A 113,150-nucleotide genomic window follows, 5' to 3' on the forward strand; every position below is an offset into this window, starting at 1 on the left:
AACGGCCGCAACAACGCCAGCATGTCCCAGGTGTTCCTGGCCATCTTCCTGATCCTGCTCGTCGGCATCGCCATCGACCTGCTGATCTTCAGCCCGCTGGAGCGCTGGGTGCTGCGCACCCGCGGTCTGCTCGCGAGGAGTTGAGTCCCATGCGCCACCAGCCGGTCCTCCTCGTCATCGCGCACGGCAGCCGCGACCCGCGGCACGCCGCGACCGTGCACGCCCTCGTACGACGGGTGCGCTCGGCGCGGCCCGGACTGCGCGTGGAGACCGGCTTCCTGGACTTCAACATCCCCACCGTGCAGGGTGTGCTGGAATCCCTCGCGGCGGAGGGCGTGCGCGATGTCGTGGCGCTGCCGCTGCTGCTGACCCGCGCCTTCCACGCGAAGGCGGACATCCCCGCGGTGCTGCGGGACGCGCCCCGGCGGCTGCGGATCCGGCAGGCGGAGGTGCTCGGCCCCTCCCCGCTGCTGCTCGCGGCGCTGGAGCGGCGGCTGTACGAGGCGGGTCTCACGCCCGCCGACAAGTCCTCGACCGGGGTCGTGCTGGCCTCGGCGGGGTCCACCGACCCGGAGGCGAGCGCGGTGATCGCAGACATCGCGCGGGAGTGGCGGCGCACCGGTTGGTGTGCCGTGCGGCCCGCGTTCGCCTCCGCATCCCTGCCCCGCACCGAGGACGCGGTACGGGAACTGCGGGCCCTCGGCTGCGCGCGGGTGGCCGTCGCGCCGTACGTCCTCGCGCCCGGCTTCCTGCCGGACCGGATCGCGCGGGGCGCCGCCGGGGCGGACGTCCTGGCCGACGTCCTCGGCCCGGCGCCGGAGGTCGCGCGGCTGCTGCTGGACCGCTACGACGCGGCTCGGGTACCGGTACTGGCGGCCGTGGGCGCCTGACGGCGTCTCCCGGGAGCGGGCTGCCTACCCTCCGGTCATCTCCACCAGCTTGACCACGGTGTTCCAGTTCCGGGTGGTCGCGGTGACGCCCTTGTTCAGGCGCGGCCTGGCCAGCTGCTCGGCGAGCTTGGAGCGGCCGAGGCCGTTCGGGGCGTACAGGTACAGGCAGCGCTCGCCGAGCCGGAACTCCTCCGGCAGGAAGGCGGCCGGGTCGATCTCGGCGAAGCGCTCGGCGGTGACCGGCTCGGAGAAGTACGTGACGTGCAGCTGCTTGCCCTCCAGCTCGGCGGCCGGGAAGGGACAGCCCTCGGCGACCGCCGCCAGATAGGCGTGGTCGCGGACGATGACGTCCACCGCGAACCCGAACCGCTTCTCGACCGCCCGCGTGATCTCCGCGGCCCAGGACTCCTCGTCGCCGCGCGCGGCGGAGAAGACGGCCTGGCCGCTCTGGAGGTAGGTGCCCACGTCGTCCAGGCCGAGCCCGGCCATCAGGACGCGCAGCTCCGCCATCGGGACCTTCTTGGCGCCGCCCACGTTGATGCCCCGCAGCAGCGCCGCATACCTCGTCGTCATCCGCACACCATAAGGCGACCGGCGTGCTGCGCGGGGGTGGGCAGTCGGCACATAGATGTAAGGGGCTTCCTCCTCCCCAGTGGGGAGGAGGCGGGGTCCAGGGGGATGATTCCCGCCGCGTTCAGCTCACCGATCAGCACGACGAGATGCCCTTATCCGCCGCATACCTTCGAAGCGGAAGGTGGCGGCAGGGGGCTGTCACCGCATACGAGGGGGCAAGCCCGTCATGGGGAACGGAGACATACGGGTGCGGGGTCTGGCCGCCCGGGCAGGCGGCTGGAGCGTCCGGCACCGATGGGCTGCCGTCGGCATCTGGGTGCTGTTCGTCGTCCTGGCGATGGGGCTCGGTTCGGCGACCGGCCGGGTGGACGTGGACGAGAGCCAGGCACTCAAGGGCGAGACGAAGACCGCCGCGCAGATCATCGACGACTCCGGGATCGACGAGCCGGCCGGCGAGACCGTCCTGGTGCAGGCGAAGGACGCCGGCCTGAAGGCCACCGACACCGAGTTCCGTGCCGCGGTCACCGCGGTGATGGACGCGGTCGAGGCGACCGGCGAGGTCACCGGCATCACCTCGCCGTACGACGCGGACACCCTCTCCGAGGACGGCCGCAGCGCGCTGGTGCAGTTCGACATGCGCGGTGACGCGGAGACCGCGAGCGAGCGGGTCGAGCCGGTGCTGAAGGCGGTGGCCGAGGTCCAGAAGGACCATCCGGCGCTGACGATCGAGGAGATCGGCGCCGCCAGCATGATGAAGACGTTCGACGACGCCTTCGGGGACGACTTCAAGAAGGCCGAGTACTCGGCCGTGCCCGTGGCCCTCGGCATTCTGCTGATCGCCTTCGGCGCGCTCGTCGCGGCGCTGCTGCCGGTGCTCCTGGCGATCACCGCGATCATGGCGACGATGGGTCTGATGGGCATCGTCAGCCATGTCATGCCGATGGGCGATGTCGCCAACTCGGTGATGCTGCTGGTCGGTCTGGCCGTCGGCGTCGACTACTGCCTGTTCTACCTGCGCCGCGAGCGGGAGGAGCGGGCCGCCGGCAAGGACCCGCAGACGGCGCTGCGGATCGCCGCCGCCACCAGCGGCCGGGCGATCGTGGTCTCCGGTGTCACGGTGTGCGTGGCGATGGCGGGCATGCTGTTCACCGGTATCGCCGACTTCGAGGCGATGGGTCTCGCCTCGCTGATCGTGGTGGCGGTCGCCATGGTCGGTTCGGTGACCGTGCTTCCCGCGATGCTGTCGCTGCTGGGGCACCGGGTGGAGAAGGGCCGCATTCCCTACCTGCACCCGGAGAGCAAGCTGCGCCGCAAGCGCGGCAACGTCAACCGGGACAGCCGCCTGTGGACGGCCGTCCTCGGCACGGTGCTGAAGCGGCCGCTGATCTCGACGGTCGTCGCGACCGGCGCGCTGCTCGCGGTCGCCGCTCCCGCGGTCGGCATGAAGACCCAGAACCTCACGCTGGACCAGGAGTTCGGCGACTCGCTGCCCATCGTGCAGACGTACAACCGGGTCAACGACGCCTTCCCCGGCGGCTCCGAGCCGGCCGAGGTGGTCGTCAAGGCGGACGACATCAACGCCCCCGAGGTGCAGAGCGCGCTCGCCGACTTCAAGCGGGAAGCCGTGGACTCGGGTGCCTCGCGCGGCCCGGTCGAGATCAAGCTGCACGACGAGCAGAACCTCGCCTTCGTCTACGTCCCGCTGGTCGGCGGCTCCGACCTCGACAAGGCGGGCGAGAACCTGGAGAAGCTGCGCGACGAGGTCCGTCCGGCCACGCTCGGCAAGGTCGACGGCCTTGAGGCGCCCATCACCGGACAGGTGGCGGGCAGCCACGACTTCAACAACCAGCTGGCCGGAGCGGTCGTCCCGGTCTTCGCGTTCGTGGTGGTCTTCGCCTTCCTGCTGATGCTGCTGTCCTTCCGCTCGCTGACGATCGCGATCACCTCGATCGCGCTCAACCTGCTGTCGGTGGGCGCGGCCTACGGCATCCTGGTCGGCGTCTTCCAGCACGGCTGGGGGGCGTCCCTGGTGGGCGCGGAGGGTGTCGGCGCCATCATCAGCTGGCTGCCGCTGTTCCTCTTCGTGATCCTGTTCGGCCTGTCGATGGACTACCACGTGTTCGTGGTCTCCCGGATCCGCGAGGCGCGGCTGAAGGGCCGTACGACGAACGAGGCGATCAAGCACGGGGTGGTCACCACGGCGGGTGTCGTCACCAGCGCCGCGGTCATCATGGTCGCCGTGTTCGGGATCTTCGGCACACTGTCCATGCAGTCCATGAAGCAGATGGGCGTGGGCCTGGCGGCCGCGGTGCTCATCGACGCGACGATCATCCGGGGTGTGCTGCTCCCGGCGGTCATGGCGCTGCTGGGCGAGCGCAACTGGTACCTGCCGAAGTGGCTGGAGCGCCTGCCGGACCTGACGCACGACGAGGCGCCGGAGGCGGTCGCCCAGCCGGCGCGGGACGACGAGGGGGAGCGCGTCCCGGTCTGATCCGGACCGCATGAACACGAGGGCCCGTCGGTCACGGGGGAACCGACGGGCCCTCGGCTGTGCTCACCGGGCGGGGAGTTCGGCCTCGATGAGGTCGGCCGCCCGTCGGGTGCCGCCCTCCTCGGCCATCCGCGCCGCGATGTCCTTCAGCCGCGCGGCCACCTCCGGGTCGTCGACGAGGGCGAGCGCGGTCTCCCGCAGCGCCTCGGCGGTCGCCTCCCCGGTGGACAGCTGCCGGGCCACACCGAGCGCCTGGAGCATCTCCGCGTTGCCGAACTGATCGACGGCCTGCGGTACGGCGATCATCGGGGTGGCCGTGGCCATCCCCTCCTGGCTGCCGCCCGCGCCGGCGTGGGTGACGAACAGGTCGGCCTGCTTGAGCACGGCCAACTGCGGGACCCACGACCGCACTTCGACGCCGGCCGGTACGTCCCCCAGCTCGGCGGGGTCGACATGCCGGCCGATCTGGAGCACCAGGTGCCAGCCGGGCAGCTCCCCGAAGGCCTTGACGCACTCCCGGTAGAAGCCGGGCTGCTTGGTGAAGGAGGAGCCCAGCGAGACGAGGACGACCTTCTCGGCCCCGGCGGGCCGCTGCCACTCCCCCTCGGCGCCGCGGTCGCCCTGGCAGGCGCCCACGAAGGAGTACACCGACTCGTCGACCCGGTCGGCGTTCGGCTGCAGCACCTTCGGGATCAGGACCAGCGAGCGGTCGGGGCGGCCCGCGAACCGATCCGGGTGCAGGGTGATGCCGTTCTCCTCCAGCCAGGACTGGAAGCGGGCGTAGTAGGCCCGGCCCCGTTCGGTCCTCTTCGGCTCCGCCCACATCGGCTCGGCGACCTCCTCCTCGTAGCCCTCCCAGGCGACGAGGTTCGGTGAGAGCGAGACGCAGGGGACGCCCCAGCGGTGGGCGAGGACGCGGGCGGGGTAGGCGGTGATGTCGTGCAGGACGAGGTCCGGCTCGTCGCCCCGGTAGGCCTCGACGAGCTGGGGCAGCGCCTGGATCGCGTCGGCCAGGAACGGCTCGACGTTGTCCAGCAGGGTGCTGCCCCAGGCCGCCGGGTCGGCGTCGGGGCCGGGCAGGGTGGAGTGCCACGGCTTCGGCTCGGCGCCGGTGTCGGCGACCTTCTCGGCGAACGCGGGCGGGATCGCGTAGGTGACCCGGTGTCCGCGCGCGACGAGCTCACGGATCACTTCGAGGCTCGGGTTCACGTGGCCGTGGGCGGCGATGGAGAACATGGCGATGTGCGCGGGTGAGGTCATGTCCCGGAGACTAAGCGAGACGATACGTCTCGTGCAACTCATATAAAGCGCGGAACGGCGCCGCCACCTCTGGTTTCCGGGCTGTCACCTCTGGTAGCGGGCGAGGACCAGGTTGCCGTCCTCCTCCAGGCGCTCGCGCAGCTCGTCGAGTCCGATCGCCCCGCTGTAGTACTCCTGGAGGGCGGGGGTGGCGACCTTGTCCTTCCACTCCGGGTAGCCGCGGACCGCCTGGGCGGGCGCCGAGCGCAGGTGCTCGGCGAGGGCGGTGCCGGTCGCCCAGTCGTGCTCGGCGGTGCGCAGCGCCGGGTCCTTCAGCGCCTCGGTGCCGGTGGGCAGCATCCAGTCGCCGAGGGCGAGCCGGACCATGTTCCGCGGCTGGAGCAGGAAGTCGATGAACTCGGCCGCCTCCTCCTGGTGCGGGCTGTCCGCGGCGATGGAGAGCGTCTGCGGGCTGACGCCCTGGGTGAGTCCGTCCGCGCCCGCGGGGGCGGGCAGCACCTGCCAGTCGAAGCCCTCCGGGGCCTGCTGCACGATCTGCTGACGGTAGGAGAAGCCGAGCGGGACCATCGCGTACCGGCCGCCGAAGAAGCCGGGCAGGGTGTCCGAACCGCCGCTGCCGAGGGTCGAACCGGAGGCGCTGCCATCGGAGTTGACCTGGTCGTGGATCGTCCTCGGAACCACCTCGTCGGCGGTCTCGAAGCGGATCTCGGCCTTGCCGTCGGAGTCCCGGTGGAAGAGCTGCCCGCCCGCCGACAGGGAGAGGTTCAGGGTGGCGGAGACGGGTTCCTTCAGCGGCCAGGCCACGCCGTAGGTGCCGTCGCCGCTCAGCTCCTCGGTGATCTGCCGGAACTCCGGCCAGGTCCAGGGCCGTTCGGGGGTGGGGATGCGGACGCCGGACTTCTTCAGCCAGGTGGCGTTGGCGATGAGCACGCGCGGCTCCTGGAGGAACGGCACGCCGTGGATGCCGTCCCCGAAGGTCACCGTCTGCCAGCTGCGCTCGGGGATGTCCGCCTTGAGGCGGCCGGAGAGCAGGCCGGTCAGGTCGGCGAGATGGCCGCCGTAGGCGAAGTCGGCGAGGTCGTCGGAGGCGTCGTGCACGATGTCGGGTGCCTCGCCGCCCTCGAAGGAGGTGAGCAGCTGGTCGTGGACGCTGTCCCAACTGCCCTGCACGTACTCGACCTCGACGTCCGGATGGCGCGCGTTCCACTCCTCGACGAGTTCCTTGTTGACCGCGACGGACTCCTCCTGCCAGGCCAGGGACTGGAAGCGGAGGGTGATCCGGCCGTCGTCGGGCTCACCGTCGCCGGAGCAGCCCGCGAGGAGGAGCAGGAGGACGAGGAGCCAGCGTGCGCGCATCAGTTCTTCACCGCCCCGGCGAGCATGCCGCCCGTGATCCGGCGCTGGACGATCGCGAAGACCACCAGGGAGGGCAGGGTCGCGAGGAACGCGGCCGCGGCCAGCGGGCCGAGGTCGGCGACGCCCTCCGCGCCGATGAAGTGGGTGAGGGTCACCGGCAGGGTCTGCTTCTCCGGGGTCTTCAGCAGGACCAGCGCGAAGAAGAACTCGTTCCACGCGGTGACGAAGGCGAACAGCCCCGTGGCCACGATGCCCGGGGCGAGCAGCGGCGCGGTCACCGAGACCAGGGTGCGCAGCTTGCCGGCCCCGTCGACGGCGGCCGCCTCCTCCAGTTCGGTGGGCACGGCCCGGACGTAACCGACGAGCATCCACAGCGCGAACGGCAGCGCCCACACCACGTACACCAGGATCAGCCCGGCCAGGGAGTCGATCAGCCGCAGGTTCTTCAGCACCAGGAACAGCGGGATGATCACCAGGACCAGCGGGAACGCCTGGCTGACGACGACCCAGCCGGTCGCGGCGCGCGCAAGCCGGGTGCGGTGCCGGGCCATGACGTACGCCATCGGAGTCGCGATCACTACGGCGATCAGGGCGGCCGAGACCGCGGCGATCAGGGAGTTGCCCGCGGCCCGCAGCAGCGGCTGTTCGTCGAAGGCCTGGCGGAAGTTGTCCAGCGTGGGGTTCTCGGGGATCCAGGTGGGGTGGAGGCTGCCGAGTTCGCGGGGCGGTTTGAAGGCGGTGGAGATCAGCCAGAGGAAGGGGAAGGCGAGGAAGACCAGATAGCCGAGCAGGGCGGCGTACTGGCCGGCGCGGGCGGCGGGGCGCGTTCTCATTTCTCGTCCCCTCCCCTCAGCCGGCCCACGAGGAACAGGGCGAGCAGGACCGAGACCAGGGCCACCATCACACATCCCATCGCCGCGGCGTAGCCGAACTGCCCGTAGCGGAAGGCCTCTTCGTAGGCGAAGAGCATCGGCAGCCGGGTGCGGCCGCCGGGGCCGCCGCTGGTCAGGACGTACACCAGGGCGAAGGAGTTGAAGTTCCAGATCAGGTTGAGCGCCGTGATGGCGAGGGCGACCGGCCGCAGCGCGGGCCAGGTGACGGTCCGAAAGCGCCGCCAGGCACCGGCGCCGTCCACGGCGGCGGCCTCGTGCAGTTCGCGCGGGGTGTTCTGCAGGCCGGCGAGCAGGGCGACGGTGGTGGTGGGCATGCCCGCCCAGACACCGACCACGATGACGGCGGGCAGGGCGGTGGCCAGGCCGCTGAGCCAGTCGCGTCCGTCACCGAGGTGCAGGTCGCGCAGGGTTTCGTTGAGGATGCCCGCGTCCGCGTTGTAGACCAGCCGCCACATCACCCCGACCACGACCTCCGGCATGGCCCACGGGACGATCGCGAGGGCCCGGGCCAGCCAGCGCAGTCTGAGGTCCTGGCTGAGCAGCAGGGCGAGGCCGAGTGCCAGCAGGAACTGCGGCACGGTGACCCCGACGGCCCACACCAGACCGATCCGGAACGACTCCCAGAACAGGGTGTCCTGCCACAGGTCCCGGAAGTTGAGACCGCCGATCCACTGGGTGGGCTCGGTGCGCCCGGACTGCGAGTCGGTGAAGGCCAGCAGGATCCCGTACAGCAGCGGCCCGACGCTGAGCAGCAGGATGGGGATCAGCGCGGGCAGCACCAGGAACCAGGCCCCGCGGTCCAGCGGCGCCTTCCGCGCGGACCGCCTCGTCGCGGTCACCAAGGTCACGTGAGCGGCTCCTCGTGGGGCTCGTGACGATCTCGGACTGGGCCTGGTCATGGTCGTGACCGGGGCGGGCGTCGTCAAGACACCGCGCACACGTTCCGACCTGTGCGAATGCGAGACTGGCCGACGGATGACCACTCACCGGGGGCGACATGGAGGCGGACGATGGACGAGATGCGGGCCCGGGAGGTCCTGGCCGCGGCGGGCGTGCTGCCCGGTCCGGCGCGGGACGCGGCTCTCCTCGCCCTGGGCGAGAACGCCGTGTTCGCCGCCGGTGACCTGGTCGTCAAGGTGGGCCGCGCCGCCTCGCTCCTGGACCGGGCCCGGCGCGAACTGGACATCGCGGGGTGGCTGGCACAGGCGGGCGTCCCGGCGGTCCGGGCGGCCGGGCCCGAGCCGCTGCTGGTCGAGGGACACCCGGTGACGGTGTGGCACCGGCTGCCCGATCCGGTGCGCCCCGCGGAGCCGCACGATTTGGCCGAACTCCTACGGGTCGTCCACGCCCTGCCCGCGCCCTCCTTCGCCCTTCCGCCGCGCGACCTGCTGGGCGGCGTGGAACGCTGGCTGCGCCTCGCGGGCGACGCGGTCGACCCGGCGGACGCGGCGTATCTGCGGGCGCGGCGGGACGGTTTCGCCGAGGCGGCGGCCCGGCTGACGCCGCGTCTGCCGGTGGGCCCGATCCACGGCGACGCGCTGCCGCGCAATGTCCACGTGGGCGCCGAAGGGCCGGTGCTGGTCGACCTGGAGACCTTCTCCGCCGACCTCCGCGAGCACGATCTGGTCGTGATGGCCCTGTCCCGCGACCGGTACGGGCTGCCCGCGGCGGCTTACGAGTCGTTCGTCTCCGGGTACGGCTGGGATGTGCGGGAGTGGGAGGGCTGCTCGGTGCTGCGGGGGGCCCGGGAGACGGCCAGTTGTGCCTGGGTGGCTCAGCATGCGCCGAGCAACCCGAAGGCGCTGGAGGAGTTCCGGCGCCGGGTGGCCTCGCTGCGGGACGGGGATCCGACGGTGCGGTGGTATCCGTTCTGAGCGCCTCTTGATCTGAGCGACTCTTGATGGGGGGCTTTCTGTCGTCGGGCGGCTGCGGGCCTTTGTGGCTGAGCGTGCGGTTCCCCGCGCCCCTAAGGGGCTTGGATCGAGCCGGCCGCTTCGCGCAGCTCCTTCAGTACCGTGCGGACCGCCTTTCTTGCCGTCCGCTCCGGGCGGTAGAGGGCGTCGATGGTGCGCCTCGCCCGGACTCCGCTCAGGGGTCTCAGCGTCAGTGCCGGGTGGGGCCGCATCGTCCAGCGGGGCATCAGCGCGATGCCTCCTCCGGCGGCCACCGCCTCCGCCACCACCGCGAACTCGTTGATGCGGTGGGCGATCCGCAGCCGTCGGCCGGCCGCCGCCGCGATGGCGTCGATGGTGGCCATCACCGGGAAGCCGTCGTGCACGGTGATCCAGGGCTCGTCGGCCACATCGCGCGGGGTGACGCGGCGCTTCGCGGCCAGCGGATGCTCCTTGGGCATGGCCACATCCAGCGGCTCGCGCAGCAGCGTGGTCACCGTGACCGTGTCCGGCCAGGGCTGGGCATGCTCCAGCCGGTGGGCGAGGACGATGTCGTACTCCCGGGTCAGCCGGGGGAAGTCCTCCTGGGTTACGTCCTCGTCGGCCAGCCTCACCTCCGGCCGGCCCGGACCGGCGAGGGCGCGCAGCAGGAGCGGGAAGAACGCGCCGCCCGCGCTGTGGAACGCCGCCACCGACACCTCCCCGTCCGGCCGCCCCACGAACTCCTCGACGCTGCCCCGGGCCCGCGCCAGCGCCGTCTCCACCTCCACGGCCGCGCCCGCCAGCGCCTGCCCGGCGTCGGTCAGCACCAGCCGTCTGCCCTGCCGCTCGGTGAGCGGGACCGGGATCGACCGCTGGAGCAGCCTGAGCTGCTGGGAGATCGCCGAGGGCGTCACCAGCAGCGCCTCGGCGACCGCGGTGACACTGCCCAGTTCGCCCAGCTCCCGCAGGATCCGCAGCTGTCGTTCGTCCACGCCTCCAGTGTAGGAACCCGATGTAGCGGCACTAAAAGATCCTTTTAGAAACTGGCCCTGGGCTACAGAGACGATCCGGGGCACCGTAGGGGCGTGTCCGACGTCCGACGTACCGATGCGGTACTCCTCCTTGTCGCGATCGTCTGGGGATCCAGTTATCTCTCCGCCCAGACGGCCACCGCCGCCCTGCCCGTCCTGCTGGTGCTGTTCGCCCGCTACGCCCTCTCCGCGCTCGCCTGTCTCGGCGTCGTCCTCTCCCGGCGCGGCGTCCGCCGGTGGACCCGGGACGAGCTGCGCGCCGGGGTGCCGCTCGGTCTGACGCAGGCCGCGGTGCTCATCGTGGAGACGTACGGCGTCGCCCACACCACCGCCGCCAACGCCGGGCTCATCATCAGCCTGACCATCGTGCTCACCCCTCTCCTCGACCGCGCCGGGCGCTCCGGCGGCATGCCGGCCGCCTTCTACGCCGCGACCGGCGTGTGTGTCCTCGCCGTCGCCCTGCTGATGTCCGGCAACGGCTTCCACGCGCCCCGCCTCGGCGACCTGCTGATGCTGGGCGCCGCGCTGATCCGGGCCGGCCATGTCGTCCTGGTCGGACGGCTGACCGTCGGGCGGGCGATCCGTCCGCTGCAGCTGACGACGGTGCAGACCCTGGTCGGCACGGTGCTGTTCCTGCCTGCCCTCGCCGGCTCGGGGCTGCCGACGCTGGCCCGCGCCGACGCGGCGACCTGGACCCAGCTGGTCTATCTGGCCCTGTTCTGCAGTGTGTTCGCCTTCCTGGCGCAGACCTGGGCCGTGCAGCGGACGTCCGCGAGCCGGGCCAGCCTGCTCCTGGGCACCGAGCCGCTGTGGGCGGTGGCGGTGGGCATCGCCCTGGGCGGCGAGCACCTGACCGCGCTGACCGGTCTGGGCGCCGCCCTGATGCTCACCGGCACCTACTGGGGCCAGGCCGTGGAACGCGCCCACCGCCCTCCTCCCCTCCCGCCTGATCCCCCCGCCCCTCGTACCGAACAGGACCCCGCATGTCCGAGCACGCCACTTACCACCGCCTGATCTCCCTGCTGGACGCCTCCGGCGTCGGCTACGAGCTCCTCGACCACGCACCCGAGGGCGCCACCGAGGCCGTCTGCGCGCTGCGCGGCCACCCCGCGTCCCAGGCGGCGAAGTGCATCGTGCTGCGCGTCAAGACCGACCGCCGGACCACGCGGCACGTCCTCGCGGTGGTCCCCGGCGACCGCCGCGTCGACCTGGACGCCGTCCGCGCGCTGTACGCGGCGCGCTACGCCGGCTTCAGCGACCCGGAGACGGCCGAGCGGCTGGCCCGCTCGGTGCCGGGCACGGTCCTGCCGTTCAGCTTCGATCCCCAGCTCGACCTCGTCGCCGATCCGGAGGTGGTGGCGCAGCCGAAGCTGTACTTCAACGCGGCAAGGCTGGACCGGTCGCTGCGGATCTCGGGCGCCGACTACGCACGGCTGGCCGAGCCGCGGATCGAGCGGATCGCGGGGCCCGCCCCCGAGTGACCGGAGGGCTCAGACGGTCTCGTCCGCCGGTACCCGCAGCGGCCAGGTGCCGTCCACCACGGCCTGCTCATCGCCCTTGCGGCGCAGGAAGTCCTGGAAGTCCGCCGCCCACTCGGCGTACCACGCGATCTGGCGGCGGTGGAGCTCCGCCGGACCGAGGGACGCGATCTTGGGGTGGCGGTCGGCTATCGCGCAGGCGAGCCGGGCCGCGGCGAGGGCGTCCGCCGAGGCGTCGTGGGCGGAGTCCAGCCGGACGCCGTACTCCGCGCAGACCGCCTCCAGATTGCGCTTGCCGCGGCGATAGCGGTCGACCCAGCGGTCGATGGTGTACGGGTCGACGACGGGCGCGGGGTCCGTCCCGCCGAGGCGCTCCCGCAGCGACGGCAGGCCGTAGCGCCGCAGTTCGGCGGAGAGCAGGCTCAGGTCGAACGCGGCGTTGTAGGCGACGACCGGCACGCCCGTCTTCCAGTAGCCCGTCAGGACGTCCGCGACGGCGTCCGCCACCCGGTCCGCGGGCCGGCCCTCGCCGGCCGCGCGTTCGTTGCTGATGCCGTGCACCGCCACCGCGTCCGCCGGGATCACCACGCCCGGGTCCGCCAGCCACTCCCGGCGCCCGAGCTGCTGTCCGCCCCGGACCTCGATCACGGCCGCGGTGACGATACGCGCCTGGCCCGGGTCCGTCCCGGTCGTCTCCAGGTCGAATCCGATCAGCAGCTCACGGTGCCAGCCCATGGGCGGTCCCCCTCCTTGGTGGTGCTCTCCCCCAGTGGTCTCCACCCTCCCATGAGCCACTGACAACCAGAGGAGCGCGTTCCGCTTACCCCTTCGGGCACTTCGGACAGACGACACGAAACGCCCGCACTGTTCAGGACACCGGCCGCGAATCCGCCCACGCCACCTCGAACTCCTCGCGGTAGGTCGGAAAGAGCCCGCTGTCGTGCCGGTCGCCCGCCTTGACCACCCGGTACCCGCCGCGCAGCACCAGCACCGGCGCCTCCATGCCCCGGGTGCGGCGCAGATAGGACTGCAGGACCGCGATGCCGTCCGAGCCGTCGCCGTCGACCAGGTAGGCGGTGAAGCGCGGTGTCTCGTCGTAGACCTGGATCTCGAAGGCCCCGGGGTCGCGCAGCCGGGCGCGGACCCGGCGCATGTGCAGGATGTTCATCTCCACCGAGCGGCTCAATTCGCCGCGCTTGATGCCCAGTTCCCGCTCGCGCCGCTTGACCGCGCTGGAGGCCGGGTTCAGGAACAGCAGCCGCACCCGGCAGCCCGACTCGGCCAGGCGCACCAGGCGGCGGCCGGAGAAGTTCTGCACCAGCAGGTTCAGGCCGATGCCGATGGCGTCGAGCCGGCGGGCCTCGCCGAAGATGTCCTCGGCCGGGAACTGCCGCAGCAGCCGCACCCGGTCGGAGTGCACGGCCACCACATCGCCGTACCGGTCGCCGACCAGGTCCTCGACCGCGTCCACCGGCAGCCGCCGCGCGGACGGTACGTCGCCGCCCGCGCCGAGCACCTCCAGCAGCCGCGCCGAGGCCCGTTCGGCCTGGCCCAGCACCGCCTCGGACAGCGCCCGGTTGCGGGAGACGACGTTCCGGGTCACCTCCAGCTCGTCCAGGGCCAGTTCGACGTCCCGGCGCTCGTCGACATAGGGCGCGAAGCACGGCCAGTGCTGCACCATCAGCTCGCGCAGCTGCGGCAGCGTCAGGAAGCTGAGGACGTTGTCGTCGGCGGGGTCGAGCAAGTAGCCCTTGCGGCGGCTGACTTCGCGGACGGCGACCGCGCGCTGCACCCACTCCTGCCCGGCGGGGCCGGCCGCGGCCACCACCCAGTCGTCGCCGTGGACGGGTTCGTAGATGGGACGCAGAACAGCGGCCACCACCGCGCGCAGCCGCTGTTCGACGAGGTTCAGCCAGATGTAGGCCCGGCCGGCCCGCTGCGCCCGGGTCCGCACCTCCTGCCAGGCGTCGGCGTCCCAGTCCAGTTCCGGTCCGATGGCGCCGGCGTCCATGGGGCGCGCCAGGGACACCGTGCCGGGCGGGACGTCTGTGGAGTTCCCCTCGTGACCCTCGTCACCAGGGGGCAGCTCCCGCCCTCCCGAGCCCACCCGCGCACCGCCTTCCGCTCCCCCGAGCACTCCCCGTGTCAACGATCAAGGAAGGGTACTCCGGGACCGGTGGGCGGTGCAGCCCGATGGACAGGGTCGTTTCCCAACTGCCTCAGTCGAGACGCCCGTTCGCGCCGGCGAGCTCGGCCGGAGTGAGCGGATTCATAGCGGTGACGTCACGCGGCGCGAGCGAGAAGCCCTGCCAGTGGACCGGCATGGGCTGCTGGTCCTCGTCCCGGGCTATGTGGTGGAAGCCGACGTTCACCCACATGATGGGGTTGGTCAGGGTCTGGCCGTCGACCCACTTGTCGACCGACTTGGGGTGCCCGGTGGGGCAGTTGCCCTTGTTGTTGCTGGCGTACTGCTCGCACTTGTCGTACTGCGTGAAGTACACGTCGTGCTTGGTGAACCCGCGGCCGCTGTACTTGGCGTTGGGGCCGGCGACGAGCTCGTAGGAGCGCGGGTGGCCGTCCTTGTTCTTGCCGGTCGCGCTGACCACGCGCCACCAGCGCATGTTCTTGGCGTCGCCCGCGGTCTCCTTGGTGATCTTGGTGCGGGTGGTCTTGTTGGTGGGCGCGCGGTCGCCGGGCGCCTGCGGGGTGACCTTCGAGTCGTACTGCTCGACACGGCCCTTGGAGGAGCCGTCCAGACCGAAGTTGAGCCGCCAGAAGACGTTGTGGCTGTGGCTGAGGGGCCTGGCCTTCGGGCCCTTGCCTATCGGCCAGCCCTGGCCGTCCCCGGCGTCGTAGTCCTGCGGCGCGAGGCTGCCGGTGGCGCCGACGTTCAGGTGGATGGTGCCGTCGTCCGAGAAGCGCCACTCGGTGATGTACTCGTACCAGCTGACCTTGTTGACGGCGTAGACGAGCAGGTCCTTGCCCTGCTTCTGGTAGAGCTTCTGGCCGCCGCTGATCGGCTGGTTCAGCAGCCGGTACGCGTGCCCCCGCGCGCGTGTCGTGGTGCACAGGCCCTTGACGTTGCGGGTCTCGGTCGACTCGGGCGCCCGGACCTTGACGGTGCGGATGGTGCCGCCCGGGCACTCGCCCGCGGCCAGGTTCTCCAGACCGTCGCCGAAGTAGTAGCTCGTGATGTCGTCGTACTCCTCCGAGCCGTCGTCGTAGGGCACGTGGATCTGGGCGAGCTTGGAGCTGTTGAGGACCTTGATCGGCTTGCTCTCGCCGGGCGGCTGGTAGGTGATGTCCTCCAGGATCATTCCGGCCATGGCCTCGTGGCGCCAGCACATGCGCCAGGTCGTGCCGTTGGAGAGCTTCTGCTCGATGCGGTAGGCCGCGCTGCAGTCGGGGGCGGCGGCGGGCGCCGCCTTGGGCTGGGCGGTGGCCGGTCCGGCGCCCGCGGCCGCGCCCGCCGTCAGTCCGGCCACGGCGAAGGCGGCCAGGGCCGTCCGGGTGCGGGCACGGCTCACTCTGTTGACGCGCATGAAGAATGGACTCCCTTGCATAAGGAGCGAAGGCGGAAATGGAGTGAAGACGGAGAAGGAGTGAAGACGGAGAAGGAGTGAAGACGGAGAAGTGAAGTGATCAGCGGTCGAGTTCGGCGACCGTGCGGGCGCTCAGGTCGATCACCAGGTGCCGCATGTCGATCCACGGCCCGTTGAGGGCCTTGGGGAACAACCGGGCACAGCGGTGTTCGCCGCACCGGTCGAGTGCGGCGGGCTGGGCGCCCGGAGCGGCCCGGAAGACCATGCTGTCGACCTCCAGCTGGTCCGGGGAGGTCAGTTCCTTGCCGGTGGCGTCCTTGTAGTCCGCCTTCAGACCCGCGCTCAGCGGGTCGGCCAGCAGGATCTTCATGGCCTCGGTGTTCTCGGAGCGGCCCAGCGGCGGCTGGACGCCTTGCTCGGTGCCGGTGTGCTCGACCTTGCCGGTGTCGAGGTTGACCGTCTTGATGACCAGCGTGTCGTCCTTGTAGTCGTAGAACGTCACGTCGGCGCGCCGCGGTGCGGACGGGTCGTCGAGCTCGTCGGTCTCCGGCTCGGCGAGGTCGATGCCGAGGGTCTGCGGGCCGCGGTCGCCGTCGACGTCCTCGCTGGACCGCAGCAGCTGCCGGTTCAGGGCGATCCGCTCCACCCTGGCCAGCTCGTCCTCGGTGAGCGGATCGCGTCCGGTCCCCCGCTCGCCCTCGGCGGGCGCCTCCTGGACGACGCCGGGCTCGACGGCCTGGTCCTGGCCCGCTCCCTGCGCCTGTCCCGGGGCGCTCTGCCCGGTCCCCGTGTTCCGGTCGCCGGTGTCGTCGGCTCCGGCCGTGCCCGGCAGGGTGACCGCGACCATGGCCGCGGTTCCGGCCAGCGCTATCGCCGCGCCGGCCACCACCTTGCCCAGATGGCGGTGCACTGTCTTGCGCACGTTTTTCCCCCTACTCCCCCTGGGTCCCCGGGAGTATGTGATGTGCCCCACTGGTTCGGCATACCGGGGTATGCCTGGTCGATCGATAAGAGGGACATAAGTCGGGGGTGGTTCCCTCACTTTCGGGGAGACTCGAAGCCAAGGCGCCCCGACGGGGGCACTCCACCTGAAAGAGTCGTGTGCATGCAGGTCTGGCCTGGAGAGGCATATCCACTCGGTGCCACGTATGACGGCGCCGGCACCAACTTCGCGGTCTTCACGGAGGCCGCGGACCGAGTAGAGCTGTGTCTGCTGCATGACGACGGCTCGGAGACGGCGGTGGAACTGCGCGAGAGCGACGCGTTCGTCCGGCACGCGTACGTGCCGGGCATCATGCCGGGACAGCGGTACGGATTCCGGGTGCACGGGCCGTACGCCCCCGAGCACGGCATGCGCTGCAACTCGGCGAAGCTGCTCCTCGATCCGTACGCCAAGGCGGTGAGCGGTTCGATCAGCTGGGGCGAGGAGGTGTACGGCTACCACTTCGGCGCGCCCGACGAGCGCAACGACCTGGACTCGGCGCCGCACACCATGTCGTCGGTCGTGGTCAACCCCTACTTCGACTGGGGCGACGACCGGCGTCCGCGCACCGAGTACCACCACACAGTGATCTACGAGGCCCATGTCAAGGGCCTCACCATGCGGCACCCCGGGCTCCCGGAGGAGCTGCGCGGCACCTACGCGGGCCTGGCGCACCCCGCACTGATCGAACACCTCACCGAACTGGGCGTCACCGCGCTGGAACTGATGCCCGTACACCAGTTCGTGAACGACCACCGGCTGGTCGACATGGGGCTGAACAACTACTGGGGCTACAACACCATCGGCTTCTTCGCCCCGCACAACGCCTACGCGTCCTGGGGCGACCGCGGCCAGCAGGTGCTGGAGTTCAAGTCGGCGGTGAAGGCGCTGCACGAGGCCGGCATCGAGGTCATCCTGGATGTCGTCTACAACCACACCGCCGAGGGCAACCACCTGGGCCCGACCCTGTCCTTCCGGGGCCTGGACAACCTCTCCTACTACCGGCTCACCGACGACCCCCGCTACTACATGGACACCACGGGCACCGGGAACTCCCTGCTCATGCGGTCCCCGCACGTCCTCCAGATGATCATGGACTCGCTGCGGTACTGGGTCACCGAGATGCACGTCGACGGCTTCCGCTTCGACCTCGCGGCCACCCTGGCCCGGCAGTTCCACGAGGTGGACCGGCTGTCGTCGTTCTTCGACCTGGTGCAGCAGGACCCGGTGGTCTCCCAGGTGAAGCTGATCGCCGAGCCCTGGGACGTCGGCGAGGGCGGCTACCAGGTGGGCAACTTCCCGCCCCTGTGGACCGAGTGGAACGGCAAGTACCGCGACACCGTACGGGACCTGTGGCGGGGCGAGCCGCGCACGCTCGCGGAGTTCGCCTCCCGGCTGACCGGCTCCTCCGACCTGTACCAGCACGACGGGCGGCGGCCGCTGGCCTCCATCAACTTCGTCACCTGCCACGACGGCTTCACCCTGCACGACCTCGTCTCGTACAACGACAAGCACAACGAGGCCAACGGCGAGGACAACCGCGACGGGGAGAGCCACAACCGGTCGTGGAACTGCGGGGCGGAGGGCGAGACCGACGATCCGGCCGTGCTGGAGCTGCGGGCCCGCCAGATCCGCAACTTCCTCGCCACCCTGATGCTCTCCCAGGGCGTGCCGATGATCAGCCACGGTGACGAGTTCGCGCGCACCCAGCACGGCAACAACAACGCCTACTGCCAGGACAGCGAGCTGGCCTGGCTGCGCTGGCCGGACCCCGACGACGAGGACGGCAACCGGCTGCTGGACTTCACCCGCGCGATGGTGTGGCTGCGCCGGGACCATCCGGTCCTGCGCCGGCGCCGCTTCTTCCACGGGCGTCCGGTGGAGGGCACGCACGACGACCTGTCGGACATCGCCTGGTTCACCCCGCAGGGCAAGGAGATGACCCAGCGGGACTGGAACTCGGCGCAGGCGTCCGCGCTGACGGTGTTCCTCAACGGCAACGCGATCTCCGAGCCGGGCCCGCGCGGGGAGCGCATCAGCGACGACTCCTTCCTGCTGATGTTCAACGCGTCGCCGAAGACCCTCGACTTCGTCGTACCGGTCGACCACGGCCGGCAGTGGCAGGTGGTCGTGGACACCGCGCGCCTGGACGGCGTTCCGCCCGGCACCGGGCCCAAGGTGCAGGACGGGGACCGGCTGACCCTGGTGGACCGCAGCCTGGTGGTGCTCCAGCGGCCCGTCTAGGAGCGGGTGTGCGGACGCCCGGCCACGCGCGCGTGGCCGGGCGCGTCAGGCGAGGTGTACGACCCCGCCCGCGCGGTCAGCGCGAGGGCGCAGGCGAGGGCGGCGGCCAGGCTCGACGCCCCGAAGGCCGCGGCGGGGCCGTACGTCTCGGCGAGGCGGCCGGTCACGGCGACCGCCAGGGCCTGGCCGCCCACCAGGGCGCTGGTCGCGACGGCCATCGCCTCGGCCAGCCGGACCGGCGGCACCACCCGCTCGGTGAGCCCGAAAACCGTGATCAGATGCGGCGCGTAGGCCACCCCGAGGACGGTGACCACGGCGTACAGACCGGCCAGGCTGTCCGTCCACAGCAGGGGCAGCGACAGCGCGAACGCCGCCGCGGTCGCCGCCCGCCACCGCGCCGGGAGCCCCACGCGCGCGGGTACGGCGGCCATGGCGAGCCCCGCGCCGGCGCTCATCACCCCCATCGCCGCGTACACGAGTCCGGCCTGCTCCGGCTGCCCGAGCCGCTCGGTGAGCGCGGTGATGCCCGCCTGGCAGGCGCCGAACATGGCTCCCTGGAGGGCGAGCGCGGCGCGCAGCGAGTGGACGGCGCGGGGCATGCGCCCGAGCCCCCCGGTGCGGCGCGCGGCGGCCGAACCGGTCACCGCGGCCGTCGGATGGAGGGCGAAGGCGCCGCCGCACAGGGCCACCAGGAACGCCGCGCCGAGCAGGGCGTGGGCGGGGTGGGCCAGGACGGCGGCCAGGCCCACCAGGGCGGGGCCCAGCACGAAGGAGACCTCGTCCAGGGTGCTCTCGAAGGAGAGCGCGGCGCCGACCACCGGCTCGGGCGCCCGGTGCCGCCGGGCGAGGGCGACCAGGCGGGCGCGGGCCAGGGGGCCGACCAGCGGCACGCTCGCGCCCGCGCACGCGCCGAGGAGCGCGAGCCAGGGCGTGGCGAGCCCGGCGAGCGCCCCGGCCACCAGCGCGGTGATCGCGAGGGCGTTGGCGAGCGAGAAGGCGAGCACGACCGTGCGCTGCCCGTGCCGGTCCGCGAGCCGGCCCACGAGCGGTCCGCAGACCACCTGCCCGACGGCCAGCGCCCCACCGGTCAGACCGGCGGCGGCGAGGGAGCCACTCGTGCGGGCGACCAGGAGAACACTGCCGAACTGGATGGTGGCCGTGGGCAGTCTGCCGAGGAACGACACCCCCGGCAGCAGCGGCCCGGTCAGGCCGATCACCTCACGGTATGTGTCCAGCGCCCGGCCCCGCCCCACAGATCCCATCGCTCGAAGCTAGCCACGCGCGCGGGGCCACGTGGAGGGGACGATGACACGAAGGGCGGCTGGGCGGGTACGTACGTTTCCATGACACCTGAGCGACCTGACACGGTGGCGCCCACGGCCACGTACCGGCTGCAAGTGCAGCCCGAGTTCCCCTTCGCCGCCGCGGCCGAGGCGGTGCCGTACCTGGCCTCGCTCGGCGTCTCGCATCTGCATCTGTCCCCGGTGCTGGAGGCGGTGCCCGGCTCGACGCACGGGTACGACGTCGTCGATCACGGGCGCGTGCGGGCGGAACTGGGCGGCGAGGACGGGCTGCGCGCGCTGGCCCGGACCGCCCGGGAGCACGGCCTCGGCCTGATCGTGGACATCGTGCCCAACCACATGGCGATGGCGCCGCGCCACAACCGGGCGCTGTGGGAGGTGCTGCGCGAGGGCCCCAAGTCGCCGTACGCGCGCTGGTTCGACATCGACTGGGAGGCACAGGGCGGGCAGGTGCTGCTGCCGGTGCTCGGCGGTCCGCTCGGCCAGGAGCTCGGCCGCCTGGAGGCCGACGGCGACGTGCTGCGCTACTACGACCAGGCGTTCCCGCTGCGCCAGGGCACCGAGGACCTGCCGCTGCCCCAGCTCCTGGACGCCCAGTGGTACCGCCTCGGCTGGTGGCGGCTGGCCCGCACCGAGCTGAACTACCGCCGGTTCTTCAGCATCTCGGAGCTCATCGGGGTGCGGGTGGAGGACCCGGAGGTCTTCGAGGCCACGCACGACAAGATCCTCGCGCTGCTCCACGAGGGCGTGATCGACGGGCTGCGCGTCGATCATCCCGACGGGCTCGCCGATCCCGACGGCTATCTGCGGCGGCTGCACGAGGCGACCGGGGGCCGCTGGACGGTCGTGGAGAAGATCCTCTCGGACGGGGAGCACCTGCCCGCCTCCTGGCCCGTCGCCGGGACCACCGGCTACGACGCGCTGCGGCACATCGACGGCCTCTTCACGGACCCGGCGGGGCACGAGGAACTCTTCGGCGGGTACCGGCGGTTCGCGGCCCCGCAGACGGACCGGGGCGGGCAGTGGGAGACGACCGTGCGGCGGGCCGCGTACAAGGTCCTCACGCACGAGCTGGCCGCGGAGACCGAGCGGCTGACCCGGGTCGCCGACCGGGTCTGCGCCACCTCGGCGGATCCCGCGCTGCGCGACCGCGCGCCCTGGGCGCTGCGCACCGCGCTCCAGGAGCTCCTGGTCCGGCTGGAGGTCTACCGGCCCTACGCCTCCGGCGACCCGGCCGCCGTCGTCACCGAGGAGGCCGCGGCCGAGGCACGGCACGCCTTCGTGGTCCCGGAGGAGGCCGGCGCGGTCGACGTCGTACGGGATCTGGTGCTCGGCCGGGACGGGGACGGGCCCGACCGGACGGAGTTCCGTACCCGGTTCGCGCAGACGGCGTCGGCGCTGCGGGCCAAGTCGGTGGAGGACACCGCGTTCTACCGCTATGTGCCGCTGCTGTCGGCGACCGAGGTGGGCGGCAACCCGGGCAGTCCGGCGATGTCCCCGGAGGACTTCCACGCCTACTGCGCGCGCGTGCAGCGCGACTGGCCGGCGACCGGGATCGTCGTGTCCACGCACGACACCAAGCGCAGCGCCGACGTCCGGGCCGCGCTCGCGGTGCTCACCGAGTGCCCGCGGCGGTGGGCGGACGTGCTGTCCGAGGTGACCCGCTCCGGTGAGGGCGGGCCCGACGCGCAACTGGCGTGGGCCGCCTGGCAGACGGTGTTCGGGCTCGGCCCCGCGGACCCGGAGCGGGTGCGGGAGGCGCTGCTGAAGCATGTGCGGGAGGCCGGCCTGTACACGAGCTGGACGGAGCAGGAACCGCCGTACGAGGAGGCGGTGGCGGACTTCGTCGCGGCGGGGCCCTGCGGTCCGCCCGGCGCCCACGTGGCCGCCCTGCGCGACCGTCTCGGGCCGCACATCCGGGCGAACCTGCTGGGCACCGCCCTGGTCCACCTGACGATGCCGGGCGTGCCGGACGTGTACCAGGGCACGGAGGGCGAGTACCGGGCCCTGGTCGACCCGGACAACCGGCGGCCGGTGCGCTTCCCGCCCCTGGAGACGGGGGAGAAGAACACGCTGACCGCGGCGGCGCTGCGGCTGCGCGCACGCCGGCCGGCCGCCTTCGGTGCGGCGGCGACGTACACCCCGCTGTCCGCGCGGGGTCCGGCGGCGGCGCACTGCGTGGCGTTCGCGCGCTCGCAGGAGGTGGTCACCGCGGTGACCCGGCTGTCGCTGCGGCTGGCGGAGGCGGGCGGCTGGCGGGAGACGGCGCTGGAACTGCCGCCGGGACGGTGGGCCGACGTGGTGACCCCGGGACGGGAGTTCACGGGGCACGTGCGCGTGGAGGAGCTTTTCGAGCCGCTTCCGGTGGTGCTGCTGGAGCGGGTCTGAGGACACGGCGGGCGGGCGCGCGCCACGGTGGCGCGCGCCGCGGGGCGGGCCGTACGACCGGCTCGGCGCCGCGCGCGCTCCCCGCGTCCGCCGTGTGCGGGCGGCGCGTCGTGGTACGCGGCGCTGCTCCCTCCGTTCCCGGCATCTGAGGGGCCGTCGGTGCCCGTCCCCTCCCCCACGGCTCCCGTCGGCACCGGCCGCCCCGCCGGTCGGCGTGCCGTGCCCCTGGGCGCCCCCTGGAGCCTCCCCCTGGGTCTCCTTGACAGTGCCCGGCGGCCGTGGGGTACTGCGGACTGCGAGGCCGGGCGGATGTGACGGGGGTGAGTCTCCTGCCGGAGCTGCGCTACCCCACGGTGACCGAAGTCGTCTCGGCGGCACGGGCGTTGGCCGCACAACGACCGGGCCTGTGCACGCTGCGGGAGGTGGGCCTCTCCCGCGCGGGCCGCCCCCTGCAGCTGCTGTCCATGGGCCGTGCGCGGCGTGCCGTGCTGGTCGTCGCGGGCGCCCACGCCAACGAGCCGACCGGCGGCCCCACCCTGCTCGCGCTGGCCGAACGGGTCCTGCACGAGCGGGCGCTGCGGTCCGGCACCTCCTGGCACTTCCTGCTGTGCGCCGATCCCGACGGGGCGAGCCTGCATGTCACTCCGGCGCCGCGCAGCCTGTTCGACTACCACCTCGGCTTCTTCCGGCCGGCGGGCCCCGAGCAGCCGGAGTGGTCGCCCGCGATCCTGCCGCCCGACCGGCTGCCGCCGGAGACCCGCGCCCTGACCGGGGTCATCGACGAACTGCGCCCCTACCTCCAGGCGACCCTGCACGGGACCGACCTGGGCGGCAGCTGGGTGCAGCTGACGAAGGACCTGCCCGGGCTCGCCGAGCCGTTCGCCAAGTCGGCGGCGGAGCTGAACATCCCGGTCGAGACGGGCGCCTCGGACGCCGCGGGCTGGCCCGCGTCCGGGCCGGGCGTGCATGTGATGCCGGCCGCCGGGGCGGGAGCGGCGTACCCGAGCATGCCGGACGACGCCCGGCACAGCACCTGGCACCACGTGCACCGGTACGGCGGGATGACGGCGGTGGTGGAGGTGCCGATGTGGGCGAGCGACCTGGTGGACGACCCGGTACCGCATCCGGCGCCGGCGGCGGCGATGCGGCGGCTCGCCGGCCGGCTGCTGCGGGACACGCGGGAGGTGGAGCGGGTGCTCACCGAGGTGCTGCCCCGGCTGGACAGCGCCGACGGACCGCTGCTGCGGGCCACGCGGTGGGCGCTGGAGCTGGTGCCGGGGCTGGCGGCGGACTGGACGCGCGCGGCGCCGGTGGACGACACGCGCGCGTACATCGGCAGTGTGGACGCCTTCGCTCGCCGGCTGCCGCTGCGGGCGGCGGCCATGCTGCTGCGGGTGCTGCAGGAGACGGACGACCGGGCGGCGCCGGGCCTGGAACGGCTCGTGGCGTCCTGGAGCAGTTCCTTCGAGCGACGGTTCCGGGCCCGCTGGGTGCCCTTGGAGCACCAGGTCGAGCACCAGTCCCGCACGGTCGTCGCGGCGGCCCGGCACGCGCGCGACCGGACGGCCTGAGAACCGCCCACGCGCGGGTGCCGGGGCGCGCACCGCTCAGTCGTCCAGGGCGAACACCGCCCCCGTCCGCGCCGCCAGCTCGCACGCGTTGCCGAACTCCCGCCGGTACTCGACCGGACGGCCGTTCCACTGGCCGCTCGCCCGGGCGGAGACCGGGGCGTAGACCATCGGACAGAGCGCGTCCCGCAGGGGCAGGCGGTCGATGGCGCCGTCGACCGCCGCGAGGGCCGCGCAGGCCTCGGCGGCGCGCGCGTGGCCCTGGGGCGGGTCGCACATCAGCAGCGTGCCGCGGGTGCGGCTGGAGTGGGCGTCGCCCGTGGTGAGCGTGAGGTAGAGCCAGTTGCCCGGCAGGGTCTCCCGTTCGGCGGCCTGCGCCGGAACCGTCGCGAGGACGAGGAGGGAGGCGGCCGCGAGCAGGAGGCCCCGGACACCGGCCCGTCCCGCCTTCACCGTGGTGGAGTGTGTCATTCCCGGTGCATCGGCACGGCGGCCTCGGAACCCCACCCCTGCTCACCCGAACGGGAACCCGCGCGCGCGTGGCGGGAGGCCAGGTCGAACGCGGCGAGCACCACCCGGGACTGGTATTCGACCTGGCGGGCGACCGGTATCCACCGCGCCCCGCAGCCGTCGCGGTAGTCGGCGCACCACAGGTCGATGAGCCGGTCCAGCTCGGGCAGCACACCGGCCGGGTCGCGGCCGGAGCCGGCCACCAGCCGGTGCAGCAGTCCCGCGGTGCGCAGCGCCAGCCGCCGCCCGGCGATGCGCAGGGTGGCCAGGTGGGCGGTGCTGAGCGGGGGCAGGGGATGGGCGTCGGCGGTGACGATGTCGGGGTCCCACGCGTCGGCGAGCCCTGGGCAGACCAGGACGTAGTCGTCGACCGGGGCGAGCAGGCGGGCGGTGTCCTGGGTGGCGGGCAGGTGGTGGCGGAGGCGGACGAGGAGACGGGCCAGGAGCCGGGAGTCGTGCCGCAGGGCGCGGCTGACCGTGCGCAGGACGGCCGCCGCGTCGGCGGGTGCGGTGTCGTCCTCCACCGCGGCCACGCCCCACATGGGTGCCTCGACCACCGCGGTCACCGTGCCGTAGCGGTAGGGGTGGAACCAGGTCGACTCCACGGCGGCCTCGGTGATGGCCGCGGCGAGGTCGCCCCGGCGCGGCGGCGGGATCAGGTAGACGGCCGGTCCCAGGCGCGGCCAGTACAGGGTGTCGTACGGGCCGAGTTCGCGGGGGATGCGCAGACGGGCCGCGGTGTGCGCGAGGCGGTGCGGGAAGCCGGGCAGGTCGTGGGTCAGCTCGGCGAAGCCGCCGCCGACGTCGACGCCGTGCAGCGAGCACTGCAGGAAGGGGCGCAGTTCGTCCTGGAGGTCGAGCAGGGCGCGGGTCTCGGGCAGTGTGACGCGGTCCGCCCCGTCGGGCAGCCACTCGGGCTGTTCCAGGAAGCCGGGGCGGAAGAAGTTCCGGAAGTAGCGGCCGAGGGTGTACGGGCCCTGCAGCCAGCCCTCGTTGCGGCGCAGGCCGTCGGGGTCGAGGCAGAGCAGGAGGTTCCAGGTGGCGTCGGCGTCCTCGTGCCGGCGGGGGTCGGCGAGGGCGCGTTCGGCGAGCCGGAGGGCGGTGGCGCCGCCGACGGGTTCGTTGGCGTGCGGTCCGGCGACGACGAGGGCCTGGCGGCTGCCGTGGCCGACGGAGAGCAGCCACAGCGGGCTGCCTCCGCGGGAGGTCCCGACGCGGCGCAGCCGGGCGTCGGCGGGGTGGCGGGTGACGAGCGCGGCCGCCCGGGCGCCGAGCTCGTCGGCGGTCGGGTAGCGGAGGAGTGGCAGCAGGGCGCACCTCCGCGAGCCGGTGCCGTCGGTTCACCTGTTGTGCCTGAGGTACGTCCAGTCAGTCACGGCTGCGGCGGGTACGTCAACGCCCGCGCAAGCAAAGGGATTTCCCCCACCGCACCCCGTAAAGCCAAGGCCAGAGCTAAGGTTCGGCTTAGTTCACGGTGAGCCGGAAGGCCAGCTGCCCGAAGCCGACCTGGTCGCCCTCGCGGACCACTGCCGCCCCGATGACCCGCCGTCCGTTCACCGTGGTGCCGTTGGTCGAGCCGAGGTCCCGCAGCACCCACATGCCGCCCTGGCGGGTCAGCTCGGCGTGCACCCGGGAGACCGTCTCGTGGGTGAGGCGCAGTCCGCTGGCGGGGTCCCGCCCGATGCGCAGGGGGTGGCCGCCGGCGGGGTGGGGCAGCAGCAGCTTGGGCAGCCGCTCGGCCTGCCAGGCCCTGCGCACCCGTACGCCGAACCCGGAGACCGCCTCGACGCTGCCGAGGACCATCTTGGAGAACCGGTTCTCCTGGGGCAGGTCGGCGGTGAGGGCGAGCAGCTCGTCGGCGCGGCGGGCGGCCAGGGCCAGCTCCATGCGCCGGATGAACGTGTCGTGCGAGAGCCGTCCCAGGGCAGCGCCGTCACGGAGCACCTTCAGCGCCTTGTCGCGCTCCGCGTCGGAGATCCGCGCGGGGTACGTGGGGAACTCGAAGGACGACGTCACGTCGTGATTGTCGGTCAGCCGGGCCCGGGGTGTCCAGAAGACGAGAAAACACCCGCCACGCGTGCGTATCCGACGACACCCGCCGCAAAAGGGAAGATTCAAAAGCGGATTGATCTCGTTTGAAGCACCATGGACGGGCTACATCACGGTGAGCAGACGAAGGGGAACCGTCCGTGCAGTTCGAGGTGTGGGCACCGCAGGCCGGCCGTGTGACGCTCCATTGCGGGGACGCCACGCGCGCGTTGGAGCGCGATCCGGAGCGAGAGGGCTGGTGGCAGGGGGAGGCGGACGCCGAGGACGGCACCCGGTACGGCTACGCGCTGGACGACGGCCCCGTCCTGCCCGACCCGCGCTCGCGCCGCCAGCCCGACGGGCCGGACGGACGCAGCGCCGTAGTGGACCACGGGCGCCACACCTGGCGCGCCGCGTGGGCCGGACGCCCGCTGCCGGGCGCGGTCCTGTACGAGCTGCACGTGGGCACGTACACCCCCGAGGGCACCCTGGACGCCGCCGCCGAGCGGCTCGGGCACCTCGTGGAACTGGGTGTCACCCACGTCGAGTTGATGCCCCTGTGCCCCTTCCCCGGCCGGCACGGCTGGGGGTACGAAGGGGTGTCGCTGTGGGCGGTGCACGAGCCCTACGGCGGGCCCGAGGCGCTGAAACGGTTTGTCGACCGGGCGCACGACCTCGGACTCGGGGTGGTGCTCGACGTGGTGCACAACCACCTCGGCCCCTCGGGCAACTACCTGCCCCTCTTCGGGCCCTACTTCACCGAGACCCACCACACGCCCTGGGGCGCCGCCGTCAATCTCGACGCGCCCGGCTCCGACGAGGTGCGCGACTACTTCGTGGGCAGCGCCCTGGCCTGGCTGCGCGACTACCGGGTCGACGGACTGCGCCTGGACGCGGTGCACGCGCTGCGGGACACCCGCGCGTGCCACTTCCTGGAGGAGCTGTCGACGGCGGTGGACGCGCTGTCGGCCGAAGTGGGACGGCCGCTGTTCCTGATCGCCGAGTCCGACCTGAACGACCCGCGGATCATCACCGCGCGCGAGGACGGCGGACTGGGACTCCAGGCGCAGTGGAACGACGACTTCCACCACGCCCTGCACACCGCGCTGACCGGCGAGGCCCAGGGCTACTACGCCGACTTCGGGCGCTCCCCCCTGGCGGCCGTCGCCAAGACGCTCACCGGCGGGTACTTCCACGACGGCACCTACTCCAGCTTCCGCGGGCGCCGGCACGGACGGCCGCTGGACCGCTCACGGACGGCCGGACACCGCCTGCTGGGCTACACCCAGACCCACGACCAGGTCGGCAACCGCGCCCAGGGCGACCGGCTCGCCGCCTCCCTCTCCCCCGGCCTGCTGGCCTGCGCGGCCACGCTCACCCTGACCGCGCCGTTCACGCCGATGCTGTTCATGGGCGAGGAGTGGGCGGCCGGCACGCCCTGGCAGTTCTTCACCGACCACACCGACCCCGAGCTGGCCGAGGCGGTACGGCGGGGCAGGCGCCGGGAGTTCGCCGCGCACGGCTGGGCCGAGGAGGACGTCCCCGACCCGCAGGACCCGGCGACCCGGGACCGCTCCTGCCTGGACTGGTCCGAGCCCGAGCGTGAGCCCCACGCGCGCGTGCTGGCCTGGTACCGCCGGCTCATCGCCCTGCGGCACGAGCAGCCGGACCTGACCGACCCGGACCTCGCCGACACCAAGGTGGCCTACGACGAGCGGCAGCGCTGGCTGGCCTTCCGGCGCGGGGACGTCCGGGTGGCCGTCAACCTCGCCGGGGAACCGGCGCGGATCCCGCTGGGGCCCCGTCAGGCGCGCGTCCTGGCCGCGTGGGAGCCCGTGGAGGCGCCCGGCGCGGACGGGGTGCTGCAGCTGCCCGGCCAGTCGTGCGTGGTGCTGCTCCAGGAGTGAGCGCCAGGCCCTTCCGCTCGGACAGGGCCCGGGACCGGTCTAGGACTCCTGGTCGTCCCGCAGTTCGGTGACCCGCTCCAGCAGGATCGCCTCCCAGGCCAGGTCCAGTTGCCGGCGCAGCTGCGGCAGGGGGGCGGGGCGGGTGCCGGCGAGGGCCTCGGCGAGGTGCAGGACGGTGTCGCAGCGGGCCAGCCACAGGCCGCGCAGACAGGGGCGGGCGCCGTAGCCGGCGAGGGTGGCGGCGCGGACGGCGGCCGGGGAGCCGACGGCGCGGGCGAGTCCCGCGATGTCCTCGGCGGGGTCCCCGGCCACGGTGTCGGTCCAGCCGAGGACGCCCCGCACCCGGCCGTCCGCGCTGACCACCAGGTGCTCGCCGGTCAGGCCGTGGTGGACGAGGACGGCGCTGCCGGGCTGGGCGGCGAGCTGCACCGCGGCCGGCTGGGTGAGCTGGTGCAGCCGGGCGGGATCGAAGTCGTCGGCGGGGTCGAGCCGCCGGGCGGCGCGTTCGGCGGCCCGGCGCAGCCCTTCCAGGGAGCGCGGTCCGGTGCGCGGCACGCCGAGCGCCTCGGCCTGCCGCAGGGGCACCTCGCGCAGCCCGGCGAGCAGCCCGGCCAGGTCGGCCTCGCCGAGGGCGGACACGTCGTGCACCTCGGCCGAGCCGCCGGGCACCTTGGTGTCCAGCGTGTAGGTCAGCCCGGTCGCCCACTCGCCGTGCGCGACGCTCGTCGGCACGGCGACCGGGACGTACGGCCGGACCAGGTCGCGCAGCCGCAGCTCGCGGCGCTGCCGGACGGCGGTCTCCCGGTCGGGCGCGAGGCGCAGCACATGGCGGGGCCCAACCCACCAGGTGGCGGACCCGCCGCCCTCGGCGACGGGCCGGACCTCGGGTCCCGCGGTGTCGTCCGCACCGTCCTTGAGCAGGGAGCGGACCAGTCGGCGGACGGTGTCCGCGGTGGGTGTCGGTGCCTGGGTCATGGGTCGCGCCGTAGGTCGGGGGGAGGGTGCCGGGGCTCCTGGGGCCGTCTCAGTCCACTATGACCATCTCGCGGGTCGTGTCGTTGAGGCGGCGGCCGCCGTCCTCGGTGACCGTGACGATGTCCTCGATGCGCACCCCGAACCGGCCCGGCAGGTAGACGCCCGGCTCCACGGAGAAGCACATCCCGGGCACCAGGGGCCGGTCCTCGCCCTCGATCATGTACGGCGGCTCGTGCGTGGTGACGCCGATGCCGTGCCCGGTGCGGTGGATGAAGTACGCGCCGTACCCGGCGTCCGTGATGACCGCGCGGGCGGCCCGGTCCACCTCCTGGCAGGCGACACCGGGCCGGACGGCTCGGAATCCGGCCTCCTGGGCCGCGCGCACGAGGTCGTGGATCCGGCGCTCCTCGTCGGTGGGCTCGCCGACGTGGACCGTTCGGGAGGTGTCGGAGCCGTAGCCGCCGAGGAGGCCGCCGAAGTCGAGGACGACCATGTCGCCGCGCTCGATGACACGGTCCCCGGGTTCGTGGTGCGGGTTGGCGCCGTTGGGGCCCGAGGCGACGATCGTGAAGTCGACCGTCTCGTGTCCGTGCTCCCGCAGCAGCCGGGCCAGGTCCGCGGCGACCTCGGTCTCCTTGCGGCCCGCGAAGGGAACCCGCCGGATCTCCTCGTACGTGGCGTCCGCGGCCGCGCCCGCGGCTGCCAGGCGTTCCAGTTCCGCCGCGTCCTTGACGGCCCGGAGCATCGGCAGCGCCTCGGTGAGGGAGGCGTAGGAGGAGTCGGGCAGGGTCTTCGCCAGGCCCAGCAGATGCATGGCCCAGGCGTTGTCGCTGATGCCGAACCGGCCGTCCCGCTCCAGCAGGGCCGCCGTGACGGCGTAGGGGTCCTTGCCGTCGGTCCAGTCGAGCAGGGTCAGCCCGGGCGCGCCGGTCGCCTTCGCGGCGTCGGGGGCCTCCAGGGCGGGGACGATCAGGCCGGGGTCCCGGCCGGGGACGAGGACGAGCAGGGTGAGCCGTTCGGTGACGGCGGTGGGCGCGTACCCGGTGAGCCACACCAGGTCGGGTCCGGGCGCCACGAGCAGTCCGGCGAGTCCGGCGTCGGCGGCCGCCCGCGCGGCGCGCTCCATACGGGCGCGGTAGTCGTCGGCGGTGAAGGGAGCGGGCGTAGGGGCGGTCATCCGGGCCTCCCTGGGCGGGTGAAGGTGACTACGGGCAGCATCCTGCCCGGACGGCGGGGGCGGCGCGAGCCGGTCGGCGGACCCGGGCTCATCCCTCCAGGGCCATCCGGGCGCCGAGGAGCAGCAGCACCCCTCCGGAGACCTGTTCGAGTCGTCGGCGCACTCCCGCGCGGGACAGCAGGCTCTTCAGCCGGCCGACGAACCACACGTACAGGCCGTAGTAGCCGATCTCGTAGACCGCCCAGAGCGCGGCGAGGCCCACCATGGCGGGCAGGTGCGGGGCGCCGTCGGGCACGAACTGCGGCAGGAAGGAGAGGGCGAAGACGGCCGCCTTGGGGTTGGCGAGGTTGAGCAGCAGGCCCGCGCGGTAGGACGCCCAGCCGCTGCGGCCACCGCCCTCCCCGCCCTCGCTCTCCGGTTCGTCCCGCGTGCGGCGCGCCGCCCGCAGCGTCTGCACGCCGAAGCCGACCAGGACGACCGCGCCGACGACGCGCATCACGTCGTACGCCACTTCCGAGGCGGTCAGCAGGGCGGTGAGGCCGAAGGCGGCGACGACGCCCCAGACGAAGACGCCGGTCTCGTTGCCGAGCACGGTCAGGAAGCCGGAGCGGCGGCTGTGCAGCGACTGCCGGATGATCAGGACCGTGCTGGGTCCCGGCGAGGCGGCCACCAGGGTGCAGGCCCCCAGGAAGGCGACGAGAGTGGTCAGCATGGGGTCATGGTGGCGGGGAGGCCCCCCTGGGGACAGTGGTTTTCCGACAGCGCTCAGGTGACGACGCCCGGGGTCACGGTCAGCTGCTGGTAGCCGCCGCTGCGATGACGCACCGTCAGGGTGACCTCGGTGCCGGGGCTGGTCCGGGCCACCGCGCGGGCGAGGTCGGCGGCGTCGTCGATGCGGGTCGTGCCGAGGACCAGGAGGACATCGCCGCGGACCAGGCCGGCCGAGTAGCCGGGGCCGGGCACATGGACGCCGATCACCTCGGCGCCCGCCTTGTCGGCGTCCACGGCCTCCACCCCGAGGGTGGCGGTGGCCGGCGCGGGGGCGGGGCTCGGGGTGGCGGGCGAGGTGGGGCTCGGGTCCGCCGGGGCCGCCGGGGCGCTCAGCGGGCCGGGGCCCGCCTGCCGCAGCTCGGCCAGCTTGCTCATGCCGATCACCGTGGCGGCGACCGTGCCCAGTCCGACGCCGGACAGGACCAGGACCGTGCCGACGAGCAGCGCGAACAGCACGGTCCTGAGCCGGCGTCCGCGCCGGCGCGCGGCATGCGGGCGCCGGGCGGCCGGGGGCCTCGTGCCGCGGCCGGGCTCCTGGCCGGGCATCGGCTTGGGACGCAACGCGGTCTGTTCCATGGCTCGCCTCCCGCCGGAGGCTACGGATCGCCTCCGGCTGGAGGACTACCCGGGGCGCCGGCGCGCGACGTGCCACGAACGAGTGAGACTGACCGCTGGTCAGGAGCGGAAGTCTCCCTGATCACGGGAGACGAGTGCGGCCACCAGGTGACGTGCCGCCCCCTGGAGCGGGCCGGTGTGCACCAGTTCCGTGCGGTGCACGAGCCGGGGCGCGGTGACCGGCACGGCGACGCCGCCCGGCACGTGCGTGGCCGCCGAGCGCGGGAGCAGGGTCAGGCCGTGCCCGGCGACGGCCAGCGCGGTGAGGACGCGTACGTCGGTGCCCTCGTAGCGCAGGGACGGGCGGAAGCCCTGGCCGCCGTTGGCCGCGCGGAGCTGGGTGAGCGGCAGTCCCGCGTCGGGGGCGTCGAGCCAGCGGGCGTCGGCGAGGTCGGGGAGGCGCAGTCCGGTGCGCCGGGCCAGGGGGTGTGCCCGCGGCAGCAGCACGCACACCGGTTCCTCGCCCGCGCCGCGCGTGGTCAGCGGTGCCACGTCGGGCAGCCGCAGCGGGTCGCTGGGGGCGGCCAGGCCGTCGACGAGGCCCAGATCGGCGGAGCCGGTGGCGACGGCCGCCGGGATCTCGTCCCGGGGCAGCGCCTTGAGGGTCACCCCGGCGGCCGGGAGCGCGGCGAGGACGCGGGGTCCGAGGGCGGTGGGCGCGGCGGCGAGGGTCAGTCCGTGGGCGGGCGCGGCGGCCATCCGGACGACGTCCGCACGGGCCGCGTCCAGGCGCAGCAGCAGCGGGGCCGCGTGTTCCAGCAGCCGTGCGCCGGCCGCCGTGGGGGCGACGGGCCTGCGGGTGAGCAGCGGGGTGCCGAGATCCTGTTCGAGGGCCGCGATGTGCTGGGACACGGCCGACTGGGTGTACCCCAGGTCGCGGGCGGCCGCGGAGAAGGAGGCGAGACGGGCGACCGTGACGTAGGTGCGCAGCAGATGCGGGTCCATGCCCTTGAGGATGGCATCAGCATCGCTTATCGAGCATGCAGGAATCATCGTTGGACGTGAACTCGGGGGCGCGCCCAGGATGGCGGGCATGACCGAGACCTTCGCGCGGATCGCCCTGGTCGGCGACCGCTCCCCCACTGTCGTGTCGCACACCCGGATCCCGCTGCTGCTCGACGCCCTCGCCGCCCGTGAGCGGCTGGTCCTCGACGCGTACTGGATCCCGACCGAGGAGGCCGGCGAGCCGGGCGCCGTGGACGGGTTCGACGCGCTGTGGGTGGTGCCGGGCAGCCCGTACCGCAGCGAGGCCGGGGTGATCGCGGCGATCCGCACGGCGCGCGAGCGGGGCATCCCGTTCCTCGGGACGTGCGCCGGGTTCCAGCACGCGGTGCTGGAGTACGCCCGCCATGTCTGCGGGCTCACCGGCGTGGCGCACGCGGAGAGCGACCCGGCCGCCGAGGACCCGATCATCGAGCCGCTGGCCTGCTCGCTGGTGGGCCACGAGGCGGCGGTCACCGTCGAACCGGGCTCGCTCGCGCACTCCGTGATCGGCTCGGAGCGGACCGTGGAGCGCTACTTCTGCGCCTACGGCCCCTCACGTCACCTCGACACGCTGACCGCTCACGGCCTGCGCTTCTCCGGGCGCGACGAGGACGGCCAGGTCCGGATCGCCGAACTGCCCGGCCACCCCTTCTTCCTGGCCTCGCTCTTCCAGCCGGAGCTGGCCGGGGACGGCTCCCGACCACACCCCGTGGTCACGGCCTGGGCCAGGGCAGCCGTCGAACGCGCAGGTCAGCCGGTTTGAGGCGGGCGGGCCGGTTCCGTTGTCAGTGGGGGCTGTTACGTTCTGTGACATGACCGATCACGCGCTGCGCACGCTGCGGCAGGATCCGCGGCTCGCGGAACTGGCCGCCTCCCCCTTCGACTTCGCCCTGAGCCGCGCCGCCCATGGCCATGTCGAGCCGGTCCGCCTCGCCTCGGGCGGCCCGATCGAGGCCGTCGCGGGCAGCGGCGCGGGCGGTACGTATTTCGTGTGCGCGGACGGCTCGATGCTCTACGCCGATTCGGAGGGCGCGGCCGGGATCATCGGCTCCACCGTCGACGAGGCGCTCGAGGTGGTGATCGGCCTGCCCTGCTGGTTCGACTGCGTGGACCTGTCCCCGCGCGACGGCGAGCAGGCGGTCCTCGCGCGCGTCGCGGAGCTGGAGGCGGAACTCCGCGCGGACGACGCCGGCTTCGACGCGGCCCGGGCCGAACTCCGCGCCGCCCTGGGCCTTGCCGGGCGTTCTCCGCTCGAACTGGTCACCCTGCTGCACACCGCGCTCCTGCGCACGGAACCCGACTTCCTGCTGCTCACCGAGGAGGAGGGCGGCGCCTACCGACTGCTCGACGAGCACCCCCGCCCCCCGCTGTGGGAGCCGGTGCTCGCCCGGGGCCGGGCGGATCTGGCCCTGCTGCGGGCGGGCGACCGCGCCGCGTGGGACGCGGTGGCCGGGGATCCCGTACGGCGTCGACTCGCGCTGCGCGCCGCGCAGTTCGACCGCCGGGACGGCGACCTGGACCTGCTCCGGCAGTTGCTGCGGCGGGAGACGGAGTCGTCGATGACGGACGAACTGCGGCTCGCCGCGGTCCTCGTGGGGCGGCACGGGGACGTGACCGATCTGCCCCTGCTGCACGAGGTCCGCGAGACGGACTTCGACACGCACTGCGGGCTCAGCGAGATCCCCGGACCGGGATCGGACGCCGCGGAGTTGTCGCGCTGGGCCGAGGAGCTGGACGACGCGATGTTCGGCACCGATCCGGCCGACGAGCCGCTCGCCACCTGGACCGAACTCGCCCTGGACCAGGGCCTGACGGAACTCGCCCGGGTGCCGCTGATCCGCGCACTCGACGAGATATTCCTGGACCGGAGCACCCTGCGACGGCCCGACGATCCGACCCGGCTGGAGACGTCACGGATCAACTGGCTCGCCCATGATCTGCGGCGGGCCGGGGACCTCCCCCAGGCCCTGCGCGCCCAGCGCCTGTACGCCACGCTCCAGGACACGGCGTGGGACCGGATCTCGGCGCTGCTGGACCAGGCCCGGCTGGAACGCGCCTGCGGACAACTGCCGCAGGCGAGGAACACCTTGGCGTCGGTACGCGCGCTCCTGGCCGACCCCGGCGACGACTCGCTGCGCCACTGGAACCGGGCGTACTTCGGCCGCTTCATCGCCGAGGAGCACTACGCCCTCACCCGGGCCCTCGCCGACGCCGGCCTCCCACAGGAGGCCCGCGCCCTGCTCACCGCGGCCGACGCGATACTCGGCGAGCTCTCGGGGAACGCCGCCACGGGCGCCCGGAAGCTCGCCGAGGAGGCCGCCGAGCGCGTGCGGGACGTCAGGGACCTCAGCTGACGGGCAGCGCGGGCGGCCGGTCCGGCAGGAAGCCGTGGGCCCGGCGGGCCAGGTAGGCGGGCTTGTAGCGGTCGACCTCGCGGTGCCAGTTCAGGATGCCCGCCATCCAGTTCCGCAGGTCGCCCACATAGGTCCGCATGGCGTCACGCGCCTCCTGGGAGAGGCCGAAGTCGTCGTACAGGACCGGAAGTTCATGCGCGACCACGTGCTCGAACTGCTGCATGCGCTGGGTCGTCAGGTCGTGCACCACGCCGAGCGCGGTCGGGTAGTCGCAGCCGAAGAAGTTCTGCACGACGAGGATCGAGTTGTGGATCTCGCCCTCGTACTCGATCTCCTTCTGGTACGAGAAGACGTCATTGAGGAGGGCGGCATAGTCGACAGCGGCGTTCTCCAGCGAGCGCACCGGGCCGCTGCGGTAGACCTCCGGGGGCACGGAGGGGCCGTGGCCCATGCGGCACAGGGCCATGGTGAGGTCGGAGCCGAAGGTGGCGCGGCGCATCTCCAGGTAGTCGACCGGGTCGGGGATGCGGTTCTGCATCTGGTTGGACAGCTCCCACACCCAGCTCTCGGTCATGACGTTGACCGCGTCCTTGAGGGTGCGCCGCTGCGCGGGCGTCATCCCGGCGGTGGTGCGGGCCCACAGGTCGGCGAGGGCGCGTTCCATCGCGTTGGCGGGGGCCAGGGTCTCCTCGCCGGCGACGGGCATGCAGGCCGCCAGGCGCTGGGTGGTGAGGCGGGCGGCGGCCAGGTCGCGGCGGTGGCCGAAGACGAGGGGGTAGTAGTCGTCGCCGTAGGTGCCCCAGGCGAGCCAGTCGGCGCTCAGGTCGAGGGCCTCCTCGGTCGCGTCCGGGTCCAGGCCCGCCGAGCACAGGGCCAGGTCGGCGGCGGTGAGCTTGTCCTCGTCCCAGACGCCCTCCTCCAGCATGCCCATGCGGTGCGTCCAGTCGACGAGCCGCCGCCGGGCACCGGGCAGATGGGGGCTGAGCTGCACCTGGAACGGCATGTAGAGGTCGGGGATCAGGGACGGTCCGACCTTCTGGTACGGCACATGGGTGTAGGCGCGCAGGCGTTCGGCGCCGGCCGAGGCGAGGAGGGCGCCGACGTCGGCGGCGGAGGTGCCGGGGCCGGTGAGACCGTGCCAGGGGCTGGTGGAGCGGGCGCGCTCGTTCATGTACCGGCTGGAGCGCATGTGCCATTCGTGGCCGCCGGACTGCCAGTCCTGGAGTCCCTGGGTGTAGGCGGCGACGGCGGCGACCTCGTCCGGGGTCAGGCCCCGTTCCACTGCCAGCGCCGGGACCTCGGTGAGGGCGGTGTGCTCGAACTGGTGGAGGCGGGAGGTGAGGACGTCGTTGACGGTGTCGGCGGCCTCCTGGGTGGTACAGCCGAAGAAGGTCTCCAGCACCAGGACGCCGTTGCTCAGCTCGCCCTCGTCCTCGACCTCGCGCTGGTAGGAGAACAGGTCGTTGCGCAGGTGCACGGCGTCGGAGAAGGTCTCCATCAGCACCCGCAGGGGCCGGGCGTCGGCGACCGCGGCGGGCACCTCCGCCCGCGCGTACTCCACCAGGCCCGCGGACCAGGGGGCGCCGCCCACCTTGCGGCGCATCTCGATGTACTCGACGGGGTTGGAGATCCGTCCCTCGTTGATGTTGGACAGCTCCCACATCGACTCGTTCAGCAGATGCTCGGTGGCGACGGCGAAGCGGCGGCGCCAGTCGGCGGACATCGCGGGGACCGTGCGCGTCCAGAGGTCGGCGAGACCGGCCTCCACCGGGTTCGCCGGCTCGGGCATCGGCGTGGTCAGGTCCAGCGGCATGAACAGGGCGAGCCGGTCGAGGTGGGCCTTGCCGGCGGCGCGGTCCTGGGTGCGCTTGTACATGTCGAGGAAGTGGTCGTCGAAGAAGAAGACCCACACGTACCAGTCGGTGATCAGGGAGAGGGCGGGGCCGTCGCACTCGGGGTGGGTGTAGGCGCAGAGCAGTCCGTAGTCGTGTGCTTCGAGATCGGACTGCTCCCAGATCCCGGATCCCTCCAGCATGCCCATCTCGCGGGCCCACGCGGTCGAGTGGGCACGGGCCTCCTCGACATGGGGATTGAGCCGCGCGGGATACGGCATGTAGAAGTGCGGGAGTTCGAAGGGCTGCGTCATGGCCGGGCACTACCCGGCGCCACCGACGGCCATCCTCGGGCCGGGACATGATCACACCATCGCGTGAATCCGGGATGAACCTCCGCATTCCCGAAGGCCCTTGTGGCGTTCACCTCTACGCGCGCAGACTACGGAGGTTCTCGCGTCCCTCCTCCCCTCCGGAGTCCCGATGGACCAGACCCGAGCCCTGTCCCGCCGTACCGCCCTCGCCTCGCTCGCCGGGGCGGCGCTGGCCGGCACCGCCGCGTGGCCCGCCTCGGCGGGCGAACGCCACGGCCGCGCGGTCCGGTTCGCCACCTTCAACGCCTCCCTCAACCGCTCCGCCGAGGGCGCGCTCGTCGCGGACCTGTCCACGCCGGACAACGTCCAGGCGCGCAATGTCGCGGAGACGATCCAACGGGTCGACCCCGATGTGCTGTTGATCAACGAGTTCGACTACGTGGCGGGCGGCGCCGCGGTCCGTCTCTTCCGGGACCACTACCTCGCCGTGGGGCAGCGCGGCGCAGAGCCGGTCCGCTACCCGTACGCCTTCACCGCGCCGGTCAACACCGGTGTCGCCTCCGGGGCCGACCTGGACGGCCGCAACGGCGCGGTGACGACGCCCGGTTCGGACGCGTACGGGCAGGACGCCTTCGGGTACGGCTGGTTCCCGGGGCAGTACGGGATGGTGGTGCTCTCCAAGTACCCGATCGCCACGCGCGCGGTGCGCACCTTCCAGCGCTTCCTGTGGAAGGACATGCCCGGCCACCTGATGCCCCCGGGCTACTACAGCGCCGAGGCGACGGCGGTCTTCCGGCTGTCCTCCAAGAGCCACTGGGACGTGCCGGTGCGGATCGGCCGGGACACCGTGCACTTCCTGGTGTCGCACCCCACGCCGCCCACCTTCGACGGCCCCGAGGACCGCAACGGCCGCCGCAACCACGACGAGATACGGCTGTGGGCCGACTACATCGGCGGGCGCGGGCGCGGCGCCTATCTGTACGACGACCGGGGAGTGCGCGGCGGACTGCGGCCGGGTGCGCGGTTCGTGCTGGCCGGCGACCAGAACGCCGACCCGTACGACGGCGACAGCTACGGCGGCGCCATCCGGCTGCTGCTGGACCACCCGGCGGTCCGCCCGCCCGCCACCGCGCCGTCCAGCGCGGGAGCCGTCGAGGCGGCGCGGCTGCAAGGCGGCGCAAACACCTCGCACACCGGCGATCCGGCGCACGACACCGCGGACTTCAACGACACCGCCCCGGGCAATCTGCGCGTCGACTACGTGCTGCCCTCCCGCGGTCTGGCACCCGGCGCGAACGGCGTGTTCTGGCCGGCGTCCGACGATCCCCTGTACCGGCTGGTCGGTGGCGGCGCGAACGTTCCCACCTCGGACCACCGGCTGGTGTGGCAGGACGTGTACGTCCGCTGAAACGCGCGCTCTTGCCGAGGCCGGGCCGGGACGCCACCGTAAGCGCATGACCTCCTTCACGCTCCCCCATGAGCTGCACGGCGACGGGCCGCACAAGGTGTTCGCGGTGCACGGCTGGTTCGCCGACCGGTCCGCGTACGCGAGCGTCCGGCCCGACCTCGACGGCACGTCCTTCACCTACGCGCTGGTCGATCTGCGCGGCTACGGCGAGGCGAAGGACGCCGCCGGCAGCTACTCGACGGCCGAGGCGGCGCAGGACCTGCTGGACCTGGCCGACCGGCTCGGCTGGGAGCGGTTCTCGGTGGTGGGGCACTCGATGGGCGGGTCGGTGGCCCAGCGGCTGCTGGCGCTGGCGCCCGGGCGGCTGCGCCGGATCGTGGGTGTCTCCCCGGTGCCCGCGTCGGGGCTGCCGCTCCCGGCCGAGCAGTGGGAGCTCTTCGCGGACTCGGCGCACCGGCCGGAGCACCGCCGTACGATCATCGACTTCACCACCGGGGGCGTCCGGCCCGCGGCCTGGCTGGACCGGATGGTCAGCCGTTCGCTCGCGGTGAGCGACGCGAAGGCGTACCGGGCGTGGCTGGACTCCTGGGCCCGGGAGGACTTCCACGCCGAGGTGGCGGGCGCCCCGGTGCCCGCGCTGGCCGTCGCGGGCCGGCTCGACCCGGCGCTGTCGGCGTCGCTGCTGCGCGACACCTGGCGGCGCTGGTACCCGTACGGCGAGGTGCGGGAGCTGTCCGGCGCCGGGCACTACGCCATGGACGAGACCCCGCTGGAGCTGATCCAGGTGGTGGAGGCCTTCCTCGACGCGGGCGACGAGGACGACGCCGGCCCCGAGGGCGGGGCGGAGCGGCCCGGTGCGGCGGCCGAGGCCGAGGGCGAGGAGGCGTGACCTTCCGCCCCTCCCCGCCCGTCCCCGACGTCTTCGACCCCCGCCAGTACGCCACCGGCGTGCCCTACGCCGCCTACCGCGTCCTGCGCGACCATCACCCCGTGGCCTGGCAGGACGAGCCCGAGGTGCTGGGCTGGCCGGCCGGTCCCGGGTTCTGGGCGGTGACCCGGCACGCGGACGTGGTCCGGGTGCTCAAGGACCCGCTGACGTACTCCTCGCGGCTGGGCGCGACCCAGATCCGGGACCCGGATCCGGAGGACCTGCCGTTCATCCGGCGCATGATGCTCAATCAGGATCCGCCGGGGCACGGCAGGTTACGGCGGCTGGTGAGCCGGGCGTTCACCCCGGGGCGCGTCGACCGTTTCACCGCGGTCGCCGAGAAGCGGGCGCAGGACCTGTTCGCGCGGGCGGTGGAGACGGCCCGCGAGGCGGACGGCACCGTCGATCTCGTCGCCGCCGTCACCGACGACTACGCCCTGCTCAACCTGGCCGACCTGCTCGGCGTCCCGGAGCCGGACCGCGGGCTGCTGCTGCACTGGACCCAGCGGGTCATCGGCTACCAGGACCCCGACGAGGCGGGCCCGCCGGTCCTGGACGACGCAGGCAAGCCGGTCAACCCGCGCTCCCCGGCGATGCTGCGGGACATGTTCGCGTACGCCCGTCAACTGGCCGCGTACAAGCGGCGGTACCCGGCCGACGACGTGCTGACCATCCTGGCGCACGACGCCGAACTCACCGCGGCGGAGCTGGAGATGTTCTTCTTCCTGCTCACCGTCGCCGGGAACGACACCGTGCGCGCCGCGGCCCCGGGCGGCCTGCTGGCACTCGCCGAGCATCCGCAGGCGTACGAGGGACTGCGCGCCGGGGACATCGACATCGGGCCCGCGGTGGACGAGTTGCTGCGCTGGCATCCGCCCGTGCTGACGTTCCGCCGTACCGCCGACCACGACACCGAGCTGGCCGGGCGGCGGATCCGTGCCGGGGACAAGGTCGTCGTCTTCCATGCCTCCGCCAACCGGGACGAGCGGGTCTTCGCGGAGCCGGACCGGCTGGACCTGACCCGGGCCCCGAACCCGCACGTCTCCTTCGGGGACGGCCCGCACGTCTGCCTCGGCGCGCACTTCGCCCGGCTGCAACTGCGGGTGCTGTACCGGGAGGCGGCGCGGGCGCTGCCGGTGCTGCGCACCGCGGGCCCGGGCGGGCAGCTGGTGTCGAACTTCATCAACGGCATCAAGTCGCTGCCGGTGCGGGTGACGTGAGTCAGCGGCGCACCTGGATCAGGGCGTGGGTGCCGCTGGTGCGCCACCGCTGGTCCTCGGCGGCGGTCAGGGCGGCCTCCGTGCCGGCGTCCAGGCCGGTGATCACCTCGGACTTCAGGGTGCGCAGGGCGGCGACCGGGCCGGGGAAGCCGGTGGTGACGTCGGCGAAGGGGGTGGTCGGCGGCCATCTGCGGTCGCCGACCAGGCGACGGTAGTTGAGGTCGCCCTTGAGCACGGTCAGCGTGGCGGCGGTGAGTTCCGCGCGGAAGTCGGCGGGCATCCGCTCGTAGGGCAGGGGTGCGCAGGAGAACGGGTGGGCGCGGATGGTGAGCCGGCCGTCGGTCAGCGCGGCCCACAGCGTCTCGCCGTACGTCCGTGCCGCGCCCCGCGCCGACCTGAGCCGGCGCAGGGCGTCGAGGACGTCGGCGGGCGTGGCGTCGGAGACGAAGTACGGGTACGGCTTGACGTGCAGGACGGCCCGCCCGACGCGCCCGCCGGTCAGGAGGTGGGCGATCAGGAGCAGGTCGGGGATGAGTTCGCGGCCGGCGTTGTCGGCGATCAGGCAGAGCAGCGGGGCCGCCGGGCCGGGCGTCAGCAGCGACCACAGGGCCGCGCTGTCGTCGGCGACCAGGGGCGGGGTGCCGCCCGGCGCCGTACCGTCGGCGGCGGAGAGCCGGAAGCCGAGGTCCGCGCGGTTTCCCCACAGGGAGCCGTGCAGCAGGGCCCGGTCCTGCTCGTCCGGGGACAGCGGGGCGAGGTCGTCCAGCGCGGCCAGTTCCTCGTCCGTCTCCGTCGAGTCCAGCTCGGCCAGCTTGGCGGGCCGGAAGGGGTCGATGCCCTCCCAGGGGCCGGGGGTGAAGTAGCCGACGGCACCGAGGAGCCGCCGGTAGAAGTAGCTCTCCGCCCACAGCCACGGCACTTCGGTCCAGGGCCGGCCCGCGTAGGCGGTGGTGCCCCACTCCCGCCATCGGTCCCGGTCGTGGGCGTCGTGGGGAAGGGGCTCGATCACGCCCTTGGTGCAGGTGTCGAGCAGCGCGTCGAGCGCGTCCTGATGCTCGGGCCCGTACGGAACGGCCTCACGGACCTGCCGGATGATCGCGGGGTGCCGCTCGGTGAGGACACGGTGCGGGAAGGAACCGGGTTCATCGCCGAGAATCACGGCGGGGATCGCGTCCATACGCCCGACGCTACCGCGCGGGATCACCCGCAGCAGCGTCAGGTCTCGGGGTTCAGCCGACCGGACGGTGAGGGCGAGGCGGAACGGGCGACCGGGCACCGACACCACGCCGCGGATCAGCAGGTGCCCCGACCGTGCGGGCCCGGGATCAGCAGGCTCGGGTTTCGCGTTCCAGTTGGCCTGTCAGGGCTAGGTAGCGGGGGCGGCGGGGTACCGGGACCATGCCTCGGATCATCAGGTGCCACATTTCGGCTACCCGGCGGGGCTGGCGGGCGACGGGTTCGAGGGCGCGGCCTACGACCCTGGTGCCGACGAAGAAGCAGGCGAGGGAGTGAGCCGCGGCGTCGACGTCGACGTCCTGATGGACGTCCGACTCCTTGACCGCGCCCAGGAGTTTGCGGGTGGAGATGTCCAGCCACTCCGTGAAGGGGTGCCGCAGGGGCGCCTTCACGGCCACGCCCCCGGTGGCGAGCCGGAGCCCGGCCCGGGGGATCGGGCCCTCGACGGAGAGCCGGGTGATGCCGAAGGTGGTGCGCATCAGCGCCTCCAGGCAGGAGTAGCCCCGGGCGTCCATCTCGTCGGCGATCTGGCGGGATGCCTGGGACTGCAGCTCCATGATGGCGTGGGCCAGGTCCTCCTTCGCGGCGAAGTGGAAGTACAGGGCGCCCTTGGTGACTTGGGCGTGCTCGACGATGTCGCTCAGACTGGTCGACTCGTAACCGCGCCGGTCGAACAGGTCGGCGGCAGCGGTGATGATCGTCGCGCGGGTCTGTTCAGCGCGTAACTGCCTCGCCATCGGCTGGACACTCCTGGGGCGGAAAAGAACGGGTCATGCCGTTTGTTTTTTACTCCCCGTACACAATAGCTCAACACTCCACGATGCCTACCCGGCATGCGAAGACTGCCGAATCCCCTTGGACGCCCAGGACTTGGAGCTCGCCGTCGGCACCCCACTCCGCCTCGATCCACGTGGGCCGGTCCAGTTCGGCGTACCGGTCGAAGCTCGCCTCGTAGGACACCGGCACGCTCTTGCCGCCACTCACCACCTGAACGGCCTGCCGGGCCGCCTCCAGCAGCAGCATCCCGGGGACGTGGTCGAGCGGATGGTCGAAGAAAACGGGATGCGCGGTATCTACCCGCAGCTGCCACCGCCCCGGCCGGACCGACGGCGCCAGCACCACATCGCCGGGCACGGTGCGGTCCACCTCGGCGGGCGACAGCCCGGGCGGCGGAGTCAGCGCGGTGACATCGGCGGCGCCGCGACCGCCGCGCAGCCTGCGGTAGACGGGCTCGCTGGTCCAGGACGCGGCGAAGTACGCGCTGGCGACCTGCGTGTTGTCGATGGTCACGGCCGCGGAGAGACGGAACGCGGCCGGGCGCCCGGCCCGGTGGCGGACGTCGAAGATCTGCACGTCCACGTCCGGTTCGGCGGGCGCGTGGCCCACGCCGAGGCACTCGGGGCGGGTGGTGACACGCAACTCCTGGAGCACGAACCGGTACCCCAGCGGCACCTCGTACTCGGTGTGGGCGAGGAGCGTTCCGCTCTGCCGGACGGTTTCGGTGACGAGCAGCGGCTCGTATGCGGTACGGTCGCTCGACACGTGCAACGGGTGCGCCCGCGGCCACTGCGCGGCTACCCTGAACTGGTCGGTTCCGGTCCGGCGCCAGCCGGTGAGCAGGGTCTCGGCGACGGCAGCGCGATGCACCAGCTGACGCGGCACCGTGGCCGTGAGGGGCTCGGACACCGTCGGGACAACGGCGAGTTGCGGCAGTTCAGGCATGTCTCTCCCTGGCTCCCTCGACAGTGTTGACAGACGGCGAGGTGCCCGTGCCGTGAGCGCTACAGTACGAGCCGACCGGTTTGTTTTCAATGAGACCAGGGATGACCGGGATCGGTCCGCGTCCGGGCCGTCGTACCGTGGGCCATCCGGTCAACTCGGCGCATCGAAGGGGCGCTTATGGCGAAGCAGGAGCGCGCCATCAGGACGCGCAGAGCGATCCTGGAAGCCGCGGGCGCGGTGTTCGACGAGCACGGCTACGCCTCGACGACGATCTCCATGGTGCTGGAGCGCGCCGAAGTCACCAAGGGCGCCCTGTACTTCCACTTCCCCTCCAAGGAGTCGCTCGCCCAGGCCGTCCTGGACGAGCAGGTGCCGTTCGGTGCGGTGCCGCCGCAGCCGTGCAAGCTCCAGGAAATGGTGGACATGAGCTATGTCCTCGGCCGGAGACTGCTGCGCAACCCGCTGCTGCAGGGCAGTGTGCGCCTGACCGTGGACCAGTGCACACCACCCGGAGTCGATCACAGCGGGCCGTTCCGGCAGTGGGCGGACCATCTGATCGACCTGTTGGAAGAGGCCGACAAGCAGGGTGAGTTGCTGCCCACGGTCGTGCCGAGGGACACGGTGGAACTGCTGGTCGGCTCCTTCGCCGGAATCCAGCTGATGTCCCGGGCGCTGACCGGGCGGGAGGATCTCGCGCACCGCATCTCGGTGCTGTGGGCGCACGTCCTGCCGAGCATCGCGGTGCCGGCGCTGCTGGTCCGGATCGACACCGCACCGGACCGGGGCGCGCGGATCCTGGCCTCGCTCGACGAGGACGCGCAGTTGTTGCAGGGGGCCGAGCCGTGATCCTGCTGACCGGAGCGACCGGAACCGTCGGCGGACTGGTCGCGCGCCGACTGCGCGGCACCACCGCGCTGCGCCTGCTGACCCGACGGCCGGACCGGGCAGCGCACCTCTCCGGGCCCCGATCGGAGGTCTGCGGCGGCGACTTCGACGACCTGGCGAGTCTGCGGCGCGCCCTGACCGGGGTGACCTCCGCCCTGCTGGTCTCCGCGAACCCGCTGACGCACACCCATGACGAGCACTTCCTGGCGGCGGCGCACGCGTGCGGGGTACGGCAGGTGGTGAAGCTGTCCGCGCTCGCGGTCACCGACCCCGACGCCACCGACCTGATCACGGCCTGGCAGCGCGGCAATGAGCAACTCCTCACCGACTCGGGTCTGTCGTGGACCCTGCTGCGGCCGCGTGCGTTCATGTCCAACACCCTCGGCTGGGCCCTCTCCGTCCGCGCCGAGGGCGTCGTACGGGCGGCGGGCGGGAGCGCGGCCAACGCCACCGTCGATCCGCGGGACATCGCCGATGTGGCCGCGCTGACACTGCTGGAGCCCGTCGCGCACGCCGGCCGGGCCTACGCCCTCACCGGACCCGAGGCCATCAGCGCCGTGGACCAGACCCGGATCCTCGGTGAGCTGCTGGAACGGACGGTGAACTTCGAGGAGTTGACCGAGGCCGAGGCGCTGCGCCGGTTGCGCGGCCGCTATCCGGCACCGATCGCCGAGGCGCTCGCCGAGAGCGCGGCGCGCGGGCGGGCCGGGGCCAAGTCGCAGGTGGACCCTACGGTCGCGAAGCTGCTGGGGCGGTCCGCGGGGAGCTACCGGGAGTGGGCGCGGGATCATCTGGGCGCCTTCCGGGTCGGGACATGACGACGGGCCGGCCGATGCCCCATCCGCACCGGCCGACCCGTCCGCTTCAGTGGAACGGCTCGTTCAGAAGGTCAGCTTCCAGCTGTTGAGCGTGCCCGTGTCCTGCGTCGCCGTGTCCTGCACCCGCAGCTTCCAGGTGCCGTTGGCGACCTCGCTGGAGGCGTTCACCGTGTAGGTGGCCACGACGTTGTCCGCGGAGTCCGAGGAGCTGGCGGACTTCAGGCGGTAACTCGTACCGTCCGGCGCGACCAGGTCAAGCACCAGGTCACCGCGGTAGGTGTGGGTGATGTTCACCCCGACCTGGAGCGCCGAGGGCGCGTTGCCGGTGCGGCCGGAGACGGTGATCGGGGACTCGATCGTGCCGTTGTCCGGGACCGCGACGGCCGAGGTGCTGGAGAAGGTGGTGCCCCCCGTGGAGCCGCCGCCGGAACCGCTCACCGCCTGCACCGTCCTGGCCGCGTCCGCGAGGCCGGCGCCGCAGCCGCCGGAGCAGGTGCCGGGCAGCGCACGCGCGTTGGTCTTGATCGCGGACTCGATCTGGGCCGGGGTCAGCGCGGAGTTCTTCGACTTCAGCAGCGCGGCGAGACCCGCGACGTGCGGGGCGGCCATGCTGGTGCCCTGGTAGTACTCGTAGCTCTCCGCGCCCGGGCCCTGCGCGCCGGCGTTCAGCGTGGACAGGATGCCGTTGGTGGTGACGGAGTTGGTCTCGCCACCGGGTGCGGCGATGTCGACGACCGTGCCGTAGTTGGAGTAGTAGGAGCGGTTGCCCTGGCGGTCGGCGGCGGCGACGCTGATGACGTTGGAGCAGCTGGCCGGCGAGTAGTTGGCCGCGTTGGCGTTGCTGTTGCCCGCCGCGACGACGACCGTGGTGCCGCGGTTCACGGCGGCGTTGATCGCGTTCTGGGTGGCGGTGGTGCAGGCGCCGCCACCGCCGAGGCTCATGTTGATGACCTTGGCGACGTTGATGTTGGCGGGGACACCGGAGACCGTGCCGCCGGACGCCCAGGTGATGGCGTCGATGATGTCGGAGTCGTAGCCGCCGCACTTGCCGAGGACCCGCAGCGGGGAGACCTTCGCGCCGTAGGCGATACCGGCGACGCCCTTGCCGTTGTCGGTCGCCGCGGCGATGGTGCCGGCGACGTGGGTGCCGTGCCAGGAGGAGTCGTAGGCCGGGTCGCCGGACTGGCACTCGCCGGCGGCGGTCCAGTCGCCCGGGTCGGCCGGGTTGCTGTCCCGGCCGCCGCCGTCGTTGGCGACGGTCGCGTCCGCGATGAAGTCGTAGCCGCCGACGATGTTCGCCGCGAGGTCGGAGTGGGCGACATAGCCGGTGTCGATCACGGCGACGGTCACTCCGGTACCGGTGGTGACATCCCAGGCACCCGGCACGTTCATGCCCGCGGTGGTCTCGAACAGGTCCCACTGCTTGGCGTACTCGGTGTCGTTCGGCGTGGCCAGCGGCTTGTTCAGGCGGTCCGGTACGACATAGGCGACCTGCGGGTCGGCCCGGTACTCGGCGATGACGTCGGAGACGTCCGCCTTGGTGAGGTCCTCACCGAGGTCGACGAGGGCGGCACCGGTGCCGAGCCGGCGCTGGAAGTCCAGCTCCTCGCCGGCCTCCTTGCCCTTGGCGGCGGCGTCCGCGTCGGCAGCCTTGTTCGACTTGGCCTCGGCGGCGCCGGACTTGTAGCCGACGATGAGCCGTTCGGCCGGGGCGCCGGGGGCGGCCTCGGTGCTCGCGGCGGGGACATCCTGGGGAGCGGCGGGCTGCTGGGCGACGGCGGCCGTGGCGGTAGCGGCCGTGAACAGCGCGGCGGAGACCGCGGCGACGGATATCAGCTTCCGTCGCGGGGAGGGGGAGGTACGCAAGGGCTTGGCCTTTCGTGGCCGAACTCCGGGCAGCGCGGAGCGGCGGTCGATGCGCTTCGTCCTCGAAGCGGAGGGGGGTGAACCGAAAACCGAACAGCGTGCGCAGTGGCCGGCCAGGCGCGGTGGGGGGCCGATCCGTCCGGGGTTACCTGTGGGTCGGCTGTGCAGGAACGATAGGCAAACAGAAGGTCATAGGGATACAGGGGAAACCCTCGATCAGGCCGGAAACGAACCCTCGCCGTCAGGGAGTTGACCGCCTGTGTCCCCTTTTGCACGGGCACGTGCCCGCTGAACGCGCCGGGTCCGCGTTCCGTACTGGACAGCGGCAGTCCGTCCCGCCCCGGCCGAGGAGATCCCGCACATGACCCGGACCCGCGCCCGGCGCGCCCTCGCGGCGGCGGTCCCGCCGCTGCTCGCCCTGGGAGCCGCGACCCCGGCCGCCGCGCACGGCGCGCCCACCGATCCGGTCAGCCGGGTGCTGGCCTGCTCCCCCGAGGGCGGCAGCGCCGCCGGGTCGGCGGCGTGCCGGGCCGCCGTCGCCGCGAACGGCACACCCTTCACGGCCTGGGACAACCTGCGCATCGCGAACGTGAACGGCCAGGACCGGCGGATCGTCCCCGACGGACAGCTGTGCAGCGGCGGCCTGCCCGCCTACCGGGGCCTGGACCTGCCCCGCTCCGACTGGCCGTCGACCCGGCTGCGGCCGGGTGCCGGGCTGACCCTGCGGTACGTCTCGACGATCCCGCACACCGGCACCTTCCGCCTCTACCTCACCCGGCAGGGCTACGACCCCACCCGGCCGCTCACCTGGTCCGATCTGCCGGAACGGCCCTTGGCCGAGGTACGGGACCCCGCGCTGACGGACGGCGCGTACCGGATCCGGGCGACCCTGCCGGCCGACCGGACGGGGCGGCATGTGCTGTACACGGTGTGGCAGAACAGCAGTACGCCGGACACGTACTACTCCTGCTCGGACGTGGAGTTCCCGGCGAAGGAGAAGGATCTCCCGCCGAACGAGAAGAGTCTCCCGCCGAACGAGAAGGATCTCCCGCCGAAGGAGAAGGGCCTCCCTGTGCAGGACAGGGCGGAGGAGACCGCGAAGGCGGCGGCGCCCTCACCTCCGGCACCCGGGCAGCGCCGTACAGCGGCGGTCCCCGCCCCGGACCCGGGCCCGTCGGCCCCGTTGCTCGCGGGCGGCGCCGCCGCGGTGCTGCTGCTCATCGGGGGCGCCGCTGTCGCCGTACGACTTCGGCGCCGGTGACGAAAGCGGCGTCAGCGGGCGAGCGGAAATCGGCCACCCCCGCCGCCCTCATTGACGCGCACGCGTCACACCCCTACGTTCTGACCGACTTGCCGAACCGCGTTCGACATACCGGCAATAGTCGACCCGCATCGGCCCTCCCCCAGGAGTCCGGATGACCTCCTTCCCGCACCCGGCCCGCAGAACAGTCCTCGGTCTGGCGGCGGCCACGCCCCTGGCCGCGACGGGCGTGCTGGCCCTCGGCGCCGGCCCGGCCCACGCCGCCGACGCGGCGTACGTGATGGCGTACTTCACGGAATCGACCAACCTCGGCGACGGCACCGACTACGGCCTGCATCTCGCCGTCAGTACGGACGGGCTGAACTGGACGCCGCTGAACCAGAACAACCCGGTGGTCACCCCCACCCAGGGGGCCGGCGGACTGCGCGACCCGTTCGTCCTGCGCAAGCAGGACGGCACGTTCGTCGTGCTGGCCACCGACCTCAAGGGCACCGACTGGAGCTACAACAGCCAGTACATCCATGTCTGGAACTCGGCCGACCTGCGCACCTTCACGGGCTACCACCGGCTGAAGCTGCACGACATGGTGACCCACAGCTGGGCCCCCGAGGCGTTCTGGGACGCGGGCCGAGGCCGGTACGCGGTCATCTACTCGTCGGTCGACTCCAGTGGCCACAACGTGATCATGGTCAACTACACCAGCGACTTCGTCACGGCCTCGGCGCCCCAGGTCTTCTTCGACCCCGGCTACGACGTCATCGACGGTGACATGGCGGTGGGGGTGAACGGCGTCAACTACCTCTACTTCAAGCGCAACGGCACCCTGGTGGGCGCCCGCTCCACCTCCCTGAACCCGGGCAGCTTCACACCCTTCACCTCGGGCGTGGCGCAGGGCGGCACGGAGGCGCCGACCCTGGTGAGGTCCCTGACCTCCGGCACCTGGTGGCTGTGGGGGGACACCTACACGCCCAACGGCGTCTTCTACGCCTGGCAGTCCGCCGATCTGTCGGCGGGCACATGGACGGCCGTCGACCAGCGGGCCTACACCCAGCCGGTCAACTCCAAGCACTGCGGCATCACGCCGATCACCGCGGCGCAGTACGGCAACCTGCTCGCCCACTGGGGCGCGCCCGCCTGGAACCGGCTGAAGTCCTACAACTTCCCGGCCCGTTACGTCCGGCACTCCGGCTTCGCCGGGCGGATCGACCCCTACCCCGTCGAGCCGTACAGGGACTCGCTGTGGAAGCTCGTCCCCGGCCTCGCGGACGCCTCGGGGGTGTCCTTCCAGTCCGTCAGCCACCCGACCCGCTACCTGCGGCACGCCGACTACGCGGTGCGGCTGGACGTGAACGACGGCACGTCCGTCTTCGCGGGGGACGCGACCTTCCACCGTACGGCGGGGCTGGCCGACGCGTCCTGGTCGTCGTTCCGGTCGTACAACAACCCGACGCGCCATCTGCGGCACTACGGCTACGCCCTGCGCGTCGACCCGGTCTCCACGGCGACCGAGCGGCAGGACGCGACGTTCAGGGTGGGCTACTAGGAGCCCGGCGGGGTCGTGCGGGCACGGCCCCGCCGGAAGGGGCGTCAGCCGTCCAGGCCGACCGACTTCAGCCAGTCCTTGGCGACGTCGAGCGGGTCCTTGTTCTCCAGCTGGACCTGGGAGTCCAGGTCGAGCAGGGTCTTGGTGTCGAGCTTGGCGGAGACCTCGTTGAGGGCGTCCACGCCCTCCTTGGGCAGGCCCGACTTGTAGACCAGCGGGGTCACGTTGGCGAAGCCGAAGAGGTTCTCCGGGTCCTTGAGGACGACGAACTTCTCCTTGGTGATCGTCGGGTCCGTGGTGAAGATGTCCGCGGCCTGCACGGTGTTCTTCGTCAGCGCCGCCTGGGTGAGCGGACCGCCGGCGTCGAGCGCCTTGAAGGACTTGAACTCCAGGCCGTAGACGTCCTTGAGGCCCACCAGGCCCTGCTGGCGGGTCTGGAACTCCGGGGAGCCGCCGATGACCAGCTCGGGCGCGATGTCCTTGAGGTCCGCGAGGGTGGACTCGGCGGTGAGGTTGTACTTCCTGGCGGTCTCCGCGTTGATGCTGACGGAGTCCTTGTCCTCGGCGGGCGAGGACTCCAGCAGCGTCAGCTTCTTGTCCAGCTTGGTCTTCACCGCCGCGTTGACGGCCTCGGTGCTCTTCTGCTCCGCCTTCGGGTCCAGGTACGCCAGCAGCGAGCCGTTGTACTCCGGCAGCACGGTGATGGAGCCGTTCTTCAGCAGGCCGTACGTGGTCTCGCGGCTGCCGATGTTGGGCTTGTAGGTGACCTTGATGCCCTTGGCCTTCAGGGCCTCGCCGTAGATGTCGGCGAGCAGGATGGACTCGGCGAAGTTGTTGGAGCCGACGACGACGGTGTCACCGCTCGCCTTGTCCTCCGCCAGGGGGTTGTCGGACTCGTCGTCGGAGGAGCCACATCCCGCGAGCAGGGCCGCGGTGGCGGCGAGCACGACGATGGACCTACTGCGTGAGGCGGTAGAAGTCACGATTCCCGTTCCGGACTCAGAGATGGGGGCGGTAGTTCTCCAGTTCTTGAACTGATCCAATCCAGCGGCTTCTTGATCAGTCAAGGGAATCCTGGTCACCGATTGGCCTCAATGAGTGCTCGGTTGTGATCGTATGTGAAGAGATTCACCTCAAGAGGCGATAGTCTCCCCGCAGTTGACACCCGGTGTGCGATCACTCGAGGAGGAAAGGTGTCCGCGACAGAGGTGGACGCGTCCACCGCGACACACGGCTCCCCTCCCGGCGCACGGCGGCTCACCGACCGCTGGCCCTTCCGGCGCAAGCTCAATGTGCTGGTCGGCGTGCCCCTCGCCGTCGTCGCCGTGCTGCTCGCCTACCTGATCACCGATCAGCTCGGCCAGTCCTCCTCCGCCTCCGACGCGGCCCGGCTGGTCCGGGACAGCGCCGAGGTGGCCACCCTGGTGGACCGGGTGGCGGCCGAGCACCAGCAGGCGATCCTGCTCTCCGTACGGCACGAGGCCGCCGCCGGCAGCGAGGCCCGGCCCTCCACGGCCGCCTACGACCAGGCGCAGGCCGCGGTGGACGCCCAGGTCGTCAAGGTCCGCGAGACCTTCGGGGACCGGCTCCCGGCCACCGAGGCGCGGGCGCTGAGGGAGATCGGCGCCCTGGGCAGCCTCCGCGACACCATCGAGCAGGGCTATCTGCCCGCGGACAACATCGACCCGGCGTACGCGGGCGCCGCCAAGGGCGTCATCGACGGCCTCGGCCTGGACCGCAACTCCGACCTCGCCGGCACCTTCACCGGCAACCTCCTCGACTCCCTGCTGCGCGCCGACGCCGCCCACAGCGCCTTCGAGACCGGCGTGTTCTCCGCGGCGACCGGGGACTCCAACGCGCTCATCGAGTTCATCGGCGCGGTCGGCTCCTACGAGGTGTACACCTACCAGGCCGACCGGTTCGCCCGGTTCGCCACCGCCGAGCAGGCCGAGGAGCTCAGCGGCATCGAGCACAGCTCCCCGCAGGCCACCATCCGCCGCCAGTACGCCGAGCTGCAGATCGACCCCAGCTCGCTCCAGGCCGACTCGCCCGCCGAGATCCGCGAGGCGTTCCGGGCGGCGCTGGAGTCCTACCCGGCCTACCGCGAGCAGGCCGGCATCCGGCTCGGGATCACGGCCTCCCTCATCGACCAGATCGCCGACCGGGCCGACGACGCCTCCAGCGACGCCGCCTGGCGCGCGGGGCTGCTCCTCGCGCTCGCCCTGTTCGGCTTCGCGCTGTGGCTCGGCCTCTCGGTCGTGGTCCGCCGCTCGGTGGTCCGGCCGGTGCAGGCCCTGACCGGCGCCGCCCGGGAGGTCGCCGAGGTCGCGGACCGCGAGCTGGCCCGGGTCGCCGACGACGACGCCGAGGACGACGGCCCGCCCCGGCTGCGCCCGATGCCCGTGACCGCGCGCGACGAGATCGGCGACCTCGCCGACGCGTTCAACCGCGTCCAGTCCACCGCGGCCGCGCTGCTGGAACGCCAGGTGCTCAGCCGCCGCAACGTCGCCGAGATGTTCGGCAACGTCGGCCGCCGCGTCAGCAACCTCACCACCCGCCAGCTCGCCCTGATCGACGCGGTGGAGCGCGGCGAGACCGACCCCGAGCTGCTGGAACGGCTGTACAGCATCGACCACATCGCGGTCCGGCTGCGCCGTAACGCCGACAGTCTGATGCTGCTCGCCGGGATCCGCGAGGCGGGGCTCGGCTCCGGCCCGCTCGCGCTGACCAACGTCGTGCGTGCCGCGCTCGGCCAGATCGAGGGCTTCCAGCGGGTACGGCTGACCGCGCGCTCCGAGGCCGCGGTGGAACCGGACGTCATCGGCGACCTGACCCTGATGGTGGCCGAACTCCTGGAGAACGCCGTGTCGTTCTCCCCCGCCGGCAGCCCCGTCGAGGTGACGGTGGCGACCGCCGAGGACGGCACCGCGTCCATCGTGATCGCCGACCACGGTCTCGGCATGAGCGCCGAGCGGCTCGCCGAGGAGAACGCCCGGCTGATCCGCCGCGAGCGCCTGGACCTGGTGCCGACGAAGGTGCTGGGCCTGTTCGTGGTCGGCACCCTGGCCCGCCGCTGGGAGATCGGCGTGACGCTGACGCGGACGCCGGGCGGCGGTGTCACCGCCGAGGTGAGCGTGCCGACGTCACTGCTGCTTCCGGCGCCCGCGGAACCGGAGCCGGTGCCCGTCCCGGCCGAGGTGCCCGCGGCGGCTCCGGCGGCCGGGCCGCTCCCCTCGGCCGCCGCGGACGACTCCGGCCTTCTCCCCCGCCGGGTCCCCCGGCGCGAGGGCGCCGCCCCGGACGTACCCCCCGTCGATCACGCCCGGGCCGGTCGCCCCGAAGCTTCCCCCCGGGCCCACGCCGACACCCCCGGTGCCCGCCCGCTGCGCCGCCGCGTCCGCGGGGCCACCCTGCGCGGCGGCACCGAGGACACCGGCGCCCACCAGATCCTGCGCCGGCCCGCCCAGCCCGCCGACGCGGACGCCGTACGGTCCGCGCTGGAGGAGTTCGAGGCGGCCGTGGAGCGGGCGCACCGCGACAGCGACACCACCGAGCAGCCGATTCCCGGCCAGCAGGACCCGAACCACCTCCCGGAAGGAGCGGAGCAGTGAGCACATCCACAGGAGGCACCACGCCGGCCGAACTCCAGGCCGCCGCAGCCGACTTCACCTGGCTGCTGAATCGCTTCGCGACGGAGACCGCGGGTGTCGTCGACGCCATCGCCGTCTCCTCCGACGGACTGCTGATCGCGGTCTCCGAACTGCGGGAGCACGCCGACTCCGAGCGGCTCGCCGCGATCGTCTCGGGCATCACCAGCCTGGCCGCCGGGGCGTCCGGCAACTACGGCCTGGGCGGCCTCAACAAGGTGATCATCGATCTGGAGGGCGGCCATGTGCTGGTCTCCGCGATCGGCAGCGGTGCCGTGCTCGGCGTGGTCACCGACAAGGAGGCCAAGCTGGGCAACATCGCCTACGAGATGACGCTGTTCGCCAACCGTGCCGGTGCCGCGCTCAGCCCCCAGCTCGTGCTCGAACTGAAGAACAGCGTCGGCGCCGCGTCGGCCCGCTGACCGGTTCGAGAAGGACGGTACTGACCCCATGGCGGACGGCATTCCTCCCCCGGGCGACGACCCGGTCGGCCCCGCTTCCGCCGTACGGCCGTTCCTGGTCACCGCCGGCCGGGTGGCGCCCAGCGTCGCCGGCCGGACGATGCCCGTCGAGACCCAGGTGGTGGCCACCGCCTCGGGGCTCGACGCGCTGTCGCTGCTCTCCTTCGAGCAGCACGACATCGTGGCCGCGTGCCGGCAGCCGCAGTCCATCGCGGAGATCGCGGCCCGGCTGCGGCTGCACCTCAATGTGGTGCGGGTCCTCGCCGAGGACCTGCGGGCCGAGGGACGGCTGACGGTGCATGTGCCGAACTCCGACGCCGTCCACGATTCATCCGTCCTGCGAAGAGTGATCGATGGCCTGCGCGCCATCCCCGACTCCCGGGGGGTACTCCGTGACACCGACTGAACCGGCCGCCGCCGTACGACCGCCGCTGCCGGTCAAGATGGTGATCGCGGGGGGCTTCGGCGTGGGCAAGACGACCGCCGTCGCCTCCATCTCCGAGATCGAGCCGCTGACGACCGAGGCCGCGATCACCGAGGTCGCCGCGGGCGTCGACGACCTCACGCACACCCCGCTCAAGACGACGACCACGGTCGCCTTGGACTTCGGGTGCATCACCATCGACCCGACGCTGAAGCTCTATCTGTTCGGTACGCCCGGGCAGGAGCGGTTCGGGTTCATGTGGGACGACATCGTCGAGGGGGCGGTGGGCGGGCTGGTCATCGTGGACACGCGGCGGCTCGACGACTGCTACGCGGCCGTCGACTACTTCGAGCACCGGCAGATCCCGTTCGCGGTGGCGGTGAACGCCTTCGACGGTCGCGTCGAGCACGCGCTGGACGAGGTGCGGTGGGCGCTCGACGTGAGTGAGGGGGTGCCCGTGGTGGTGTTCGACGCGCGGGAGCGGGGGTCCGTGCGGGACTCGCTGCTGGTGGTGCTGGAGCTGGCGCTGGCCCGCAGCGAGGGGTGAACCGGGGCGGCGGGCCCGACAGGCCCGGCGCGCGGCCCTAGCCGGTGCTCCCGCGCCGCACTCCCAGGGACACCGTGAGGCGTCCTGCCGCCCAGAACAGCCCCAGCGTCGCCAGCGCCAGCGCCGCCACCAGCGTCGCGCCGCCCACCACCTTCTCGTAGTCGCGCTGGTAGAGACCGTCCACGATGTAGCGGCCCAGGCCGCCGAAGCTGACGTACGCCGCGATCGTCGCCGTGGACACGATCTGGATCGCCGCCGAGCGCAGGCCGCTGAGGATCAGCGGGAGCGCGACGGGGAGTTCGACCCGGAACAGGACCCCGGTCTCCGCCATGCCCATGCCGCGCGCGGCGTCCACCGGGGCCGGGTCGACCGAGCGCATCGCCTCGTAGGTGGTGACCAGGATCGGCGGGATCGCCAGGACCACCAGCGGGATCATCACCGGTGCCATGCCGAGGCCCAGCAGCACGAACATCAGCACCATCAGACCGAAGCTGGGCAGGGCCCGGCCCGCCGTGGCGATCAGCGACACGGTGTTGCCGCCGCGGCCGGTGTGCCCGGTGAGCAGGCCGGCCGGGAGGCCGATGCCGGCGGCGATGGCGAGGGCCATCAGGGTGTAGCCGAGGTGTTCGGCCAGCCGGGTGGGGATGCCGTCGTAGCCCGTCCAGTGCGCGCTGTCGCTGAAGAAGGCGTCGATGTGGTTGAGGAGGTTCATCGCGTGGCCTCGCGGGGCATCCAGGGGGTCAGCAGCATCCGTACGGCGATCAGGGCCGCGTCCACCAGGATCGCGAGGACGGCCGTGCCCAGCACCGACAGCCACACCAGGCGGGGCTGGTTGTAGATCATGCCGCTGTTGAGGAGGTTGCCCAGCGCGCCCTGGTTCCCGATCAGCATGCCGACGCTGACCAGGGAGATGCTCGACACCGCCGCCACCCGCAGCCCGGCGATGATCGCGGGGGTGGCGATCGGCAACTGGACCTGGAGATAGCGGCGTACGGGGCCGAAGCCCATCGCGGTGGCGGCCGCCAGCGTTTCCTGCGGGACCGAGCGGACGCCGTCGACGATCGCCGGGACCAGGACCACCAGGCTGTACACGGCCAGCGGGATCATCACGGTCAGCTCGGACAGGCCCGTGTAGTCGATGAGGATCACGAAGAAGGCCAGCGACGGGATCGCGTACAGCACCGTCGTCACCCACAGCACCGGCGCGTACACCCAGCGCAGCCGTATGCAGAGTTGGGCGATGGGCAGGGCGATCAGCAGTCCGGCCAGCACCGGCAGCAGGGCCTCGCGGAGGTGGAGGGCGACCAGGCCGAGGTAGCTGTTCTGCAGGTCGCTCGGCATGTCGAAGAGCTCGCTCATCGCGCGACCTTCTCCGTCGCCGTCGCGCTCTTGGCGTGGGCGCCCCGGATCGCCTCGCCGATGGTCTGCTGCGAGACCACTCCGGTCGCGCGGCCCTCCGCGTCCACGGCGACGGCCCAGCCGGTCGGCGAGAGCACCGCGCCGTCGAGGGCGGCCCGCAGGGAGTCGGTGCGGGGCACGAACGGGCGGCCGTAGGGCAGGAGTCGGTCCCGGTCGATCCGTCCGGCGGTCACGTCCCGCGGTTCGGCCCAGCCGAGCGGCTTGCCGTTCAGGTCCGTGACGAGGAGATAGGGGATGTCGGCGGTGTCGCGGGCGGCGATCTGCTCGGCGGTGGCGTCGATCGCGACGATCGGGGCCGTGCGCAGCTCCAGGCCCGCGGAGGGGAAGAAGGACAGCCGCCTGATGCCCCGGTCGGTGCCGAGGAAGTCCTCGACGAAGGAGTCGGCGGGGCTCGTCAGCAGTTCGGCGGGCGGGGCGAACTGGGCGAGCCGGCCGCCGGTGCGCATCACGGCGACCATCGTGCCGAGCTTGACGGCCTCGTCGATGTCGTGGGTGACGAAGACGATCGTCTTGCCCAACTCGGCCTGGATGCGCAGCAGTTCGTCCTGGAGTCCCTTGCGGACGACCGGGTCGACCGCGGAGAACGGCTCGTCCATCAGCAGCACCGGCGGATCGGCGGCGAGCGCCCGGGCCACGCCGACGCGCTGCTGCTGTCCGCCGGAGAGCTGGTAGGGGTAGCGCTTGGCGAGGGCGGTGTCGAGGCCGACCCGCTCCATCAGCTCGCGTGCCCTGGCCCGGGACTTCTCCTTGCCCCAGCCGAGCATGCGGGGCACGGTGGCGATGTTGTCCAGGATCGTGCGGTGCTGGAAGAGACCGGCGTTCTGGATGACGTAACCCATCGAGCGGCGCAGGGTGTTGACCGGCTGCTGCTGGATGTCCTTGCCGTCGAGGAGGATGGTGCCCTCGGTCGGCTCGACCATCCGGTTGATCATGCGAAGGGTCGTCGTCTTCCCGCAGCCCGACGGGCCGACCAGGACGGTGATCGAGCGGTCGGGTATCTCCAGCGACAGCCGGTCGACCGCCACCGTGCCGTCCGGGTATCGCTTGGTGACTGAATCTATCCGTATCAAAACGCCGAATACCCTTCGGGTCTGGCAGAAGTCGCCCGCTTCCGGCCGGGGTTGAGCATGCCGTTGCGCTGAGAGTCTAGACCGCTCACCAGATCAGGACGCCGCCTCCCATCTCCCGTGCGCGCAGGGCGGTCTCCTCGATGATTCCCAGCCGCGCCCCGATGTGGTCGGCGTGCTGGGCGACCGTCCGGTCCGGTGGGCAGGTGAGCTCCGCGAGCCGCTCCAGATGCGCGCGCACGAGGGCGCATTCGGCCAGGAAGACGGGTGTCTCGTCGGGCGCGACGAGGCCGCCCTCGGCCCCATCATGGTGGACGCCGCCGCAACGACCCGTTTTCCGGAGGGTGCCCCGGATGTCGTCCGAAGCCGTCCGCGTCCCGCAAGGTGGAGTCATGAGCGAGCAGCAGCGGTTCGACGTGTGGCAGGCCGGACCCGCCTACGAGCGGTTCATGGGCCGGTGGAGCCGGAAGGTCGCCGAGCGCTTCACCGCCCTGGCCGGCCACCCGGACGGGCTGCGCTGGCTGGACGTGGGGTGCGGGACCGGGGCGTTGTCGGCGGTGCTGGCGGCGCGGTGCCGGCCCGCGCTGGTGCTGGGCTGCGACCGGTCCGCTGAGCTGGTGGCGACGGCCCGGGACGCGGCGTACGGTCCGGTGCGGTTCGTGGTGGCCGACGCGGGGGCGCTGCCCGTGCGGGACGGTGCGTGCGACGCCGCGGTCAGCGGGCTCGCGCTGAACTTCCTGCCCGAACCCGCCGCGGGCGTCGCCGAGATGGCCCGGGCGGTCCGGGCCGGTGGCCGGGTCGCCGCGTACGTCTGGGACTACGCGGAGGGCATGGTCCTGCTGCGCCGGTTCTGGGACGCGGCCACGGCGCTGGATCCGGCGGCGGCCGAGCTGGACGAGGGGCGCCGGTTCCCGGGGTGCGGCCCCGATCCCCTGCACGCGCTGTGGACGGAGGCCGGGCTGGCGGACGTGTGGGTCACCCCGATCGTCATCCGGACCGTCTTCACCGACCTCGCCGATCTGTGGTCCCCGTTCCTCGCGGGCCAGGGCCCGGCCGGCGCCTACGTGGCCGACCTCCCCCCGGACGACCGGGACCGCCTGCGGGACACCCTCGCGGAGACCCTCCCCCGCGATCCGGACGGCTCCATCGAACTGTCGGCCCGGGCGTGGTCGGTGAGCGGCATCAAGCGGTGAGGGGCATCAAGCGGTGAGGGGCATCAAGCGGTGAGGGACGCAGGGTGCGGGTGGTCACGGCGGGACGGCATCAGGCGGTGACGGCGCCGCCCGCGGGCAGACCCCGGCCCACCCGGTGAACGGCGGCAGTAATCCGTAGCAGCCGAATCAAACCCCCGCCCCCACCACCACCGGCACCCCCTCCGTCCGCACCACCCGGCGCTCCGCGTCCACCGCGAACACCTCGCAGCCAGGTCGGGAGGACGCCCACGCGATGCCCTCCGGGCCCATCGCGAAGGCCGCCGTGGCTGTGCTGTCCGCTTCCGTGAGGGTGTCCGCGAGGACCGTGACGGAGAGCAGGCCCGTCGCCGGACGGCCGGTGCGGCCGTCGAGGATGTGTGCGCCCCGCTCGTACAGCGCCGAGGTCGCGACCGCCCCGTCGGTGATCTCCAGCACCGTGCAGAACCGGTCGGCCCGTTCCGGATGCCGTACGCCCACCCGCCAGGGCCCGCCCGCGGCGACCACGTCACCCCCGGCGTTCAGACAGAACCGCCGCACGCCGGCCGCCCGCAACAGCTCCGCGCCCCGCTGCACCGACCAGCCCTTGACCACCGCGCACGGGTCGAGGCCACGGCCGGGCAGCCGGGCGTCGAAGGCACCGCCGGTGGCGGTCCGGTACTCCTCGCACAGGCCGAGGACCTCGGCGAGGTCGGCGCTGACCTCGCCGGGGCCGATCTCGCCCCGGTCGAGCCGGGACACCTCGCTGCCGTCCCGGAACGGGCTGAACCGCTCGTCGACCTCCCGCAGCCAGGCGAAGACGGCGTCGACGGCCGCACCGGGCACGTGCTCGTCGTCCACCCGGAGCGAGACCGGAAACCCCATCACGTGCTCGACGCGCCGCACCTCAGGCCCCCTTCGCGTCGAGGGCCGCCTGCAAGGACTCCCGGTAGCCCTCGCTGGTGATCGTCGCCCCCGACACCGTGTCCACGTCCGCGCTCTGCGCCTCCAGCGTCCCCTCGATCAGCTTCGGCACCGCCGCCGTCGTCTGCGGATGATCCGGCTGCTGCAACATCCGCACCGACGCGATCGTGTCCCCGTCGAACGTCACCTCCACCTGCACGGGACCCTTCTCGGTGGTCACCACCGAGCCCTCGATGACCAGGGCGGAGCTGCCCGACGAGGCGGACGCGGAGGGGGCCGGGGCGACCGCCTGCGTCGTGGGCGCCGGGTCCGTCGACGGCTCGTAGCGCCACAGCGGGACCAGACCGACGGCGGTCAGGACCAGGACGGGTATGGCTCGCTTCACGGTCTCCCTCTCATCCCGCCAGGCTGAAACGCTCGAAGTGGATCTGCGGCTTGGGCACGCCCAGCTCGCGCAGGCTGCCCAGGACCGCGTTCATCATCGGCGGCGGCCCGCACAGGAAGACGTCCCGGTCGGCGATGTCCGGGACCATCCGGGTCAGTTCGGCGGGCGCCAGCCGGTCTGGGCTGACCGGGCCGGTCACCAGGTGCAGGTCGGCGCCCTTGGCGAGGGCCAGCTCGCGCAGCTCGTCGTAGAGGACCGCGTCCCGGTCCGTGGCGACGCGGTAGACGACCACGGCATGCCCCCGCACCTCCTCCAGCAGCGCCCGGATGGGCGTGACGCCGACGCCGCCGGCGATCAGCACGGCCTCGGGGCGGGTGCGGTGCAGGGCGGTGAAGGCACCGTAGGGGCCCTCGGCGAAGACGCGGGTGCCGGGCCGGAGGTGGCGCAGCCCCGCGCTGCCGGCGCCGGCCGCCTTGACGGTGAGCCGGAGCCCGCGGCCGTCCGGGGCGGCGGACAGGGAGAAGGGGTTCGCCTGCCACCAGCGGTCCTTCGTCAGGAACCGCCACAGGAAGAACTGTCCCGCGCGGGCGGGCAGCCGGTCGAGGTCACGGCCGGTGATGTAGACGGAGACCACGGTGTCGGACTCCGGGACGACCGCCGAGACGCGCAGCCGATGGCGCCAGTTCCGCCACAGCGGCAGCACCAGGCGGCCCGTGAGCACCGCGCCGAGCGCGACGCCCCACAGGGCGTACCAGTACGCCGTGGCGGCCGGCGAGGCGGTGAAGGTCGGACCGACCGCGACCTGGTGGGTGAAGGCCAGCACCACGGCGAGGTAGGTGTACAGGTGGACGAAGTGCCAGGTCTCGTAGGCGAGCCGGCGGCGGGCGAACCGTCCGGAGACCGCGCCGACCACGAGAACGATCACCAGCGCGGCGACGGCCCGCAGCACGCCCTCGACGGTCTCGGCGAGATCGACCAGCTGGTTGACCGGGTCGAGGCCGGAGGAGTCGGCGTAGCCGAAGGTGATGAAGACGGCGTGCGCCAGCAGCGTCCACAGGATGCCGAAGCCGGTCCAGCGGTGCCAGGACGTCAGCCGGTCCATGCCGATCCGGCGGTCCAGCCACGGCAGGCGGGCCACCAGCAGCAGCTGGAACGCCATGAACAGGGCGCCGTAGAGCCCGGCGAGGCGGCCGAGGACGAGCAGCGCGTTGGAGGCGCCGACGCCCGCGTCGACGAAGAACCAGGTCACCACGGCCGCGTTCGCGGCCAGCACGGCGTACAGGCCGGTGCGGGCCACCACCCTGGGGCGTATCGCCGTGGCGGGCGCAGGGGGCGATTGGACGGTCGTCACGGGCGGCAGCTCCTCATGGGGGTCCGGGGCCGGGGTACCGAGCTTGGCCTCCCGAAGCTGTCGATCAGCTGTCGTAGATCTTTCAAGTGGTTATCGATGTACCGGGGGCGGCCGGCCGGGCTGTGGCGCGGGGGGCCGGGTGACGCAGTATGAACGAGTGGAAAAAGTACGACTCCTCGTCGTGGACGACGACCCGCCGATCGCCGACCTCGTGGCGACGGTCGCCCGGTACGAGGGCTGGGAGGCGGTCACCGCGAACTCCGGCGAGGAGGCGCTGCGGCGCGCCGCCGAGTTCCGTCCCGACATCGTCGTGCTCGATCTGATGCTCCCGGACGTGGACGGCTTCGGCGTGCTGGACCGGCTGCGCCGCTCGGGGACGATGGTGCCGGTGGTCTTCCTCACCGCCCGCGACGGCGTCGCCGACCGGGTGGCGGGGCTGACCCGGGGCGGTGACGACTACCTGGTCAAGCCGTTCGCGGTGGAGGAGCTGATGGCCCGGCTGCGGACCGTGCTGCGGCGCAGCGCCGGGCCCGGCTTCCAGCGCTCGGTGCTGCGGGTGGGCGATCTGACGATGGACGAGGACACCCGCGAGGTGCGCCGCGGCGAGCGGCTGCTCACGCTGACGCCGACCGAGTACGAGGTGCTGCGCTACCTGATGCGCAAGTCGCCGACCGTGCAGACCAAGGCGCAGATCCTGGACCATGTGTGGGAGTACGGCTTCGGCGGCCGTTCCAACGTGGTCGAGCTGGTCGTCAGCAGGCTGCGCCGCAAGCTGGACGACACCGGCGAGCCGATGATCCACACCGTGCGGGGCTTCGGGTACGTCATCCGGCAGGCCGCCCGGTGATCGGGCGGCTGCGGCGGGCGTACGGCAGGACGCGCCTCGGCACCCGGCTGGCGCTGGGGGTGGGGGCGCTGTCCCTGGTGGTGTTCGCGGTCGTCGGCACCGCGCTGACGACGTACATGCGCGACTATCTGTCGGCGCAGCTCGACACCCAGCTCGCGCAGGCCCAGGGCGCCCAGTCCAAGAGCATCGCGCACTACAACACGCTGTCGGGCAAGAAGTACTGGCGCTGGTACTACGCCGTGTACGACGTGACGGACGGCACCCCGCGGCTGCGTACGCCCGAGACAGCCGGTGATCTGCCCGCGGACGTCGAGGAGTTCACCGTGGTGGCGCGGGCCCAGTCCGTCTCGGACACGGAGGTGCTGCGCACCGGGCATCTCAAGGGCGAGGGCCGGTACCGGCTGCGGGCCTGCGAGGTGGAGCCGGGCGTGGTGCTGGTCAGCGCCGCGCCCATGGACGAGATCGACGACACCATGGGCCAGCTGATCACCATCCAGGCGGTCACCTTCGGTCTCGCCCTGCTGGCCCTGGTGGTGGCCGGGCGGTCGCTGCTGCGGCGCGGGCTGCAGCCGCTGAGCGACATGGCGCACACCGCGCGGGGCATCACCTCGCACGATCTGACGGACTCGGCCCGGCTGCCGGTGCGGCACGACGGGCGCAGCGGCGGACCCGAGGTGGAGGAGCTGCGCACCGCGTTCAACACGATGCTGGAGCACATCGACGAGTCCCTCGCGGTGCGCACGGAGGCCGAGCAGCGGCTGCGCCGCTTCGTCGCGGACGCCTCGCACGAGCTGCGTACTCCGCTGATGTCGGTACGGGGGTACGCCGACCTCTTCCAGTACGCGGCGGCCAACGCCCCCGAGGAGCGCGACAAGCACCTGGCGCGGCTGCGCGCGGAGGCGGCCCGGATGGGTTTCCTGCTGGACGACCTGCTGCTGCTCGCCCGGCTGGACGCGGCGGAGGCGCAGACCCCGCTGCGCGCCCGCGAGACGGATCTGGTGGAGCTGGTCCAGGAGGCCGCGGACGCCTTCCGCGCGAGCCACCCGGACCATCCCCTGACCGTCACGCCCGGCCCCGCGGCACTGCCCGCCTGGGTGGACGCGCAGCGGATCCGGCAGGTCCTGGACAACCTCCTCACCAACGCGGCGATGCACACCCCGCCCGGCACGCGGGTGCGGGTGGGCCTGTCGGTCTCCGGCGGCACCGCCCGGATCCGGGTCGCCGACGCGGGCCCCGGCATCCCGCCCGCCGACCGCGACCGGGTCTTCGACCGCTTCTACCGGGTCGACAAGGCCCGCAGCCGCGACCGCGGGGGCAGCGGCCTGGGCCTGGCCGTGGCCGGCTCCCTGATCCGGGCGCACGGCGGCACGATCGAGCTGAGCAGCGAGCCCGGTGAGACGGTCTTCACGGTCACCCTGAATCTGGCCCCGTGAATCCGGCCTGAGTCTGGTCCCCTGAGTCTGGCCCCCTGAGTCTTACGAAGCCATGACGTGCCGGGTGCGTTCCGGCCGCCCGGACCGCACCCGGCCCTAGCGTGGACGGCATGCGTGTACTGGTCACCGGCGGTGCCGGGTTCATCGGGTCCCACATCGTGCAGGCGCTCGCGGAGCACGGTCACGAACCCGTGGTGTACGACGTCCGCGCCGACCCGGCGTCCGACGTGCGCGACCCGGAGGCGGTACGCCGGGCCCTGGCCGGGGTGGACGCCGTCTGCCACCAGGCCGCGATGGTCGGACTCGGCACCGGGTTCGCGGACGCGGCTGAGTACGTCTCCCGCAACGACCTCGGCACCGCCGTGCTGCTCACCGCCATGGCGGACGCGGGGGTACGACGGCTGCTGCTCGCCGGGTCGATGGTGGTGTACGGCGAGGGCCGCTACACCTGCGCCCGGCACGGGACCGTCCGTCCCGGACCGCGTGCCGTGGCCGACCTGGACGCCGGGCGCTTCGAGCCGCGCTGCCCGGAGTGCGGGGCCCCGCTGTCGCCGGGGCTGGTCGCGGAGGACGCCCCGGCGGACCCGCGGAACGTGTACGCCACGACCAAGCTCGCCCAGGAGCACCTGGCGGCGGCCTGGGCCCGGGTGACGGGCGCCCAGGCGGTGTCGCTGCGCTATCACAACGTGTACGGGCCGGGCATGCCCCGCGACACCCCGTACGCCGGTGTCGCCTCCTTCTTCCGCTCCGCGCTCGCCCGGGGCGAGGCCCCGCGGGTCTTCGAGGACGGCCGCCAGCGGCGGGACTTCGTGCACGTACGGGATGTGGCGGCGGCCAACCTGGCGGTGCTGCAAGCGGATTCGCCGCCCGGCGCGCTCGTCGCCCGCAACACCGGCAGCGGCGACCCGCACACCGTCGGCGAGATGGCGCACGCGCTGGCGGCGGCGTACGGCGGGCCCGAGCCGATGGTGACCGGGGAGTACCGGCTGGGCGACGTACGGCACATCACCGCCGACTCCGCGCGGCTGCGGGCCGAGTTCGGGTGGCGGCCGGAGGTCGGATTCGACGCCGGGATGCGGGAGTTCGCGCAGGACGCCTGACGCGGTCGGCCCTGGACTGAGTTCGCCCAGGACGCCTGACGCGGCCAGCCCTGGGCCGAGTTCGCGCAGGACGCCTGACCGCGGTCAGCCCCGGGCCGCCGGAAGCGTCACCTCGAAGCGGCAGCCGCCGGGGATGTTCCGTACGGTGGCCCGGCCGCGGTGGGCCTCCACGATGCCGCGCACGATCGCCAGGCCGAGGCCCGCGCCGGCCGGCGGGGTACGGGCGTCGGTGCCGCGCCAGCCGGTGTCGAAGACGCGCGGCAGATCCTCCTCGGGGATGCCTCCGCAGCCGTCGGTCACGGACAGCAGCACCCCGTCGGGGACGCGTTCGGCGGCGATCGCGACCGTGCCGTCGGACGGGGTCCGGCGGATCGCGTTGACCAGGAGGTTGCCGAGGACGCGGCTCATCTCCTTGCCGTCGACCTCGACCGGCAGCGGTTCCACGCCGTCGCCGACGAGCCGGACGCCGTGCTCGCGGGCGAGGGGGTCCGCGCCCGCGAGGGCGTCGCCGACGAGGTCGTAGAGGGAGACCCGGGTGGGGCTGAGGGCGAGGGCGCCGGCGTGGATGCGGGAGAGCTCGAAGAGGTCGCCGACCATGGCGTTGAGGCGTTCGACCTCGGTGCGGATCTGCCGGAGGTAGCGGTCGGGGTCGGCGGCGACGCCGTCCTCCAGGGCCTCGGACATCGCGCGCAGCCCGGCCAGCGGGGTGCGCAGGTCGTGGGAGATCCAGGCGACGAGTTCCCGGCGGGAGGACTCCAGGGCGCGCTCCCGTTCCCGGGACTCGGCGAGGCGGGCGCTGGTGGTCTCCAACTCACGGCTCAGGGCTGCGAGTTCGGCGCTCGCGGGGCGGTCGGGGGAGGTGAAGGCGCCGCCGTCGCCGAAGGAGCGGGCGGCGAGGGCGAGGGCGCGGCTGCCGGCGACGACCCAGCGGCCCAGCAGCAGGGCGGTGGCCAGGGAGACCACGGCGGCCATGGCGACGACCAGGGTGACCACCTTCAGGTCGTGCTCGGACAGGAACATCGCCTGCGCGACGGCGAGGGTGCCCGCGAGCATCGCGGTGACGGCGACGGCGGCCACCACCGTGAGGTGCACGGCGAGCGAACGGCGCCGGATCAGCCGCAGGACGCCCGCGCCGAGCACTCCGGCCGCGGCGGCGCCGAGGAAGGCGAACAGGGCGATGAGGAGCGTGTCCCGCACGGTCAGACCCCCTCGAACCGGTAGCCGACGCCCCACACCGTCTGGATCAGGCGGGGGCGGGCCGGGTCGTCCTCGACCTTGCCGCGCAGGCGCCGCACATGGACGGTGACCGTCGACAGGTCGCCGAAGTCCCAGCCCCACACCTCCCGCATCAGGTCCTCCCGACTGAACACCCGTCCCGGGTGCCGCAGGAGGAAGGTGAGGAGGTCGAACTCGCGGATGGTGAGGGCGAGTTCGGCGCCCTCCTTGACCGCGCGGCGGGCCTCCGGGTCGACCGAGAGGCCCCCGGCGCGCAGCAGCCCCGCCGGCTGCGCGGGGCGGACCCGGCGCAGTACGGACTCGACGCGCAGGACGAGCTCACGGGGGCTGAACGGCTTGGTGACGTAGTCGTCGGCGCCGACCTCCAGGCCGAGGATCCGGTCGTCCTCGTCGCCGCGCGCGGTGAGCATGATGACCGGCACCGGGCCCTGCCCGCGCATCCGGCGGCACACCTCCAGGCCGTCCATGCCGGGCAGCATCAGGTCCAGGACGACGAGGTCCGGCCAGTGCTCGGCCGCACGGGCGAGGGCGTCCGGGCCGTCGCCCGCGCGGTCGACGAGGTATCCGGCGCGGTCGAGGTAGCCGGAGACCACCTCGGCGACGGTCGGGTCGTCGTCGACGACGAGCACCCGGGGTTGCTGCTGTTCCATGCCGCCAGCCTCGCATCAGGCGTGCCCGGGTGCGCCACCCGCCCGCTGACGTCCTTGTTTCGTAAGAAGCCGATGCCCGATCCGCCCTTTTTGCGCTCGTAGGGTGAGCGGTGTGACCACCTCTCCCGCCGCACCACCGGACCCGGCGCCGGTCGATGTCGTCCTTCCCTGCCTCGACGAGGCCGAGGCGCTGCCCTGGGTGCTGGAGCGCATCCCGCGGGGCTGGCGCGCGCTCGTCGTCGACAACGGCTCCACGGACGGCTCGGCCGCCGTCGCCCGCGCGCTGGGCGCGACGGTCGTGCGGGAGGAGCGGCGCGGATTCGGCGCCGCCTGCCACGCGGGCCTGACCGCCGCCACCGCCGACGTGGTGTGCTTCTGCGACTGCGACGCCTCCCTCGACCCGTCCGACCTGGTGCCGTTCGTCGACCGCGTCCGGTCCGGCGAGGCCGACCTGGTGCTCGGGCGGCGCCGTCCGCAGGGCCGGGGCGCCTGGCCCGCGCACGCCCGCGCCGGGAATCTCGCGCTCTCCCGGCTCCTGCGCCGCCGCACCGGCCTGCGGCTGCACGACCTCGGCCCGCTGCGCGCGGCCCGCCGTGAGCCGCTGCTCGCCCTCGGCCTGACCGACCGGCGCAGCGGCTATCCCCTCCAGATGGTGGTCCGCGCCTGCGACGCGGGCTGGCGCATCGCCGAGTACGACGTCCCGTACCGCCCGCGCGCCGGCGCCTCCAAGGTGACGGGCACCTGGCGCGGGACATGGCAGGCGGTACGGGACATGAGCCGGGTCCTGACCGACCGGGACATGAGCCGGGTGACGGACCGGGAGACCCACGCATGAATGCAGCCGACGCGACATGGCAGCCGGTGCCGGACGTGAACCCGGCACCGGCGGAGCAGGAGGCCCGAGCATGACCACGCTGCTCGTCATCGCCAAGGAGCCGAAGCCGGGGCGGGTCAAGACCCGGCTGACGCCTCCCTTCACCGCCGAGGAGGCGGCGGCCCTGGCGGAGGCGGCGCTGGCGGACACGCTGGAGGTGGTGGCCGCCACGCCCGCCCGGCGCCGGGTACTCGTCCTGGACGGCGCCCCGGGCCCCTGGCTCCCGCCCGGCATCGAGGTCGTACCGCAGGGCGCGGGCGGCCTGGACGAGCGCCTGGCCGCGGCCTTCGGTGCCTGCACGGGCCCTGCCCTCCTGATCGGCATGGACACCCCCCAGGTGACACCGGACCTGCTGACGGTGGACTTCGCCGTCTGCGACGCCTGGTTCGGCCCGGCCGAGGACGGCGGCTTCTGGGCCCTGGGTCTCGCGGACCCGGACCCGGCCCTGCTCCGGGGCGTCCCGATGTCGACGCCGCACACGGGCGCGGCACAGCGGGCCCGGCTGGCGGGGCTGCGCGTGCGGGAGCTGCCGGTGCTGCGGGACGTGGACACGGCGGCGGACGCACGGCTGGTCGCCCGGGCGGCACCCGGGGGCCGGTTCGCGACGCTGCTGGAGCGGCTCACCACGGTGGGCCGCCCATGACCTCCGTCGCCCGCACCACGGTGGGCCGCCCATGACCTCCGTCGCCCGCACCACGGTGGGCCGCCCATGACCTCCGTCGCCCGCACCGCCCCCGCCCGTACCTGGTCGGCCGACCCCTACACCCACGCCCTGCGCACCGGCCGGGGCCCCCTGTACCTGCGCCGGGCCGACGGCTGGCTGCTCCCGCTGGACATAGAGCGCTGGTGCGCGCGGGCGGACGCGGCGGACCTGGAAGCGCTCCGGCGCTGCGAAGGCCCCGTCCTGGACGTCGGCTGCGGCCCGGGCAGGCTGGTGGCGGCCCTGGGCGAACAGGGCCGCCCCGCCCTCGGCATCGACGTCAGCGAAGCCGCCGTCGCCCGCACCCGGCGGCTCGGCGTCCCCGCCCTGCACCGCTCGGTCTTCGACCCGCTCCCCGGCGAGGGCCGCTGGGGCACCGCCCTGCTCATCGACGGCAACGTCGGCATCGGCGGCGACCCCCGCACGCTCCTGGCCAGGACGGCTCAACTCCTGCGCGCCGGAGGACTGCTGATCGCCGAGACCGCCCCGGTCCCCGACCTCGACGAGCGCGTCCTCGTCCACGTCACCGACGCCCACGGCACCGCGGGCACCCCCTTCCCCTGGGCCCGGCTCGGCACCCCCGCCCTGCTGCGGCACGCCACCCGCGCCGGATGGCGTGCCGTCGCTCAGTGGACCGTCGGCGGCCGCTCCTTCGCCGCCCTGCGCACCCGCAGCGCGCACAGCAGCGCCGAGACGCCGAACAGCACGGCCGTGATGAGCAGCCAGCGCGCCAGGAACCCGTCCGGGGACAGTCCGGTGGCCGAGCGGTAGCGCTCCGCCACCCGGCCGCTGATCAGCGGGAACCACACGAGCAGCAGCAGCGCGGAGAACGCGGCGGGCACCCGGACGTACATCACGTGCCGTCCGGCCGCCGCGCCGAGCGCCCGGTCCGCCGCCGCGTACAGCGGCAGCAGGACCAGGTCGTGCACGACGGCCGCGCCCACGAACCACAGCCCGATCCGGAACCAGTCGCCGTCCAGCAGGCGCACGCCCGCGTATCCGGCGAGCGTGAACGAGCAGGCGAGCAGCAGGATCTGCAGCGGACTGCCGAGGGGAAGCCGCGGTCGCATCACAGGTCTCCGAACGTCAGCCGGGCCACCCACTTGGTGTTGAGCACGCCGGGCGCCGCGGGCACGATGACCCGGGCCGGGTGGCCGTGGTCGGGGGACAGCTCCTCGCCGTTGACGAACAGGGCGAGCAGGGAGCGCGGGTCGGCGACCTGGTTGGCGCGCAGGGCGGCCCGGCGGAACGCGCCGCGTCGCTGCAGCGACTCCACGAGGACGTCCGGCGGATCGTCGTGGCCGACGAGCGCGGCGAGATCCCGCAGCCGTACGCCCCGCCACTGCTGGTCGGAGGTGGACCAGCCCTCGACGCAGGCGATGGGCAACGCGGCGCCGTGCGCGGGGAGTCGGAGCAGATCGGCGCGGCTGAGCCGGACGGTTCCGGTGCGGCCGGTGACGACCAGGCGCCAGGCGTCGTCGGTCGTGTCGGTGGGGCGGATCCCGGCGTGGGCCGCGGTCTTGTTGATCTGGAAGCCGCCCGGCCCCTCGCCCGGTTCGGCGGGCCCGTGCGGGGCGAGCAGGGCCGTCCAGCGCAGGCCGTCGGAGTTCTGCCCGACGGTCGTGGCGAACAGCAGCAGCGACCCGCCTCCGACGAACCCCAGGGCACCGCGCCGGGAGACGGTCGGCTCGGCCGGGTCGCTCGGGACGAGGTCGTCGCGCTCCTGACGCAGCCGGCGCAGATTGCGCAGCGCGAGCGGCAGCTTGAGGGCGAGGTGCGCGAGGAACGCGGCGAAGAACACCCACGCCCCGTAGAAGTGCAGCGGGTAGAAGGAGCCCGGGAAGACGTAGTCCAGCTGGACGTTGAGCACTCCGGTCACGAACTCGAACAGCGCGCCGCCGACCAGGAGCAGCAGCGAGATCCGCTCCAGGGCGTGGGCCAGGGAGCGGGCGGGCGGCAGGGTGAACAGCCGCGGCACGACCGACCACAGCTTGGCCAGCAGCACCGGGATCAGGGTGATGCCGAGGGTGACGTGGACGCCCTGGTTGAGCCGGTACAGCCAGTGCGGGTCGGTCGGCCAGGAGAAGAGGTAGAAGCCGAGGATCCCCTTGTCCGGGGTCTTGTCGTTCACCGGCGACAGATCGGGGTTGTAGGCCGCGTACGACAGCAGACCCGTCACGAACAACACCGTGATCCCGCCGAGCAGCACCACGCCCAGCACCGAGGTGAGCCAGGGGCCGCGCAGCGGACTGCGCCAGAAACCCGGTGCGAAAGGAGACCGTTTCATGTCCCGACGGTAGGCCGGGAGCGGCGCCGCGCAGCGCTCACGAACCATGACGAATCTCTGACGTCCGCGCCTGTCAGCCGTCCGGTCGAGGCCCGCCGCCCTAGCGTGCAGACGTGACCCGCCTTCCCTCCCGTGACCCGCGCCGCGATCTGTACGCCGCGGCGGCCGCCGTGCTGCTCTTCGCGGCCGCCGCCCTGGTCGGCACCGCGATCGAGCGCCGTGACGGCACCCTCTTCGTCAACTGGCCGCCCCTGCTGGCCGACTGGGGCCCGCACGCGGGGCCCGGCACCGCGGCGGCGATCGTCGTCGCGGTCGCGGTGGTGGCGTACGGCCCGCCGCTGGCCGCCCGGCTGCCCTGGCGCGGTCTGCTGCTCGTGGTGTGGGGCGCGGGCGCGGCCTGGACGTTCTCGCTGGCGCTGGTCGACGGCTGGCAGCGCGGCGTCGCCCGTCGCCTGACCACCCGGTACGAGTACCTCCAGGTCATCGACCGCTTCCAGGACATCCCGGCCACCCTGCGGAACTTCACGGACCACATCCTGATCGGCTCGCCCGACCACTGGCCCGCGCACGTCGCGGGCCACCCCCCGGCGGCCCCGCTCACCTTCGTGTACCTGGACCGGATCGGGCTCGGCGGCGGCGCCTGGGCGGGCGTGTTCTGTGTCGTCGTCGGCGCCACGGCCGCGCTCGCGATCCTCGTCACCGTGCGCGCCCTGGCCGACGAGCAACTCGCCCGCCGCGCCGCGCCGTTCCTGGTGCTGGCGCCGGGCGCGGTGTGGCTGGGCACGTCCGCCGACGGGTATTTCGCGGCGGTGGCCGCGTGGGCGGTGGCGCTGCTGGCGCTGGCGGTGACGGGCCGGCGCCCGCACTGGACCGGCCTCGCCTCCGGCCTCCTGTTCGGCCTGACGGTGTACCTGTCGTACGGCCTGACCCTGTACGTCGCGATGGCGGCGGCCGTGCTGTTCCTGGGCTCCGCACGGGTACGGCCGCTGCTGTTCGCGGTGGCCGGCTTCCTGGTGGTCCCCACCGTGTTCACCGCGCTGGGCTTCCACTGGTGGGAGGCCTACGACCTGCTGGTCACCCGCTACGACCAGGGCGCCGGCGGTACCCGGCCGCAGGCCTACTGGGTGTGGGCCAACCTCGCCTGCCAGGTCCTGGTGGTCGGCCTCGCGACGGCGGCGGGGCTGCGGCGGACCGGGGTGGTGCTGCTCCGGCGGCCGGGCACGGCGGACTTCCGGCTCGCGGTGCTGGTGGGGGCCGCGCTGCTCGCGCTGCTCGTCGCAGACCTGTCGGGGATGAGCAAGGCGGAGACGGAACGCATCTGGCTGCCGTTCGCCCTGTGGCTGCTGCCGTCGTGCGCGTGTCTCACCGCCTCCCGCGCCTGGCTCACCGCGCAGGCCGCCCTCGCCCTGCTCGTGAACCACCTGCTGTGGACGGGCTGGTGACCGGTTCGCTCCCGGTCAGGGCAGGGGCTGCTCGGTCCAGATGACCTTTCCGTGCGGGGTGTAGCGCGTGCCCCAGCGCTCGGTGAGCTGGGCCACCAGGAAGAGCCCGCGACCGCCCTCGTCCTCGCTCCGCGCCCGGCGCAACCGCGGCGAGGTACCGCTGCCGTCGGACACCTCGCAGATCAGCGCCCGGTCGCGGAGCAGACGGAGCTGGACGGGGCCGGTGGCGTGGCGGATGGCGTTGGTGACCAGTTCGCTGGCGACGAGTTCGGTGGTGAAGGCCAGGTCGTCCAGGCCCCAGGCGGCGAGCTGTCCGGTGACCGCGGCACGGGACCGGGAGACGACCGCCGGGTCGCTCGGCAGGTCCCACTGGGCGACCCGGTCGGGCCCGAGGACGTGGGTGCGGGCGACCAGCAGGGCCACGTCGTCGCTCGGCCGGGCCGGGAGCATGGCGTCGAGGACGGCCTCGCAGGTGTCCTCGGGAGGACGCCCGGCACACCTGAGGACGGCACGCAGCCGGTCCAGGCCGGCGTCGATGTCCCGGTGGCGGTCCTCGACCAGACCGTCGGTGTAGAGCACCAGCTGGCTGCCCTCGGCGAGTTCCAGCTCGGCGGTCTCGAAGGGCATCCCGCCCAGACCGAGCGGCGGCCCGGACGGCAGGTCGACGAAGTCCACCGAGCCGTCGGGGCGGACGACCGCGGGCAGGGGGTGCCCGGCGCGGGTGAGGGTGCAGCGCCGGGACACCGGATCGTAGACCGCGACCAGGCAGGTGGCGCCGATGCCGCAGTTCTCCTGGGGGGCGCCCTCCACCGCCCAGCCCTCGCCCCGGTCGAGCCGGCCGACCAGGTCGTCGAGGTGGGTGAGGAGATCGTCCGGGGGCAGGTCGAGGGAGCAGAAGTTGTGCACGGCGGTACGCAGCCGGCCCATCGTGGCGGCGGCGTGCAGCCCGTGCCCCACGACGTCGCCGACCACCAGTGCCACCCGCGCGCCGGAGAGCGGGATGACGTCGAACCAGTCGCCGCCCACGTCGGCCTGCGCGGGCAGATACCGGTAGGCGACCTCCACGGCGCTCTGCTCGGGCCGCCCCCTGGGCAGCAGGCTGCGCTGGAGCGCGAGCGCGGTGTTGTGCTCGCGGGTGAAGCGGCGGGCGTTGTCTATGCACATGGCGGCCCGCCCGGCCAGCTCCTGGGCGAGGGAGAGGTCGTCGTCCTCGAAGGGGGCGGGGTTGGCGCAGCGGTAGAAGCTGACCACGCCGAGGGTGGCGCCGCGGGCCCGCAGCGGCACGGTGATCAGGGAGTGCGTCCCGGCCGCGAGCACCCGGTCCAGCCGTACCGGATCCTGTGCGTACCAGCCGCCCGCCTCCGACAGCACCGGTTCCAGCACGGCCCGCCCGCTCTCCAGGCTGCGGGCCTGCGGGGTGGAGGCGACGTACGCGAAGCCGTCGCCGACGTGGTAGAGCCGCGGCTCGTCGTGGCGGCTGCGCAGGGCGACCCGGCGCAGCGGGATGTCCGCGCCGACCGCGGCGGGCTCCTCCCCGTTCAGCACGGCGTCGGGCAGATCGACGGCGGTGAAGTCGGCGAACCGGGGCACGGCCACCTCGGCCAGCTCCTCCGCGGTGCGGGTGACGTCGAGGGTGGCGCCGATCCGCGCCCCGGCCTCGTGCAGCAGCTCCAGCCGTCTGCGCGCGAGGAGGGCCAGCCGCCCGACCCCGGGCTCGCCGACCAGTACCAGCCGTCCGCCGGTCCCGTCACCGGTGTCGGCCGGGGTGGCGAGACGGGCGGTGGCCGCCGTGGGAGGGGGTGTCGGCGGGGTGAGCGGGACCGGGCGCGGGTGCCCCAGGATGCGGGCCTCGACGACCACGCCGGTCTCCCCGGCCGCGCCCACGACCTTGCGGCGCATCAGGGTGGCGGTCCGGCCGCCGGTCAGGTTCACCTCGTCGAGGATGCGGTGCGGCGAGGCGAGCAGCGCCTCGGCCTTCTCGCGCAGGACGGCCAGGTCGATCCGGCCGAGTCCGGAGCCGTCCGACTCCGGGCCGGACTCGCGGGCGGCCTGCCGGTAGGCCGCGAGCAGCGCCCGTTCCCGCTGGGTGGACTGCTCCAGCAGCCGCCCCTCGATGGCCTGGGCGGCCTCGGACACCAGCCGGAGCATGATCGGGTCGCCGTCGTCGCGCAGACAGGTCAGGTCCAGCACGGCCTCGATCCGCCCGCTGAGCGGGTCGCGGACGGGGGCGCCGGCGCAGGCGAAGGGCTGCAGGCAGTCGGCGAAGTGTTCCCGGCCGACGACCTGGACGGGCCCGCGCTCGACCAGCGCGGTGCCGACGCCGTTGGTGCCCGCCGCCTGTTCGGAGGCGTCGAAGCCGGGGGCGAAGCGCACCGCGTCGAGCCGGGCGAGCAGTGCGCGGCCACCGCCGAGCCGCTGGACGATCCGCCCCTGCCCGTCGCACAGGGCGATGGTCGTGCCGAGTTCGGCGAGGGATTCGGCGAGCTGTCCGAGGACGGGTTCGGCGGCGCGCAGGAACCGCTCGCCGAGGACCACGTCGGGGTCGTACGGGATGTCCAGCCGGTCCGGTTCGAGCCCCGCCGACCTGCACCGCTTCCAGGACGCCAGCACGGAGTCCCGGACCTGCGAGTCGACACGGGCTCCGGCGAGGAAGCGTTCATGGGCATCGACGAGTCCGCCGATGTCATCCCAGGCGACGGACAAATGGCTCACTTCCCTCAGGCGTTTTCACCCTAGACCCTATGTGACCCACCTCACAACAATCCGTGAAGGGAGCCGGGAGGGCCCCGGGGGTGTGACCGAGGACACCCCTTGCCTCCGGGATTTTTTGCCCGCGGCGCTGATTGTTTCGGGCCGCCCGTCCGTATCTCCGGGTGTCCGAGCCGTTCGCCTCAGGAGGTCCGATGCGCATCTCGCGCAGCACGGCGGGAACCGTCTTCGTCGGCGGCGCCCTGGTGCTCACTCTCTCCGCCCTCGCGTACCCCGCGATGCTCGGGGTGGAGAACACCTCGTCCGACACGTCCCGCATCATCGCCAATACCCAATGGGGGCCGCTCACGGAGGCGGACCGGGACTTCGTGGTGAAGGTGCGGGCGGCCGGACTGTGGGAGTACCCGCTGGGGGAGATGGCGCTGGAGCGCGGGACCACCGTGGAGATGAAGGAAGTGGGCAAGCATCTGCTCGTCGGGCACTCGGGGCTCGACGCGCTGTGCCGCAAGATCGCGCCCGATCTCGGCATCACGCTGCCGAACCAGCCGAGCCCGCAGCAGCAGCAGTTCGTGGCGACCGCGGACTCCAAGACCGGCAAGGAGTTCGACTCCACCGCGGTCACCATCATGCGGGTGGCCCACGGCCGGATCTTCCCGACCGTCGCCAGCATCCGGGCCAACACCCAGAACACGCTGGTGCGGCAGCTGGCGGACCTGACCAACGACACGGTCCTGGACCACATCACGGTGCTGGAGAAGACCGGCCTGGTCAACTACGAACAGGTCAACTTCCAGCAGACCTCCCCCCCGAAGCTCCCCGACGAACAGCTCACACCGCCCCCGCCCCAGCCCGGCTCCCCGGTCCTGGTCCTCAAGCCCCGCCCCGACTTGAACGTCAACACGGCCTCCCCCACCCCGAACCCGAACCCGAGCCCCAGCGGGACGGTGGGCTGAGGCGGGCAGGGCGTGATGCAGGGTCACAAGGGCTTGGCCGGCCAGTCCAGCAGGCGGGCTCCGATCACCGCGGTCTGGAGGGTGTACCGCTGGACCGGGTCGGCCGGGTTCGCGCCCGTCAGCTGGTGCACGCGGTCCAGGCGATAGGTCAGCGCGCGCACGCTGAGCGACAGCCGGCGGGCCGCCTCCGCGGCCACGCAGCCGGAGTCGAAGTAGGCGGTCAGCGTGTCCAGCAGGGGCCGGGCGCCGCCGCGGGCCTGACGCAGCGGCCCGAGGGCACTGATCACGAGGTCGGCCATGGCCTGCCGGTCCCGGGTGAGCACCGGGTAGACGAGCAGGTCGGCGGCGTGCAGCACCGGTTCGCCGAGTTCCAGCCGCTCGGCGAGATCGAGGGCGTTCAGGGCCTCCTCGTACGACTGGACGACGCCCGCCGGCCCCGGGTGCGCGCGGCCGATCGCCACCTGGCCGCCGTCCGTGGCGGCATGGGCGTGCTTGGCGAAGTGGACGAGGACGTCGTCGTGGTTGCCGGGGGCGATGCAGACCATCCGGCCGTCCTTGGTGGTGAGCAGGATGCTGCGGTCCCCGAACCGGCCGATGAGCCCGCGCTCCACCTCCCGGGGCACGGGGTCGCCGTCGTCGTAGCCGGTCCGGCCCCGGGCCACGGCGACGGCGTGCGCGTGCGACAGCCGCAGCCCGTAGCGCTCCGCCCGCTGCGCCAGCAGGCCGAGGTCGCTGCGGCCGTAGAGCAGGTCGTCCACGAACTCCCGGCGGGCGGCCTCCTCCTGGCGTACGGCGTCCCGCTGCGCGCGTTCGTAGCCCTCCGCGAAGGCGTCCAGGGCCTGCGCGGCGGCGGCCAGGACGGCGTCCACGGAGCCGCCGGCCGGCCGGGCGGCGCGGGTCTCGGCCATGTGGGCGGCGACCATGGCACGCAGTCCGAGCCCGGCCTCGGCGGCCCGTTCGCCCAGGTCACGGCGGGATTGGAGCTCCGCGCGGGTGAGCCGCCGGCCGGTGGCCGAGGCGTCGGCGAGGATGTCGCGGTAGCCGGTCAGATAGTCCGCGTACGCGTCCGGCCCCGCCATCGGCGCTCCCCCGCTCTCCGCTGTGTCGTGAGTCGTCGTAGTCGCACGTCGTCGTCGCGTGTCGTCGTGCGTGCGTCGTCGTACGTCGTCGTGTGTCGTCCGCCGTTCCGACATCGCTTTCTACGTCGTTTTCCCGCGACTTTCCAGCGCGAGGAGCCACGAGGAGCCGCCCGGAACGGCAGGGGGTTTCCCGGGCCCGGGGCTCAGCCCGTCTTCCAGCCGTTGCGGGTGTCGATCCGCTCCCACTCGACGGCCCACTGTTCGAGGCGCCGGCGCTCCATCAGCTGCCGGACGACCCACACCGTACCGAGGACCGTGCCCGCCGAGCACAGCGCGGCCAGCGTCCCGCCGGAGGCGGCGTGCAGTCCGATCTCACCGCTGCTCAACGGCGGGGCGGTGACCCGGCCCCGGCCGTCGGTCCAGACGGTGACCTGCGCCCCGGCCTTGGTCCTGGGCGCCACCCGCGCGTCGTCGGTCCGGGTGGTGCCGTCGGGGTCGGTCCAGCTCACCTCGGCCCACACCCGGTAGTCGGCCGGCACCCGGGCGGGCACCTTGTCGTCCGCGTTCTCCACGAGCACCGCCGTCACCTGCCGGCTCCGCGCCCGCTGCTCCTCGGCGGCCCGCTCCACCGCGCCGACCGCCATCAGGCCCGCCAGCGCCCCGCCCACCAGGGCCAGCACCCATCCGCCGAGCACCACCCAGGCCTCGACGAGGTCGCAGCGCCGCCGCAGCGGGCTGCGCCGCCACCGCCACATCCGTATGCGTTCGCACCGTGGCTCAGCCATCGGCCGACACCCCCTGGAGAGCACCGACAGCACACTCCCAGTGTGCGCCTGTCCGGCGTGTACCGCGCCCCGCCGGTCTCCCACCCGTCTTCATCAACTGTTCAATCAACCTGGCCGAAAATCGACTGTTCCCGGGGCTCTCCCGTTCCAAGCCGCATCCGGCGAAAGTCAGTTCGCCTAAGTTGGGCACCACCTGATCAACGAAGCCACCGCAGGAGGCCGCACCGTGTCGGACGTCGATCCCCAGATCCGCGCGTCGATGGACATACGCGCCCGCATCGACACGACGAAGCCGCACTCCGCGCGCTTCTGGAACTACTTCGTCGGCGGCAAGGACAACTACGAGGTCGACCGGGAGATCGGCGACGAGATCAAGCAGATCTTCCCCGGTCTGGTCGACGTCGCGGTCTCCAGCCGCCACTTCCTGGGCCGCGCGGTCCGCCATCTGGCCGGGGAGCAGGGCATCCGCCAGTTCCTGGACATCGGCACCGGCCTGCCCACCGCCGACAACACCCATGAGGTCGCCCAGCGCGTGGCCCCGGACGCCCGGATCGTCTACGTCGACAACGATCCCATCGTCCTGGCCCACGCCAACGCCCTGCTCACCAGCACCCCCGAGGGCAAGACGGCCTATCTGGACGCCAACCTGTACGAGCCGAAGTCCGTCCTCGAAGCCGCCGCGGAGACCCTCGACCTCTCCCAGCCGGTCGCGCTGATGATCCTCAACACCCTCGGCCATGTCGCCGACCACGCCCAGGCCGTGGACCTGGTGCGGCGGCTGATGGCGGGCCTGCCCTCGGGCAGCTACCTGGTGGTCAGCGACAGCACGGCCACCAGCGAGGGCATGATCGCCGCGTCCGAGGCCTACAACGCGAGCGGCGCGGTGCCGTACTACGTGCGCAGCGTCGAGGACATCGCGGCCTTCTTCGACGGCCTGGACCTGGTGGAGCCGGGCGTCGTCCCGGTCACCGACTGGCGCCGCGACGAGACCGGGCCGCAGGCTCCGGCCACCGCCGTGGACGCCTACTGCGGGGTCGGCCGCAAGTCGTAGGCACGCGCTCACTGCTGGGGGCCGTTCACAGGCGCGGAACGGCCCCCTGCGCACGCCCTGACCCGTTTCTTCGGTGGGCCGTCGGTTTCCGGACTCCGCGGCGTCACATCCAGCGGGCACCTTTCGCTCGTCCCCCCTGCTTCGCCTTGTGATCCGTCCTCCCTGCGCCGCGTGGGCGTGACGCGGAAGGACGACGTGCGCCATGTCCCTTCTCCCGCTCCCCGCCCCCGCCCAGGCCGCCCCGCTCCCCGCCGCGGCAGCCGCCCCCGCCCGCCTCGCCCGCCATGTGCTGACCGTCCTCCCGCTCGTGCTGATCGGCGTCTGGCTGGCCGCCGACTGGCGCGGCGTGTACGACGGTGCCTCCCGGCTGGCCGCCGCCGACCCCTGGTGGCTGCTGGCCGGCGTCGGGTTCACCTGCCTGACCTGGGTGGCCGCCGCCTGCGTCCGGCAGGGCGCGATCCCCGAGCGGCTGCCGCCCCTGCCGCTGCTCGCCTCGCAGTTCGCCGCGGGCGCCGCGAACCATGTGCTCCCGGCGAGCATCGGCGCCCACGCCGTGACCCTGCGCTTTCTCCAGGGCCAGGGCATACCCCTGCCCCGGGCGGCGGCCTCGCTCGCCCTGTACTCCCTGGTCAAACCGGTCGCGAAGACGTTCGTACTGCTCACCCTGCTGCTGGCGGCCCCTGAGCTGATCCGTCTCGAAGGGCTCGTCCCGGACCGCGGGATCCTGCTGACGGCCGGCGTGGGCGCGGCGACGGTACTCGCCGCACTGGCCCTGCTCCTGGCGACCGTACGGCCGCTGCGGCGCGGGATCCTGCGGTTCCTGCGCACCGCGCTGACCGACGCGCGGCTGCTGCACACCATGCCCTGCCGGGTGCTGGCCCTGTGGGGCGGGTCGGCCGCGATCCCGCTGCTCCAGGCCGGTGTGGTCGCCTCGGTGGGGGCCTCGCTCGGGCTGCCGCTGTCGTGGGCGCAGCTGGTGTTCGCGTACCTGGCCGCCAGTACGGCTGTCGGGGCGGTGCCCGCGCCGGGCGGGATCGGTCCGGTGGACGCGGCGCTGGTGTTCACCATGGTCACCCTCGGCGCCACGCTGGCCCCCGCCACGGCGACCGTACTCGGCTACCGCGTGCTGACGGTATGGCTCCCACTCGCCCCCGGCCTGCTCACGCTCTCAGCCCTGTCCCACCGCAAACTGCTCTGACGAGCACGCCGGGACCACCCGGGCCATCCCGCCCCCGCAGACCACACAGACAACACCACGCCCCACAGCCCCGCGTCACCGAGACCAGGACCGACACCGGGCCCTGCCCCTCGGACCATCCCACCATCACGGACCCCGCCCACACGCACGCAACTCCACGCCGCGCGGCCCTGACGTCACCGAGGTCAAGACCGGCACCGGGCCCTGCAACTCGGGCCATCCCGGCACCACGGCCCCGGCCACCCGCAGGCCGGCCGAAAGACACCACGACGCACAACCCTGGCCTCGCCGAGGTCAGGAACGGCGGGCCCTGCCGTTCCGCTCATCCCGGCACCACGCACCGCGGCCCCGCGCAGGCCGGCCGAGAGACACCCAGACGCAGGGCCGTGCGTCGCCGAGGTCAAGGACGGCGCCGGGCCCTGCCACTCGGGCCATCCCGTCACGGCGGACCCCGGCCACGCGCACGCAACACCACGCCGCACAGCCCTGACGTCGCCGAGGTCAGGCACGGCGCCGGGCCCTGACCATCTGATCACCCAGGCGCCCCACGCCACGGCCCCCGGCCACCCGCAGGCCGGTCGAGAGGCAGCGCGCCGCACGGCGCTCGTGTCGTCGGGGTCAGGAGCGGTGGTGGAGGCGGGCGGCGAGGACTGCCACGTCGTCCTCGGCGTGCCGGGCGTCGAGGCGGGCGAGGACGGTGTCGAGGACGTCCTGGACGCCGGTGGCGGACGAGAAGCTGAGCCCGGCCAGGCGGTCCAGGGACTGGTCGATGTCCTCGCCGCGGCGCTCGACGAGGCCGTCGGTGAAGAGCAGGAGCGCCTGGGAGGGGTCGAGGCGGTAGGTGGCCGGTTCGTAGCCGCCGAGCCCGGTGCCCAGGGGCGGGCCGACCGGCACGGGGAGCAGGGAGACCCGCCCGGATCCGTCGATCACGGCGGGCGGGAGATGGCCGGCGGCGGCCAGAGTGACCAGTCCGCGTACGGGGTCCACGCGCGCGATGAGGCAGGTGGCGGGGCGGCGTTCCGGCTCCGCGGAGGCGATGTCGTCGAGCTGGCGCAGTATCCGGTGGGGCGGCAGATCGGCGGAGGCTATGTAGCGCAGGGCCGAGCGGTAGGCCGTCATGTCGACGGCGGCGTCCAGGCCGTGCCCCATGACGTCGCCGACGACGAGCAGCGTACGGCCGAAATGCAGCCGTACGGTCTCGCACCAGTCGCCGCCGACCAGCGCGCGATGCCCGACGGGCAGGTAGCGGATGGCGACGTCGAGGTTGGGATGTGGGCGGCCCGGTTCGGCGAGCAGGGCCCGCTGGAGTCTGCCGACGATGCCGCTCACCGCGTCGTGCTCGCGGGCGTGCCGGATGGTCGAGGCGGCACGCTCGGCCAGGAACGCGGCCACTTCCTCCTCCGCGTGGCCGAAGGGCGCCCCTTCCCGGGCGCAGACCAGCGTGCCGTAGCGGTGGCCATGGGCGGCGAGGGGGATGCACAGGGCGGGCCGGGAGCCGCCGGAGGCCAGGCGTACGGCGGCTCCCGGCCCGCCCGTCCCGCGCGCCACCTCGGCGGCCCACCGTGCGTCGGGCAGCACCGCCGGATTCCCGATGACGAACTCGTACCGCGCGCCGGCCTCGCCCCGCTCGCGCAGGACCGCCACCGCGCCTCCCACCTGGCCGGCGACTTCCCGGGTCAGCTCGGCCCAGGTGGTGTCCTCGTCCAGGGTCGTGCCGACGCGGGCGGCCGCCGAACGCAGCGCGCTCAGCCGGGAGCCGCCGGCGCCCCACGGGGGCGAGCCGGCGGATTCGGCCGGCTCAGCCGTCGCCGGGATATGAAACGACTCGAACGATCGCGCCACACCTACCACCCTAAGAGCACGCCGAACCAGAACAGGTAACGCCCAGGTTGCCGCGTCTCGAACGCCTGTACGTCGGCGGGAGGTGCCGGACGCCCCCGGGTCCCGGCCCTGCGAGGCCCCTCGGGATCTAGACCGCTCGCTCCGGTTCCGCCGGCGGGTCGACCGGCGTCGGTCCGGGCGGGCCGAAGAGGACGGCCCGGGCCACGGGCGGGGCGAGCAGCGAGGTGACGGGCGCGGCGAGGCTCAGTACCTGGCGGAAGGCGCGCCCCACCACGGGGTCGCCGGGAGCCCGCTCCTGGACCCGCCGCAGGTACCAGCCGGCGACCCGGTCCGCGGGCCCGCCCTCGGTCGCGGTGCCGACCGCTCCGGGCATCGAGCGGTCCGCGCCGGCGGAGATGTCCCACGCCTGCCGGGACGCCGCGAGGAGCGCCCGCTGCACGCGCCGCGTCGTGGGCGTCCGGCGCCGGTCGGCCAGCGCGTCCCCGAGGGCGACCGCGCCCATCGCGGCGATGGCCATGCCCTGCCCGTAGATCGGGTTGAAGGTGCACAGGGCGTCGCCGGTGGCGAGGAATCCGGCCGGGCGGCGGCCGGGCAGGTCGTAGCGGCGGCGGATGTTCGCGGTCCGCCGGTAGCCGAACGGCGGCGACAGCGGTTCGGCGTCCTCCAGCCAGCGGTCCAGGAGCGGATGCGCCAGCCGCTTGGTGTAGGCGAGGAACTCCTCGTCGTCCGTGGGCGGTTCGTCGCCGCGCAGCCCCGAGACGATGACCAGGTGGCTGCCGTCCTCCAGCGGCAGCGCGCCGCCGCCGTGGGGCTGCAGGGGGCCGGGATAGACGTAGTAGCCGAGCGTCTCGCCGCCGAGGGCGCCGTTGTGGCCCCGGTAGACGCGGGAGGCGTAGGCGAGCCCGGTGTCGATGGTCTCCTCCGGCGGGCGCTCGGCGCCGATCGCCTCCAGCCACTGCGGGGCCTTCGTGCCGCTGCCGGTGGCGTCGACCACCAGGTCGGCCTCCAGCGGCCGTTGCTCCCCGCGGGCGTCGCCGGAGCGCTCCCGCAGCAGGACGCCCCGTACCCGGGAGGCGTCCCCGAGGAGCCCGACGACATCGGCCCCCTCCACCGCGCTGATCACCGGATCGGCGAGGACCCGGGACCGCACCAGCGCCTCCAACTGGGCGCGGGAACCGGTGTAGATGTGCGTCGTCGCAGGCACCCGGCGCAGCCAGCGGCCGCTCTGCCACAGCACCATGTCCGCCGGCATGCCCACCCGTGGCGCCCCCGCCTCCCGCAACTGCGCCAGGAAGCCCGGCAGCAGCGACTCCAGGGCGGTCTGCCCGCCCTGGAGCAGGACGTGCGGATGGCGGCCCTGCGGCACACCGGGCCGGGAGTCACCGCCGTCCGGGAAGCGGTCGCGCTCGACGACGGTCACCCGGTCGGCGTGCCGGGCCAGGACGTGCGCCGCGAGGAGCCCCGCGAGGCTGCCGCCCACCACCACCGCATGCCGCCCGCCCGGGCGGCCCTTGTCTCCGGCCGAGTTCAACGATCCGCTCCCCTGGTCGCCACGTCACGCGAGGACCCGAGTATCCCGCGCCGCGAAAGGGGGTTGACCGACTTTCGGCCTTCCGCGGCCCGCTACCGCCCTGCCGCGTGCCGCGGTCAGCCCGCGTCGGGCGTCAGCCGCAGGGAGATGCTGTTGATGCAGTACCGCTGGTCGGTCGGCGTGGCATAGCCCTCGCCCTCGAAGACATGGCCGAGGTGGGACCCGCACCGCGCACACCGCACCTCGGTGCGCACCATGCCGTGCGAGGTGTCCGAGAGCAGTTCCACCGCGTCGGAGTCCTTCGGGTCGAAGAAGGACGGCCAGCCGCAGTGGGACTCGAACTTGGTGTCCGAGGTGAACAGTTCGGCACCGCAGGCGCGACAGGAGTACACGCCCTCGGTCTTGGTGTCGGTGTACTCACCGGTGAACGCGGGCTCGGTGCCGGCCTGCCGCAGCACGGCGTACTCGGCCGGGGTCAATTCCGCGCGCCACTGCTCGTCCGGCTTCTCGACGTCGTACGACATGGGTCTCAGCCCCTCACTTCGACAGGCGGTCCAGGATCTGCGGGCCGAGGTCCGTCACGTCGCCCGCGCCCATGGTGAGAACGAGATCACCCGGCTTCGCCATTCCCGCCACGACGGAGGCGACCTCGCCCTTGTCGCGCACGGGCGTCACGTCGGCGCCCGCGACCCGGGCCGCCTCGATGATCAGCTCGCTGGTGACTCCGGGGATCGGGTCCTCGCGGGCCGGGTAGATGTCCAGCACCAGCGAGGCGTCCGCGAGGGCCAGCGACTGCCCCATCTCCTTGCCCAGCTCCTGGGTCCGCGAGAACAGATGCGGCTGGAAGACGACGAGGATCCGGGCGTCCCCGGCGGCGGCGCGCATGGCCTCCAGGTCCGCCGTCATCTCGGTCGGGTGGTGCGCGTAGGAGTCGATGACCTGCACCCCGGCGGCCTCGCCCTTGAGCTGCAGGCGCCGCTTGACGCCGGTGTAGGCGGCGAGCGCCCCGGCGAGTCCGGCGGCCGGGATCCCGAGCGCCACGCCCGCCGCCAGCGCGGCCACGGCGTTGTGGGCGTAGTGCCGGCCCGGCACGGAGACGGTGAAGGTGAGCCGCTGACCGTCCAGGTCCACGGTCACCTCGCTCTTCAGGCCCTGCGCGACCACGGACAGCACCCGTACGTCGGCGTCCTCGGACTCGCCGTACGTCACCACGCGGACGCCGTCCAGGCGCCGGGTGAGTTCGCGCGCGCCCTCGTGGTCGGCGGAGATCACCAGCGTGCCGCCGGGCACGATCCGGCCCGCGAAGGTCTCGAAGGACTCGTAGATCTCGTCCATCGAGGCGTAGTTCGCGTGGTGGTCCAGCTCCACGTTGAGCACGATCGCCACCTCGGGCGCGTACTTGTGGAAGCTGCGGTCCGACTCGTCGGCCTCGGCGACGAAGATCTCCCCGTCGCCGTGCAGCGCGTTGGAACCCGGCGCGTCCAGGTCCCCGCCGATCGCGTACGAGGGGTCGAGACCGAGCGCGCTCAGCGACACGGCCAGCATCGAGGTGGTGGTCGTCTTGCCGTGCGTACCGGCGACGGCGATCGGCCGCAGCCCGTCCATCAGCGCGGCCAGCGCGTCGGACCGGTGCACCACCGGGATCCCCAGCTCGGCCGCGCGCGCCAGCTCGGGGTTGTCGTGCCGGATCGCCGACGACACGACGACACAGCTCGCGTCGTCGGCGAGATGCGCGGCGGCATGCCCGATGTGCACGGTCACGCCCAGCGCGCGCAGCGCCTCGGCGGTGGCGGACTCCTTGGCATCGCTTCCGGCCACCACGGCCCCGCGCTGCGCCAGGATCTTCGCGATGCCGGACATCCCGGCACCGCCGATGCCGATGAAGTGCGGTCGGTCCATGGCGGAGGGAAGGCCGGGTGCCATGTACATATCTCCCAAGATCCGGTACGACGGTGAAGGTGCCCCCCCAGCCTATGGTGTGCGGCGGCCCCCCGAGGACCTACGCCTTGCTGTGCGAGAACAGCTTCAGCACCGGCACTCCCACTTTGTGCCGGGCCCGCGAGGCCCAGTCGCGGTGGAAGAACTCCTCCACGTAGTGCGGATCGGTGAGGACGATCACCTCGTCCGCCCGCACCTCGTCCACCAGGGACTTCAGCGCGTCCAGCGGATGATCCTCGATCAGCCGCCCGTCCGCCTCGCTGCCGGACGCCCGCAGCGCCTGGAGGGAGACGGCGAGGGCCCGCTCCCCGAATCCCCTGGCCTCCTCGCCCTCCGGCGTCTCGTGCTCCCGCGCCGCCTCGTCCAGCTCGCCGAGCGCCACGTCGTCGATGGCCCGCAGCAGGCGATCGGCCTGGTCGCCGCGCGGCTGGAGCAGCACATGAAAGGAGACCGGCTCGTCCCCGTGCAGCGTGGTGACGAACTCCACGTCCGCGGACGTCAGGGCCTTCTCGATCATCAATACGCTTCTGAACACCAGGCGCTCCTTCTGCGACAGGACCCGGCAAGGCCCTGCGGAAACCATCCTGCCCCGTGATCGCACGGGGACTGCGAGTTTTAGTGTGCCCGCCGGAAGCTAAACGGAACGGGTGATTCCGCTGTTTTCGGGGCCGCGGCGCCCACGTCGGCGCCTCCCCGCCCCCGCCTTCCCCGTCACACCCGGCCGTACCGGGTGAAGAGGAATCCCTCCTCCTCCAGCAAGGACATCAGTGCGAACTTCCGGGGCAGCTCCACCGGGGGCCCGTCCGCGATCCGCTGCGCGTTCCCCGCGGTGAGCATCGGGGACACGGTCAGGCAGATCTCGTCGAGCACCCCGGCCGCGATCAGCTGGCCGAGCAGGCGCGGCCCGCCCTCGGTCAGCAGCCGCCGGTACCCGAGTCCGGTGAGGGCCTGGACGGCCCGGCCGGGCTCCACCCCGGCGCCGTCACCGGCGAAGAGCACCCGCGCCCCCGCCTTCTCCGCGGCGGCGACCCGGTCCGGGGCCGCCCCGGCACCGGTCAGCACGACCGTCGGCACCAGCGGCGAGGCGAAAAGCGGAAGGGAGAAATCCAGGTCGAGCCCGGCGGTGACGACCGCGATGGCCGGTGCGGGCGTCTGCCCGGCCGCCTCGCGCCGCGCCGCGAACTCGGCACGCGCGCGTGCGGGCCGGTACCCCTCCTGGCGTACCGTTTCCGCACCGACGACCACGACATCCGCCAGTGCCCGCAGGGTGCCGAAGATCCGCATGTCGGTCGCGCTGGAGATCGGCTGCGACTTGCCGTCGTACTGGGCGGCCCCGTCGAGCGTGGAGACCATGTTGGCGCGCAGCCATGGTGCGGTGGGGCCGGGATAGGCGTAGACGTCGGCCAGCTCGTCGAGCGTCCACTCACGGTCGTCCGTCTGATCGGTCACTGGGAACAGGCGTCGCATGCGGGCAGTGTTCCACGCGGGGGCGAGGACATACCGGCGCGAGCACCCCCGGCCGGCCCGCACCGGAAAGGCCGCCCGCCCGCCACCCCCTAAAATCGGTGAACGTGTCCTCCTCCAGCTCCGCCGGCGAGTCCCCGATAGCCGAAGCGACCCCCCTGTCCCTCTGCTCCCGTGAGCCCCGCGTCCCCGCGGACCGGCTGGTGGCCGAGATGGTCCCCCCGCCCCGCTTCGACTCGGTCCGCTTCGGCACCTACCTCCCGGACCCGAACCAGCCGAGCCAGACGGAGGCGGTCCACGTCCTGGAGTCCTTCGCGGCGGGGCTCGGCGGCGCGCAGGCGGGGGGCGGCTCCGGCAGGCGCGGCTTCTTCGGCCTCGGCAGGCCCAAGGCGCCCAAGGCCCCCGCCGGCCCGCGGGGTGTCTACCTGGACGGCGGCTACGGCGTGGGCAAGACCCACCTGCTCGCCTCGCTCTGGCACGCCACCCCCGCCGAGCCGTCCCGCAAGGCGTTCGGCACCTTCGTGGAGCTGACCAACCTCGTCGGCGCCCTGGGCTTCCAGCAGACGGTGCAGACCCTGTCCGGGCACCGCCTGCTGTGCATCGACGAGTTCGAGCTGGACGACCCCGGCGACACGGTCCTCGTCTCCACGCTGCTCGGCAAGCTGGTCGACGCCGGTGTCGCGCTCGCCGCCACGTCCAACACGCTGCCCGGCAAGCTCGGCGAGGGCCGCTTCGCCGCGGCCGACTTCCTGCGGGAGATCCAGGGCCTGTCGGCGCACTTCCGCCCGCTGCGCATCGACGGCGAGGACTACCGCCACCGCGGCCTGCCCGAGGCCCCGGCGCCGTTCGGCGACGAGCAGGTGACCCAGGCGGCCCACGCGACCGCGGGCGCCTCGCTCGACGACTTCCCGCGGCTGCTGGAGCACCTGGCGAAGGTGCATCCCAGCCGGTACGGCGCGCTGACCGACGGCGTGACGGCGGTGTGCCTGACCGGTGTGCGGCCGGTTCCGGACCAGTCGACGGCGCTGCGGCTGGTGGTGCTCGCGGACCGGCTCTACGACCGTGAAGTGCCGGTACTGGCCTCGGGGCTGCCGTTCGATCAGCTGTTCAGCGAGGAGATGCTGAAGGGCGGGTACCGCAAGAAGTACTTCCGCGCGATCTCCCGCCTCACCGCGCTCGCCCGGGATGCGAAGGGCCTCGTTCAAACCGCTTAGTTCACGCCAGGCCCACCCCACTTTTCACGCTCTCTTCCGCGCGAAGCGCCAAGTTGACCCTGCAAACAACTTTGCAGGGTTACCGTGTTTCTTGACCAGCGGTTGACCAACTGTTGGGGCGTACTAGAGGTGCGGGGCGATCGGAGGAGGGCGCGTGTTCCGAGGTACGACGGATGTGACCGCGATATCGGCCCTCGCCGCCGCCCTGTCCGCCCGCGGATTCTTCGCTCCGGCCGCGCCCTTCACACCCGCGCACACGGTCCGTCATGCAAAGGCCAGAGCCCGGGCGCTCCGGGTCTGCCAGGTCCACGGCCGCTGATCAGCAGAGCAGTTCCCCACTCTGCTTTGTCCTGCCCGTCCGACGCGCCCCTGTGCGGCGCGCCAGGAGGAGTGACCACCTATGCAGCCCCTCATCGACAACGCCCGTGCCTTCGGACAGCGCCCTGAGGAGTTCGCCAAGCTCGCCGAAGGCCAGTCCCCGCAGGTGCTCTTCATCACCTGCTCGGACTCCCGAGTCGTGCCGGCCCTGATCACGGGCGCCCGCCCCGGCGAGCTCTTCGAGCTGCGCACCGCGGGCAACATCGTCCCGCCGTACGCCTTTGAGCACCCCACCAGCGAGGCGGCCACCATCGAGTACGCCGTGGAGGTCCTCGGCGTCGGCGACATCGTGGTCTGCGGCCACTCCCATTGCGGTGCCGTCGGCGCGCTGGTGCGCGGCGACGACCTGAGCGCCGTACCCGCCGTGCGCGACTGGCTGACGCACGCGACCCCGCGACCCACCGGAGCGGCCGAGGACCCGGCCGTCACCGAGGGCGTCCAGAGCCACGTCCGCACCCAGCTGCTGCGGCTCGCCTCGTACCCGTTCATCGAGAAGAAGCTGACGGACGGTCAACTGACCCTGCGCGGCTGGTACTACGAGGTGCACACCGGCACCGTGCGGGAACACCGCGCCGACACCGACACCTTCGAGGCGCTGTGAGCGCGCCGATGACCGCCTTCCCGCATCTGCGGCGGGACTTCGCCGCCTCCCTGGTCGTCTTCCTGGTCGCGCTGCCGTTGTGCGTGGGCGTGGCCGTCGCCTCCGGTGTCCCGGCCGAACTGGGCCTGGTCACCGGCATCGTGGGCGGCATCGTCACCGGCATGATGCGGGGCAGCAGCCTCCAGGTGTCGGGCCCCGCCGCGGGCATGACCGTGCTGGTCTTCGAGGCCGTCCAGGAGTTCGGGCTGCCCGTGCTCGGGGTGATCGTGCTGGCCACGGGGCTGCTCCAGCTCCTGATGGGCACCTTCGGGCTCGGGCGCTGGTTCCGGGCCATCTCGGTCTCCGTCGTCGAGGGCATGTTGGCCGGCATCGGCCTCGTGATCATCGCCGGACAGCTCTACGCCATGGCCGGCGCCGAGGCGCCGGCCTCGGGCCCGGCGAAAATAGCCGGGCTGCCCGGCGCGCTCGCCGACGCCCTCGGTGACACCGAGGCGTTGGCCTCGCTGGGACTCGGCGCGGGCACCGTCGCCGTCCTGGTCCTGTGGCGGCGGATGCCGGGCGCGCTGCGCACGGTGCCCGGTCCGCTCGCGGCGGTGGGGCTGGCGACACTGGTGGCGGTGGTGTGCGCGCTGCCGGTGGCCACCGTCGAGGTGAAGGGGCTGCTGGGCTCGATCCAGCCGCCGTCGCTGAGCTCCTTCGGCGAGCTGGCCGACGTGGGACTGCTGGTCACGATCATCGCCTTCACGCTGATCGCGTCCGCGGAGTCGCTGTTCAGCGCGGCGGCCGTGGACCGGATGCACGACGGTCCGCGCACCGAGTACGACAAGGAGCTGATCGCCCAGGGCGCGGGCAACACCGTGTGCGGGGTGCTGGGCGCGCTGCCGATGACCGCGGTGATCGTGCGCAGCTCGGCCAACGTCCAGGCGGGCGCCCGGACCAAGGCGTCCCGGGTGATGCACGGCGTCTGGCTGCTGCTGTTCGCGGCGCTGCTGCCGTCCGTGCTGGCCTGGATCCCGCTCCCGGCCCTGGCGGGCGTCCTGGTGCACGCCGGAGCCAAGCTGATCCCCGTGCGCGCGATCCGCTCGCTGTGGCGCGAGCACCGCGGGGAGGTGCTGATCCTCGTGGTCACGGCCGTGTCGATCGTCGTGGTCAGCATGTTCGAGGGGGTGCTCATCGGTCTCGCGCTGGCCGTCGCCAAGGCGGCCTGGGAGGCCTCGCACCTGAAGCTGGAGGTCGTGGACAAGGGCGCGGGACCGGTGCAGGCGTACCTGTCGGGCAACGCCACCTTCCTGCGGCTGCCGAAGATACTCGACAGCCTGGAAGCCCTGCCCCAGGACCGGCCGGTGGAGCTGGACCTGTCCGGGCTGCACCACCTGGACCACGCCTGCCGTACGGCGCTGGAGAGCTGGGTCGAGCGGCACAGCGCGGCGGGTACCGAACCGGTGCGGATCACCTCGCCCTGACGGACCGCCTCGGGCCGGGGCGAGGCGGCCCCGGCCCGGGGCATACCACCGACGAGAACCTGGGCATATCGTCTAATAGACGTACACCCGGACCTCTGACAGGGAGGTCGTCATGGTCGAGGAGCTGCTGGCGGCGGGCGCTGCCACCGGGGCCGCCGGGCTGGCCTATCTCGCCTGCGCGGCACGGATCGTCAAGCAGTACGAACGGGGGGTCGTCTTCCGGCTGGGTCGGCTGCGCGGTGCCGTGCGCCAGCCGGGCCTCGCGCTGATCGTGCCGGGCGTGGACCGGCTGCGCCACGTCAACCTGCAGATCGTGACGATGCCGGTGCCCGCCCAGGAGGGCATCACCCGGGACAACGTCACCGTGCGGGTGGACGCGGTCGTGTACTTCAAGGTCGTGGACCCGGCCGCCGCGGTCGTCAACGTCGAGGACTACCGGTTCGCGGTCTCGCAGATGGCGCAGACCTCGCTGCGGTCGATCATCGGCAAGAGCGACCTGGACGATCTGCTGTCGAACCGGGAGAAGCTCAACCAGGGCCTGGAGCTGATGATCGACAGCCCGGCCGTCGGCTGGGGCGTGCAGATCGACCGGGTCGAGATCAAGGACGTCTCGCTGCCGGACACGATGAAGCGCTCGATGGCCCGGCAGGCGGAGGCCGACCGGGAGCGGCGGGCGCGGATCATCAACGCCGACGCGGAACTGCAGGCGTCGCGCAAGCTGGCCGAAGCGGCCCAGCAGATGGAGGGCACCCCCTCCGCGCTCCAACTGCGGCTGCTCCAGACGGTGGTGGCGGTCGCGGCCGAGAAGAACTCCACGCTGGTACTGCCGTTCCCGGTGGAGCTGCTGCGCTTCCTGGAGCGGGCCCAGCAACCGGTGCCGGAGCGCCCGCAAGGAAAGTGAACTCGCTCTACGCGCGTGGTTCACCTGGCCGGAACCAAATGGTAGACACGGCGTCGACACAGTCCTGTCCGCCAGCAGGAAGGTTCCACCATGTCCGACCACGGCTTGCAGAGCCGCCGTCAGATGCTCGCCCGCACCGGCGCCCTGGGCGCCTCGATCGCCTTCGCCGGGAACCTCAGCGAACTCTTCGCGGGCACGGCCGCCGCGCAGAACCTGGGCCACACCGGTTACGGCCCCCTCGTCCCCGACCCGAACGGCCTCCTCGACCTGCCGAAAGGTTTCCGCTACCGGGTCCTGTCCCGCGAGGGCGACCCCCTGCGCTCGGGAGAGGGCAAGGTCCCCTCGAACCACGACGGCATGACCGCCCTGGCCGGCCGGCACGGCCGGGTCCACCTGGTCCGCAACCACGAGAACCGCCACACCGCGAGGCTGCCCGTCCCGGCGGTCGAGGGCCTGACGTACGACCCGCAGGCCAAGGGCGGCTGTACGACACTGACCCTGGACGCCCGCGGCAAGGTCCTCGCCGAGCGTGTCGGCATCGCCGGTACGGCCGTCAACTGCGCGGGCGGGCCCACGCCTTGGGGCACCTGGCTGACCTGCGAGGAGAACGAGGACAAGGCGGGCACCAACGGCTACACCAAGGACCACGGCTTCATCTTCGAGGTGGACCCCGCCGACCCGCACCGCAGCGGCGCGGTACCGCTGACCGCGATGGGCCGCTTCCAGCACGAGGCGGTGGCGGTGGACCCGAAACGGGGCATCGTCTACGAGACCGAGGACGCCTTCCAGCGGCCCTTCGGCCTGTTCTACCGCTTCCTGCCCCACAGGCCCCTCGGCGGCGGAGGTTCCCTGCGGGCGGGCGGCCGCCTCCAGGCGATGCGGGTGCCGGACGTACCGGACCTGTCGTCGGTCCGGGAACCGGGAGCGTCCTTCGACCGCGTCGAGTGGGTCGACGTACCGGACCCCCTGGCCGCCGAGACCCCGATCCGCCTCCAGGACTTCGGCCCCCGGGGCATCACCCACGCCCAGAAGCTGGAGGGCTGCTACTGGGGCGGCCGCTCGGTCTACTTCGTGTCGTCCTTCGCCCGCAGCGCCGAGGGCTCGGCGGCGGACCACTACGGCCAGATCTGGCGCTACGACCCGGAGCGCCGCCGGCTGACCCTGGTGATCGTCTTCGGCCCCGACACGGACATCCAGCTCCCCGGCGAATCCCCCGACAACATCTGCCTGGCCCCCTCCGGCGGCCTCATGGTCTGCGAGGACGGCAACGGCACCCAGCACGTCTACGGCGTCACCCGGCACGGCGAGGTCTACGCGATGGCCCGCAACGCCCAGAACATCGGCACACCGGAGGAACCGGAGTGGGGCGAGTTCGCCGGAGTCGCCTTCTCCCCGGACGGCCGGACGATGTACGTCAACTGCTACACCCCGGGGACGACGTTCGCGGTGACGGGCCCCTGGCGCGGGTGACCGGCCTCTGACCGGGTGACACGGCCCCGTGTCGGCGGCGCCCGCGATCGGATGAAGGGCATATCACCGTAATTCTCATACGGTGATCACTCGTGTACGCAGCATCACCGCCGTCTGTCTCCTGGGCGCCGCACTCGCCGCCTGCGGCGCCCCCCAGGCCCCCCGGGCCGCTCGTCCGGCGCCCTCCGCGACCTCCGTCGCCCCGTCGCAGCCGCCGACGCTCGCGCCGGGGCCCGCCGGACTCACCCCCGTCTTCACCAACGGGCCCCGGACCCCGGACAAGACCGTCGCGCTCACCTTCGACGCCGACATGACCGCCGGCCAGGGAGCGCGGGCCGCGGCCGGGGAGCGGTTCGACAATCCGGGGCTGATCGGGGCGCTGCGGGAGCTGAAGGTGCCCGCGACCGTGTTCATGACCGGGCGGTGGGCCGAGGAGTACCCCGGCCAGGCGCGGGCCATCGGGCGGGACCCGCTCTTCGAAATCGCCAATCACTCCTACAGCCACCACGCCTTCACCGGCGACTGCTACGGGCTGCCGACCGTGCCCGAGGACCGGATGCGGGCGGACGTGGAGCGGGCGTACGCCGCCTTCCGCAGGGCCGGGGTGCCGGACGCGCGGCCGTACTTCCGGTTCCCCGGCGGGTGTTACGACCGGCGGGCGCTCAAGGCGCTGACCCCGGCCGGGGTGACCGCCGTGCAGTGGGACGTGGTGAGCGGGGACGCCTTCGCCACCGACGCCGACGCCGTGGCCCGCCAGGTGCTGGACGGGGTGCGGCCGGGCTCGGTCGTCGTCCTGCACTGCACCCGCAGCGCCGCCCCCACCACCGAGCGCGCCGTCCGCACGATCGTGCCCGAGCTGCGGCGCCAGGGGTTCCGCTTCGTCCGGGTCTCCGAGCTGATCGGGGCCGCCCACGACCGCCGGTGACCGTTCTACGCTGGAGGCATGAGCGACGCCGACTACTGCACGATCGCCGACGCGGCCAAACCGCCGAAGGCCGAGGGGCCGCCGTACGCGGAGTGCGTGCTGTGCCGGGAGCCGACGGAGTACCCGGAGTCGTACAAGGGCCTCACCCTGTGCCCGGTGTGCGAGTGGCGCGAGGCCGAGCGGACCGCCTGCTCGGGGTGAATCCGCGGGAGCCGGCACCGGTCTTCCGGCTGGCAGACTGGGCGGGGTGAGCCACGAAACCACCGCCGCCGACAGCCCCTTCCGCACCGAGCCCACCTCCCGCGACCTCCCCCCGCAGTACGTGCTGCCGCTCGTCGTGCGGATCGAGCGGGCCGCTCCCCCGGCCCGTACCGACGCCCTGGAGACCGCCGCCCGAGCCGTCCTGGTGCTGCTCGCGGACGAACGGGCCGCCGGGGACGGCGTGTGGGCCCAGGCCGTGCGGGACTGGCAGGACGCGCGGATCCGCAAGGTCGTACGACGGGCCCGGGGCGCCGAGTGGCGGCGGGCGGAGGCCCTGCCGGGCATCACCGTGACCGGCGGGGCGGCCGAGGTACGGGTGTTCCCGCCCGTCCCCCTCGACGGCTGGCCCAAGGAGCTCGCCAGGCTCCAGGTCTCCGGCACCGACCTCGACGACCCCGAAGCCCCGGCCGCCGCGGACCCGGCGGCCCCGGTGCTGTGGCTCAACCCCGACCTCGGCATGTCGGCCGGCAAGGCGATGGCCCAGGCCGGTCACGGCGCCCAGCTGGCCTGGTGGGACCTGACGGAGCAGGAGCGCACCGCCTGGCGTGACGCCGGCTTCCCGCTCGCCGTACGGACGGCGCCCCGCGACCGCTGGCCCGCGCTCACCACGAGCGGCCTGCCGGTCGTACGGGACGCGGGCTTCACGGAGATCGCCCCCGGCTCCTGCACGGTGGTCGCCGATCACCCGGCGCTGCGCTAGTGTCCTGCGCCAGAGATCCGTCGGCAGAGGCGGGCGAGGGAGTCGAGGATCTCTTCCGCGGTCTTGGTCCAGATGAACGGCTTGGGGTCTTCGTTCCAGTCTTTGACCCAGGCCCGGATGTCAGCCTCCAGGGCCTGGATGTTCTTGTGTGCCCCACGGCGGATCATCTGGTGGGCGAGGTAGCCGAACCACCGCTCGACCTGGTTGATCCAGGAGGAGCCGGTCGGGGTGAAGTGCAGCTCGAACCGGGGGTGTTTCGCCAGCCAGGCCCTGATCGCAGGGGTTTTGTGGGTGCCGTAGTTGTCCACGATCAGATGGATCTGCAGGTGAGCGGGAACCTGCTTGTCGATCCTGATCAGGAACTTCTTGAACTCCACCGCCCGGTGCCGGCGATGCAACGCTGTGATGACCTCGCCGGTGGCGACGTCGAAGGCGGCGAACAAGGTGGTCAGGCCGTTGCGGACGTAGTCATGTGTGCGCCGCTCGGGCATGCCCGGCATTATCGGTAACACGGGCTGGGAGCGGTCCAGTGCCTGGATCTGCGACTTCTCGTCCACCGACAGCACCACCGCCCCTTCGGGCGGGTTGAAGTACAGGCCCACCACGTCGTAAACCTTCTCGATGAACAACGGGTCGGTCGACACTTTGAATGTGTCTGCCAGGTGCGGCTTGAGCTGGAACTGCCGCCAGATCCGGCCCACGGTCGACTTCGACAGGCCACTGTGCTCGGCCATCGATTTGCGCGACCAGTGGGTTGCGTTCTTCGGCAGTTGTTCCAGTGTGGTGACCACCACCGCTTCGACCTGGTCAACGCCGATGGTGGGCGGTCGGCCCGGCCTCGGCTCGTCGGCCAGGCCGTCAAGCCGCCCGGCAAGGAAGCGTCGACGCCATTTGCGGACCGTGTCTGCGGTCACCCGCAGATCCCGGGCGACCGCGACGATCGGCGGTACTTCCGGTCCCGCACACGCCAGCACAATCCGTGCCCGCAGGGCCAGGGCCTGTGCCGATGTCGCCCGACGCGTCCACCGCTCCAGCTCCGCCCGCTCATCATCAGCCAGCAGCAACGGCTCCAGTTTCGGGCCCCGACGAGGAACTGACGCACCAGCAGAAGAAGTCACATACCTACTAACGATCAACTACTGGCGCAGGACACTAGCCCAACCTCAAATGTTGCTCTGAAGCCACCGCAGAAGCGATTCACCGCCGCGCGCCGGGGCCATACCCCCTCCACGCACGTGCTGGGCGTGACGGAGGGGGACCACGATGGAGCGACTGGGTACGGGGATCGGGTGGCGGCCGGAGATCGCGGACGCCGTGGCACGCATGCCGGGCATCGACTGGGTGGAGGTCGTCGCCGAGAACGTGTGCCCCGGCCATCTCCCCGCGGCGCTGCTGCGGCTGCGCGAGCGCGGGGTCACGGTGATCCCGCACGGTGTCTCGCTCGGCCTCGGCGGCGCCGACCGGCCCGACGCCGCCCGGCTGACCGCACTCGCCGAGCGGGCCGAGGCGCTGGGCTCGCCGCTGGTCACCGAGCACATCGCGTTCGTCCGGGCGGGCGGCCCGCTCACCGCGTCACCGCACCTGGAGGCGAGCCATCTGCTGCCCGTGCCGCGCACCCGGGACGCCCTCGCCGTGCTGTGCGAGAACATCCGGATCGCCCAGGACGCCCTCCCCGTCCCGCTCGCCGTGGAGAACATCGCCGCGCTGATCTCGTGGCCCGGCGAGGAGCTGACCGAGGGACAGTTCCTGTACGAGCTGGCCGACCGTACCGGCGTGCGGCTCCTCGTCGACGTGGCCAACCTGCACACCAACCACGTCAACCGGGGCGAGGACCCGGCCGAGGCGCTCGCCGAACTCCCCCTGGAGGCCCTGGCGTACGTCCATGTCGCGGGCGGCTTCGAGCGGGACGGCGTCTGGCACGACAGCCACGCCCACCCGGTCCCGCGGCCGGTGCTCGACATCCTCACCGATCTCGCCTCCCGGGTCGCCCCGCCCGGTGTCCTGCTGGAGCGCGACGAGAACTTCCCCGGACCGGCCGAGCTGGAGCGGGAGTTGGCGGAGATCCGGGCGGCCGTCGAGAAGGGCGGCCAGGAGCCGAGGACCCCGGCCGACCCGGTGGGCCGCCCCCTTGCGGGACCGCCCTCCCCGGCCGCCCGCGAGCGCGTCGCCCTCGCCCAGGCCGCGCTGCTGTCCGCGCTCGTCGCCGGGACACCCGTACCCGAGGGATTCGACCGGACGCGCCTGGGCGTCCAGGCGCGGGCGCTCGCCGGGAAGCGGGCGGACGTGGTGGCGAAGGTCGCGCCCGAACTGCCCGTCATCCTCGGCCCGCGCTACCGTCCCGCCTTCCTCGCCTACGCCCAGCGCAACCCCATGACCGGCGGCCATCGACGCGACGCGCTCGACTTCGCCGGGCACCTGCTGGACACCGGGGGGACGTTGGACGGCCGCGCCCGCAGGGAGCTGGGACGGTGGCGGCGCGAGCGCTCGGGCCCGGCCCCGCGCCCGCCCGCGCGGCTGGCGCGGATACGGCGGACCCTGACCCGCCGGTGAACACGGGCCCCGTCGGCCCGACCTTTCCCACGGAACGTTGCATATCGGCAACGCTCCGTCCGGATGGTGAATAAGGCATGGCGTTCGCACGGGCCCTTGGCATAGAAACGCGGCATGTTCTGGGTCCTCCTGCTGCTGCTGGCCTGGGCCGTCGCCGGCCTCGCGTGCACCCGGCTGTGCCTGGCCGCGGTCCACGCGGCGGCCGTGGACGTGAACGCGGGCCGAGCGCACGATCTGACGCTGTACGAAGCCGCGTTCCTGTCGGGCGGCCCGCGCCGGGTCGCCGATCTGACGCTCGTCTCCATGGCCCGCCAGCGCCGGCTGCTGCTCGCCCGCACGGGCTGGGCGACGGTCGTCGACCCGCGCGGCCGGGACGACATCGAACGGTCCGTCATAGGGGCGATCGGGCCCGAGGGCCAGTCCCGCATCGCGCCGGTGCGGGACGCCGCGGCCGACGCGGAGGCGGTGGGCAGCCTCGCCGAGCGGCTGGTCCGGGCCGGTCTCGCCGTCCCCGACGGAGCCCGCACCGGCATAGCGGCCGCGGTCCAGCGGGTGCGGCTCGCCGCGGCGGCCGTCCTGGCGCTGGGCGCGACCGCGCTGCTCATGCCCGGCACGACCGAGCTGCCCCGCCATCTGGTCGCCCTCTGGTTCGGGCTGCCGCTCGCGCTGACCCTGAGCTGTCTGGCCATCGCGCGCGTCGAGGTCCACCCGTACTCGCGCTGGGCGTCACCGGCCGGACAGCGCCTGCTGGGCGCGCTGACCCGGCACACGGGCGGCGGGGACGACCGTACGTACCTCACCACCGTCGCCGTGCGCGGCGTCCACGCGATCGGGGAGCCGGACCTGCGGGCGGCCTTCGAACAGCGCGCGCCCCGCTGGCGCGACTGACACCCCCGTCCAGGGGGCGCACAGGGAGCATTGGCGCCGACACCGGCCGGACGGTGCTTGCCTTCGCCCACAACTGACCGAAGCATCCCTTTTGTTGCGTCCGTGCACCGAAGGGATACCCGATGAGAGCCCTCGTCCTCCACACGGCCGCCGGGTCGTTGCTCCTGACCTCCCTCGCCGCCACCCCGGCCGGCGCCGCGGAGGCCGTCCCGGGTCTGGCCGAACTGCGCGGCACCGTGGTGGCCGCCGCGCGGGCGAGGGCGACCGGCATCGACTTCGGCTCCTGCTCGCAGGAGCAGGACATGCCGGGCTCTCTGCGGTGCGGCACGGTCAAGGTCCCGCTGGACTACGCGCGTCCGGACGGCCGGCAGATCGAGCTGACGGTCAGCCGGGTGCGGGCCACCCACAAGGACCCGCACAACAGCAAGCGCCGGGTGCCGCGGCAGGGCGCCCTGGTCTTCAACCCCGGCGGGCCGGGCGCCTCCGGCATGTACTTCCCGCTGATCGGCCTGATGCCCGAGTGGAAGCGCCTCGCGGCCGCCTACGACCTCGTCGGCTACGCCCCGCGCGGGGTGGGCCGCAGCGCTCCGCTGTCCTGCCAGGACCCCAAGCACTTCGTCAAGGGGCCCTCACCGGCGCCCACCCACCCCTCGGAGTCGTACAAGCGGGAACGGATCGCCCGGGCCAAGGCGTACGCGCGCGGCTGCGCCCAGCGTTCCGGCGGCGCGCTGCGGCACTACCACTCCCTCAACAACGCCCGCGACCTGGACGTCCTGCGGGCCGCGCTGGGCGAGGAGCGGCTGACGTTCATGGGCGCGTCCTACGGCACGTACTTCGGCGCCCTGTACGCGACGCTCTTCCCCTCGCGGGTGCGCCGGATGGTGTTCGACGCGGCGGTGAATCCGGACCCGGAGCAGATCTGGTACCGCAACAACCTCGACCAGTCGGCTGCGTTCGAGGGCCGCTGGGCGGACTTCCGGGAGTGGATCGCCAAGCACCACAAGGTGTACCGGCTGGGCGACACCCCGGCGAAGGTGCTGCGCAGCTACGAGCGGGCGCGGGCGCGGCTCGCCGCCGAACCGGCGGGCGGGAAGGTGGGGCCGCGACAGCTGCACGGGGCGTTTCTCCAGGCCGGGTACTACGACGACTACTGGCCGTACCGGGCGCAGGCGCTGTCGGCGTACCTCAAGGGCGATCCGAAGCCGCTGATCGACATCGCCTCGCCGGTGCCGGAGGCCGCCGTCGAGGCGGAGAACAGCAAGGCGGTGTACACGGCCGTCGAGTGCAACGACGCGGCCTGGCCCACCGACTGGCGGGTGTGGGACCGGGACAACACCCGGCTCGCCCGGGTGGCGCCGTTCGAGACGTGGGACAACGTGTGGGCGAACCTGCCCTGCGCCTTCTGGCCCGCGCCGCGCCAGCGGCCGCTCGATGTGCGGACGGCGCCCGGTGAGCTGCCGCCGACGCTGATCCTCGCCGCCGAGCGGGATGCCGCGGCGCCCTATCAGGGGGCGCTGGAGCTGCACCGGCGGCTGGCGGACTCGGTGCTGGTGACCGAGCGGGACGCGGGGACGCACGGGATCGCGGGCGGGCCCAACGCGTGCGTCAACGCGCATGTGGAGGCGTATCTGCTGGAGGGGCGGCTTCCGGTGCGGCGCACCGCGTGTGCGCCGCGTCCGGAGCCGCGTCCCGCCACGTGAGGGGCGGCCGAGGGGCTCAGGCGAGCCCGGCGATCAGATCCGCCACCGACTTGCGGCGGCCCGTGTAGAAGGGGACCTCCTCGCGTACGTGCATGCGGGCCTCGGACGCGCGCAGGTGGCGCATCAGGTCGACGATGCGGTACAGCTCGTCCGCCTCGAAGGCGAGGATCCACTCGTAGTCGCCCAGCGAGAAGGAAGCGACCGTGTTGGCGCGGACGTCCGGGTAGCCGCGGGCCATCTTGCCGTGGTCGGCGAGCATGCGGCGGCGGTCCTCGTCGGGCAGCAGGTACCAGTCGTAGCTGCGCACGAAGGGGTAGACGCTGACGTAGTCGCGGGGCGTCTCGTCGGCGAGGAACGCCGGGATGTGCGAGCGGTTGAACTCGGCGGGACGGTGCAGCGCCATGTTCGACCAGACCGGCTCCAGCGCGCGGCCGAGCCGGGTGCGACGGAAGAGGTTGTACGCCTCCTGGAGCTGGTCGCTGGTCTCGGCGTGCCACCAGATCATGACGTCGGCGTCGGCGCGCAGCCCGGACACGTCGTAGGTGCCGCGGATCGTCACGTCCTTGGCGGCGAGCTGGTCGAACAGCTCCTGGACCTCGTCGGCGTAGCCCGCGCGGTCCTCGGGGAGCACGTCCTTCAGCCTGAAGACGGACCAGAGGGTGTAGCGGATGACATCGTTGAGGTCCTTGGCCAGCTTGCCCTTGTTCGGGATCCTGCCGGACTCGGTGGTGGGGGCGTCGTCACTCATGGTCCTTATTCTCCTGCTCCTCCGTGCAGACTCTGCACCGGGTGGGCGGTGAGCTGCTGCACAGCGCGCAGATCACCGTGGATCTGGTCGACGGCCGCATAAGCGCTCGCGATGCACGCCGGGATGCCCACGCCGTCGTAGGCCGCGCCGCACACCGCCAGGCCCGGCACCTTGCCCAGGTGCTCGCGGATGCGGGCCACGCGCGCGTGGTGGCCGACCGGGTACTGGGGCAGGCCGTCGGTCCAGCGGGTGACGCGGGTGGCGATCGGGGCGGCGGTCAGGCCGGTCGCCGCCTCCAGGTCGTGCCGGGAGACCTCGACGAGGTCGGTGTCCTCCCGCTGGAGGATCTCCGTCTCGCCGTACCGCCCGACCGAGGTGCGCAGCACCAGCACGTCCGGGTCCTGGTCGGCGATCCAGCCCCACTTGTGGGAGGCGAAGGTCGACGCCTTGATGGTGCGGCCGTCGACGGGCGGCACCAGGAAGCCGCTGCCGGCGGGCAGCGCGGTGCCGGCGCGCCGGTAGGCGAGGGTGACCAGGGCCATGGAGGCGTACTCGACGGCGGCCAGCTCGCTCGCGGCGGCCGGGGCTTCGGCGCGCAGCAGGTCGGCGGCGGCCCGCGCGGGTACGGCGACGACGACGGCGTCCGCGCGCAGCGTCCGGTCGCCGGTGACGACCCGCCAGCCGTCCGGCTCGCGGCGCAGCCCGGTCACCGGCGCGCCGGTGACGATCTCGCCGCCCCTGGCCCGCACCGCCTGAGCGACGGCGAGCGCAAGCGTGCCGATGCCGCCCTCGATGCCCATGAACACCGGACCGCTGTGCCGAGCCGCCGCCGCACCGGCCTGGATCGCGCGGACCGCCTCGGTCAGGGAGTCATGGTCCTGCGCGGCCCGGAAGAGCTGCGGGACGGCCGAGCGCATCGAGATGCGGTAGGCGTCGCCCGCGTACACCCCGCCCAGCAGGGGCTCGACCAGCCGGTCGACGACCTCGCGGCCCAGCCGCTGCGCCACGTACGCGCCGACCGCCACATCGTCGCCGACCTCGGTGCGGGGCAGTTCGGCGTCGCGCTCGATACGGGCCAGGCCCTCGTCGGACAGGACGCCGGCCAGGGCGGCGGCGGTGCCGGGCACGCCCATGACATGGCCCTTGGGCATGGGGCGCAGGGCGCCGCGGGTCCACAGGGAGGCGGTGGCGGTGGCCGGGGGCTGCAGGCGCTCGGCGAGACCGGCCTCGCGGGCGAGCCCCACGGCCTCGGGGCGGCGGGCCAGCATCGACTCGGCGCCGAGGTCCACCCGGACGCCCGCGATCTCGCCGGGCAGCAGCTTGCCGCCGATCCGGTCCGATGCCTCCAGCACGGTCACCCGGCTGCCCTCGGCCAGCAGCCGGTGGGCCGCCGCGAGGCCGGCGATCCCGGCGCCGATGACGACGACCCGTCCGTGTTCCGCTGGAGTGTCCGCTGCGTGCATGAGCCCACTCTCTCAAACGCCACTGACACTCCCGCCGACGCCGTCCGGCCCTGCGCGTGCCCGGCCCGAGTCCCGACCGTGACCGCATCGGAACCGCCGGATGCCAACGTCCGGGCCTCCTCCGGCGTCGAAGAAGCATCAGCCGTCACGACCCTCGGGGGGTAACACCACCATGCGCGCACGACGTTCCGTACGACCTGTCCATGCCGTCGCCGGCGTTCTGCTGGCGGCAGCCCTGGCGCTGACCGGATGCACCGGCGGCGCCGACTCCAGCGACTCCGCGGGCAGCAACGAGGCCGCCAAGTCCCAGGCGGACAGCGCCGCGGGCGCGGCGGCCCCCGGCCACTCCGGCGCCGAGCAGGCGGACGCCCCGCCCAGGATCACCGCGAGCCGCATCATCCGCACGGCGTCGCTGACCGTACAGGTCAAGGACGTACCGAAGGCCCTCGACGAGGCCCGCACCACCGCCGAGAACGCGGGCGGCTACGTCGGCAACGAGACGACCACCCGCGGCCAGGACGGCAGGGAGCGCACCCGCGTCGTGCTCCGCGTGCCCGTCGGCTCCTACGCGGACGTCCTCGCCGACCTGGAGGGCACCGGCAAGCTGCTCGACCGCACCGCCAAGGCGCAGGACGTCACCGAGCAGGTCGTCGACGTGGAGAGCCGCATCAAGTCGCAGCGGGCCAGCGTGAGTCGGATCCGCGCGCTGATGGACCAGGCCACCAAGCTGACCGACGTGGTGACGCTGGAGGGCGAACTGAGCACCCGCCAGGCGGACCTGGAGTCGCTGCTGGCCCAGCAGGCCTCCCTGGAGGACCGCACGAGCCTCGCCACCATCACCCTGTCGCTGTCCGGGACACCGGTGAAGAAGGCGGCGGCCGAGGACGACGACCCCGGGGTCATGGACGCGCTCACGGGCGGCTGGGACGCCTTCGTGACGATGCTGCGCTGGATCGTCATGGCCGTGGCGGCGGTTCTGCCGTTCGCCGTGGGTGCGGCCCTGCTGATCGTGCTCTGGCTGCGGCTGGTGCAGCCCCGGCTGACCCCGCGCCCGGCACCCGCGCGCGAGGAGGAGTGACCGCGAGCCCGAAATGATCTGCCCCCGTAGCGTGTTCGCATGAACATGAAGCGTGGGCGGGGTACGAGGGAACGGCTGGTCGTGATCGGCGGCGACGCCGCGGGGATGTCCGCGGCGTCGCAGGCACGGCGCATGAAGGGCGCCGCCGAACTGGAGATCGTGGCCTTCGAACGCGGCGACTTCGCCTCGTACTCGGCGTGCGGCATCCCGTACTGGGTCGGCGGCGACGTCGCCGGGCGCGACGAGCTGATCGCCCGTACGCCCGAGGAGCACCGCGCGCGGGACATCGATCTGCGCATGCGCACCGAGGCCGTGGAGATCGACCCGGCCGGGCAGCGGGTACGCGCGCGTGACGTCGATTCCGGGGCCGAGTCCTGGACGTCGTACGACAAGCTCGTGATCGCGACCGGTGCGCGGCCGGTCCGCCCCGACCTGCCGGGCGCCGACGCGCCGGGCGTGCACGGGGTGCAGAGCCTGGGCGACGGGCAGGCGCTGCTGGACACGCTGGCACGCACGCGTGGGCGGCGCGCGGTCGTGGTCGGCGCCGGTTACATCGGCGTGGAGATGGCCGAGGCGCTGATCAAGCGCGGGTACGAGGTGACGGTCGTGAACCGCGGCGAGGAGCCGATGTCCACGCTCGACCCGGACATGGGCCGCCTGGTGCACGAGGCCATGACGGGCCTCGGCATCACCATGGCCGGCGACGCCGAGGTCACCGAGATCCGCACCGGTGACGACGGCCGGGTCCGCGCGGTCGTGACGCAGGACGCCGAGTACCCGGCGGACGTCGTCGTGCTCGGCATCGGGGTCCGCCCGGAGACGACGCTGGCGCGCCGGGCCGGGCTGCCCCTGGGGCGGCACCAGGGGCTGCTGACGGACCTCGCGATGCGGGTGCGCGGACACGAGAACATCTGGGCGGGCGGCGACTGCGTGGAGGTCCTGGACCTGGTCTCCGGTCAGGAGCGCCACATCGCGCTGGGCACCCACGCCAACAAGCACGGGCAGGTCATCGGCACCAACGTGGGCGGCGGCTACGCCACCTTCCCCGGGGTGGTCGGCACCGCGGTCAGCAAGGTCTGCGACCTGGAGATCGCCCGCACGGGCCTGCGCGAGAAGGACGCGCGCCGGGCCGGCCTGCGGTACGTCACGGCCACCATCGAGTCGACCAGCCGGGCGGGCTACTACCCCGGCTCCTCCCCGATGACGGTCAAGATCCTCGCCGAGCGCCGCACCGGCCGCCTGCTGGGCGTGCAGATCGTCGGCCGGGAGGGCGCCGCCAAGCGCGTGGACATCGCGGCGGTGGCCCTGACCGCGGGGATGACGGTGGACCGCATGACGGCCCTGGACCTCGGCTACGCCCCGCCGTTCAGCCCGGTGTGGGACCCCGTCCTGGTGGCGGCCCGCAAGGCGGCGAAGGCCGTGTCCGAGGACTCCTAGGCCGAGCCGCTGATCCTCGGCAGCGACGCCACCGACGCGCCGGCGGGGGCGGCCACCGGCTGCTCCCCCGTCCCCGGCCTGGCGTGCGCGGCCGGCGGCCGCACGGACCGCAGCCGATGGCTCACCGCCTCGTCGAGCGTCACCGGACGCCCCGTCTGCGCGGCCAGCCGGCCGGCCTCCTGGCCCAGCCGCGCCACGTCCTCCCAGGGAAGCCGCACCACCACGGAGAGCTCGGCCTCACCGTCCGGCAGCGCGTGCATCGACGGAGCAACTCTTTCGTTCATCGCCTGTCCTCCCGTAGTCCCGGTCGACAAGCCATACGCGCGCAACGGCACCGGCGTTCACCGATTCCGGGACCGCATCCAGGGAAGAAGTCACTCGTGGTCATCCCCGTCCATGACGTGAACCCCGTACGCGGCACCCCGTACGTGACGTACGGGCTGATCGCCGCGAACGTCTTCGTCTTCCTGGCCCTGCCCGGCACGGTGGGCATGCCCTGGGAAAGCCGCCTGGCCCAGACCTGCGAGCTGCACGCGCTGCTGGACCAGTACGCGGCGGTGCCACGGGAGTTGATCCACGGTCAGCTGCCCCGCCTGGTCCCCACCGGCGACGTCTCGGTCGGCCCGCACGGCCCCGGCTGCGTGGTCGGCGAGCCGGGCTACGACAAGTCACCGCTGCTGTCGGTCTTCACGGCGATGTTCCTGCACGGCGGCTGGCTGCACCTGCTCGGCAACATGCTCTTCCTGCTGATCTTCGGCAACAACATCGAGGACCGCATGGGCCATGTGCGGTACTTGCTGTTCTACGTCGTGTGCGGCTACGCGGCCGGTTACGGCTTCGCACTGCTCAACGCCGACTCCGGCGACCCGCTGATCGGCGCCTCGGGAGCGATCGCCGGGGTGCTGGGCGCCTATCTGGTGCTGTATCCGAAGGCCAGGGTGTGGGTGCTGGTGCCGTTCCTGGTCTTCCTGCCGCTGAGACTGCCGGCCTGGATGGTGCTCGGCTTCTGGTTCGGGCTCCAGGCGGTGTACTCCTCCGGCGAGGGCATCTCGCAGGCCGGGACGGTCGCGTACACCGCGCATGTCGTCGGCTTCCTCGCGGGCATGCTGCTCGCCTGGCCGCTCAAGCCCGGCACACCGCCGCCGCCGGAGCCGCGCGGCCTGCTGTTCGGCAGACGCGCCCGGCCCCGCCAGACGTGGTGAGTCAGCGCGCGGTGCGGGTGTGGACGTACTCCACGAGCCGGGTCAGGGAGTCCGGGTCGGTGTGCGGCATGACGCCGTGGCCGAGGTTGAAGACATGGCCCTCCAGGCCCGCCGCGGCGTCGAGGACCTCCTGCGTCTTCGCCTCGACGGCCTCGGTGGTGGAGAACAGCACGGTCGGGTCGAGGTTGCCCTGGAGCGCCTTGCCGGGGCCGACCCGGCGGACGGCCTCGTCCAGCGGGACGCGCCAGTCGACGCCGACGACGTCCGCGCCGGCCTCGCCCATCAGGCCGAGCAGTTCACCGGTGCCGACACCGAAGTGGATGCGCGGGACGCCGTACCCGGCGACGGCCTCGAAGACCTTGGCCGAGGCGGGCATCACCGAGCGGCGGTAGTCGGCGGGGGCGAGCGCGCCGACCCAGGAGTCGAAGAGCTGGACCGCGGAGGCGCCGGCCTCGATCTGGACCTTCAGGAAGCCGGCCGTGATGTCGGCGAGGCGGTCGAGCAGCTCGGCCCAGAGCTCCGGGTCGCCGTACATCATCGCCTTGGCGTTCTCGTACGTACGGGACGGGCCCCCCTCGACGAGATAGCTCGCGAGGGTGAAAGGCGCGCCGGCGAAGCCGATGAGCGGGGTGGAGCCCAGCTCGCGGGTGAGCAGGCCGATGGCCTCGGTGACGTAGGAGACGTCCTCGGGGGTGAGGTCGCGCAGCCGGGCCAGGTCGGCGCGGGTGCGGATCGGGTTCTCGACGACCGGGCCGACGCCGGGCTTGATGTCGAGGTCGATGCCGATGGCCTTGAGGGGGACGACGATGTCGCTGAAGTAGATCGCCGCGTCCACGTGGTGCCGGCGCACGGGCTGGAGGGTGATCTCGGTGACCAGCTCCGGGCGCATGCAGGACTCGAGCATCGGGATGCCCTCGCGGACCTTGCGGTACTCCGGCAGGGAGCGCCCGGCCTGGCGCATGAACCACACGGGCGTGTGCGGCACGGGTTCGCGGCGGCAGGCCCTCAGGAAGGCGGAGTCGTGCGTGGCGGTCGGCGTCGTCTCGTGTGCACTCACGTCGGAAAGTCTCGCACGGGGGCAAGGGTGCGCTGTCCCCCGCTCCCGGGGCCCCTGTCCCGTCGCCGCCCCGGAACATCACGGGTGTCTAGGCCAGCGCCGGGGCCCGGTTCCCCTTAATCTTCCGGCATGGCTGCGGCGCAGGAACGACTCTCGGACGGCACTGGTGGGATGGACGAGGCGAAGGACGGTAACCGGGAGGGGAGCGGGGCGGCGGCTCCGTCGGCGTTCCAGGCCGCGGTCCAGGCCCTGCGCGGCAGTCGGCTGAGGCCGCAGATCGAGGTGGAGCCGACGCGCGCCCCGCAGCGGCTCGCCCCGCACGCGTACGCGCTGGAGGCGACCGTCCTCGACGGTGACCAGGATCTCGCCGACGGACGTCTGGTGCTGCTGCACGACCCGGCCGGGCACGACGCCTGGCGGGGCACGTTCCGGCTGGTGACGCTGGTGCGGGCGGAGCTGGAGCCGGAGATGGCGGCGGACCCGCTGCTGCCGGAGGTGTGCTGGTCGTGGCTGACCGGCGCGCTCCAGGCGCGCGGACTGACGTACGGCGAACCCAGCGGCACCGTCACGCGCGCGAGTTCGCACTACTTCGGCGGCCTGTCCGAACGCCCCTCGGCCTCGCAGATCGAGATCCGCGCCTCCTGGACCCCGCGCGAGGGGCTGGGCGGGGTGCCGGACACCGCGGCGCATCTGGCGTCCTGGGCGGATCTGCTCGCCCAGGTCGCCGGGCTGCCGCCGGCCGGTCCCGGGGACGCGGCGGTGGTGACGCTGCCGCAGCGGAGGGGACCGCAGTCGCGTTAGCGGTGCGGGGACGGGTGCATGAGCGGCGGAGACGTGGGCATCACTTTGTCGATACGGCCACTTTCAGTCATGAGCAGACACTCGAACGAACCGATTCGTTCACCGAACGATCGACCGTACGTCCGAATTGCACCAATTGTTACTCACTAGATCGTGATCATTCTCTAAAGGACTCCGCGTTCGGTGCCGAAGACGTCTTTGACCTTCAAAGCCGTCCGCACCCCAGGAGGCCTGGTGTCCGTTCTCCTCGAGCAGCCCGCAAGCCTGGTCGCCTACCGCCCGAACAAGCCGACCGCCATGGTGGTCGTGGCCGACCCCCGCGTCCGCTCCACCGTCACCCGCCACCTGTGGGCGCTCGGTGTGAGAGACGTCATCGAGGCCTCGTCCGTCGCGGAGGCTCGTCCCCGCATCGGCAACCCCCGCGACATCTGTGTCGCCGACGTCCACCTGCCCGACGGCTCGGGCCTGACCCTGCTGTCCGAGACCCGCGCCGCGGGCTGGCCCAACGGCCTCGCCCTCTCCGCGGCCGACGACATCGGCGCCGTACGCAACGCGCTGGCCGGAGGCGTGAAGGGTTACGTCGTCACCGGCACCCGCACCAACGTCGGGCTCCCCACCCGGCCCGGTGCCGCCCCCATCGGTGCCGCCGCCGCCCGTATGCACCGCCGCCCCCCGGGTGCCCCGAGCCACCCGGGCGGTTACCGCGAACTGTCCGGCCGTGAGGTCGAGGTGCTGCGGCTGGTGGCGGAGGGCCAGTCGAACAAGGCCATCGGCGTCTCGATGGGCCTGTCCGCGCTGACCGTGAAGAGCCACCTCGCCCGAATCGCCCGCAAGCTCGGCACGGGCGACCGTGCCGGCATGGTCGCCGTCGCCCTGCGCACCGGCATCATCCACTGACTCCCCGACCGCCCTTCACGGACGTGAACGGACCGGCCGCCGGCCCGCCCCGCCCGTGCTCCACCCGTCGTGAACCGGACGATGCACCGGCCTGACTGGTTTACGACCCCCAAGCGCCCGTCGACGGAACGTTCCGTCGACGGGCGCTGTCCATACACGGATACCCTTGACAGGTGACCGACGCCCAAGACACCGCAGCAGACAGCTCACTGCGAACCACCGGAGGCGCCCCTCCGGACGACGGCGGATCTTCTGTTACGGGGGCGCCGGACGGGGCGACCCACCCCGAACCCACCCCTTTGCTGGAACCCCGCGAAGGCGTTCCGCCGGTGATCGCCGACGAGGAGTCCCTCGCCCGCGTCATCGCCGCGTTCGCCGCCGGATCGGGTCCCGTCGCCGTGGACGCCGAGCGCGCCTCCGGCTACCGCTACGGACAGCGCGCCTATCTGGTGCAGCTGCGCCGCGAGGGCGCGGGCACCGCGCTGATCGACCCCGTCGCCTGCACCGACCTCTCCGGCCTCGGCGAGGCGCTGTCCGGCACCGAGTGGGTGCTGCACGCCGCGACCCAGGACCTGCCCTGCCTCAGGGAAATAGGCATGGTCCCCACCCGGCTGTTCGACACCGAGCTGGCGGGCCGGCTCGCCGGGTTCCCCCGGGTCGGGCTCGGCGCGATGGTCGAGAGCGTGCTCGGCTTCGTGCTGGAGAAGGGGCACTCCGCCGTCGACTGGTCCACCCGCCCGCTGCCCGAGCCGTGGCTGCGGTACGCCGCGCTGGACGTGGAGCTCCTCGTCGACCTGCGCGACGCGCTGGAGAAGGACCTCGACCGGCAGGGCAAGCTGGAGTGGGCCCGCCAGGAGTTCGACGCGATCGCCTCCGCGCCGCCGGCCGAGCCGCGCAAGGACCCCTGGCGCCGCACCTCCGGGATGCACAAGGTGCGCCGCCGCCGGCAGCTCGGCGTGGTGCGCGAGCTGTGGGAGACGCGGGACAGGATCGCCCAGCGCAGGGACGTGTCGCCGGGCAAGGTGCTGTCGGACGCCGCGATCGTGGAGGCCGCGCTGGCGCTGCCCGCCAATGTGCACGCGCTGGCCGCGCTCAACGGGTTCGGACACCGGACGGGCCGGCGGCAGCTGGAGCAGTGGCAGGCGGCCGTCGACCGGGCCAGGCTGCTCAGCGAGTCTCAGTTGCCGCAGCCCGGGCAGCCGGTGACCGGTCCGCCGCCGCCGCGCGCGTGGGCCGACAAGGACCCCGCGGCCGCGGCCCGGCTGTCGGCGGCCCGCGCCGGGGTCTCCGCCCTCGCCGAACGGCTCAACATGCCCCAGGAGAACCTGATCACCCCGGACACCGTGCGCCGGGTGTGCTGGGAGCCGCCGAAGGAGGTGGACACCGAGACGGTGGGGGCCGCCCTCGCCGGGTACGGGGCCCGGCCGTGGCAGGTGGAGCAGGTCACGCCGGTGCTGGTGGCCGCGCTGTCGGCCCAGGCGTAGCGCCGGCAGGCACCTCACGGGAGCCCGGCGACGTCGAGATCGCGCCAAGGTCCGCCGACGACACCCCCGCGGTGTGACCTTCGCCGCTTGGTTCCCCGGGGCTGGGCAGCTACGTTACTCATAAGTAGCATGGTTGTAAGCGCGCGCTCAGTGCATGCGTGCCGCAGCAGTGCAGTCCCGCACCCTGGAGGAGAGCCATCGTGCCTCGTACCGTCAGGGACGTCGTCTTCGTCGACGGCGTCCGCACCCCGTTCGGCAAGGCGGGCCCGAAGGGCATCTACCACGAGACCCGCGCCGACGACCTCGTCGTGAAGGCGATCCGGGAGCTGCTGCGCCGCAACCCCGGTCTCGACCCCAAGAAGATCGACGAGGTCGCCATCGCCGCGACCACGCAGATCGGGGACCAGGGCCTGACCCTCGGCCGCACGGCCGGCATCCTCGCCGGCCTGCCGCAGTCGGTCCCCGGCTACTCGATCGACCGGATGTGCGCCGGCGCCCTGACCGCCGTGACGTCCGTCGCCGGTTCCATCGCCTTCGGCGCCTACGACGCCGTCATCGCCGGTGGTGTCGAGCACATGGGCCGCCACCCGATGGGCGAGGGCGTGGACCCGAACCCGCGGTTCGTCAGCGAGAAGCTGGTCGACGAGTCGGCGCTGTTCATGGGCATGACCGCCGAGAACCTGCACGACCGCTACCCGCACATCACCAAGCAGCGCGCCGACGAGTACGCCGTGCGCTCGCAGGAGAAGGCCGCCAAGGCGTACGCCAACGGCAAGATCCAGGCCGACCTGGTGCCGGTCTCGGTGCGCCGCACCAACCCGGAGGCCGGTGAGACGGGCTGGGGTCTGGTCACCGCCGACGAGCCGATGCGCCCGGGCACCACGCTGGAGAACCTGGCCGGTCTGAAGACCCCCTTCCGCGTCCACGGCCGGGTCACCGCCGGCAACGCGGCCGGTCTGAACGACGGCGCCACCGCCTCGATCATCGCCTCCGAGGACTTCGCCCGGGAGCACGACCTCCCGGTGAAGATGCGCCTGGTCTCCTACGCCTTCGCGGGCGTCGAGCCGGAGGTCATGGGCTACGGCCCGATCCCGGCCACCGAGAAGGCCCTCGCCAAGGCGGGCCTGTCGATCGAGGACATCAACCTCTTCGAGATCAACGAGGCCTTCGCCGTCCAGGTCCTGGCCTTCCTCGACCACTACGGCATCGCGGACGACGACGCGCGCGTCAACCAGTACGGCGGCGCCATCGCCTTCGGGCACCCGCTGGCCTCCTCCGGTGTGCGTCTGATGACGCAGCTGGCCCGCCAGTTCGAGGAGCAGCCGCACGTCCGCTACGGCCTGACCACCATGTGCGTCGGCTTCGGCATGGGCGCGACGGTCATCTGGGAGAACCCGCACTTCGACGGAGGCAACAAGTGAGCACCACCGCTGAGCTCCTGAAGGGCGCGGCCGAGCTGTTCCCCGACGAGGTCGTCACGTCCGCGCACGTACGCCACCTCGACCTGCCGTCCGGTGCCGGGCGCTTCGCCCTGATCACGCTGGACAACGGCTTCGACCACACCAAGCCGACCACCTTCGGCCCGCAGTCGCTGGCGAACCTGGACACCGCCATCGACCAGGTCGAGGCGGAGGCCGCGGCCGGTGAGATCGTCGGCGTCGGCATCACCGGCAAACCGTTCATCTTCGCGGTCGGCGCCGACCTCAAGGGCGTCGAGCTGCTGAAGGAGCACCAGGACGCGCTGGCCATCGGCAAGGGCGGCCACGAGGTCTTCAAGCGCCTCGCGGGTCTCGCGGTGCCGACCTTCGCGTACTACAACGGCGCCGCGATGGGCGGTGGCGTCGAGGTCGGTCTGCACTGCCGGTACCGGACCGTCTCCAAGGCGCTCCCCGCGTTCTCGCTCCCCGAGGTCTTCCTCGGCCTGGTGCCCGGCTGGGGCGGCTGCACGATCCTGCCGAACCTGATCGGCGCCGAGAAGGCCGTCTCGGTGATCATCGAGAACAGCCTCAACCAGAACAAGCAGCTCAAGGGCGAGCAGGTCTTCGACCTCGGGATCGCCGACGCCCTCTTCGAGGGCGCGGACTTCCTGGAGCAGTCGCTGATCTGGACCGCGAGCGTCCTCAAGGGCGAGATCGTCATCGAGCGCCCGGCGATCGACCGCGGCGAGGCCTGGGACCAGGCCGTGGCCAAGGGCCGCTTCATCGCGGACTCCAAGGTGCACGGCGCCGCCCCGGCCGCCTACCGCGCCCTGGACATCATCGCCGCCGCCAAGAACGGCGACCTGCAGCAGGGCTTCGACGCCGAGGACCAGGCGCTCGCCGACCTGATCATGGGCGGCGAACTGCGCGCCGGCATCTACGCGTTCAACCTGGTGCAGAAGCGCGGCAAGCGCCCGGCCGGTGCCCCGGACAAGAACCTGGCCCGCCCGGTCACCAAGGTCGGTGTCGTCGGCGCCGGTCTGATGGCCTCCCAGCTCGCGCTGCTCTTCCTGCGCCGCCTGGAGGTGCCGGTCGTGCTGACCGACATCGACCAGGAGCGCGTCGACAAGGGTGTGGGCTACGTCCACGCCGAGATCGAGAAGCTGCTCGGCAAGGGCCGTATCAACCAGGACAAGGCCAACCGCCTCAAGGCCCTGGTCACCGGTGTGCTGGACAAGGCCGAGGGCTTCTCCGACGCGGACTTCGTCATCGAGGCCGTGTTCGAGGAGATCGGCGTCAAGCAGCAGGTGTTCGCGGAGGTCGAGGCGGTCGCCCCGGCGCACGCGATCCTCGCCACCAACACCTCCTCGCTCTCGGTCTCCGAGATGGCGTCGAAGCTGAAGCACCCCGAGCGGGTCGTGGGCTTCCACTTCTTCAACCCGGTCGCGATCCTGCCGCTGCTCGAGATCGTCCGCGGCGAGCAGACCGACGACGCCTCGCTGGCCACGGCGTTCGCCGTCGCCAAGAAGCTGAAGAAGACCGCGGTCCTGACGAAGGACGCCCCGGCGTTCGTCGTCAACCGCATCCTCACCCGCTTCATGGGCGAGATCCAGAACGTCATCGACGAGGGCACCCCGGTCGAGACCGCCGAGAAGGCCATCGAGCCGCTCGGTCTGCCGATGTCCCCGCTGGTGCTGCTGGAGCTGGTCGGTCCCGCGATCGGCCTGCACGTCTCGGAGACCCTCAACCGGGCCTTCCCCGACCGCTTCACGGTCT

Annotated in this window: 100 protein-coding genes and 2 pseudogenes (1 of these 102 running past the window's edge); 53 read left to right on the forward strand and 49 right to left on the reverse strand. The window is 72.9% G+C overall.

Going from position 1 to position 113,150, the window contains the following annotated elements; genetic code table 11:
- A pseudogene (locus ACWD1Z_RS18090) lies at positions 1–144 on the forward strand (ABC transporter permease); the annotation flags it as partial.
- Positions 145–149: 5 nt separating this feature from the next.
- On the forward strand, positions 150–890 hold the full coding sequence (locus ACWD1Z_RS18095; protein ID WP_451119716.1) for a sirohydrochlorin chelatase: 741 nt from the start codon (positions 150–152) through the stop codon (positions 888–890).
- 24 nt (positions 891–914) lie between these two features.
- Here ACWD1Z_RS18095 and ACWD1Z_RS18100 read toward each other — a convergent pair whose 3' ends face one another.
- Complete coding sequence (locus ACWD1Z_RS18100) at positions 915–1,463, reverse strand: DUF1697 domain-containing protein (RefSeq protein WP_451119718.1); 549 nt, start codon at positions 1,461–1,463, stop codon at positions 915–917.
- Between the two features lie 226 nt (positions 1,464–1,689).
- Between ACWD1Z_RS18100 and ACWD1Z_RS18105 the strand changes: the two genes are divergently transcribed.
- Positions 1,690–3,954, forward strand: coding sequence for an MMPL family transporter (locus ACWD1Z_RS18105; RefSeq protein ID WP_451119720.1), 2,265 nt, complete (start codon positions 1,690–1,692; stop codon positions 3,952–3,954).
- 63 nt (positions 3,955–4,017) lie between these two features.
- On the opposite strand, the pseudogene mgt reads toward ACWD1Z_RS18105, so the two are convergent.
- The 4 genes and pseudogenes from mgt to ACWD1Z_RS18125 form a co-directional block, all read right to left on the reverse strand.
- Positions 4,018–5,281: pseudogene (gene mgt / locus ACWD1Z_RS18110) on the reverse strand (macrolide-inactivating glycosyltransferase).
- Positions 5,282–5,298: 17 nt separating this feature from the next.
- Positions 5,299–6,570 carry an ABC transporter substrate-binding protein gene (locus tag ACWD1Z_RS18115; protein WP_451119722.1) on the reverse strand — a complete coding sequence of 424 codons (1,272 nt, stop codon included), beginning with the start codon at positions 6,568–6,570 and terminating at the stop codon, positions 5,299–5,301.
- Positions 6,570–7,403, reverse strand: a complete 834-nt coding sequence (locus ACWD1Z_RS18120; protein WP_389419850.1) for a carbohydrate ABC transporter permease — start codon at positions 7,401–7,403, stop codon at positions 6,570–6,572. The genes ACWD1Z_RS18115 and ACWD1Z_RS18120 overlap by 1 nt, the downstream gene beginning before the upstream one ends.
- Entirely contained in the window at positions 7,400–8,311 is a 912-nt protein-coding gene (locus tag ACWD1Z_RS18125) for a carbohydrate ABC transporter permease (RefSeq protein ID WP_451119724.1), read from the reverse strand. The genes ACWD1Z_RS18120 and ACWD1Z_RS18125 overlap by 4 nt, the downstream gene beginning before the upstream one ends.
- Positions 8,312–8,473: 162 nt before the next feature.
- On the opposite strand from ACWD1Z_RS18125, the gene ACWD1Z_RS18130 reads away from it, so the two are divergent.
- Complete coding sequence (locus tag ACWD1Z_RS18130; protein ID WP_451119726.1) at positions 8,474–9,337, forward strand: phosphotransferase enzyme family protein; 864 nt, start codon at positions 8,474–8,476, stop codon at positions 9,335–9,337.
- Positions 9,338–9,429: 92 nt separating this feature from the next.
- Here the strand turns inward: ACWD1Z_RS18130 and ACWD1Z_RS18135 are convergent, their stop codons facing one another.
- Positions 9,430–10,329, reverse strand: a complete 900-nt coding sequence (locus ACWD1Z_RS18135; protein WP_451119728.1) for a LysR family transcriptional regulator — start codon at positions 10,327–10,329, stop codon at positions 9,430–9,432.
- Positions 10,330–10,422: 93 nt separating this feature from the next.
- On the opposite strand from ACWD1Z_RS18135, the gene ACWD1Z_RS18140 reads away from it, so the two are divergent.
- A complete protein-coding gene (locus ACWD1Z_RS18140) occupies positions 10,423–11,382 on the forward strand; it encodes a DMT family transporter (RefSeq protein WP_451119729.1) in 960 nt (319 codons plus the stop codon).
- Complete coding sequence (locus tag ACWD1Z_RS18145) at positions 11,352–11,849, forward strand: YbaK/EbsC family protein (protein WP_451119731.1); 498 nt, start codon at positions 11,352–11,354, stop codon at positions 11,847–11,849. Before ACWD1Z_RS18140 ends, ACWD1Z_RS18145 begins: the two co-directional genes overlap by 31 nt.
- A gap of 9 nt (positions 11,850–11,858) precedes the next feature.
- Here the strand turns inward: ACWD1Z_RS18145 and ACWD1Z_RS18150 are convergent, their stop codons facing one another.
- The 4 genes from ACWD1Z_RS18150 to ACWD1Z_RS18165 all read right to left on the reverse strand — a co-directional run bounded on the left by ACWD1Z_RS18150 (position 11,859) and on the right by ACWD1Z_RS18165 (position 16,310).
- Positions 11,859–12,581, reverse strand: a complete 723-nt coding sequence (locus ACWD1Z_RS18150; RefSeq protein ID WP_451119733.1) for an exonuclease domain-containing protein — start codon at positions 12,579–12,581, stop codon at positions 11,859–11,861.
- A 133-nt stretch (positions 12,582–12,714) separates the two neighbouring features.
- Positions 12,715–13,953: an SAV2148 family HEPN domain-containing protein gene (locus ACWD1Z_RS18155; protein WP_451120022.1), complete on the reverse strand. Its 1,239-nt coding sequence runs from the start codon at positions 13,951–13,953 to the stop codon at positions 12,715–12,717.
- A gap of 112 nt (positions 13,954–14,065) precedes the next feature.
- Positions 14,066–15,388, reverse strand: a complete 1,323-nt coding sequence (locus ACWD1Z_RS18160; RefSeq protein WP_451119735.1) for a copper amine oxidase — start codon at positions 15,386–15,388, stop codon at positions 14,066–14,068.
- 100 nt (positions 15,389–15,488) lie between these two features.
- Positions 15,489–16,310, reverse strand: a complete 822-nt coding sequence (locus ACWD1Z_RS18165; protein WP_451119737.1) for a Tat pathway signal sequence domain protein — start codon at positions 16,308–16,310, stop codon at positions 15,489–15,491.
- A gap of 183 nt (positions 16,311–16,493) precedes the next feature.
- On the opposite strand from ACWD1Z_RS18165, the gene glgX reads away from it, so the two are divergent.
- Positions 16,494–18,614, forward strand: a complete 2,121-nt coding sequence (gene glgX / locus ACWD1Z_RS18170) for a glycogen debranching protein GlgX (RefSeq protein WP_451119739.1) — start codon at positions 16,494–16,496, stop codon at positions 18,612–18,614.
- Here glgX and ACWD1Z_RS18175 read toward each other — a convergent pair.
- On the reverse strand, positions 18,611–19,876 hold the full coding sequence (locus ACWD1Z_RS18175) for an MFS transporter (RefSeq protein ID WP_451119741.1): 1,266 nt from the start codon (positions 19,874–19,876) through the stop codon (positions 18,611–18,613). The two genes, glgX and ACWD1Z_RS18175, sit on opposite strands and share 4 nt — an antisense overlap.
- A gap of 81 nt (positions 19,877–19,957) precedes the next feature.
- Between ACWD1Z_RS18175 and treY the strand changes: the two genes are divergently transcribed.
- Positions 19,958–22,303 (forward strand): malto-oligosyltrehalose synthase, encoded by a 2,346-nt coding sequence (treY, locus tag ACWD1Z_RS18180; RefSeq protein WP_451119742.1) that lies wholly within the window; start codon positions 19,958–19,960, stop codon positions 22,301–22,303.
- A gap of 320 nt (positions 22,304–22,623) precedes the next feature.
- On the forward strand, positions 22,624–23,874 hold the full coding sequence (locus tag ACWD1Z_RS18185) for a M14 family zinc carboxypeptidase (RefSeq protein ID WP_451119744.1): 1,251 nt from the start codon (positions 22,624–22,626) through the stop codon (positions 23,872–23,874).
- 36 nt (positions 23,875–23,910) lie between these two features.
- Here the strand turns inward: ACWD1Z_RS18185 and ACWD1Z_RS18190 are convergent, their stop codons facing one another.
- The 3 genes from ACWD1Z_RS18190 to ACWD1Z_RS18200 all read right to left on the reverse strand — a co-directional run bounded on the left by ACWD1Z_RS18190 (position 23,911) and on the right by ACWD1Z_RS18200 (position 26,397).
- Positions 23,911–24,342 (reverse strand): SSI family serine proteinase inhibitor, encoded by a 432-nt coding sequence (locus ACWD1Z_RS18190; RefSeq protein ID WP_451119746.1) that lies wholly within the window; start codon positions 24,340–24,342, stop codon positions 23,911–23,913.
- Complete coding sequence (locus tag ACWD1Z_RS18195; protein WP_451120023.1) at positions 24,339–25,691, reverse strand: M14 family zinc carboxypeptidase; 1,353 nt, start codon at positions 25,689–25,691, stop codon at positions 24,339–24,341. The genes ACWD1Z_RS18190 and ACWD1Z_RS18195 overlap by 4 nt, the downstream gene beginning before the upstream one ends.
- A gap of 154 nt (positions 25,692–25,845) precedes the next feature.
- Positions 25,846–26,397 (reverse strand): FHA domain-containing protein, encoded by a 552-nt coding sequence (locus ACWD1Z_RS18200; protein ID WP_451119748.1) that lies wholly within the window; start codon positions 26,395–26,397, stop codon positions 25,846–25,848.
- 173 nt (positions 26,398–26,570) lie between these two features.
- Between ACWD1Z_RS18200 and treZ the strand changes: the two genes are divergently transcribed.
- Positions 26,571–28,316, forward strand: coding sequence for a malto-oligosyltrehalose trehalohydrolase (gene treZ, locus ACWD1Z_RS18205; RefSeq protein ID WP_451119750.1), 1,746 nt, complete (start codon positions 26,571–26,573; stop codon positions 28,314–28,316).
- Positions 28,317–28,355: 39 nt separating this feature from the next.
- On the opposite strand, the gene ACWD1Z_RS18210 is transcribed toward treZ, so the two are convergent.
- From ACWD1Z_RS18210 to ACWD1Z_RS18230, 5 genes are all read right to left on the reverse strand, one after another.
- Positions 28,356–29,291 carry an aminoglycoside phosphotransferase family protein gene (locus tag ACWD1Z_RS18210; protein WP_451119752.1) on the reverse strand — a complete coding sequence of 312 codons (936 nt, stop codon included), beginning with the start codon at positions 29,289–29,291 and terminating at the stop codon, positions 28,356–28,358.
- A gap of 49 nt (positions 29,292–29,340) precedes the next feature.
- Positions 29,341–30,468, reverse strand: a complete 1,128-nt coding sequence (locus tag ACWD1Z_RS18215) for an aminopeptidase P family protein (RefSeq protein ID WP_451119753.1) — start codon at positions 30,466–30,468, stop codon at positions 29,341–29,343.
- Positions 30,469–30,556: 88 nt separating this feature from the next.
- Positions 30,557–31,180 (reverse strand): LysE family translocator, encoded by a 624-nt coding sequence (locus ACWD1Z_RS18220; protein ID WP_451119755.1) that lies wholly within the window; start codon positions 31,178–31,180, stop codon positions 30,557–30,559.
- 53 nt (positions 31,181–31,233) lie between these two features.
- Positions 31,234–31,815, reverse strand: a complete 582-nt coding sequence (locus tag ACWD1Z_RS18225) for a PDZ domain-containing protein (protein WP_451119757.1) — start codon at positions 31,813–31,815, stop codon at positions 31,234–31,236.
- A 99-nt stretch (positions 31,816–31,914) separates the two neighbouring features.
- Positions 31,915–32,799, reverse strand: a complete 885-nt coding sequence (locus tag ACWD1Z_RS18230; RefSeq protein ID WP_451119759.1) for a LysR family transcriptional regulator — start codon at positions 32,797–32,799, stop codon at positions 31,915–31,917.
- Positions 32,800–32,887: 88 nt separating this feature from the next.
- On the opposite strand from ACWD1Z_RS18230, the gene ACWD1Z_RS18235 reads away from it, so the two are divergent.
- Both ACWD1Z_RS18235 and ACWD1Z_RS18240 read left to right on the forward strand, forming a co-directional pair.
- Positions 32,888–33,601 (forward strand): CTP synthase C-terminal region-related (seleno)protein, encoded by a 714-nt coding sequence (locus ACWD1Z_RS18235; protein WP_451119761.1) that lies wholly within the window; start codon positions 32,888–32,890, stop codon positions 33,599–33,601.
- A gap of 49 nt (positions 33,602–33,650) precedes the next feature.
- On the forward strand, positions 33,651–35,192 hold the full coding sequence (locus ACWD1Z_RS18240) for a hypothetical protein (RefSeq protein ID WP_451119763.1): 1,542 nt from the start codon (positions 33,651–33,653) through the stop codon (positions 35,190–35,192).
- On the opposite strand, the gene cyc2 is transcribed toward ACWD1Z_RS18240, so the two are convergent.
- The gene (gene cyc2, locus ACWD1Z_RS18245) at positions 35,185–37,338 is read right to left on the reverse strand and encodes a germacradienol/geosmin synthase Cyc2 (RefSeq protein ID WP_451119765.1); all 2,154 of its coding nucleotides are present in this window, start codon (positions 37,336–37,338) and stop codon (positions 35,185–35,187) included. The genes ACWD1Z_RS18240 and cyc2 overlap by 8 nt on opposite strands.
- A gap of 169 nt (positions 37,339–37,507) precedes the next feature.
- On the opposite strand from cyc2, the gene ACWD1Z_RS18250 reads away from it, so the two are divergent.
- Genes ACWD1Z_RS18250 through ACWD1Z_RS18260 form a run of 3 tightly spaced genes read left to right on the forward strand, consistent with a single transcriptional unit; the run spans position 37,508 to position 40,894 of the window.
- On the forward strand, positions 37,508–38,746 hold the full coding sequence (locus ACWD1Z_RS18250; RefSeq protein WP_451119767.1) for an endonuclease/exonuclease/phosphatase family protein: 1,239 nt from the start codon (positions 37,508–37,510) through the stop codon (positions 38,744–38,746).
- 46 nt (positions 38,747–38,792) lie between these two features.
- A complete protein-coding gene (locus ACWD1Z_RS18255; protein ID WP_451119769.1) occupies positions 38,793–39,635 on the forward strand; it encodes an alpha/beta fold hydrolase in 843 nt (280 codons plus the stop codon).
- The gene (locus ACWD1Z_RS18260) at positions 39,632–40,894 is read left to right on the forward strand and encodes a cytochrome P450 (protein ID WP_451119771.1); all 1,263 of its coding nucleotides are present in this window, start codon (positions 39,632–39,634) and stop codon (positions 40,892–40,894) included. The genes ACWD1Z_RS18255 and ACWD1Z_RS18260 overlap by 4 nt, the downstream gene beginning before the upstream one ends.
- A 1-nt stretch (position 40,895) precedes the next feature.
- Here ACWD1Z_RS18260 and ACWD1Z_RS18265 read toward each other — a convergent pair whose 3' ends face one another.
- The 3 genes from ACWD1Z_RS18265 to ACWD1Z_RS18275 form a co-directional block, all read right to left on the reverse strand.
- Positions 40,896–42,071 carry a damage-control phosphatase ARMT1 family protein gene (locus ACWD1Z_RS18265; protein WP_451119773.1) on the reverse strand — a complete coding sequence of 392 codons (1,176 nt, stop codon included), beginning with the start codon at positions 42,069–42,071 and terminating at the stop codon, positions 40,896–40,898.
- A 148-nt stretch (positions 42,072–42,219) separates the two neighbouring features.
- Positions 42,220–42,867, reverse strand: coding sequence for a ScbR family autoregulator-binding transcription factor (locus tag ACWD1Z_RS18270; protein ID WP_451119775.1), 648 nt, complete (start codon positions 42,865–42,867; stop codon positions 42,220–42,222).
- Positions 42,868–42,937: 70 nt separating this feature from the next.
- Positions 42,938–43,852, reverse strand: a complete 915-nt coding sequence (locus tag ACWD1Z_RS18275) for a ScbA/BarX family gamma-butyrolactone biosynthesis protein (protein ID WP_451119777.1) — start codon at positions 43,850–43,852, stop codon at positions 42,938–42,940.
- Positions 43,853–44,029: 177 nt separating this feature from the next.
- Between ACWD1Z_RS18275 and ACWD1Z_RS18280 the strand changes: the two genes are divergently transcribed.
- Together ACWD1Z_RS18280 and ACWD1Z_RS18285 are read left to right on the forward strand one after the other, a co-directional pair.
- Positions 44,030–44,698: a ScbR family autoregulator-binding transcription factor gene (locus tag ACWD1Z_RS18280; RefSeq protein WP_389419879.1), complete on the forward strand. Its 669-nt coding sequence runs from the start codon at positions 44,030–44,032 to the stop codon at positions 44,696–44,698.
- The gene (locus ACWD1Z_RS18285) at positions 44,695–45,555 is read left to right on the forward strand and encodes an NAD(P)H-binding protein (RefSeq protein WP_451119779.1); all 861 of its coding nucleotides are present in this window, start codon (positions 44,695–44,697) and stop codon (positions 45,553–45,555) included. Before ACWD1Z_RS18280 ends, ACWD1Z_RS18285 begins: the two co-directional genes overlap by 4 nt.
- 63 nt (positions 45,556–45,618) lie before the next feature.
- On the opposite strand, the gene ACWD1Z_RS18290 is transcribed toward ACWD1Z_RS18285, so the two are convergent.
- Positions 45,619–47,421, reverse strand: a complete 1,803-nt coding sequence (locus tag ACWD1Z_RS18290; protein ID WP_451119781.1) for a S8 family peptidase — start codon at positions 47,419–47,421, stop codon at positions 45,619–45,621.
- Positions 47,422–47,782: 361 nt separating this feature from the next.
- Here ACWD1Z_RS18290 and ACWD1Z_RS18295 point away from each other — a divergent pair, with 361 nt between their 5' ends.
- Together ACWD1Z_RS18295 and ACWD1Z_RS18300 are read left to right on the forward strand one after the other, a co-directional pair.
- Positions 47,783–48,682, forward strand: coding sequence for a lytic polysaccharide monooxygenase (locus ACWD1Z_RS18295; protein WP_451119782.1), 900 nt, complete (start codon positions 47,783–47,785; stop codon positions 48,680–48,682).
- 154 nt (positions 48,683–48,836) lie between these two features.
- Positions 48,837–50,225, forward strand: a complete 1,389-nt coding sequence (locus ACWD1Z_RS18300; RefSeq protein WP_451119784.1) for a glycoside hydrolase family 43 protein — start codon at positions 48,837–48,839, stop codon at positions 50,223–50,225.
- Between the two features lie 44 nt (positions 50,226–50,269).
- Here ACWD1Z_RS18300 and ACWD1Z_RS18305 read toward each other — a convergent pair whose 3' ends face one another.
- Positions 50,270–51,208, reverse strand: coding sequence for an ABC transporter substrate-binding protein (locus ACWD1Z_RS18305; RefSeq protein WP_451119786.1), 939 nt, complete (start codon positions 51,206–51,208; stop codon positions 50,270–50,272).
- Between the two features lie 210 nt (positions 51,209–51,418).
- Between ACWD1Z_RS18305 and ACWD1Z_RS18310 the strand changes: the two genes are divergently transcribed.
- From ACWD1Z_RS18310 to ACWD1Z_RS18325, 4 genes are read left to right on the forward strand one after another with little or no spacing between them, the layout of a single operon-like run.
- A complete protein-coding gene (locus tag ACWD1Z_RS18310; RefSeq protein WP_451119788.1) occupies positions 51,419–53,836 on the forward strand; it encodes an ATP-binding protein in 2,418 nt (805 codons plus the stop codon).
- Positions 53,833–54,294 carry a roadblock/LC7 domain-containing protein gene (locus tag ACWD1Z_RS18315; RefSeq protein ID WP_093720602.1) on the forward strand — a complete coding sequence of 154 codons (462 nt, stop codon included), beginning with the start codon at positions 53,833–53,835 and terminating at the stop codon, positions 54,292–54,294. The genes ACWD1Z_RS18310 and ACWD1Z_RS18315 overlap by 4 nt, the downstream gene beginning before the upstream one ends.
- A gap of 28 nt (positions 54,295–54,322) precedes the next feature.
- Complete coding sequence (locus ACWD1Z_RS18320; RefSeq protein ID WP_451119790.1) at positions 54,323–54,739, forward strand: DUF742 domain-containing protein; 417 nt, start codon at positions 54,323–54,325, stop codon at positions 54,737–54,739.
- The gene (locus ACWD1Z_RS18325) at positions 54,726–55,304 is read left to right on the forward strand and encodes a GTP-binding protein (protein ID WP_451119792.1); all 579 of its coding nucleotides are present in this window, start codon (positions 54,726–54,728) and stop codon (positions 55,302–55,304) included. Before ACWD1Z_RS18320 ends, ACWD1Z_RS18325 begins: the two co-directional genes overlap by 14 nt.
- Before the next feature lie 37 nt (positions 55,305–55,341).
- Here ACWD1Z_RS18325 and ACWD1Z_RS18330 read toward each other — a convergent pair whose 3' ends face one another.
- The 4 genes from ACWD1Z_RS18330 to ACWD1Z_RS18345 all read right to left on the reverse strand — a co-directional run bounded on the left by ACWD1Z_RS18330 (position 55,342) and on the right by ACWD1Z_RS18345 (position 58,031).
- A complete protein-coding gene (locus ACWD1Z_RS18330) occupies positions 55,342–56,016 on the reverse strand; it encodes an ABC transporter permease (protein ID WP_451119793.1) in 675 nt (224 codons plus the stop codon).
- Positions 56,013–56,663 carry an ABC transporter permease gene (locus tag ACWD1Z_RS18335; protein ID WP_451119795.1) on the reverse strand — a complete coding sequence of 217 codons (651 nt, stop codon included), beginning with the start codon at positions 56,661–56,663 and terminating at the stop codon, positions 56,013–56,015. Before ACWD1Z_RS18335 ends, ACWD1Z_RS18330 begins: the two co-directional genes overlap by 4 nt.
- A complete protein-coding gene (locus ACWD1Z_RS18340) occupies positions 56,660–57,793 on the reverse strand; it encodes an ABC transporter ATP-binding protein (RefSeq protein ID WP_451119797.1) in 1,134 nt (377 codons plus the stop codon). The genes ACWD1Z_RS18335 and ACWD1Z_RS18340 overlap by 4 nt, the downstream gene beginning before the upstream one ends.
- 85 nt (positions 57,794–57,878) lie before the next feature.
- Positions 57,879–58,031 carry a hypothetical protein gene (locus tag ACWD1Z_RS18345; RefSeq protein WP_451119798.1) on the reverse strand — a complete coding sequence of 51 codons (153 nt, stop codon included), beginning with the start codon at positions 58,029–58,031 and terminating at the stop codon, positions 57,879–57,881.
- A 151-nt stretch (positions 58,032–58,182) separates the two neighbouring features.
- On the opposite strand from ACWD1Z_RS18345, the gene ACWD1Z_RS18350 reads away from it, so the two are divergent.
- Positions 58,183–58,983 carry a class I SAM-dependent methyltransferase gene (locus ACWD1Z_RS18350; RefSeq protein ID WP_451119800.1) on the forward strand — a complete coding sequence of 267 codons (801 nt, stop codon included), beginning with the start codon at positions 58,183–58,185 and terminating at the stop codon, positions 58,981–58,983.
- 147 nt (positions 58,984–59,130) lie between these two features.
- Here ACWD1Z_RS18350 and ACWD1Z_RS18355 read toward each other — a convergent pair whose 3' ends face one another.
- Genes ACWD1Z_RS18355 through ACWD1Z_RS18365 form a run of 3 tightly spaced genes read right to left on the reverse strand, consistent with a single transcriptional unit; the run spans position 59,131 to position 61,619 of the window.
- Entirely contained in the window at positions 59,131–59,865 is a 735-nt protein-coding gene (locus ACWD1Z_RS18355; RefSeq protein ID WP_451119802.1) for an FAD:protein FMN transferase, read from the reverse strand.
- A 1-nt stretch (position 59,866) separates the two neighbouring features.
- Complete coding sequence (locus tag ACWD1Z_RS18360) at positions 59,867–60,268, reverse strand: FMN-binding protein (protein WP_451119804.1); 402 nt, start codon at positions 60,266–60,268, stop codon at positions 59,867–59,869.
- A gap of 10 nt (positions 60,269–60,278) precedes the next feature.
- A complete protein-coding gene (locus ACWD1Z_RS18365) occupies positions 60,279–61,619 on the reverse strand; it encodes a ferredoxin reductase family protein (RefSeq protein WP_451119805.1) in 1,341 nt (446 codons plus the stop codon).
- Positions 61,620–61,776: 157 nt separating this feature from the next.
- Between ACWD1Z_RS18365 and ACWD1Z_RS18370 the strand changes: the two genes are divergently transcribed.
- The 3 genes from ACWD1Z_RS18370 to ACWD1Z_RS18380 all read left to right on the forward strand — a co-directional run bounded on the left by ACWD1Z_RS18370 (position 61,777) and on the right by ACWD1Z_RS18380 (position 64,999).
- Positions 61,777–62,466, forward strand: coding sequence for a response regulator transcription factor (locus ACWD1Z_RS18370; protein WP_250071321.1), 690 nt, complete (start codon positions 61,777–61,779; stop codon positions 62,464–62,466).
- Complete coding sequence (locus ACWD1Z_RS18375; RefSeq protein WP_451119807.1) at positions 62,463–63,899, forward strand: ATP-binding protein; 1,437 nt, start codon at positions 62,463–62,465, stop codon at positions 63,897–63,899. The genes ACWD1Z_RS18370 and ACWD1Z_RS18375 overlap by 4 nt, the downstream gene beginning before the upstream one ends.
- 110 nt (positions 63,900–64,009) lie before the next feature.
- The gene (locus ACWD1Z_RS18380; protein WP_451119809.1) at positions 64,010–64,999 is read left to right on the forward strand and encodes an NAD-dependent epimerase/dehydratase family protein; all 990 of its coding nucleotides are present in this window, start codon (positions 64,010–64,012) and stop codon (positions 64,997–64,999) included.
- An 84-nt stretch (positions 65,000–65,083) separates the two neighbouring features.
- Here ACWD1Z_RS18380 and ACWD1Z_RS18385 read toward each other — a convergent pair whose 3' ends face one another.
- Together ACWD1Z_RS18385 and ACWD1Z_RS18390 are read right to left on the reverse strand one after the other, a co-directional pair.
- On the reverse strand, positions 65,084–66,196 hold the full coding sequence (locus ACWD1Z_RS18385) for a sensor histidine kinase (protein ID WP_389419896.1): 1,113 nt from the start codon (positions 66,194–66,196) through the stop codon (positions 65,084–65,086).
- Between the two features lie 2 nt (positions 66,197–66,198).
- A complete protein-coding gene (locus tag ACWD1Z_RS18390) occupies positions 66,199–66,885 on the reverse strand; it encodes a response regulator transcription factor (protein WP_451119811.1) in 687 nt (228 codons plus the stop codon).
- 103 nt (positions 66,886–66,988) lie between these two features.
- Between ACWD1Z_RS18390 and ACWD1Z_RS18395 the strand changes: the two genes are divergently transcribed.
- The 3 genes from ACWD1Z_RS18395 to ACWD1Z_RS18405 all read left to right on the forward strand — a co-directional run bounded on the left by ACWD1Z_RS18395 (position 66,989) and on the right by ACWD1Z_RS18405 (position 69,230).
- Complete coding sequence (locus ACWD1Z_RS18395) at positions 66,989–67,720, forward strand: glycosyltransferase family 2 protein (RefSeq protein ID WP_451119813.1); 732 nt, start codon at positions 66,989–66,991, stop codon at positions 67,718–67,720.
- A 70-nt stretch (positions 67,721–67,790) separates the two neighbouring features.
- Complete coding sequence (locus ACWD1Z_RS18400) at positions 67,791–68,402, forward strand: TIGR04282 family arsenosugar biosynthesis glycosyltransferase (RefSeq protein WP_451119815.1); 612 nt, start codon at positions 67,791–67,793, stop codon at positions 68,400–68,402.
- Between the two features lie 66 nt (positions 68,403–68,468).
- Complete coding sequence (locus ACWD1Z_RS18405) at positions 68,469–69,230, forward strand: class I SAM-dependent methyltransferase (RefSeq protein ID WP_451119817.1); 762 nt, start codon at positions 68,469–68,471, stop codon at positions 69,228–69,230.
- A gap of 298 nt (positions 69,231–69,528) precedes the next feature.
- Here the strand turns inward: ACWD1Z_RS18405 and ACWD1Z_RS18410 are convergent, their stop codons facing one another.
- On the reverse strand, positions 69,529–70,746 hold the full coding sequence (locus tag ACWD1Z_RS18410) for a molybdopterin-dependent oxidoreductase (protein WP_451119819.1): 1,218 nt from the start codon (positions 70,744–70,746) through the stop codon (positions 69,529–69,531).
- Positions 70,747–70,859: 113 nt separating this feature from the next.
- On the opposite strand from ACWD1Z_RS18410, the gene ACWD1Z_RS18415 reads away from it, so the two are divergent.
- Complete coding sequence (locus ACWD1Z_RS18415) at positions 70,860–72,188, forward strand: hypothetical protein (RefSeq protein WP_451119821.1); 1,329 nt, start codon at positions 70,860–70,862, stop codon at positions 72,186–72,188.
- A 15-nt stretch (positions 72,189–72,203) separates the two neighbouring features.
- Here the strand turns inward: ACWD1Z_RS18415 and ACWD1Z_RS18420 are convergent, their stop codons facing one another.
- Positions 72,204–74,900: a SpoIIE family protein phosphatase gene (locus tag ACWD1Z_RS18420; RefSeq protein WP_451119823.1), complete on the reverse strand. Its 2,697-nt coding sequence runs from the start codon at positions 74,898–74,900 to the stop codon at positions 72,204–72,206.
- 191 nt (positions 74,901–75,091) lie between these two features.
- On the opposite strand from ACWD1Z_RS18420, the gene ACWD1Z_RS18425 reads away from it, so the two are divergent.
- Entirely contained in the window at positions 75,092–75,850 is a 759-nt protein-coding gene (locus tag ACWD1Z_RS18425) for a DUF4142 domain-containing protein (protein WP_451119825.1), read from the forward strand.
- A 23-nt stretch (positions 75,851–75,873) separates the two neighbouring features.
- Here the strand turns inward: ACWD1Z_RS18425 and ACWD1Z_RS18430 are convergent, their stop codons facing one another.
- Both ACWD1Z_RS18430 and ACWD1Z_RS18435 read right to left on the reverse strand, forming a co-directional pair.
- Entirely contained in the window at positions 75,874–76,929 is a 1,056-nt protein-coding gene (locus ACWD1Z_RS18430) for a PucR family transcriptional regulator (protein ID WP_451119827.1), read from the reverse strand.
- A gap of 203 nt (positions 76,930–77,132) precedes the next feature.
- Positions 77,133–77,714 carry an Rv1733c family protein gene (locus ACWD1Z_RS18435; protein WP_451119829.1) on the reverse strand — a complete coding sequence of 194 codons (582 nt, stop codon included), beginning with the start codon at positions 77,712–77,714 and terminating at the stop codon, positions 77,133–77,135.
- A 259-nt stretch (positions 77,715–77,973) separates the two neighbouring features.
- Between ACWD1Z_RS18435 and ACWD1Z_RS18440 the strand changes: the two genes are divergently transcribed.
- Positions 77,974–78,765 (forward strand): SAM-dependent methyltransferase, encoded by a 792-nt coding sequence (locus tag ACWD1Z_RS18440; protein ID WP_451120025.1) that lies wholly within the window; start codon positions 77,974–77,976, stop codon positions 78,763–78,765.
- Positions 78,766–78,967: 202 nt separating this feature from the next.
- Complete coding sequence (locus ACWD1Z_RS18445) at positions 78,968–79,963, forward strand: lysylphosphatidylglycerol synthase transmembrane domain-containing protein (RefSeq protein WP_451119831.1); 996 nt, start codon at positions 78,968–78,970, stop codon at positions 79,961–79,963.
- A 618-nt stretch (positions 79,964–80,581) separates the two neighbouring features.
- Here the strand turns inward: ACWD1Z_RS18445 and ACWD1Z_RS18450 are convergent.
- The 6 genes from ACWD1Z_RS18450 to ACWD1Z_RS18475 form a co-directional block, all read right to left on the reverse strand.
- Complete coding sequence (locus ACWD1Z_RS18450; RefSeq protein ID WP_451119833.1) at positions 80,582–81,805, reverse strand: PP2C family protein-serine/threonine phosphatase; 1,224 nt, start codon at positions 81,803–81,805, stop codon at positions 80,582–80,584.
- A gap of 127 nt (positions 81,806–81,932) precedes the next feature.
- Positions 81,933–83,285 carry an NAD(P)/FAD-dependent oxidoreductase gene (locus ACWD1Z_RS18455; RefSeq protein WP_451120026.1) on the reverse strand — a complete coding sequence of 451 codons (1,353 nt, stop codon included), beginning with the start codon at positions 83,283–83,285 and terminating at the stop codon, positions 81,933–81,935.
- A gap of 167 nt (positions 83,286–83,452) precedes the next feature.
- A complete protein-coding gene (msrB, locus tag ACWD1Z_RS18460) occupies positions 83,453–83,860 on the reverse strand; it encodes a peptide-methionine (R)-S-oxide reductase MsrB (protein WP_451119835.1) in 408 nt (135 codons plus the stop codon).
- 13 nt (positions 83,861–83,873) lie between these two features.
- On the reverse strand, positions 83,874–85,259 hold the full coding sequence (murC, locus tag ACWD1Z_RS18465; RefSeq protein WP_451119837.1) for a UDP-N-acetylmuramate--L-alanine ligase: 1,386 nt from the start codon (positions 85,257–85,259) through the stop codon (positions 83,874–83,876).
- A 76-nt stretch (positions 85,260–85,335) separates the two neighbouring features.
- Entirely contained in the window at positions 85,336–85,791 is a 456-nt protein-coding gene (locus tag ACWD1Z_RS18470) for an indole-3-glycerol phosphate synthase (protein ID WP_389420080.1), read from the reverse strand.
- Between the two features lie 194 nt (positions 85,792–85,985).
- Complete coding sequence (locus ACWD1Z_RS18475) at positions 85,986–86,741, reverse strand: pyrimidine reductase family protein (RefSeq protein WP_451119839.1); 756 nt, start codon at positions 86,739–86,741, stop codon at positions 85,986–85,988.
- Positions 86,742–86,845: 104 nt separating this feature from the next.
- Here ACWD1Z_RS18475 and zapE point away from each other — a divergent pair, with 104 nt between their 5' ends.
- The 8 genes from zapE to ACWD1Z_RS18515 all read left to right on the forward strand — a co-directional run bounded on the left by zapE (position 86,846) and on the right by ACWD1Z_RS18515 (position 94,651).
- Positions 86,846–87,952 carry a cell division protein ZapE gene (gene zapE / locus ACWD1Z_RS18480; RefSeq protein ID WP_451119841.1) on the forward strand — a complete coding sequence of 369 codons (1,107 nt, stop codon included), beginning with the start codon at positions 86,846–86,848 and terminating at the stop codon, positions 87,950–87,952.
- A gap of 400 nt (positions 87,953–88,352) precedes the next feature.
- Positions 88,353–88,931 carry a carbonic anhydrase gene (locus ACWD1Z_RS18485; protein WP_451119843.1) on the forward strand — a complete coding sequence of 193 codons (579 nt, stop codon included), beginning with the start codon at positions 88,353–88,355 and terminating at the stop codon, positions 88,929–88,931.
- Between the two features lie 8 nt (positions 88,932–88,939).
- A complete protein-coding gene (locus ACWD1Z_RS18490; RefSeq protein WP_451120027.1) occupies positions 88,940–90,394 on the forward strand; it encodes a SulP family inorganic anion transporter in 1,455 nt (484 codons plus the stop codon).
- A 112-nt stretch (positions 90,395–90,506) separates the two neighbouring features.
- A complete protein-coding gene (locus ACWD1Z_RS18495; protein WP_451119844.1) occupies positions 90,507–91,295 on the forward strand; it encodes a slipin family protein in 789 nt (262 codons plus the stop codon).
- A gap of 90 nt (positions 91,296–91,385) precedes the next feature.
- On the forward strand, positions 91,386–92,765 hold the full coding sequence (locus ACWD1Z_RS18500) for a PhoX family protein (protein ID WP_451119846.1): 1,380 nt from the start codon (positions 91,386–91,388) through the stop codon (positions 92,763–92,765).
- 82 nt (positions 92,766–92,847) lie between these two features.
- Positions 92,848–93,690: a polysaccharide deacetylase family protein gene (locus ACWD1Z_RS18505; RefSeq protein ID WP_451119847.1), complete on the forward strand. Its 843-nt coding sequence runs from the start codon at positions 92,848–92,850 to the stop codon at positions 93,688–93,690.
- Positions 93,691–93,708: 18 nt separating this feature from the next.
- A complete protein-coding gene (locus tag ACWD1Z_RS18510; protein WP_451119849.1) occupies positions 93,709–93,891 on the forward strand; it encodes a hypothetical protein in 183 nt (60 codons plus the stop codon).
- Between the two features lie 46 nt (positions 93,892–93,937).
- Complete coding sequence (locus tag ACWD1Z_RS18515) at positions 93,938–94,651, forward strand: peptidyl-tRNA hydrolase (RefSeq protein ID WP_451119851.1); 714 nt, start codon at positions 93,938–93,940, stop codon at positions 94,649–94,651.
- Here ACWD1Z_RS18515 and ACWD1Z_RS18520 read toward each other — a convergent pair.
- A complete protein-coding gene (locus ACWD1Z_RS18520) occupies positions 94,648–95,769 on the reverse strand; it encodes an IS630 family transposase (RefSeq protein WP_451119852.1) in 1,122 nt (373 codons plus the stop codon). The two genes, ACWD1Z_RS18515 and ACWD1Z_RS18520, sit on opposite strands and share 4 nt — an antisense overlap.
- Before the next feature lie 145 nt (positions 95,770–95,914).
- Between ACWD1Z_RS18520 and ACWD1Z_RS18525 the strand changes: the two genes are divergently transcribed.
- The 3 genes from ACWD1Z_RS18525 to ACWD1Z_RS18535 all read left to right on the forward strand — a co-directional run bounded on the left by ACWD1Z_RS18525 (position 95,915) and on the right by ACWD1Z_RS18535 (position 99,789).
- Positions 95,915–97,201: a DUF692 domain-containing protein gene (locus ACWD1Z_RS18525; RefSeq protein ID WP_451119853.1), complete on the forward strand. Its 1,287-nt coding sequence runs from the start codon at positions 95,915–95,917 to the stop codon at positions 97,199–97,201.
- Between the two features lie 114 nt (positions 97,202–97,315).
- Entirely contained in the window at positions 97,316–98,089 is a 774-nt protein-coding gene (locus ACWD1Z_RS18530; RefSeq protein ID WP_451119855.1) for a TIGR04222 domain-containing membrane protein, read from the forward strand.
- Positions 98,090–98,211: 122 nt separating this feature from the next.
- Positions 98,212–99,789: an alpha/beta hydrolase gene (locus ACWD1Z_RS18535; RefSeq protein ID WP_451119857.1), complete on the forward strand. Its 1,578-nt coding sequence runs from the start codon at positions 98,212–98,214 to the stop codon at positions 99,787–99,789.
- A 16-nt stretch (positions 99,790–99,805) separates the two neighbouring features.
- Here the strand turns inward: ACWD1Z_RS18535 and hemQ are convergent, their stop codons facing one another.
- Both hemQ and hemG read right to left on the reverse strand, forming a co-directional pair.
- Positions 99,806–100,537 (reverse strand): hydrogen peroxide-dependent heme synthase, encoded by a 732-nt coding sequence (hemQ, locus tag ACWD1Z_RS18540; protein WP_351982252.1) that lies wholly within the window; start codon positions 100,535–100,537, stop codon positions 99,806–99,808.
- Between the two features lie 5 nt (positions 100,538–100,542).
- Positions 100,543–102,000 carry a protoporphyrinogen oxidase gene (hemG, locus tag ACWD1Z_RS18545; RefSeq protein WP_451119858.1) on the reverse strand — a complete coding sequence of 486 codons (1,458 nt, stop codon included), beginning with the start codon at positions 101,998–102,000 and terminating at the stop codon, positions 100,543–100,545.
- Positions 102,001–102,172: 172 nt separating this feature from the next.
- Here hemG and ACWD1Z_RS18550 point away from each other — a divergent pair, with 172 nt between their 5' ends.
- Complete coding sequence (locus ACWD1Z_RS18550; RefSeq protein ID WP_451119860.1) at positions 102,173–103,078, forward strand: DUF4349 domain-containing protein; 906 nt, start codon at positions 102,173–102,175, stop codon at positions 103,076–103,078.
- A 39-nt stretch (positions 103,079–103,117) separates the two neighbouring features.
- Entirely contained in the window at positions 103,118–104,515 is a 1,398-nt protein-coding gene (locus ACWD1Z_RS18555; RefSeq protein ID WP_451119862.1) for an FAD-dependent oxidoreductase, read from the forward strand.
- Here ACWD1Z_RS18555 and ACWD1Z_RS18560 read toward each other — a convergent pair.
- Positions 104,512–104,799 carry a hypothetical protein gene (locus tag ACWD1Z_RS18560; RefSeq protein ID WP_451119864.1) on the reverse strand — a complete coding sequence of 96 codons (288 nt, stop codon included), beginning with the start codon at positions 104,797–104,799 and terminating at the stop codon, positions 104,512–104,514. The two genes, ACWD1Z_RS18555 and ACWD1Z_RS18560, sit on opposite strands and share 4 nt — an antisense overlap.
- A 96-nt stretch (positions 104,800–104,895) precedes the next feature.
- On the opposite strand from ACWD1Z_RS18560, the gene ACWD1Z_RS18565 reads away from it, so the two are divergent.
- A complete protein-coding gene (locus ACWD1Z_RS18565; RefSeq protein ID WP_451119866.1) occupies positions 104,896–105,717 on the forward strand; it encodes a rhomboid family intramembrane serine protease in 822 nt (273 codons plus the stop codon).
- Between the two features lies 1 nt (position 105,718).
- Here ACWD1Z_RS18565 and hemE read toward each other — a convergent pair whose 3' ends face one another.
- The gene (hemE, locus tag ACWD1Z_RS18570; RefSeq protein ID WP_389419922.1) at positions 105,719–106,774 is read right to left on the reverse strand and encodes a uroporphyrinogen decarboxylase; all 1,056 of its coding nucleotides are present in this window, start codon (positions 106,772–106,774) and stop codon (positions 105,719–105,721) included.
- A gap of 129 nt (positions 106,775–106,903) precedes the next feature.
- Here hemE and ACWD1Z_RS18575 point away from each other — a divergent pair, with 129 nt between their 5' ends.
- The 5 genes from ACWD1Z_RS18575 to ACWD1Z_RS18595 form a co-directional block, all read left to right on the forward strand.
- Entirely contained in the window at positions 106,904–107,575 is a 672-nt protein-coding gene (locus ACWD1Z_RS18575) for a DUF3000 domain-containing protein (RefSeq protein WP_451119868.1), read from the forward strand.
- 234 nt (positions 107,576–107,809) lie between these two features.
- Positions 107,810–108,472, forward strand: coding sequence for a response regulator transcription factor (locus ACWD1Z_RS18580; RefSeq protein ID WP_053751649.1), 663 nt, complete (start codon positions 107,810–107,812; stop codon positions 108,470–108,472).
- Between the two features lie 173 nt (positions 108,473–108,645).
- Positions 108,646–109,956, forward strand: a complete 1,311-nt coding sequence (locus ACWD1Z_RS18585; RefSeq protein WP_451119869.1) for a ribonuclease D — start codon at positions 108,646–108,648, stop codon at positions 109,954–109,956.
- A gap of 200 nt (positions 109,957–110,156) precedes the next feature.
- A complete protein-coding gene (locus ACWD1Z_RS18590; protein WP_451119871.1) occupies positions 110,157–111,377 on the forward strand; it encodes a thiolase family protein in 1,221 nt (406 codons plus the stop codon).
- Positions 111,374–113,150, forward strand: the 5' portion of a protein-coding gene (locus ACWD1Z_RS18595) for a 3-hydroxyacyl-CoA dehydrogenase NAD-binding domain-containing protein (protein WP_451119873.1). The gene runs 353 nt beyond the window's last position; the window shows 1,777 of its 2,130 coding nt (coding positions 1–1,777); the start codon lies at positions 111,374–111,376; its stop codon lies off the right edge, out of view. The genes ACWD1Z_RS18590 and ACWD1Z_RS18595 overlap by 4 nt, the downstream gene beginning before the upstream one ends.

It is taken from the genome of Streptomyces sp. NPDC002784 (assembly GCF_053592135.1).

What these genes read in the sequence shown, in the direction of transcription:
- hemG (WP_451119858.1), bottom strand. Translation starts at nt 102,000, where the DNA reads ATGCACGCAGCGGACACTCCAGCGGAACACGGACGGGTCGTCGTCATC.
- ACWD1Z_RS18300 (WP_451119784.1), top strand. Translation starts at nt 48,837, where the DNA reads ATGACCTCCTTCCCGCACCCGGCCCGCAGAACAGTCCTCGGTCTGGCG.
- murC (WP_451119837.1), bottom strand. Translation starts at nt 85,259, where the DNA reads ATGGCACCCGGCCTTCCCTCCGCCATGGACCGACCGCACTTCATCGGC.
- ACWD1Z_RS18380 (WP_451119809.1), top strand. Translation starts at nt 64,010, where the DNA reads ATGCGTGTACTGGTCACCGGCGGTGCCGGGTTCATCGGGTCCCACATC.
- ACWD1Z_RS18235 (WP_451119761.1), top strand. Translation starts at nt 32,888, where the DNA reads ATGACCGAGACCTTCGCGCGGATCGCCCTGGTCGGCGACCGCTCCCCC.
- ACWD1Z_RS18150 (WP_451119733.1), bottom strand. Translation starts at nt 12,581, where the DNA reads ATGGGCTGGCACCGTGAGCTGCTGATCGGATTCGACCTGGAGACGACC.
- ACWD1Z_RS18160 (WP_451119735.1), bottom strand. Translation starts at nt 15,388, where the DNA reads ATGCGCGTCAACAGAGTGAGCCGTGCCCGCACCCGGACGGCCCTGGCC.
- ACWD1Z_RS18500 (WP_451119846.1), top strand. Translation starts at nt 91,386, where the DNA reads ATGTCCGACCACGGCTTGCAGAGCCGCCGTCAGATGCTCGCCCGCACC.
- ACWD1Z_RS18525 (WP_451119853.1), top strand. Translation starts at nt 95,915, where the DNA reads ATGGAGCGACTGGGTACGGGGATCGGGTGGCGGCCGGAGATCGCGGAC.
- ACWD1Z_RS18220 (WP_451119755.1), bottom strand. Translation starts at nt 31,180, where the DNA reads ATGCTGACCACTCTCGTCGCCTTCCTGGGGGCCTGCACCCTGGTGGCC.
- ACWD1Z_RS18295 (WP_451119782.1), top strand. Translation starts at nt 47,783, where the DNA reads ATGACCCGGACCCGCGCCCGGCGCGCCCTCGCGGCGGCGGTCCCGCCG.
- ACWD1Z_RS18470 (WP_389420080.1), bottom strand. Translation starts at nt 85,791, where the DNA reads ATGATCGAGAAGGCCCTGACGTCCGCGGACGTGGAGTTCGTCACCACG.
- ACWD1Z_RS18435 (WP_451119829.1), bottom strand. Translation starts at nt 77,714, where the DNA reads ATGGCTGAGCCACGGTGCGAACGCATACGGATGTGGCGGTGGCGGCGC.
- ACWD1Z_RS18555 (WP_451119862.1), top strand. Translation starts at nt 103,118, where the DNA reads ATGAACATGAAGCGTGGGCGGGGTACGAGGGAACGGCTGGTCGTGATC.
- ACWD1Z_RS18240 (WP_451119763.1), top strand. Translation starts at nt 33,651, where the DNA reads ATGACCGATCACGCGCTGCGCACGCTGCGGCAGGATCCGCGGCTCGCG.
- ACWD1Z_RS18115 (WP_451119722.1), bottom strand. Translation starts at nt 6,570, where the DNA reads ATGCGCGCACGCTGGCTCCTCGTCCTCCTGCTCCTCCTCGCGGGCTGC.
- ACWD1Z_RS18225 (WP_451119757.1), bottom strand. Translation starts at nt 31,815, where the DNA reads ATGGAACAGACCGCGTTGCGTCCCAAGCCGATGCCCGGCCAGGAGCCC.
- ACWD1Z_RS18250 (WP_451119767.1), top strand. Translation starts at nt 37,508, where the DNA reads ATGGACCAGACCCGAGCCCTGTCCCGCCGTACCGCCCTCGCCTCGCTC.
- ACWD1Z_RS18095 (WP_451119716.1), top strand. Translation starts at nt 150, where the DNA reads ATGCGCCACCAGCCGGTCCTCCTCGTCATCGCGCACGGCAGCCGCGAC.
- ACWD1Z_RS18510 (WP_451119849.1), top strand. Translation starts at nt 93,709, where the DNA reads ATGAGCGACGCCGACTACTGCACGATCGCCGACGCGGCCAAACCGCCG.
- ACWD1Z_RS18485 (WP_451119843.1), top strand. Translation starts at nt 88,353, where the DNA reads ATGCAGCCCCTCATCGACAACGCCCGTGCCTTCGGACAGCGCCCTGAG.
- ACWD1Z_RS18425 (WP_451119825.1), top strand. Translation starts at nt 75,092, where the DNA reads ATGCGCATCTCGCGCAGCACGGCGGGAACCGTCTTCGTCGGCGGCGCC.
- ACWD1Z_RS18210 (WP_451119752.1), bottom strand. Translation starts at nt 29,291, where the DNA reads ATGACCCAGGCACCGACACCCACCGCGGACACCGTCCGCCGACTGGTC.
- ACWD1Z_RS18175 (WP_451119741.1), bottom strand. Translation starts at nt 19,876, where the DNA reads ATGGGATCTGTGGGGCGGGGCCGGGCGCTGGACACATACCGTGAGGTG.
- ACWD1Z_RS18575 (WP_451119868.1), top strand. Translation starts at nt 106,904, where the DNA reads ATGGCTGCGGCGCAGGAACGACTCTCGGACGGCACTGGTGGGATGGAC.
- ACWD1Z_RS18445 (WP_451119831.1), top strand. Translation starts at nt 78,968, where the DNA reads ATGTCCCTTCTCCCGCTCCCCGCCCCCGCCCAGGCCGCCCCGCTCCCC.
- ACWD1Z_RS18335 (WP_451119795.1), bottom strand. Translation starts at nt 56,663, where the DNA reads ATGAGCGAGCTCTTCGACATGCCGAGCGACCTGCAGAACAGCTACCTC.
- ACWD1Z_RS18530 (WP_451119855.1), top strand. Translation starts at nt 97,316, where the DNA reads ATGTTCTGGGTCCTCCTGCTGCTGCTGGCCTGGGCCGTCGCCGGCCTC.
- ACWD1Z_RS18130 (WP_451119726.1), top strand. Translation starts at nt 8,474, where the DNA reads ATGGACGAGATGCGGGCCCGGGAGGTCCTGGCCGCGGCGGGCGTGCTG.
- ACWD1Z_RS18495 (WP_451119844.1), top strand. Translation starts at nt 90,507, where the DNA reads ATGGTCGAGGAGCTGCTGGCGGCGGGCGCTGCCACCGGGGCCGCCGGG.
- ACWD1Z_RS18230 (WP_451119759.1), bottom strand. Translation starts at nt 32,799, where the DNA reads ATGGACCCGCATCTGCTGCGCACCTACGTCACGGTCGCCCGTCTCGCC.
- cyc2 (WP_451119765.1), bottom strand. Translation starts at nt 37,338, where the DNA reads ATGACGCAGCCCTTCGAACTCCCGCACTTCTACATGCCGTATCCCGCG.
- ACWD1Z_RS18475 (WP_451119839.1), bottom strand. Translation starts at nt 86,741, where the DNA reads ATGCGACGCCTGTTCCCAGTGACCGATCAGACGGACGACCGTGAGTGG.
- ACWD1Z_RS18255 (WP_451119769.1), top strand. Translation starts at nt 38,793, where the DNA reads ATGACCTCCTTCACGCTCCCCCATGAGCTGCACGGCGACGGGCCGCAC.
- ACWD1Z_RS18275 (WP_451119777.1), bottom strand. Translation starts at nt 43,852, where the DNA reads ATGCCTGAACTGCCGCAACTCGCCGTTGTCCCGACGGTGTCCGAGCCC.
- ACWD1Z_RS18430 (WP_451119827.1), bottom strand. Translation starts at nt 76,929, where the DNA reads ATGGCGGGGCCGGACGCGTACGCGGACTATCTGACCGGCTACCGCGAC.
- ACWD1Z_RS18120 (WP_389419850.1), bottom strand. Translation starts at nt 7,403, where the DNA reads ATGAGAACGCGCCCCGCCGCCCGCGCCGGCCAGTACGCCGCCCTGCTC.
- ACWD1Z_RS18270 (WP_451119775.1), bottom strand. Translation starts at nt 42,867, where the DNA reads ATGGCGAGGCAGTTACGCGCTGAACAGACCCGCGCGACGATCATCACC.
- ACWD1Z_RS18405 (WP_451119817.1), top strand. Translation starts at nt 68,469, where the DNA reads ATGACCTCCGTCGCCCGCACCGCCCCCGCCCGTACCTGGTCGGCCGAC.
- ACWD1Z_RS18440 (WP_451120025.1), top strand. Translation starts at nt 77,974, where the DNA reads ATGGACATACGCGCCCGCATCGACACGACGAAGCCGCACTCCGCGCGC.
- ACWD1Z_RS18400 (WP_451119815.1), top strand. Translation starts at nt 67,791, where the DNA reads ATGACCACGCTGCTCGTCATCGCCAAGGAGCCGAAGCCGGGGCGGGTC.
- ACWD1Z_RS18390 (WP_451119811.1), bottom strand. Translation starts at nt 66,885, where the DNA reads ATGGAACAGCAGCAACCCCGGGTGCTCGTCGTCGACGACGACCCGACC.
- ACWD1Z_RS18535 (WP_451119857.1), top strand. Translation starts at nt 98,212, where the DNA reads ATGAGAGCCCTCGTCCTCCACACGGCCGCCGGGTCGTTGCTCCTGACC.
- ACWD1Z_RS18330 (WP_451119793.1), bottom strand. Translation starts at nt 56,016, where the DNA reads ATGAACCTCCTCAACCACATCGACGCCTTCTTCAGCGACAGCGCGCAC.
- ACWD1Z_RS18190 (WP_451119746.1), bottom strand. Translation starts at nt 24,342, where the DNA reads ATGACACACTCCACCACGGTGAAGGCGGGACGGGCCGGTGTCCGGGGC.
- ACWD1Z_RS18100 (WP_451119718.1), bottom strand. Translation starts at nt 1,463, where the DNA reads ATGACGACGAGGTATGCGGCGCTGCTGCGGGGCATCAACGTGGGCGGC.
- hemQ (WP_351982252.1), bottom strand. Translation starts at nt 100,537, where the DNA reads ATGAGTGACGACGCCCCCACCACCGAGTCCGGCAGGATCCCGAACAAG.
- ACWD1Z_RS18145 (WP_451119731.1), top strand. Translation starts at nt 11,352, where the DNA reads ATGTCCGAGCACGCCACTTACCACCGCCTGATCTCCCTGCTGGACGCC.
- msrB (WP_451119835.1), bottom strand. Translation starts at nt 83,860, where the DNA reads ATGTCGTACGACGTCGAGAAGCCGGACGAGCAGTGGCGCGCGGAATTG.
- ACWD1Z_RS18410 (WP_451119819.1), bottom strand. Translation starts at nt 70,746, where the DNA reads ATGAAACGGTCTCCTTTCGCACCGGGTTTCTGGCGCAGTCCGCTGCGC.
- ACWD1Z_RS18215 (WP_451119753.1), bottom strand. Translation starts at nt 30,468, where the DNA reads ATGACCGCCCCTACGCCCGCTCCCTTCACCGCCGACGACTACCGCGCC.
- ACWD1Z_RS18350 (WP_451119800.1), top strand. Translation starts at nt 58,183, where the DNA reads ATGAGCGAGCAGCAGCGGTTCGACGTGTGGCAGGCCGGACCCGCCTAC.
- ACWD1Z_RS18560 (WP_451119864.1), bottom strand. Translation starts at nt 104,799, where the DNA reads ATGAACGAAAGAGTTGCTCCGTCGATGCACGCGCTGCCGGACGGTGAG.
- ACWD1Z_RS18320 (WP_451119790.1), top strand. Translation starts at nt 54,323, where the DNA reads ATGGCGGACGGCATTCCTCCCCCGGGCGACGACCCGGTCGGCCCCGCT.
- ACWD1Z_RS18550 (WP_451119860.1), top strand. Translation starts at nt 102,173, where the DNA reads ATGCGCGCACGACGTTCCGTACGACCTGTCCATGCCGTCGCCGGCGTT.
- ACWD1Z_RS18105 (WP_451119720.1), top strand. Translation starts at nt 1,690, where the DNA reads ATGGGGAACGGAGACATACGGGTGCGGGGTCTGGCCGCCCGGGCAGGC.
- ACWD1Z_RS18490 (WP_451120027.1), top strand. Translation starts at nt 88,940, where the DNA reads ATGACCGCCTTCCCGCATCTGCGGCGGGACTTCGCCGCCTCCCTGGTC.
- ACWD1Z_RS18265 (WP_451119773.1), bottom strand. Translation starts at nt 42,071, where the DNA reads ATGGACGCGATCCCCGCCGTGATTCTCGGCGATGAACCCGGTTCCTTC.
- ACWD1Z_RS18280 (WP_389419879.1), top strand. Translation starts at nt 44,030, where the DNA reads ATGGCGAAGCAGGAGCGCGCCATCAGGACGCGCAGAGCGATCCTGGAA.
- glgX (WP_451119739.1), top strand. Translation starts at nt 16,494, where the DNA reads ATGCAGGTCTGGCCTGGAGAGGCATATCCACTCGGTGCCACGTATGAC.
- treY (WP_451119742.1), top strand. Translation starts at nt 19,958, where the DNA reads ATGACACCTGAGCGACCTGACACGGTGGCGCCCACGGCCACGTACCGG.